Source organism: Pseudomonas sp. MM213, assembly GCF_020423045.1.
In the GTDB taxonomy this organism is placed as follows: domain Bacteria; phylum Pseudomonadota; class Gammaproteobacteria; order Pseudomonadales; family Pseudomonadaceae; genus Aquipseudomonas; species Aquipseudomonas migulae.
This window is the reverse complement of record NZ_CP081943.1, coordinates 114,628-223,954: the sequence shown is the minus strand read 5'-3', so window position 1 is coordinate 223,954 and position 109,327 is coordinate 114,628. Positions and strand designations below refer to the sequence as shown.

At 57.6% G+C, this 109,327-nt stretch carries 124 protein-coding genes, 5 tRNA genes and 3 pseudogenes (2 of these 132 running past the window's edge); 34 read left to right on the top strand and 98 right to left on the bottom strand.

The features are described 5' to 3' along the window. From K5R88_RS01185 to K5R88_RS01170, 4 genes and pseudogenes are all read right to left on the bottom strand, one after another. Positions 1–562: the beginning of an efflux transporter outer membrane subunit gene (locus K5R88_RS01185; RefSeq protein ID WP_226299005.1), read on the bottom strand. 824 nt of this gene lie to the left of the window's left edge; the window shows 562 of its 1,386 coding nt (coding positions 1–562); it begins with the start codon at positions 560–562; its stop codon lies beyond the left edge, outside the window. Next, a pseudogene (locus tag K5R88_RS01180) lies at positions 559–3,715 on the bottom strand (efflux RND transporter permease subunit). The gene K5R88_RS01185 and the pseudogene K5R88_RS01180 overlap by 4 nt, the downstream one beginning before the upstream one ends. Positions 3,716–3,717: 2 nt before the next feature. After that, a complete protein-coding gene (locus K5R88_RS01175; protein WP_192226428.1) occupies positions 3,718–4,851 on the bottom strand; it encodes an efflux RND transporter periplasmic adaptor subunit in 1,134 nt (377 codons plus the stop codon). 319 nt (positions 4,852–5,170) lie between these two features. Then, positions 5,171–6,070: a LysR family transcriptional regulator gene (locus tag K5R88_RS01170; protein WP_226299004.1), complete on the bottom strand. Its 900-nt coding sequence runs from the start codon at positions 6,068–6,070 to the stop codon at positions 5,171–5,173. A gap of 409 nt (positions 6,071–6,479) precedes the next feature. Between K5R88_RS01170 and K5R88_RS01165 the strand changes: the two genes are divergently transcribed. Together K5R88_RS01165 and K5R88_RS01160 are read left to right on the top strand one after the other, a co-directional pair. Beyond that, positions 6,480–7,601 (top strand): amidohydrolase family protein, encoded by a 1,122-nt coding sequence (locus tag K5R88_RS01165; protein WP_223555277.1) that lies wholly within the window; start codon positions 6,480–6,482, stop codon positions 7,599–7,601. Between the two features lie 279 nt (positions 7,602–7,880). Beyond that, positions 7,881–8,150, top strand: a complete 270-nt coding sequence (locus tag K5R88_RS01160; protein WP_008037490.1) for a DUF2790 domain-containing protein — start codon at positions 7,881–7,883, stop codon at positions 8,148–8,150. Between the two features lie 143 nt (positions 8,151–8,293). Here the strand turns inward: K5R88_RS01160 and K5R88_RS01155 are convergent, their stop codons facing one another. From K5R88_RS01155 to K5R88_RS01140, 4 genes are all read right to left on the bottom strand, one after another. Beyond that, positions 8,294–9,430: an FAD binding domain-containing protein gene (locus K5R88_RS01155; RefSeq protein WP_223434852.1), complete on the bottom strand. Its 1,137-nt coding sequence runs from the start codon at positions 9,428–9,430 to the stop codon at positions 8,294–8,296. 54 nt (positions 9,431–9,484) lie between these two features. Beyond that, positions 9,485–10,597, bottom strand: coding sequence for an alkene reductase (locus tag K5R88_RS01150; RefSeq protein WP_226299003.1), 1,113 nt, complete (start codon positions 10,595–10,597; stop codon positions 9,485–9,487). 37 nt (positions 10,598–10,634) lie between these two features. Beyond that, positions 10,635–11,279, bottom strand: a complete 645-nt coding sequence (locus tag K5R88_RS01145; protein WP_226299002.1) for a DsbA family oxidoreductase — start codon at positions 11,277–11,279, stop codon at positions 10,635–10,637. Positions 11,280–11,391: 112 nt separating this feature from the next. Then, positions 11,392–12,309, bottom strand: coding sequence for a LysR family transcriptional regulator (locus tag K5R88_RS01140; RefSeq protein ID WP_223451207.1), 918 nt, complete (start codon positions 12,307–12,309; stop codon positions 11,392–11,394). A gap of 244 nt (positions 12,310–12,553) precedes the next feature. Here K5R88_RS01140 and K5R88_RS01135 point away from each other — a divergent pair, with 244 nt between their 5' ends. The 3 genes from K5R88_RS01135 to K5R88_RS01125 are packed head-to-tail and all read left to right on the top strand — an operon-like array spanning position 12,554 to position 16,541. Continuing rightward, on the top strand, positions 12,554–13,828 hold the full coding sequence (locus K5R88_RS01135; RefSeq protein ID WP_226299001.1) for a c-type cytochrome: 1,275 nt from the start codon (positions 12,554–12,556) through the stop codon (positions 13,826–13,828). 50 nt (positions 13,829–13,878) lie between these two features. After that, positions 13,879–14,289 carry a (2Fe-2S)-binding protein gene (locus tag K5R88_RS01130; protein ID WP_230427590.1) on the top strand — a complete coding sequence of 137 codons (411 nt, stop codon included), beginning with the start codon at positions 13,879–13,881 and terminating at the stop codon, positions 14,287–14,289. Then, positions 14,286–16,541, top strand: coding sequence for a xanthine dehydrogenase family protein molybdopterin-binding subunit (locus tag K5R88_RS01125; RefSeq protein ID WP_226299000.1), 2,256 nt, complete (start codon positions 14,286–14,288; stop codon positions 16,539–16,541). Before K5R88_RS01130 ends, K5R88_RS01125 begins: the two co-directional genes overlap by 4 nt. Positions 16,542–16,761: 220 nt before the next feature. On the opposite strand, the gene K5R88_RS01120 is transcribed toward K5R88_RS01125, so the two are convergent. The 9 genes from K5R88_RS01120 to K5R88_RS01080 all read right to left on the bottom strand — a co-directional run bounded on the left by K5R88_RS01120 (position 16,762) and on the right by K5R88_RS01080 (position 26,073). Continuing rightward, a complete protein-coding gene (locus K5R88_RS01120) occupies positions 16,762–18,099 on the bottom strand; it encodes an OprD family porin (RefSeq protein ID WP_226298999.1) in 1,338 nt (445 codons plus the stop codon). 211 nt (positions 18,100–18,310) lie between these two features. After that, the gene (locus tag K5R88_RS01115) at positions 18,311–19,966 is read right to left on the bottom strand and encodes a cation acetate symporter (protein ID WP_192226406.1); all 1,656 of its coding nucleotides are present in this window, start codon (positions 19,964–19,966) and stop codon (positions 18,311–18,313) included. Next, a complete protein-coding gene (locus tag K5R88_RS01110; protein ID WP_008037511.1) occupies positions 19,963–20,325 on the bottom strand; it encodes a DUF485 domain-containing protein in 363 nt (120 codons plus the stop codon). Before K5R88_RS01110 ends, K5R88_RS01115 begins: the two co-directional genes overlap by 4 nt. A gap of 31 nt (positions 20,326–20,356) precedes the next feature. After that, positions 20,357–21,577 carry an FAD binding domain-containing protein gene (locus K5R88_RS01105; RefSeq protein WP_226298998.1) on the bottom strand — a complete coding sequence of 407 codons (1,221 nt, stop codon included), beginning with the start codon at positions 21,575–21,577 and terminating at the stop codon, positions 20,357–20,359. Further along, positions 21,574–22,056, bottom strand: a complete 483-nt coding sequence (locus K5R88_RS01100) for a VOC family protein (RefSeq protein ID WP_226298997.1) — start codon at positions 22,054–22,056, stop codon at positions 21,574–21,576. Before K5R88_RS01100 ends, K5R88_RS01105 begins: the two co-directional genes overlap by 4 nt. A 305-nt stretch (positions 22,057–22,361) precedes the next feature. Then, positions 22,362–23,081: a TetR/AcrR family transcriptional regulator gene (locus tag K5R88_RS01095; RefSeq protein ID WP_223480153.1), complete on the bottom strand. Its 720-nt coding sequence runs from the start codon at positions 23,079–23,081 to the stop codon at positions 22,362–22,364. A gap of 67 nt (positions 23,082–23,148) precedes the next feature. Then, positions 23,149–23,793, bottom strand: a complete 645-nt coding sequence (locus K5R88_RS01090) for a DsbA family protein (RefSeq protein ID WP_223451199.1) — start codon at positions 23,791–23,793, stop codon at positions 23,149–23,151. A gap of 89 nt (positions 23,794–23,882) precedes the next feature. Next, positions 23,883–24,800 carry a LysR family transcriptional regulator gene (locus tag K5R88_RS01085; protein WP_223451191.1) on the bottom strand — a complete coding sequence of 306 codons (918 nt, stop codon included), beginning with the start codon at positions 24,798–24,800 and terminating at the stop codon, positions 23,883–23,885. 61 nt (positions 24,801–24,861) lie between these two features. Further along, entirely contained in the window at positions 24,862–26,073 is a 1,212-nt protein-coding gene (locus K5R88_RS01080) for an MFS transporter (protein WP_226298996.1), read from the bottom strand. Positions 26,074–26,578: 505 nt separating this feature from the next. Between K5R88_RS01080 and K5R88_RS01075 the strand changes: the two genes are divergently transcribed. Continuing rightward, positions 26,579–28,258, top strand: coding sequence for a methyl-accepting chemotaxis protein (locus K5R88_RS01075; RefSeq protein WP_226300299.1), 1,680 nt, complete (start codon positions 26,579–26,581; stop codon positions 28,256–28,258). A 57-nt stretch (positions 28,259–28,315) separates the two neighbouring features. Here the strand turns inward: K5R88_RS01075 and K5R88_RS01070 are convergent, their stop codons facing one another. The 4 genes and pseudogenes from K5R88_RS01070 to K5R88_RS01055 all read right to left on the bottom strand — a co-directional run bounded on the left by K5R88_RS01070 (position 28,316) and on the right by K5R88_RS01055 (position 31,255). Further along, on the bottom strand, positions 28,316–29,731 hold the full coding sequence (locus tag K5R88_RS01070) for a serine hydrolase domain-containing protein (RefSeq protein WP_223451187.1): 1,416 nt from the start codon (positions 29,729–29,731) through the stop codon (positions 28,316–28,318). 568 nt (positions 29,732–30,299) lie between these two features. Then, a pseudogene (locus K5R88_RS01065) lies at positions 30,300–30,824 on the bottom strand (IS5 family transposase); the annotation flags it as partial. A gap of 2 nt (positions 30,825–30,826) precedes the next feature. After that, positions 30,827–30,988, bottom strand: a complete 162-nt coding sequence (locus K5R88_RS01060; RefSeq protein ID WP_223452330.1) for a hypothetical protein — start codon at positions 30,986–30,988, stop codon at positions 30,827–30,829. A gap of 63 nt (positions 30,989–31,051) precedes the next feature. Next, on the bottom strand, positions 31,052–31,255 hold the full coding sequence (locus K5R88_RS01055; protein ID WP_223452328.1) for a hypothetical protein: 204 nt from the start codon (positions 31,253–31,255) through the stop codon (positions 31,052–31,054). Positions 31,256–31,515: 260 nt separating this feature from the next. Between K5R88_RS01055 and K5R88_RS01050 the strand changes: the two genes are divergently transcribed. Both K5R88_RS01050 and K5R88_RS01045 read left to right on the top strand, forming a co-directional pair. Then, positions 31,516–31,683 (top strand): hypothetical protein, encoded by a 168-nt coding sequence (locus K5R88_RS01050; RefSeq protein WP_226300309.1) that lies wholly within the window; start codon positions 31,516–31,518, stop codon positions 31,681–31,683. Further along, a pseudogene (locus K5R88_RS01045) lies at positions 31,674–31,760 on the top strand (integrase); the annotation flags it as partial. The gene K5R88_RS01050 and the pseudogene K5R88_RS01045, both read left to right, overlap by 10 nt. A gap of 288 nt (positions 31,761–32,048) precedes the next feature. Here K5R88_RS01045 and K5R88_RS01040 read toward each other — a convergent pair. After that, the gene (locus tag K5R88_RS01040; protein ID WP_226298995.1) at positions 32,049–32,435 is read right to left on the bottom strand and encodes a DUF2513 domain-containing protein; all 387 of its coding nucleotides are present in this window, start codon (positions 32,433–32,435) and stop codon (positions 32,049–32,051) included. 378 nt (positions 32,436–32,813) lie between these two features. On the opposite strand from K5R88_RS01040, the gene K5R88_RS01035 reads away from it, so the two are divergent. After that, positions 32,814–33,062 (top strand): hypothetical protein, encoded by a 249-nt coding sequence (locus K5R88_RS01035; RefSeq protein ID WP_226298994.1) that lies wholly within the window; start codon positions 32,814–32,816, stop codon positions 33,060–33,062. 267 nt (positions 33,063–33,329) lie between these two features. Further along, on the top strand, positions 33,330–34,394 hold the full coding sequence (locus K5R88_RS01030; RefSeq protein WP_226298993.1) for a hypothetical protein: 1,065 nt from the start codon (positions 33,330–33,332) through the stop codon (positions 34,392–34,394). 27 nt (positions 34,395–34,421) lie between these two features. Here K5R88_RS01030 and K5R88_RS01025 read toward each other — a convergent pair whose 3' ends face one another. The 26 genes from K5R88_RS01025 to K5R88_RS00900 form a co-directional block, all read right to left on the bottom strand. After that, positions 34,422–34,958, bottom strand: a complete 537-nt coding sequence (locus K5R88_RS01025; protein ID WP_226298992.1) for a lysis system i-spanin subunit Rz — start codon at positions 34,956–34,958, stop codon at positions 34,422–34,424. Further along, positions 34,940–35,503, bottom strand: coding sequence for a glycoside hydrolase family 19 protein (locus tag K5R88_RS01020; RefSeq protein ID WP_226298991.1), 564 nt, complete (start codon positions 35,501–35,503; stop codon positions 34,940–34,942). The genes K5R88_RS01025 and K5R88_RS01020 overlap by 19 nt, the downstream gene beginning before the upstream one ends. Positions 35,504–35,559: 56 nt before the next feature. Next, a complete protein-coding gene (locus K5R88_RS01015; protein ID WP_226298990.1) occupies positions 35,560–36,606 on the bottom strand; it encodes a phage late control D family protein in 1,047 nt (348 codons plus the stop codon). Positions 36,607–36,700: 94 nt separating this feature from the next. After that, the gene (locus K5R88_RS01010; RefSeq protein ID WP_226298989.1) at positions 36,701–36,907 is read right to left on the bottom strand and encodes a tail protein X; all 207 of its coding nucleotides are present in this window, start codon (positions 36,905–36,907) and stop codon (positions 36,701–36,703) included. Further along, the gene (locus K5R88_RS01005) at positions 36,882–37,727 is read right to left on the bottom strand and encodes a phage tail protein (protein ID WP_226298988.1); all 846 of its coding nucleotides are present in this window, start codon (positions 37,725–37,727) and stop codon (positions 36,882–36,884) included. Before K5R88_RS01005 ends, K5R88_RS01010 begins: the two co-directional genes overlap by 26 nt. 12 nt (positions 37,728–37,739) lie before the next feature. Beyond that, positions 37,740–40,214, bottom strand: coding sequence for a phage tail tape measure protein (locus K5R88_RS01000; protein WP_226298987.1), 2,475 nt, complete (start codon positions 40,212–40,214; stop codon positions 37,740–37,742). Positions 40,215–40,362: 148 nt separating this feature from the next. After that, positions 40,363–40,674 carry a phage tail assembly protein gene (locus tag K5R88_RS00995; RefSeq protein ID WP_226298986.1) on the bottom strand — a complete coding sequence of 104 codons (312 nt, stop codon included), beginning with the start codon at positions 40,672–40,674 and terminating at the stop codon, positions 40,363–40,365. 12 nt (positions 40,675–40,686) lie between these two features. Beyond that, positions 40,687–41,190, bottom strand: a complete 504-nt coding sequence (locus K5R88_RS00990; protein ID WP_226298985.1) for a phage major tail tube protein — start codon at positions 41,188–41,190, stop codon at positions 40,687–40,689. A gap of 12 nt (positions 41,191–41,202) precedes the next feature. Continuing rightward, complete coding sequence (locus tag K5R88_RS00985; RefSeq protein WP_226298984.1) at positions 41,203–42,369, bottom strand: phage tail sheath subtilisin-like domain-containing protein; 1,167 nt, start codon at positions 42,367–42,369, stop codon at positions 41,203–41,205. 104 nt (positions 42,370–42,473) lie between these two features. After that, positions 42,474–42,893 carry a phage tail assembly chaperone gene (locus K5R88_RS00980; protein WP_226298983.1) on the bottom strand — a complete coding sequence of 140 codons (420 nt, stop codon included), beginning with the start codon at positions 42,891–42,893 and terminating at the stop codon, positions 42,474–42,476. Next, positions 42,890–44,692: a phage tail protein gene (locus tag K5R88_RS00975; protein WP_226298982.1), complete on the bottom strand. Its 1,803-nt coding sequence runs from the start codon at positions 44,690–44,692 to the stop codon at positions 42,890–42,892. The genes K5R88_RS00980 and K5R88_RS00975 overlap by 4 nt, the downstream gene beginning before the upstream one ends. Beyond that, positions 44,685–45,293 (bottom strand): phage tail protein I, encoded by a 609-nt coding sequence (locus K5R88_RS00970; RefSeq protein ID WP_226298981.1) that lies wholly within the window; start codon positions 45,291–45,293, stop codon positions 44,685–44,687. Before K5R88_RS00970 ends, K5R88_RS00975 begins: the two co-directional genes overlap by 8 nt. After that, entirely contained in the window at positions 45,290–46,177 is an 888-nt protein-coding gene (locus tag K5R88_RS00965; RefSeq protein WP_226298980.1) for a baseplate assembly protein, read from the bottom strand. The genes K5R88_RS00970 and K5R88_RS00965 overlap by 4 nt, the downstream gene beginning before the upstream one ends. Further along, positions 46,174–46,500 carry a GPW/gp25 family protein gene (locus K5R88_RS00960; protein ID WP_226298979.1) on the bottom strand — a complete coding sequence of 109 codons (327 nt, stop codon included), beginning with the start codon at positions 46,498–46,500 and terminating at the stop codon, positions 46,174–46,176. Before K5R88_RS00960 ends, K5R88_RS00965 begins: the two co-directional genes overlap by 4 nt. A gap of 5 nt (positions 46,501–46,505) precedes the next feature. Beyond that, entirely contained in the window at positions 46,506–46,718 is a 213-nt protein-coding gene (locus tag K5R88_RS00955; RefSeq protein WP_226298978.1) for a hypothetical protein, read from the bottom strand. A gap of 54 nt (positions 46,719–46,772) precedes the next feature. Then, on the bottom strand, positions 46,773–47,378 hold the full coding sequence (locus K5R88_RS00950) for a phage baseplate assembly protein V (protein ID WP_226298977.1): 606 nt from the start codon (positions 47,376–47,378) through the stop codon (positions 46,773–46,775). Next, on the bottom strand, positions 47,375–47,887 hold the full coding sequence (locus K5R88_RS00945; RefSeq protein WP_226298976.1) for a hypothetical protein: 513 nt from the start codon (positions 47,885–47,887) through the stop codon (positions 47,375–47,377). Before K5R88_RS00945 ends, K5R88_RS00950 begins: the two co-directional genes overlap by 4 nt. Then, on the bottom strand, positions 47,880–48,545 hold the full coding sequence (locus tag K5R88_RS00940; RefSeq protein WP_226298975.1) for a hypothetical protein: 666 nt from the start codon (positions 48,543–48,545) through the stop codon (positions 47,880–47,882). The genes K5R88_RS00945 and K5R88_RS00940 overlap by 8 nt, the downstream gene beginning before the upstream one ends. After that, positions 48,542–48,862 (bottom strand): head-tail joining protein, encoded by a 321-nt coding sequence (locus K5R88_RS00935; protein WP_226298974.1) that lies wholly within the window; start codon positions 48,860–48,862, stop codon positions 48,542–48,544. Before K5R88_RS00935 ends, K5R88_RS00940 begins: the two co-directional genes overlap by 4 nt. 2 nt (positions 48,863–48,864) lie before the next feature. Then, complete coding sequence (locus tag K5R88_RS00930; RefSeq protein ID WP_226298973.1) at positions 48,865–49,860, bottom strand: major capsid protein; 996 nt, start codon at positions 49,858–49,860, stop codon at positions 48,865–48,867. A 62-nt stretch (positions 49,861–49,922) separates the two neighbouring features. After that, positions 49,923–50,267 carry a head decoration protein gene (locus K5R88_RS00925; protein ID WP_226298972.1) on the bottom strand — a complete coding sequence of 115 codons (345 nt, stop codon included), beginning with the start codon at positions 50,265–50,267 and terminating at the stop codon, positions 49,923–49,925. A 2-nt stretch (positions 50,268–50,269) separates the two neighbouring features. Beyond that, a complete protein-coding gene (locus K5R88_RS00920) occupies positions 50,270–51,418 on the bottom strand; it encodes a head maturation protease, ClpP-related (RefSeq protein ID WP_226298971.1) in 1,149 nt (382 codons plus the stop codon). After that, positions 51,415–52,896, bottom strand: coding sequence for a phage portal protein (locus tag K5R88_RS00915; RefSeq protein ID WP_226298970.1), 1,482 nt, complete (start codon positions 52,894–52,896; stop codon positions 51,415–51,417). The genes K5R88_RS00920 and K5R88_RS00915 overlap by 4 nt, the downstream gene beginning before the upstream one ends. Beyond that, positions 52,896–53,102, bottom strand: coding sequence for a phage head-tail joining protein (locus K5R88_RS00910; RefSeq protein WP_226298969.1), 207 nt, complete (start codon positions 53,100–53,102; stop codon positions 52,896–52,898). Before K5R88_RS00910 ends, K5R88_RS00915 begins: the two co-directional genes overlap by 1 nt. Before the next feature lies 1 nt (position 53,103). Beyond that, entirely contained in the window at positions 53,104–55,098 is a 1,995-nt protein-coding gene (locus K5R88_RS00905) for a phage terminase large subunit family protein (RefSeq protein WP_226298968.1), read from the bottom strand. Positions 55,099–55,102: 4 nt separating this feature from the next. Continuing rightward, positions 55,103–55,672: a terminase small subunit gene (locus tag K5R88_RS00900; RefSeq protein WP_226298967.1), complete on the bottom strand. Its 570-nt coding sequence runs from the start codon at positions 55,670–55,672 to the stop codon at positions 55,103–55,105. Between the two features lie 480 nt (positions 55,673–56,152). Here K5R88_RS00900 and K5R88_RS00895 point away from each other — a divergent pair, with 480 nt between their 5' ends. Next, positions 56,153–56,344: a hypothetical protein gene (locus K5R88_RS00895; RefSeq protein WP_226298966.1), complete on the top strand. Its 192-nt coding sequence runs from the start codon at positions 56,153–56,155 to the stop codon at positions 56,342–56,344. A gap of 229 nt (positions 56,345–56,573) precedes the next feature. Here the strand turns inward: K5R88_RS00895 and K5R88_RS00890 are convergent, their stop codons facing one another. The 9 genes from K5R88_RS00890 to K5R88_RS00850 all read right to left on the bottom strand — a co-directional run bounded on the left by K5R88_RS00890 (position 56,574) and on the right by K5R88_RS00850 (position 63,168). Further along, entirely contained in the window at positions 56,574–56,975 is a 402-nt protein-coding gene (locus K5R88_RS00890) for a hypothetical protein (RefSeq protein WP_226298965.1), read from the bottom strand. Positions 56,976–57,143: 168 nt separating this feature from the next. After that, complete coding sequence (gene gvpU, locus K5R88_RS00885) at positions 57,144–57,641, bottom strand: gas vesicle accessory protein GvpU (RefSeq protein WP_226298964.1); 498 nt, start codon at positions 57,639–57,641, stop codon at positions 57,144–57,146. Between the two features lie 189 nt (positions 57,642–57,830). Further along, the gene (locus K5R88_RS00880; protein WP_226298963.1) at positions 57,831–58,394 is read right to left on the bottom strand and encodes a hypothetical protein; all 564 of its coding nucleotides are present in this window, start codon (positions 58,392–58,394) and stop codon (positions 57,831–57,833) included. A gap of 308 nt (positions 58,395–58,702) precedes the next feature. Continuing rightward, entirely contained in the window at positions 58,703–59,998 is a 1,296-nt protein-coding gene (locus K5R88_RS00875; RefSeq protein WP_226298962.1) for a tyrosine-type recombinase/integrase, read from the bottom strand. Further along, positions 59,995–60,204 carry a hypothetical protein gene (locus K5R88_RS00870; protein WP_226298961.1) on the bottom strand — a complete coding sequence of 70 codons (210 nt, stop codon included), beginning with the start codon at positions 60,202–60,204 and terminating at the stop codon, positions 59,995–59,997. Before K5R88_RS00870 ends, K5R88_RS00875 begins: the two co-directional genes overlap by 4 nt. After that, positions 60,204–61,583 carry a replicative DNA helicase gene (dnaB, locus tag K5R88_RS00865; RefSeq protein ID WP_226298960.1) on the bottom strand — a complete coding sequence of 460 codons (1,380 nt, stop codon included), beginning with the start codon at positions 61,581–61,583 and terminating at the stop codon, positions 60,204–60,206. Before dnaB ends, K5R88_RS00870 begins: the two co-directional genes overlap by 1 nt. Further along, positions 61,576–62,283, bottom strand: coding sequence for a helix-turn-helix domain-containing protein (locus K5R88_RS00860; RefSeq protein WP_226298959.1), 708 nt, complete (start codon positions 62,281–62,283; stop codon positions 61,576–61,578). The genes dnaB and K5R88_RS00860 overlap by 8 nt, the downstream gene beginning before the upstream one ends. A gap of 183 nt (positions 62,284–62,466) precedes the next feature. Continuing rightward, entirely contained in the window at positions 62,467–62,889 is a 423-nt protein-coding gene (locus tag K5R88_RS00855) for a phage regulatory CII family protein (protein WP_226298958.1), read from the bottom strand. An 84-nt stretch (positions 62,890–62,973) separates the two neighbouring features. Then, positions 62,974–63,168, bottom strand: a complete 195-nt coding sequence (locus tag K5R88_RS00850; RefSeq protein WP_226298957.1) for a Cro/CI family transcriptional regulator — start codon at positions 63,166–63,168, stop codon at positions 62,974–62,976. Between the two features lie 105 nt (positions 63,169–63,273). Here K5R88_RS00850 and K5R88_RS00845 point away from each other — a divergent pair, with 105 nt between their 5' ends. The 3 genes from K5R88_RS00845 to K5R88_RS00835 are packed head-to-tail and all read left to right on the top strand — an operon-like array spanning position 63,274 to position 65,764. Continuing rightward, the gene (locus tag K5R88_RS00845; RefSeq protein ID WP_226298956.1) at positions 63,274–64,155 is read left to right on the top strand and encodes a LexA family transcriptional regulator; all 882 of its coding nucleotides are present in this window, start codon (positions 63,274–63,276) and stop codon (positions 64,153–64,155) included. Positions 64,156–64,187: 32 nt separating this feature from the next. Beyond that, positions 64,188–64,931 carry a HipA family kinase gene (locus tag K5R88_RS00840; RefSeq protein ID WP_226298955.1) on the top strand — a complete coding sequence of 248 codons (744 nt, stop codon included), beginning with the start codon at positions 64,188–64,190 and terminating at the stop codon, positions 64,929–64,931. Then, entirely contained in the window at positions 64,928–65,764 is an 837-nt protein-coding gene (locus K5R88_RS00835) for a DUF3037 domain-containing protein (protein WP_226298954.1), read from the top strand. Before K5R88_RS00840 ends, K5R88_RS00835 begins: the two co-directional genes overlap by 4 nt. 42 nt (positions 65,765–65,806) lie before the next feature. On the opposite strand, the gene K5R88_RS00830 is transcribed toward K5R88_RS00835, so the two are convergent. Further along, on the bottom strand, positions 65,807–66,118 hold the full coding sequence (locus K5R88_RS00830; RefSeq protein WP_226298953.1) for a DUF1654 domain-containing protein: 312 nt from the start codon (positions 66,116–66,118) through the stop codon (positions 65,807–65,809). A 414-nt stretch (positions 66,119–66,532) separates the two neighbouring features. On the opposite strand from K5R88_RS00830, the gene K5R88_RS00825 reads away from it, so the two are divergent. From K5R88_RS00825 to K5R88_RS00810, 4 genes are all read left to right on the top strand, one after another. Continuing rightward, positions 66,533–66,766, top strand: a complete 234-nt coding sequence (locus tag K5R88_RS00825) for a hypothetical protein (RefSeq protein WP_226298952.1) — start codon at positions 66,533–66,535, stop codon at positions 66,764–66,766. Positions 66,767–66,960: 194 nt separating this feature from the next. Further along, the gene (locus K5R88_RS00820) at positions 66,961–67,104 is read left to right on the top strand and encodes a hypothetical protein (RefSeq protein WP_226298951.1); all 144 of its coding nucleotides are present in this window, start codon (positions 66,961–66,963) and stop codon (positions 67,102–67,104) included. A 175-nt stretch (positions 67,105–67,279) separates the two neighbouring features. Next, complete coding sequence (locus K5R88_RS00815; protein WP_226298950.1) at positions 67,280–67,642, top strand: hypothetical protein; 363 nt, start codon at positions 67,280–67,282, stop codon at positions 67,640–67,642. A gap of 81 nt (positions 67,643–67,723) precedes the next feature. Continuing rightward, positions 67,724–68,038 carry a hypothetical protein gene (locus tag K5R88_RS00810; protein WP_226298949.1) on the top strand — a complete coding sequence of 105 codons (315 nt, stop codon included), beginning with the start codon at positions 67,724–67,726 and terminating at the stop codon, positions 68,036–68,038. 52 nt (positions 68,039–68,090) lie between these two features. Here the strand turns inward: K5R88_RS00810 and K5R88_RS00805 are convergent, their stop codons facing one another. Both K5R88_RS00805 and K5R88_RS00800 read right to left on the bottom strand, forming a co-directional pair. Continuing rightward, positions 68,091–68,783, bottom strand: a complete 693-nt coding sequence (locus tag K5R88_RS00805) for a hypothetical protein (RefSeq protein ID WP_226298948.1) — start codon at positions 68,781–68,783, stop codon at positions 68,091–68,093. Positions 68,784–68,892: 109 nt separating this feature from the next. Then, entirely contained in the window at positions 68,893–69,273 is a 381-nt protein-coding gene (locus K5R88_RS00800) for a hypothetical protein (RefSeq protein ID WP_226298947.1), read from the bottom strand. Positions 69,274–69,320: 47 nt separating this feature from the next. On the opposite strand from K5R88_RS00800, the gene K5R88_RS00795 reads away from it, so the two are divergent. Both K5R88_RS00795 and K5R88_RS00790 read left to right on the top strand, forming a co-directional pair. After that, positions 69,321–70,100, top strand: coding sequence for a DUF2786 domain-containing protein (locus K5R88_RS00795; RefSeq protein WP_226298946.1), 780 nt, complete (start codon positions 69,321–69,323; stop codon positions 70,098–70,100). 76 nt (positions 70,101–70,176) lie between these two features. After that, positions 70,177–70,539 (top strand): hypothetical protein, encoded by a 363-nt coding sequence (locus K5R88_RS00790; RefSeq protein ID WP_226298945.1) that lies wholly within the window; start codon positions 70,177–70,179, stop codon positions 70,537–70,539. Positions 70,540–70,557: 18 nt separating this feature from the next. On the opposite strand, the gene K5R88_RS00785 is transcribed toward K5R88_RS00790, so the two are convergent. Beyond that, a complete protein-coding gene (locus K5R88_RS00785; RefSeq protein ID WP_226298944.1) occupies positions 70,558–71,322 on the bottom strand; it encodes a DUF4145 domain-containing protein in 765 nt (254 codons plus the stop codon). A gap of 55 nt (positions 71,323–71,377) precedes the next feature. Between K5R88_RS00785 and K5R88_RS00780 the strand changes: the two genes are divergently transcribed. Continuing rightward, complete coding sequence (locus tag K5R88_RS00780) at positions 71,378–71,878, top strand: DUF4406 domain-containing protein (protein ID WP_226298943.1); 501 nt, start codon at positions 71,378–71,380, stop codon at positions 71,876–71,878. Between the two features lie 9 nt (positions 71,879–71,887). Here the strand turns inward: K5R88_RS00780 and K5R88_RS00775 are convergent, their stop codons facing one another. From K5R88_RS00775 to K5R88_RS00765, 3 genes are all read right to left on the bottom strand, one after another. Further along, entirely contained in the window at positions 71,888–72,091 is a 204-nt protein-coding gene (locus K5R88_RS00775) for a hypothetical protein (protein ID WP_226298942.1), read from the bottom strand. 38 nt (positions 72,092–72,129) lie between these two features. Continuing rightward, positions 72,130–72,354: a hypothetical protein gene (locus K5R88_RS00770; RefSeq protein ID WP_226298941.1), complete on the bottom strand. Its 225-nt coding sequence runs from the start codon at positions 72,352–72,354 to the stop codon at positions 72,130–72,132. A gap of 64 nt (positions 72,355–72,418) precedes the next feature. After that, positions 72,419–72,637: a hypothetical protein gene (locus tag K5R88_RS00765; protein WP_226298940.1), complete on the bottom strand. Its 219-nt coding sequence runs from the start codon at positions 72,635–72,637 to the stop codon at positions 72,419–72,421. 153 nt (positions 72,638–72,790) lie between these two features. Between K5R88_RS00765 and K5R88_RS00760 the strand changes: the two genes are divergently transcribed. Beyond that, positions 72,791–73,408 carry a hypothetical protein gene (locus K5R88_RS00760; RefSeq protein ID WP_226298939.1) on the top strand — a complete coding sequence of 206 codons (618 nt, stop codon included), beginning with the start codon at positions 72,791–72,793 and terminating at the stop codon, positions 73,406–73,408. A 96-nt stretch (positions 73,409–73,504) separates the two neighbouring features. On the opposite strand, the gene K5R88_RS00755 is transcribed toward K5R88_RS00760, so the two are convergent. Together K5R88_RS00755 and K5R88_RS00750 are read right to left on the bottom strand one after the other, a co-directional pair. Further along, entirely contained in the window at positions 73,505–73,852 is a 348-nt protein-coding gene (locus K5R88_RS00755; RefSeq protein WP_226298938.1) for a hypothetical protein, read from the bottom strand. After that, entirely contained in the window at positions 73,842–74,069 is a 228-nt protein-coding gene (locus K5R88_RS00750) for a hypothetical protein (RefSeq protein WP_226298937.1), read from the bottom strand. The genes K5R88_RS00755 and K5R88_RS00750 overlap by 11 nt, the downstream gene beginning before the upstream one ends. A gap of 117 nt (positions 74,070–74,186) precedes the next feature. Here K5R88_RS00750 and K5R88_RS00745 point away from each other — a divergent pair, with 117 nt between their 5' ends. From K5R88_RS00745 to K5R88_RS00730, 4 genes are all read left to right on the top strand, one after another. After that, positions 74,187–74,774, top strand: coding sequence for a hypothetical protein (locus K5R88_RS00745; protein ID WP_226298936.1), 588 nt, complete (start codon positions 74,187–74,189; stop codon positions 74,772–74,774). A gap of 261 nt (positions 74,775–75,035) precedes the next feature. Beyond that, positions 75,036–75,533, top strand: coding sequence for a hypothetical protein (locus K5R88_RS00740; protein WP_226298935.1), 498 nt, complete (start codon positions 75,036–75,038; stop codon positions 75,531–75,533). A gap of 36 nt (positions 75,534–75,569) precedes the next feature. Next, positions 75,570–75,782, top strand: coding sequence for a hypothetical protein (locus tag K5R88_RS00735; protein WP_214382149.1), 213 nt, complete (start codon positions 75,570–75,572; stop codon positions 75,780–75,782). After that, entirely contained in the window at positions 75,782–76,894 is a 1,113-nt protein-coding gene (locus tag K5R88_RS00730; RefSeq protein ID WP_226298934.1) for a phage integrase Arm DNA-binding domain-containing protein, read from the top strand. Before K5R88_RS00735 ends, K5R88_RS00730 begins: the two co-directional genes overlap by 1 nt. An 89-nt stretch (positions 76,895–76,983) precedes the next feature. Here the strand turns inward: K5R88_RS00730 and K5R88_RS00725 are convergent. From K5R88_RS00725 to thrS, 9 genes are all read right to left on the bottom strand, one after another. Then, positions 76,984–77,060, bottom strand: a tRNA-Pro gene (locus K5R88_RS00725). Between the two features lie 89 nt (positions 77,061–77,149). Next, positions 77,150–77,506 carry a MerR family transcriptional regulator gene (locus tag K5R88_RS00720; RefSeq protein WP_003179985.1) on the bottom strand — a complete coding sequence of 119 codons (357 nt, stop codon included), beginning with the start codon at positions 77,504–77,506 and terminating at the stop codon, positions 77,150–77,152. Beyond that, positions 77,487–77,789, bottom strand: a complete 303-nt coding sequence (gene ihfA / locus K5R88_RS00715) for an integration host factor subunit alpha (RefSeq protein ID WP_002553164.1) — start codon at positions 77,787–77,789, stop codon at positions 77,487–77,489. The genes K5R88_RS00720 and ihfA overlap by 20 nt, the downstream gene beginning before the upstream one ends. Positions 77,790–77,792: 3 nt before the next feature. After that, positions 77,793–80,174: a phenylalanine--tRNA ligase subunit beta gene (gene pheT / locus K5R88_RS00710; RefSeq protein WP_226298933.1), complete on the bottom strand. Its 2,382-nt coding sequence runs from the start codon at positions 80,172–80,174 to the stop codon at positions 77,793–77,795. A 26-nt stretch (positions 80,175–80,200) separates the two neighbouring features. Further along, the gene (gene pheS, locus K5R88_RS00705; RefSeq protein WP_007905876.1) at positions 80,201–81,217 is read right to left on the bottom strand and encodes a phenylalanine--tRNA ligase subunit alpha; all 1,017 of its coding nucleotides are present in this window, start codon (positions 81,215–81,217) and stop codon (positions 80,201–80,203) included. A gap of 109 nt (positions 81,218–81,326) precedes the next feature. Continuing rightward, positions 81,327–81,683, bottom strand: coding sequence for a 50S ribosomal protein L20 (gene rplT, locus K5R88_RS00700; RefSeq protein WP_007905879.1), 357 nt, complete (start codon positions 81,681–81,683; stop codon positions 81,327–81,329). A 28-nt stretch (positions 81,684–81,711) separates the two neighbouring features. Beyond that, complete coding sequence (rpmI, locus tag K5R88_RS00695) at positions 81,712–81,906, bottom strand: 50S ribosomal protein L35 (protein WP_002553160.1); 195 nt, start codon at positions 81,904–81,906, stop codon at positions 81,712–81,714. 60 nt (positions 81,907–81,966) lie between these two features. Further along, positions 81,967–82,518 (bottom strand): translation initiation factor IF-3, encoded by a 552-nt coding sequence (infC, locus tag K5R88_RS00690; protein ID WP_172435341.1) that lies wholly within the window; start codon positions 82,516–82,518, stop codon positions 81,967–81,969. After that, on the bottom strand, positions 82,518–84,440 hold the full coding sequence (thrS, locus tag K5R88_RS00685) for a threonine--tRNA ligase (protein WP_226298932.1): 1,923 nt from the start codon (positions 84,438–84,440) through the stop codon (positions 82,518–82,520). Before thrS ends, infC begins: the two co-directional genes overlap by 1 nt. Before the next feature lie 373 nt (positions 84,441–84,813). Between thrS and K5R88_RS00680 the strand changes: the two genes are divergently transcribed. Together K5R88_RS00680 and K5R88_RS00675 are read left to right on the top strand one after the other, a co-directional pair. Further along, positions 84,814–85,116: a hypothetical protein gene (locus K5R88_RS00680; RefSeq protein ID WP_192226388.1), complete on the top strand. Its 303-nt coding sequence runs from the start codon at positions 84,814–84,816 to the stop codon at positions 85,114–85,116. Between the two features lie 292 nt (positions 85,117–85,408). Beyond that, entirely contained in the window at positions 85,409–85,621 is a 213-nt protein-coding gene (locus tag K5R88_RS00675) for a cold-shock protein (RefSeq protein ID WP_003179963.1), read from the top strand. Positions 85,622–85,693: 72 nt separating this feature from the next. On the opposite strand, the gene K5R88_RS00670 is transcribed toward K5R88_RS00675, so the two are convergent. Then, positions 85,694–86,014, bottom strand: a complete 321-nt coding sequence (locus tag K5R88_RS00670; RefSeq protein ID WP_008037562.1) for an I78 family peptidase inhibitor — start codon at positions 86,012–86,014, stop codon at positions 85,694–85,696. Between the two features lie 165 nt (positions 86,015–86,179). Beyond that, positions 86,180–86,485 (bottom strand): hypothetical protein, encoded by a 306-nt coding sequence (locus K5R88_RS00665; RefSeq protein ID WP_008023976.1) that lies wholly within the window; start codon positions 86,483–86,485, stop codon positions 86,180–86,182. A 131-nt stretch (positions 86,486–86,616) separates the two neighbouring features. On the opposite strand from K5R88_RS00665, the gene K5R88_RS00660 reads away from it, so the two are divergent. Further along, positions 86,617–86,829: a hypothetical protein gene (locus tag K5R88_RS00660; RefSeq protein WP_008023978.1), complete on the top strand. Its 213-nt coding sequence runs from the start codon at positions 86,617–86,619 to the stop codon at positions 86,827–86,829. A gap of 31 nt (positions 86,830–86,860) precedes the next feature. Here K5R88_RS00660 and K5R88_RS00655 read toward each other — a convergent pair whose 3' ends face one another. The 8 genes from K5R88_RS00655 to K5R88_RS00620 form a co-directional block, all read right to left on the bottom strand. Continuing rightward, on the bottom strand, positions 86,861–87,889 hold the full coding sequence (locus tag K5R88_RS00655) for a nucleoside hydrolase (protein ID WP_226298931.1): 1,029 nt from the start codon (positions 87,887–87,889) through the stop codon (positions 86,861–86,863). Between the two features lie 43 nt (positions 87,890–87,932). After that, positions 87,933–88,337 carry a D-ribose pyranase gene (gene rbsD / locus K5R88_RS00650; protein ID WP_226298930.1) on the bottom strand — a complete coding sequence of 135 codons (405 nt, stop codon included), beginning with the start codon at positions 88,335–88,337 and terminating at the stop codon, positions 87,933–87,935. Beyond that, positions 88,334–89,251 carry a ribokinase gene (gene rbsK, locus K5R88_RS00645; protein WP_008028227.1) on the bottom strand — a complete coding sequence of 306 codons (918 nt, stop codon included), beginning with the start codon at positions 89,249–89,251 and terminating at the stop codon, positions 88,334–88,336. Before rbsK ends, rbsD begins: the two co-directional genes overlap by 4 nt. Before the next feature lie 41 nt (positions 89,252–89,292). Continuing rightward, positions 89,293–90,312, bottom strand: a complete 1,020-nt coding sequence (locus K5R88_RS00640) for a LacI family DNA-binding transcriptional regulator (RefSeq protein WP_008037571.1) — start codon at positions 90,310–90,312, stop codon at positions 89,293–89,295. A 3-nt stretch (positions 90,313–90,315) separates the two neighbouring features. Continuing rightward, the gene (locus K5R88_RS00635; RefSeq protein ID WP_008037572.1) at positions 90,316–91,293 is read right to left on the bottom strand and encodes an ABC transporter permease; all 978 of its coding nucleotides are present in this window, start codon (positions 91,291–91,293) and stop codon (positions 90,316–90,318) included. Then, positions 91,290–92,843 carry a sugar ABC transporter ATP-binding protein gene (locus tag K5R88_RS00630; RefSeq protein ID WP_226298929.1) on the bottom strand — a complete coding sequence of 518 codons (1,554 nt, stop codon included), beginning with the start codon at positions 92,841–92,843 and terminating at the stop codon, positions 91,290–91,292. The genes K5R88_RS00635 and K5R88_RS00630 overlap by 4 nt, the downstream gene beginning before the upstream one ends. A gap of 56 nt (positions 92,844–92,899) precedes the next feature. Next, on the bottom strand, positions 92,900–93,853 hold the full coding sequence (locus K5R88_RS00625) for a sugar ABC transporter substrate-binding protein (RefSeq protein ID WP_008028234.1): 954 nt from the start codon (positions 93,851–93,853) through the stop codon (positions 92,900–92,902). 186 nt (positions 93,854–94,039) lie between these two features. Beyond that, positions 94,040–94,498 carry a hypothetical protein gene (locus K5R88_RS00620; protein ID WP_008037574.1) on the bottom strand — a complete coding sequence of 153 codons (459 nt, stop codon included), beginning with the start codon at positions 94,496–94,498 and terminating at the stop codon, positions 94,040–94,042. A 352-nt stretch (positions 94,499–94,850) separates the two neighbouring features. Here K5R88_RS00620 and K5R88_RS00615 point away from each other — a divergent pair, with 352 nt between their 5' ends. The 3 genes from K5R88_RS00615 to K5R88_RS00605 all read left to right on the top strand — a co-directional run bounded on the left by K5R88_RS00615 (position 94,851) and on the right by K5R88_RS00605 (position 97,081). After that, positions 94,851–95,939 carry an asparaginase gene (locus K5R88_RS00615; RefSeq protein ID WP_226298928.1) on the top strand — a complete coding sequence of 363 codons (1,089 nt, stop codon included), beginning with the start codon at positions 94,851–94,853 and terminating at the stop codon, positions 95,937–95,939. A 157-nt stretch (positions 95,940–96,096) separates the two neighbouring features. Then, positions 96,097–96,387 (top strand): DUF1654 domain-containing protein, encoded by a 291-nt coding sequence (locus K5R88_RS00610; RefSeq protein WP_008037577.1) that lies wholly within the window; start codon positions 96,097–96,099, stop codon positions 96,385–96,387. A 4-nt stretch (positions 96,388–96,391) separates the two neighbouring features. Further along, positions 96,392–97,081 carry an endonuclease gene (locus tag K5R88_RS00605; protein ID WP_008028239.1) on the top strand — a complete coding sequence of 230 codons (690 nt, stop codon included), beginning with the start codon at positions 96,392–96,394 and terminating at the stop codon, positions 97,079–97,081. A 101-nt stretch (positions 97,082–97,182) separates the two neighbouring features. Here the strand turns inward: K5R88_RS00605 and K5R88_RS00600 are convergent, their stop codons facing one another. Beyond that, a complete protein-coding gene (locus K5R88_RS00600) occupies positions 97,183–97,548 on the bottom strand; it encodes an SPOR domain-containing protein (protein WP_226298927.1) in 366 nt (121 codons plus the stop codon). Positions 97,549–97,798: 250 nt separating this feature from the next. Between K5R88_RS00600 and csrA the strand changes: the two genes are divergently transcribed. Beyond that, positions 97,799–97,990: a carbon storage regulator CsrA gene (gene csrA / locus K5R88_RS00595; protein WP_008028241.1), complete on the top strand. Its 192-nt coding sequence runs from the start codon at positions 97,799–97,801 to the stop codon at positions 97,988–97,990. 185 nt (positions 97,991–98,175) lie between these two features. On the opposite strand, the gene K5R88_RS00590 is transcribed toward csrA, so the two are convergent. Continuing rightward, a complete protein-coding gene (locus tag K5R88_RS00590) occupies positions 98,176–98,631 on the bottom strand; it encodes a DUF2214 family protein (protein ID WP_226298926.1) in 456 nt (151 codons plus the stop codon). A gap of 281 nt (positions 98,632–98,912) precedes the next feature. Further along, positions 98,913–98,989, bottom strand: a tRNA-Val gene (locus tag K5R88_RS00585). Between the two features lie 183 nt (positions 98,990–99,172). Here K5R88_RS00585 and K5R88_RS00580 point away from each other — a divergent pair. Further along, positions 99,173–100,456 (top strand): NAD(P)/FAD-dependent oxidoreductase, encoded by a 1,284-nt coding sequence (locus K5R88_RS00580; RefSeq protein WP_223452310.1) that lies wholly within the window; start codon positions 99,173–99,175, stop codon positions 100,454–100,456. A gap of 53 nt (positions 100,457–100,509) precedes the next feature. On the opposite strand, the gene K5R88_RS00575 is transcribed toward K5R88_RS00580, so the two are convergent. The 10 genes from K5R88_RS00575 to K5R88_RS00530 form a co-directional block, all read right to left on the bottom strand. After that, positions 100,510–102,912: a TonB-dependent receptor gene (locus K5R88_RS00575; RefSeq protein WP_226298925.1), complete on the bottom strand. Its 2,403-nt coding sequence runs from the start codon at positions 102,910–102,912 to the stop codon at positions 100,510–100,512. 67 nt (positions 102,913–102,979) lie between these two features. Continuing rightward, positions 102,980–103,927 (bottom strand): FecR domain-containing protein, encoded by a 948-nt coding sequence (locus K5R88_RS00570; RefSeq protein WP_226298924.1) that lies wholly within the window; start codon positions 103,925–103,927, stop codon positions 102,980–102,982. Next, positions 103,924–104,433, bottom strand: coding sequence for a sigma-70 family RNA polymerase sigma factor (locus K5R88_RS00565; RefSeq protein ID WP_223452293.1), 510 nt, complete (start codon positions 104,431–104,433; stop codon positions 103,924–103,926). Before K5R88_RS00565 ends, K5R88_RS00570 begins: the two co-directional genes overlap by 4 nt. Before the next feature lie 248 nt (positions 104,434–104,681). Then, positions 104,682–104,758, bottom strand: a tRNA-Asp gene (locus K5R88_RS00560). A 102-nt stretch (positions 104,759–104,860) separates the two neighbouring features. Further along, positions 104,861–104,937: transfer RNA gene (locus tag K5R88_RS00555), tRNA-Asp, on the bottom strand. A gap of 54 nt (positions 104,938–104,991) precedes the next feature. Continuing rightward, positions 104,992–105,067, bottom strand: a tRNA-Val gene (locus tag K5R88_RS00550). A gap of 234 nt (positions 105,068–105,301) precedes the next feature. Then, complete coding sequence (locus tag K5R88_RS00545; protein WP_223452290.1) at positions 105,302–106,075, bottom strand: SDR family oxidoreductase; 774 nt, start codon at positions 106,073–106,075, stop codon at positions 105,302–105,304. Beyond that, positions 106,072–107,283: an O-succinylhomoserine sulfhydrylase gene (locus K5R88_RS00540; RefSeq protein ID WP_226298923.1), complete on the bottom strand. Its 1,212-nt coding sequence runs from the start codon at positions 107,281–107,283 to the stop codon at positions 106,072–106,074. The genes K5R88_RS00545 and K5R88_RS00540 overlap by 4 nt, the downstream gene beginning before the upstream one ends. 64 nt (positions 107,284–107,347) lie before the next feature. After that, positions 107,348–108,853: an amidophosphoribosyltransferase gene (purF, locus tag K5R88_RS00535; RefSeq protein ID WP_007935163.1), complete on the bottom strand. Its 1,506-nt coding sequence runs from the start codon at positions 108,851–108,853 to the stop codon at positions 107,348–107,350. 41 nt (positions 108,854–108,894) lie between these two features. Then, positions 108,895–109,327, bottom strand: partial view of a CvpA family protein gene (locus K5R88_RS00530; RefSeq protein WP_008028275.1) — the 3' portion only. It continues 128 nt past the right edge of the window; 433 of the gene's 561 nt are visible here — the last part of the coding sequence; its start codon lies off the right edge, out of view; the stop codon is at positions 108,895–108,897.

Genomic DNA, 109,327 nt, shown 5'->3' with positions numbered 1-109,327 from the left:
TCAGTCGCTCCAGCGCTTGATCGGCCTGCAGAGTGAGCCAGGCATTTGCAACGCTTGCCACCAGCCCGATACGGGCTGAACGCTGTGCTTGTTCACTGGCCAGGTAACGCTGCAATGCTGCTTGATCGAGGCTGCGCACACGGCCGAACAAATCCACCTCATAACTCACGTTCAGCCCGACAGAGTACTGACTCTCGATCGTGGCTTTATCACCGGATGCCAGATCTGCCGGAACTCGCTGACGACTACCACTGCCCGCCGTCGAGACGTCCGGCAACAGATCCGCGCGACGAATGCGATAGCGCGCCTGATAGGCCTCGACGTTCAACGTGGCAATCCTGATATCCCGATTGTTGGCCAGTGCGGTCTCGATCAATCGATGCAAGGCCGGATCGGAAAAGAACTCGCGCCAATCGAGCGCTGCGGCACTCTCATCACGTGACACTGGCGCCAAGGGGTAAGACGCCGCCACCGGTGCCTGAGGTTGCTGGTACTCCGGGATCAGAGAGCAACCACTGAACAACAACGAACTCAGGACCAGAAAACTGAATGGTTTGATCATGACATGACCTCTTCGTGAGCGACTGCGGCCAGAGCGACGGACGATCGACGTGCGAACAGTGACGACACCGACACATAAAAGAGTGGAACCCAGAAGATGGCCAGGACGGTGGCGGTCAGCATGCCGCCGATCACACCGGTGCCAATGGCATGCTGACTGCCAGAACCTGCACCGGTGGAGATAGCCAACGGCACAACCCCGAGGATGAACGCAAGCGAGGTCATGACAATGGGACGCAAACGAAGCCGCGCCGCCTCAATCGCCGCTTCGGCATAGCCCATGCCCTGCTCATGCAGTTCCTTGGCGAACTCCACGATCAGGATGGCGTTCTTCGCCGCCAGCCCGACTGTCGTCAGCAGGCCTACCTGAAAGAACACGTCGTTGGACAGGCCGCGCAAGGTCGTGGCAAGCAATGCCCCCACAACACCCAGCGGTACCACCAGCATCACGGCCAAGGGAATGGACCAGCTTTCGTAAAGGGCCGCGAGACAGAGGAACACTACAAGCAGCGAAAGCGCATACATGACAGGCGCTTGAGACCCGGAAAGCTTTTCTTCATACGACAAGCCCGTCCACGCCAGCGCGACACCAGGCGGCAACTGAGCAGCGATGGCCTGTGCTTCAGCCATGGCATCACCCGTGCTGTAACCCGGTGCCGGGCCACCCAGTATTTCCTCTGCCGGCACACCGTTGTAACGCGCCAGTTTGGGAGAACCGAAGACCCACTCGCCGGAGGCAAAAGCGGAAAACGGCACCATCTTCCCGGCGGCGTTACGTACGTACCATTTGTCCAGATCTTCAGGGGACATGCGCGCGCTGGCCTGGCCCTGTACAAACACTTTTTTGACTCGGCCACGGTCAATGAAATCATTGACGTAGTTGCCGCCGAAGGCCACAGAGAGTGTGGTGTTGATGTCTGTTTGTGAAACGCCCTGCGCCCTCGCCCGCCGGTCATCGATCTTCAACCGATACTGGGGCTCATCGCTCAGGCCGTTGAGTCGAACCGCTGTCAGCACTTTGCTTTCGGAGGCCAGACGCAGGAACTGATTGCGCGCCTGCCCCAGGACTTCGTGACCGACGCCGGCCTGATCCTGAAGGAATAAATCAAAGCCCGAAGCGTTGCCCAACTCACGCACTGCTGGAGGCACCACGGCGAAGACCATTGCATCGCGCATGCCTCTGTATTTCGCTTGAGCGCGCTTGGCCAACGCGAGCGCCGCATCTTCAGGACCGCGCTTTTCCCACGGCTTGAGCAGAACAAACGCCATGCCCGAGCTTTGCCCACGCCCCGCGAAGTTGAATCCATTCACGGTAAACACGGCGTCTACAGCGTTAGCCTCCCCCCTGCTCAGGAGTGGCGAGCAAATACTGACGCACACTGTCGAGCACCTTTTGCGTGCGCTCGGCACTGGACCCGGCAGGGGTCTGCACTTGGGTAAAGATCACGCCTTGATCTTCATCGGGCAGAAACGCAGTGGGGATGCGGCTGAACAGCAGGACCATGCCAACGACGATCAACAGGTAAGCCAGGAATGCCGGCGCCTTGTGCCGCAACATTCCGGCGACACCACGCTCGTAGCGTTGCACGCCGCGATCAAACCCACGATTGAATGCACGGAAGAAGCCGAGACGTGCGAGCCCATGCGTCGGGTCATGGGGCTTGAGCATCGTGGCGCACAAGGCAGGCGTGAACACCAGCGCGGTGAGCACCGACAGGGCCATCGCCGATACGATGGTGAGGGAAAACTGACGGTAGATGACGCCGGTTGACCCGTCGAAAAATGCCATCGGCAACAGCACCGCCGACAACACCATGGCGATGCCCACGAGCGCGCCCTGGATTTGTTTCATCGAGCGAATCGTGGCTTCTTTCGCCGACAACCGCTCCTCACGCATGACACGCTCGACGTTCTCGACCACGACAATGGCGTCATCTACCAGCAGGCCGATGGCCAACACCATGCCGAACATCGACAAGGTGTTGATGGTGAAACCGGCGACCGCGAGGACACCGAACGTACCCAGCAGGACGACAGGAACGGTCAGCGTGGTGATGATGGTCGCGCGCAGGTTCTGCAGAAACAGCAGCATCACGAGGAACACCAACACGATCGCCTCACCCAGGGTGTGGAACACACCATGGATCGAGTCGCGCACCACTGGCGTGGTGTCGTAGGGGTAGACCACTTTCATACCGCGAGGGAAAAACGGTTGCAGTTGGTTGAGGGTGTCGTGGATCGCCTTGGTGGTGTCCAGCGCGTTAGCCCCAGGGGCAAGCTTGATGGCAATGCCGGACGCCGGCATACCGTTGAACTGGGCGTTGACGCTGTAGGTTTCACCGCCCAATGCGACATCGGCCACATCGGCCAGACGCACTTCGGAGCCGTCAGGATTGACCTTGAGCTGGATGTCCTTGAATTCTTCTGCTGACTGCAAGCGGGTTTTGCCAATGATGGTGGCGTTGAGCTGTTGGCCCGGCAGTGCAGGCAGGCCGCCAATCTGACCGGAAGACACTTGCACGTTTTGGGCTTGAATCGCACTTTTCACATCGACGGGCGTCAGGCCGAAACTGACCAGCTTCGAAGGATCAAGCCAGATCCGCATGGAGTACTGCGCGCCGAACACCTGGAAGTCACCGACGCCGGAAGTGCGCGACAGCGGATCCTGCATGTTGGATACCACGTAGTTGGCCAGGTCCTCGCGGGACATGCTGCCGTCTTCGGAAACGACGCCAATCACAATCAGGAAGTTCTTGACCGCTTTTGTCACCCGGATCCCCTGCTGCTGCACTTCCTGCGGAAGCAAGGGTGTGGCCAGGTTGAGTTTGTTTTGCACCTGAACCTGAGCGATGTCGGGATTAGTCCCTTGGTTGAACGTTACCGTGATCGCCATGGTGCCGTCGGAGTTGCTTTCCGAACTGACGTAGCGAAGGTTGTCGATGCCGTTGAGCTGTTGCTCGATGACCTGGACCACGGTGTCCTGCACGGTCTGGGCCGATGCCCCTGGGTAGGTCACCTGAATCGAAATCGCTGGCGGAGCAATGTCAGGGTATTGGTTGACGGGCAGCTTGAGGATCGCCAGCCCGCCCGCCAGCATGACGATCAATGCGAGTACCCAGGCAAAAATGGGCCGATCGATAAAGAACCTGGACATGTTCAGTTCCCCCCAGCCACGGCACCGGCCAACACCGGTGCCACGTTTTGCGCGGCAGTCACAGAGACCTTCATGCCTGGTTTGACGAACTGCAGCCCTTCAGTGATCAAGCGATCCCCCGCTTCGAGGCCACGCTCTACCAGCCATTGGTTGCCCACTGTGCGATTGGCCGTCAGGGGACGCTGTTCAACGGTTCCATCAGCGCTGACCACCAGTGCGCTGGGATTACCCTTCAGGTCGCGGGTCACCCCTTGCTGCGGAGCAAGGATGGCGGCTTGTCGGACGCCGCTCTGAAGTTTTGCACGCACAAACATGCCAGGGAGTAGCAGGTGCTCCGGGTTGGGAAACACGGCGCGCAGGGTCACCGAACCGGTGGAGGGGTCGACTGACACCTCAGAAAACTTCAAGCGCCCCGGCAGTCCATAGGCACTGCCGTTCTCCAACGCGAGGCTCACCACGGCGGCGTCCGCCCCCGCCGTCTCCAGGCGCCCTTGCTTGAGATCATCACGCAGTTTGAGCAGGTTTGCAGATGACTCGGTGATATCGACATAGATGGGGTCGAGTTGCTGAATCGATGCCATGGCCGCTGCCTGGCCGTTGTTCACCAGCGCACCTTCGGTCACGCTGGAGCGGCCGATGCGGCCAGCAATCGGTGCGAGCACACGGGTGTAACGCAGGTTGATCTCGGCACGCTTGAGGTCAGCCTCCGCCGTCAGTTGTCGCGCCTGTGCATCCTCGAACTCTTGACGGCTCACCGCCTTTTCTCCGATCAGCTGTCGATAACGGTCTGCGAGGGAACGGGCCTGTTGAAACGATGCGCGGGCGCGGGCGACGTCTGCTTCGTACGGTGATGGATCAATGCGGTACAGCGGCTGTCCGGGTTTCACCTCACTGCCCTCGTCAAACAGACGCTGCTCGATGATACCGTCCACTTGCGGCCGCACTTCTGCAACGCGGAACGGCGCGGTACGTCCCGGTAGCTCGCTTTGCACTGTGTACGTTTGTGATTGAAGCGTCACGACACCAACCTGTGGCGGTGTAACCGCTTGTGCGGGGGCCTCTTGCTTGCAGCCAGCGAGCACGACCGCCAGCGCCAGAGCCGAGAGGATCAAGGGAACCGTCTGCAGGGGTTTCATGGGACATTCCTCATACTTTCGCCAGGCGATAGCGGGCCGTAGCCGGCCGAATCGGGGCGAGTTCCAATTGAAAAAATTTGTCAGTGCCGCGGGGTGGCGCGTTGACGACCGGGGTCAGTTGATGGGCATCACTTTACGAACCCGGGCACGCCGGGAGAATCGCTGCCCACTGCAAGGCTTCGTTGCGCATTCGGCAACGCTGCTGTTGCGCGAGCGCGCAATCAAGGCAGCACGCTGTGCGCCGCGATGGCATCGGCCGGCATTTCGATTCGACCAAAAGCGACGCGCAACGCCGTCTGGTCAAATGCACAGGACGTGCTTAGGGGGCGAGTATTTCCTTGAGAAACTCTATGAACACATTGATGCGGCTGGAACCACGATGATTGGGCAGATACAACGCATTGATGCAGGTGCTTGCACTGCCAGGGTTGACCTCATACTGCTCCAGCACCCGCGTTAGCCGACCTGCGCTGACATCGTCACGCACCAGCCAATCGGCCAACAGCGTCACCCCGCCACCGGCCAACGCCGCCTCGCGCAGAATGTCGGCGTTGTTGCTTTGCAACCGTCCCTGCACATTCAAGCGGATAACTTCTTCGTCGCCCTGAAAGGTCCAATTGTGGTGACCCGTGCGGTAATCAAAACGCAGACACTGATGCTCCAACAGGTCACGCGGGTTCCGGGGTAGCCCGGTACGCGTCAGGTATTCGGGACTTGCCACCACCCAACGCTGGAAATCACCGATTCGCTTGCTGACGATGTCATCACTGACAACCGATGAACCAAGACGCACGGACACATCGATTTGCTCGCTGAGCAGGTCACTGACCTCGTCGCTCAGCGAAAGGCTGATCTCCAGGCCAGGATGGCGCTCAAGCAACCGCCCCAGATGGGGAGCGATGATACGTCGGCCGAATTCCACCGGGACGCTGGCCCGTAATCGCCCCTGGGCTTCACTGCCGCGGTCGGTAACGACGGCATCGGCCTCGTCGATGGCCTCGAGGATCGCCACGGCTTTATCGAAATAGTTCTGGCCCGCCACCGTGACGCTGGTGTTGCGCGTGGTGCGGTTAAGCAGGCTGGCGCCTAACTCACTTTCCAGTCCGGCTACCTGTCGCGTCACTGACGAAGTGGAGATGCCGAGCTTGCGCGCCGCAGCTGAATAACCACCACAGCGAACCGTTTCGACGAACATTTTGAGCGCCAGCAACTTATCCATAAACGGATTCCGAGATCGAAAAGTAAAGGTAACGACTGTGCATGACCAGGCGGTGGGCGTCTTGCATGGCTGTGCTCAATCGGTAGCGGGTTTGGGGTTGCATGGCTTCTGACTACCTGCGCGGGCGCTCTTGCGGCGATTCCGCCAATCAAGCGCGTCTATCGGATCAGACGTGGAGTCAGTCATTGCCACTCCTTTTTATCGAGCGATCAGTAAGCTCGCGACTATAGCAGAACGTTCATCACCACCAACGCTCCCCCATGATTCCGATTTGGAACGAAGGCCAATTGAAGCCCCTTGCATTATTTCAATTTATCGATTGATAATCAAAATCCAAAAGTAATCGACTGATCAATAAAGGCGTCTCGGCGTTCATCGCCCAACAAAAACAATAAAAAGGAGATTGACCATGCAATGTCCCTGCTGTCTCTCGAAGACCCGTCGCCAACTGCTAGGCATCATGGCAGCTACTGCGGGCGGCCTGCTGGTCACCCGTTTGGTACCCGCCTCGGCGGGGTCGATCAAGAGGGGTGCCGACATCCCGGTGAGATCGGTGGACATCCATGCGCATTACTATCCTGAAGAGTTCTTGCACCTCTTGGGCGGTGATGGCAAAGCTTTCGGTGGAAGCTATACCCGCCAGGAAAATTCATTCAGCTTCGCTACCCCGGCCGGCGGATTAGGGCCTTTGCCCCTGAAATTTATCGATGTGCAAGCGCGCTTGCTCGACATGGATCGCGCAGGCGTCGATGTTCAGGCGCTGTCCTTGAGCGTGCCGATGGTGTACTGGGCAGATCGTCAACTCAATGCTCGCCTGGCACGTGCCTGGAACGATGCCGCGTCAACTGTTCATCGCCAACACCCGCTGCGTTTTGTGGTGCTGGCGACGTTGCCGATGCTGGATGTGCACGACGCCATTATCGAGCTGGAACGCACAGCCGAACTGCCCGGGGTGCGGGGCGTTTATATGGGCACCAACATCAACGGTCTGGACTTGGACGATCCACGCTTTGCACCAGTCTTTGCCCGCATTGAACAGCTGGGACTGCCAGTGTTCCTGCACCCGCAACAAACGGTTGGCGGCAGCCGCTTGAGTAACTATTACCTGAGCAACCTGCTGGGCAACCCGTTTGATACCGCTATCGCGGCTTCACACCTGATTCTCGGTGGAGTACTGGATCGATACCCACAGCTGCATGTGTCATTGCCCCACGCCGGTGGAGCATTGCCAATACTCGTCGGGCGTCTCGACGCAGGCTGGAATTCACGTCCCGAGACACGGCGTCTGGCTCAAAAGCCGAGCAGCTATTTGACGCGATTCAGCTACGACACCGTTTCACACTCCGGGCCGGTTCTGGACTATTTGATCGCCAATGTCGGTATCGACCATCTGGTACTGGGCAGCGACTACTGCTTCGACATGGGATACGAACAACCGGTGCGTTTTGTAGAAAGCGTAGGTCTGGGCCCCCGCGAGAAGGCTGCAGTGCTCGGTGGAAACGCGGCCAGAATCCTCGGACTCCGCGGATAACTTTAGCGAAACACTCAATTTCCCTTTGGCCGGTCTGACCGGCCTTTTTTTTGCTCCGATTCAAGCCTTCATGACGAAGTGGACAAGTGAGCAATACCTGGCGCTTTGTCGATCATGCAACTTATCAGTCACTTGTTGTCAGGCACGTTGGTGACACATCAATTGTGGTAATTACCGGTATTTGAATTGGGTATTTTTATAAACTAACGCTCGACATCACAATTAACTCCAGAAGCACACAAAGAGTTCCTTCTTAAACAACCTCTGGAAATCACCCTCATGAAATACGCAATGCTCGCCTCACTCATGATGTTTAGCGTTTACGCTTCTGCCCAAAGCGCTTCCAACGTCAAGGTCGCCACTCCTGAACCTGAGCACTACAATTACTCCGAACACATGGATATCGCCAAAGTCATCAACATCACTACTGCAGAGGACACAAATAACGCTTGCGGCCCGGTGGATGCGCACATGGTGTATGTGGATCACAAGGGCGCAACGCACGACCTGCAATACAAGATATTCGGTAGCGCTTGCCTGAATGGTTAATGCCTTAAAACATGCAGATGCCAAAAAAGAGGAGAAAGCTTCGAGCTGAAGCTTTCTCCTCTTTTTATATTCCAGCCTGGAAATACTGCAACAACACCCCGCCTGTAAACGAACTTTATCCAGATAAAGCGGCTGAATCAGGATCAGTTGATGCCCATGATCCGGTCACCCATGCTCACCCCCCAATCCGCCATACGCTTGCCTTCTGCAAGTTGCAGTTGCTGCCAGACCAGCAAGCCTTTATCGATGTCGCCAATGTCGTCGATCGCTTGAGCCAGGGACAGTGCATTGCGGGCTGCCTTGGCCGTGCTGCCGGCCGTATGAGGACGCGGCACAAAAGCGGCATCGCCAGTCAGCAACACGCGACCAAACACCATTTGGGGGACTTTCAGATCAAGGATCGCTTGAACGAAAATATCCTTGGTCTGGCGAATCAGTTCACGAAAAGCCGGGTTGGCATGCTGCTCACCCATGTCTCGCAGGTAAGCATCCTGCTGAGCGGCCAAGGCTCCCGGTGGAATGGAGTGGCTACGCCGATGACCATTGTTATCAGTGAGCACAGCATCTAATGCTGCGCCTTGGGCAGCTTTCAAATACCAGAGCCAGTTGAACCGTCGCTCGCCAGGATTAACCGAGCCATTCAAGCCCGGCACCATGTATTCCAACATCAACGATTCAGGGTCTTGTTGAAAGACAAAGTCTTCGTAAAGCTGCGCTTTGGCGAACTCTGGAAGTCCGTCTTCATCAACCAGACCACGCCAGACTACATACCCCGAATAGGTGTATTGCGCACCAGGCAACACCAGACTTCGCACGGTTGAACCCGCACCATCGGCACCAATCAGCAGGTCTCCCTCAGCACTGCTGCCATCTGCAAAATTCGCAGTCACTCGTTGCTCATTTTGAGTCAGATCAACCAGCGTCTTTCCACGGTGATAGTGCTCGGCAGGAAAGGCAGAGAACAATGAATTGTAGAGCGTGTTCCAGGACGTCTGAGTTTGCGGCATCGGCTCTTTATGCACGACGGTGCCAGCTCGATTCAAATACAGACGATCATGGGAGCGGACTCCAAGTGCATTGGCCGGTTTGATTCCGGCATAGCGAAAATGCTGAAGGACATCTGCTTGCAGAACAATGCCTCCACCACGGCTATCCATCGCCGCGGGGGATCGCTCGAAAATGTCGACGTGCCAGCCTATCGCACGCAACGCCGTGGCGGCGAACAGTCCTCCCAGGGAACCACCAATGACCAAGGCCTTCGGAACGTCTGAACTCTTCATTACCTCTCTCCTCGTAGCAGGGTGATTCCCACAGCCTCTGGATTTGACGTTGCGTTATGCCAACACCGGATAGTCGATGTACCCCTTGGCGTCGCCGCCAAAAAAGCTGTTGCCGTCCGCCGGGTTGAGTTCGGTACGGCCACGCAAACGCGCTGGCAAGTCGGGGTTGGCAATGAACGGGCGACCAAAAGCGATGAGGTCGGCACGCCCCTGCGCGATAGCCTGTTCGGCCGTTTCGCCGGAGTACCCACCCGCCAGCATCAGAACGCCATGGAAGTCAGTACGCAGCTGCTTGATGATGGCGTCCCAGCGGGGATCGTTGCTTTCGTCGAGCACCGTGCCGACCATCATCGGTTCTACCAGGTGCAGGTAAGCGAGATTCCAGTGATTGAGCCGGGATGCAATGTAGCCAAAGGTCTGTTCCGGGGTGTCATCGCCCATGCCCATGAAACGCCCCATCGGTGTCAGGCGCACAGCAACACGTTCGGCGCCTATTTCTTCGGTCACGGCTTGCACGACTTCGAGCAATAGCCGCGCGCGGTTTTCGATACTTCCACCGTAGCGATCGCTACGCTGGTTGCTGGCGCTGTTGATAAATTGGTCAAGCAGATAACCATTGCCTGCGTGAATCTCCACACCGTCCATACCGGCAAGAAGTGCATTGCGAGCGGCCTTGCGGAAGTCGGCGACGATCGATTCAATGCCTGGAATGTCCAGCTCCTGAGGAACCGGTACATCACCCCAGACCCCCTCGCCCTTTTCATTCAGGATGAACGTCTTGCCTGGGACCGGCTGCGCGGTCGGTGCCACCGGCAGGCCGCCGTCAGGTTGAAATACCGGGTGCGACACCCGCCCCACATGCCAGAGCTGCAGGAAGATGCGCCCGCCTTCTGCATGCACGGCTTCGCTGACAGCTTTCCAGCCCTGAATCTGCTCGTCGCTATGGATGCCGGGCGTCCAGGCGTAACCCTGCCCCTGCTGCGAAATCTGCGTAGCCTCGGTGATGATCAACGCGGCACTGGCACGCTGACGGTAGTACTCGACGTTCATTGAGGTCGGTACGTTGCCAGGCTGGCCCGCACGGGAGCGAGTCAAAGGGGCCATGGCGACGCGATGATCAAGGGTGAGCAGGCCGAGTTTGATCGGGCTGAACAAGTGATGAGTCATGATGATTTCCTGAATGAATAGGGATTGAAAAAATGGCTTAAGCCGCCTGGCTTCGTCTTAGTATCTGGATCATTACTTCGATGGGCTGAGCACCACTGATGACGTCGTCTGCGATCTGAATACTCGGTACCGAGCGCACACCGGAGGCCTTGGTTATGGCCTCCAGCTTCAGGACTTCAGCGGTGCCTTCCTCGGTGTTGAGAAAGTCGACAACTGCCCCCCGGTCCAGCCCCGTTTCGGCAGCGATGTCGGCCAGCACATTGAGGTCGCCGATATCCCGCCCCTCGCTGAAGTACGCCTTGAAAATGGCCTTGATCAGGAGGGACGCGTCTCTACCCGCCAGTTGTTCTCGCCATACCAGCCGATGCCCTGCCAAGGTGTTGGGGGTTTTTTTGACTCGTTCGTAATCGAACTCCAGACCGACAGCCTTGCCGGCGTGGGTCACCTGTGCGTCCATGGCCTGGCTACGCGCCCAGCTGCCGAACTTGCCAGAGCGGTAGGCTTTACGATCCATGCCCTGAACAGGCATGTCCGGGTTCAACTGATAAGGCAGGAACGTAATGTGGCCGTCAGCTGAATAATCCGAAGCGGCAAGCGCGCGTTCGAGATTTTCTTCACCGATCCAGCACCATGGGCAGATGAAGTCGTAAGTCACCTGAATCTTGGATGAGTGCAAACTCATGGCAGTCTCCGTGGTTGAATGTTTTCACACCCCCACGGTAGGCGGCCGGTCCCCGTCAGAGAATCCACCTTCTGCACAACGTTGCGTTTCGCAAAACGCAAAGGTGGGGCGATCAGCCCACGAGCTGACACTCCGATCCGAGTAACTCGGTGAGGAAATCAATGAACGTATTGATACGTTTCGAGCCGCGGTGGTTGGGCAGGTACAGGGCCGAGATCGCCGAACTTGCGCTGTCCGGATTGACGACAAAAGCGTCGAACAAGGACGTCAATCGACCACTGTCGATATCATCATTGACCAGCCAATCGGGCAAAAGCGCCACCCCGCTACCGGCCAGTACCACGTCACGCAAAACCTCGGCATTGTTGCTCTTGAACTGCCCGTCGACGGGCACACGAATCGCTTGTCCCTTGCCTGTAAATGTCCAGACCTGCTGCGGTGCACCGTAGTTGAAGCACATGCACTCGTATCGCATGAGGTCCATGGGTTGGTCAGGAAGTCCGCGAGCATTCAGGTACTCGGCACTGGCGACCACCCGGCGTCGAAAGCTGCCGATGCGGCGACTGACCACAGCTTCCATCGCCGCCGGCGACCCCATCCGGATCGATAGATCGATGCTTTCGCCGAGCAGATCGACGATGTCGTCAGATAACGTCATATCCAGCATGAGCATTGGGTAACGCTCTAAAAGCGTGGAGATATGAGGGGCGATGAGGCGGTGTCCAAACGCCACGGGGACCGAAATACGCAGCTGCCCTGCGGGCACTTCACCACGATCCGAAACCGACTCGTCAGCCTCCGCCATGGCATTCAGAATATCCCGGCCTTTCAAGTAATAAGCACTCCCGGCATCCGTCAACGTGACTTGCCGGGTAGAGCGATTAAGCAGCACGGTACCGAGGTCACCCTCAAGCCTGTCGATCATTCTGGTCACTGAAGAAGTCGCCAGATTGAGTTGTCTGGCGGCCGCCGAAAAGCCCTTGGAATCTACCGACTGGATGAACATTTTCAGTGCGAGCAGCTTGTCCATGAAACTCCTTCAATGCCATCGGTACATTCCTTGAGGATCCATCTTTGGACAAGCGCGCAAGTGGCGCGAGTTAACGGTTGTTAATTCTGACGTCGTTGCGCTGGGCGCAATGTAGCGTTGCGCCTTGATGGGGTACTCCATCACAACCGCCCTCTCTAAGCTCACGCCACAGAAAGTCGCCGTACGCCAATCGCACGCGGCGGATTGAAAAATCTGTCGTTAACTGAGCTCGAGAGGTAAGGCGATGAAGCGCAATACGATCATCGGTGCCGTTCTGGCAATCGGCATCGTGGGGATAGGGTTTGCATTCTGGATGATGTGGAGACCGGAAATCGCCACTGTCAGCCCGCCCGGAAATGCAGATCGCGAGACCCTGGTCAGAGGCCGACGCGTCGTCGAAGCGGGCGATTGTGCGGTCTGCCACACACGACCTGGCGGCGCTTACATGGCGGGAGGATTGCCGCTGGTAACGCCCTTCGGAACACTCTTCACCACCAACATAACCCCAGACCGGGAAACCGGTATCGGCCAGTGGTCGCTGGACGCCTTTGAACGGGCCATGCGTGAAGGCATCGCGCGCGACGGCCATTTTCTCTATCCGGCGTTCCCCTACGTGCATTACCGAAAGATGAGCGATGCAGATATTGCGGATGCCTATGCCTTCCTGATGAGCGTGGACCCGGTCAACTACACCGCACCGGAAAACCATATGGTCTTTCCCATGAATTTCCGTCCGCTGGTGTCTTTCTGGAACCTGCTGTTCCTGCATGGGGATCCACTGGAACCACTTCCCGGGCAAACAGCGCAATGGAACCGTGGACGCTATCTGGTCGAGGGCGCGGGACACTGTTCATCCTGCCATTCGCCCCTGAATTTGATTGGCGGGGAGAAAAGCAGCGAGCTGTTCAACGGCGGTATCGTCGACGGCTGGACGGCCCCTGCCCTGCGCGCAATGGCCTCGGCGCAACATCCCTGGAATGAAGCCCAACTGGTCGCCTACCTGACCGGCGAGGTCGCCGAAGGACACGGCGCAGCAGCGGGCCCGATGTTGCCGGTCAGCCTGAGCATCGCGCAGATGCCGGAGGAAGATGCCCATGCCATCGCGCAGTACATTCTTGACCTCAAGAAAACCTCACCGGATGCAACGTTGCCGCCCTGTACCTCTGAGGCCAAGCCCAGCGCCAAGGCGCTTCTGGGCGCCTCGTTATTCGAAGGTGCCTGCGCGAGCTGCCACGGCACCGCCGCCCCGATGCGCGCCATTGAATCGAGGCCCGCTCTGGCAAGCACTTCGGCAGTAACGGCGGACTCACCACGCAATTTAATCCAAACCATCCTGCAAGGCATCCCGATGTCCAGTGCCGCTCCCAGCCACTACATGCCGGCCTTCGCACACAACCTCGACGATAGCCATCTGGCCGCCATTGCCGAGTATCTGCGCACCGAAAGCTGCGCGAGCAGACCCTGGACGGACCTGGAGAAAACTATCAAAAGCATTCGGGCTCAGGAGCAGCAACCGTGATCACACTCGACATCAACGGCAAGACTCATGTACTGGACATTGCGCAAGACATGCCGCTGCTTTATGCCTTGCGCAACCAGGTGGGACTCAATGGTGCCAAGTACGGCTGCGGCCTCGGGCAGTGCGGCGCTTGCACGGTTTTAGTAGACGACAAACCGGTGTTTTCATGCCTGACACCGTGCGGCGCGCTGGCGGGAAAATCTGTGCGCACCGTGGAGAGCCTGGGCAGCGCCGACCAACCGGGGCCGTTGCAGAAGGCCTTTATCGACGAACAGGCGGCGCAGTGCGGTTATTGCATCGCGGGGATGATCGTACGGGCACAGGCTTTGTTGGAGGCCAATCCTCATCCGGATGATGAAACGATCCGTCGCCACATGGCACCCAACCTGTGTCGCTGCGGCACCCATGTGCGGATCCTCGCCGCTATCAAGTCGGTCATCGCGCAGGGGGCCAAGGTATGAAAACCTCGACGCAAAACGTCAATCTGAGCCGCCGTGCGTTCGTGATCAATGGTGCGTTGGTGATGGGTTTCGCGATGCTTCCGGGCATTCCGCGCGCCTTCGCCGACACCGAAGTGGACACCTTGGGCACGCAAATCCTGGCACCTGACCTGCCGGGCAGCCTGCGTGCCACTCCCTATCTGGACGCCTGGATCCGCATTGACGCGAAAGATGGCATCACCGTCTACACCGGCAAAGTGGAGCTGGGTACCGGCGTCAAAACGGCGCTCCTGCAGATCGCCGCCGAGCGCCTGGAAGTGTCGCCCGGGCTCATCCGTTTTCTCACCGCCGACACCGCGCTGACACCCAATGAAGGCTATACCGCCGGCAGCCATACAATCGTCGACAGCGGCACTGCGCTTTTCAACGCCGCGGCCCAGGTGCGTCAGCTATTACTCGAATCTGCGGCACGGCAATGGCAGCAGAAAGTCGACAGCCTGAGCACGCGGGACGCCGTGATCTACGGTGCGCAAGGTCGCAGCATGACCTACGTGCAAGCGGTTGTCGGGGTTCAACTGCATCGCTTCGCATCGGCCAGCTCGCCCTTCAAGCCAGCCAGCAGCTTCACCCTGATCGGCACATCATTGCCTCGACTGGACATTCCAGCCAAGGTCAGCGGCGGTGCGGCTTATGTGCAAGACATGCGTCTGCCCGACATGCTGCATGCCCGTGTGATACGCCCACCCCGGCGCGGCAGTCAGCTGCAGGACATCGACGAGGCGGCCCTCAAAAAACTCCCCGGAGTGGTGAAACTGGTCCGCAACGGCAGTTACCTCGCCGTGGTCGCCACTGATGAATGGCTGGCAGTCAAAGCGATGCGCGAAGGCTACGCCTCTGCCCGCTGGACAGAAGGTAATCCGCTGCCCGACTCAACACATATCCATCAACTCCTCACCGAGTTGCCATCGCGACGCTACCCGGTGAGCGCCAAGGGCAACCTCGCGCAACCTGCGCCACGGGCCTACAAGGCACGGGTGACCAAGCAATACCTCATGCACGGCTCCATCGGGCCGTCTTGTTCAGTAGCCTGGTTCAGGGACGGAACACTGACCGTCTGGACCCACACTCAAGGCGTCTACCCTCTGCGCATGGGCATCGCCGAGATGGTCGGCCTGCCGGTGGCACAGGTGCGTTGCATCCACGCCGAAGGCTCCGGTTGCTACGGCCACAACGGCGCGGATGACGCCGCAGCCGATGCCGCGCTGATCGCCATGGCCATACCCGGCAAGCCAATACGGGTGCAATGGATGCGCGAGCAGGAAAATATTTGGGAGCCCTACAGCTCGGCGATGCTTGCCGAAGTGGAAGCAGGACTGGACGACGGCGGGCGCCTTCGGGACTGGAAATACGAACTCTGGAGCACGCCGCACAACGAACGTATCGTCAATGCCGGGCGCTTGTTACCGGCGTGGCTGTTGGCCAGGCCCTTCACCCCAGCCCCTTCGATCCCTATTGCCCAGCCCGAAGGTGACGGCGACCGTAACTCGGTTCCGTTGTACGAGATACCCAACCTGCAGGTCGATCTGAACTTCGTTCTGACCATGCCGTTCAGGACCTCGGCCATGCGTTCGCTCGGCGCCCATATCAACGTGTTCGCCATCGAGAGCACTGTCGATGAACTGGCAGCGCAGGCCGCCGTGGACCCGGTGCAATTTCGCCTCAATCACTTGAGCGATCCACGAGCACGGGCAGTGGTGGAACGTGTGGCCAGCAGCTTCGGTTGGCCGCAAAAGGCAACTGGCCCCGGCAGCGGAATCGGCTTCGCCTTCGCTCGCTATAAAAACATCATGGGTTACTGCGCCATCGCCGTGCAGCTGCATGTGCAACGGCAGACCGGGCAAGTGACGATTGATCGGGTGGTGGCCGCCGTCGATGTGGGGCAAATAGTCAGCCCCGATGGGCTACTCAATCAGGTCCAGGGTGGCATCGTTCAGTCCGCCAGCTGGACGCTCTATGAACGAATCCTCTATGACGCCAGCGGCATGCATAGCTTCGACTGGAGCGGCTATCCGATCATGCGTTTTCCCGAGTTGCCGAAACAGGTCGAGGTGCACATGATTGATCAGCCCGGCCAGCCATTCCTCGGCGCGGCGGAAATCGTCCAGGGCCCCATGGCCGCGGCGCTGGGCAACGCCATCAGTGATGCCATCGGCAAGCGCTTGCTGGATCTGCCGTTGGCGCGACGTGGTTGGCAGGATGCTCTGGGATCATGAACGCCCCCTGTTCAGAATAAAAAAGGGCGGTGAAGGATCACTTGCACCGCCCTACCCCAACTAAGGGAAACGTTACTCTACTTAAAAACATGCCGTTGGAAGAGAACGACATGTACATGCAACACCTGTTAAAGCGCTGCCTGTCAGTTACAGCGGCCAGTCACAACAGCACTGACTCACCGCATAGTTTCCGCTACAAACTATCGCCTGCGTTTAAAAATCAAAACAATGCCAATTGGTAATTTATAATCACGCGATTCTCGTCTTGTTGGCGGGCGTTCGGGATATTATTCCGCACCATTGCATTTTTCCACATGACACCCAAGCCTTTGAAAGGACCTGATTGCACGACATAGGCGAGCGTAATATCACGTTCCCATTCGCTGGAATTGCTAGATGCGACAGTATTGATATCATTACCTTTAACATACACAACACCTGCCGTCGCACCAGGCAGACCCAGTTTTGCGAAGTCAAAATAGTAACGGGCTTGCCACGACTTCTCGCCAGCACGAACAAACTTCTGAACCTGCATTTCCGTGATGGTGTAGGTGGTGGGGCCGTCCCCCTGGTTCAAATAAGGGAAGTCACTTTTCCCATCACTGACCTCATAGCCTGCTCCGAAAGTGTGACCCGCAACCGCGTAGGTAAACAACCCACTGTACAAATCGTTATCGACTTTTCCTTTCAGCGTGTTACCGCCGTAGTAGCCCGTCGTAAAATACGCAGGATCATGGCCGTTTGCACCATCATCCTTGCTATTAAAGTATCGAACATCACTGGTCAGCACACCAGGTCCGATTGCCCAGTTGTGAATCAGGCCAAGAAAATTCTGCTTATAAAAATCTTTGAGATTGCCGTAGTAGTACTGCAAGGTTAGATCTTTAGTCAGCTTGTAATCGCCACCGGCGTAAATGAATTTATTACTGAAGCGGCCAGTGACTGCATTATTGGCGCCTGCAATGGACATATTTTCATTGTTGCTGGAGTTGCGCCCCTTCACCTCTTCAATTTGCCCACCGATCAAGGTCAGGTCTTTGATGTCGGCCGAAGAAACCTGGGTTCCTTGCCAGGTTTGAGGCAACAAACGCCCGTCATTGCTGAAGATCACCGGCAGTTTTGGGACCAGAGTTCCAAGCTTCAGTTCGGTCTTGGATATTTTCATTTTCCCGGTCAGCCCCAAGTTGGAGAAATCGTCAACCGCATGGTCGCCGTCACTTGGAAATACCACGCCACCGTAGTTCGTGCCCGTCGGATTGCCATGTTTACCGGCGCTTGAATCCAGCCTGACGCCCAGCATGCCCAACGCATCAACACCAAAACCTACAGGCCCCGGGGTATAACCCGAGATGAACTCGAGTTGAAAGGCTTGCCCCCACTCCGCTTGATAACTCTGGTTGGCTGCTTTCTGAGCGGGTGTTGCCGAGTCTCGGTAATCGCTATTGATATAGAAATTACGCAGTTTAATCGCAGCCTTACTATCATCGACAAAACCAGCCGCATGGGCTTGCTGCGCCAATACACATATGGCTGCCGCCACAGCTAAAGTACACTTCATTTATTTTCACCCAAGTTTAAATTGTTATTTTTGTATGAACTATTAAGCGACTTTCCAGACGTAGGTATTCCGACAGCTTATGGTGCGCGAGAAGCACACAGCCAAACCATAGTTCGCTTATTAAAAATAAACTTCTCGCGACCAGCGTTGCAGGAGCTACACTTTCATGCAGAAACTTGTAGTTATTTAATGCAGACAGCCATCACCTGGCTTAATCAGCTTTAAGTTGCGCCTTCCATGTTGCCGGCGTACCCAGCTCCGTATCGACCAACTGATTTTCGAATCGACTGCGTTCAACTACGGCGCTGGCGGAACGATCAGTAATGGAGAACCAGAAAATACCGATAAATGCGACAGCCATTGAGAACAGGGCCGGGTATTCATACGGGAACCAGGCTTGCTGATGATGGAGAATCTTGACCCAAACAGTAGGACTGAGAATGCACAGGGTAATTGCAGACACCAGCCCCAACGATCCGCCAATCACGGCGCCACGCGTCGTTAAACCCTTCCAGTAAATCGACAACAACAGCACTGGAAAATTGGAACTTGCGGCGATGGAGAACGTTAAGCTCACAATAAATGCGATGTTCTGTTTCTCGAAAGCAATCGCCAGCAGAATCGACAACACACCCAGCACGATGGTTGTAACACGAGAGACGCGCATTTCTTCACGGTCGCTTGCGGTACCACGGCGCAAGGCATGTGCATAAAGATCATGAGAAACGGCAGACGAGCCCGCAAGGGTCAACCCTGCCACTACTGCCAATATTGTCGAGAACGATACCGCACACATAAACCCGAGGAAGACATTGCCGCCGACGTTATGTGCGAGGTGAATCGCAACCATATTAACGCCACCCAATATTCCACCTGACGCATCATGATAGGCAGGATTGCTGGCAACCAGGGCGATGGTGCCGAAACCGATGATGACGATCAGTGCGTACCCTATGCCGACAAGACCGGTGGCATAAAGAATACTTTGGCGCGCAGCCTTGACGTTACCGACGGTGAAGAACCGCATGAGAATATGTGGAAGACCTGCCGTACCGAAGACTAATGCCAGCCCCAGGGAAATCGCAGACACAGGGTCAGTAATCAGCCCTCCTGGACTCATGATTGCTACATGGGATGGATGCACTTGGGTAGCTTGAGTGAACAGCTGGTTCAGGCTGAATCCGAATTCGGACAAGACCATGAAAGCCATGAAGACACAGCCAGTCAGCAATAAGACTGCCTTGATGATCTGAATCCAGGTGGTTGCCAGCATCCCGCCAAAGAAAACATAGATGACCATTAGCGTACCGACGAGCAGCACAGCTGCGGTGTAATCGAAACCGAACAGCAATTCCACCAGCTTTCCAGCGCCTACCAGCTGAGAAACCAGATAAAGCAGAACGATCACGATCGAACTGGACGCCGCAAACGCTCTTATGGGGCGTTGTTTCAGGCGATAGGACAGTACGTCCGCCAGCGTGTAGCGACCTAGATTGCGTAATGGTTCGGCAATCAGGAACAGAATGATCGGCCAGCTTGCAAGGAAACCGATTGAGTAGATCAGTCCATCAAAACCGCTGGTAAACACCAACGCGGAGATACCCAGCAAAGACGCCGCGGACATATAGTCTCCGGCGATGGCCCAACCATTTTGGAAGCCGGTAATTTTTCCGCCTGCGGCATAGTGATCGGCAACACTATTGTTTTTGCGTGCGGCCCATCGTGTGACAAACAGAGTAAAAATAACAAACGCTAGAAACATGCCGATGGCAATGGGGTTATGTTTGTGGACTGTGCCCGGAGCGTCGGCAGCGTATACCGCTACCGAAGCCAGGATGGCTGAGACTGCAATAAGTAGACGCTTCATTTGTTGAAGCTCCTGATGATTGTTTTTATTTTAGGGTCGTAGCAGGTATTAGTTCGCCATACGTAGACAGCAACGAGAAGAATCGTGAAGGCGAGCATTCCAAAGCCAATTGGCACGCCCCATGTCATCGGTTGCCCTTCGATGATAGGTGTACCCAAACGGGCCGGTATAAAGGCTAGAGAAAGAATAAATCCGAAATAAACTGCCAGCATCAGGGCAGTCATACTCCACGAAAATATCCGTCGCTGTTTTACCAAAGCACGAAACTCCGGATTTTCGAGAATCGGGTTTTGAATAGCGTTATCAACCTGTTCAGCGGACAGGGCCGAGCCACCGTCTTGCGGATATGCATGTTCCATGGTTGTCTCCTGCAAAGGGCTTTTCGCTGTATTAAAACTTCACGGGCACCGCTGTCTCGCGCATTACGGCTTCCGGGGTTCGGTACAACTCAGCCATTTCGCGCTCTTCCTCGCTTTTCAGTTGCGCCTGCATATACGCACCCAAATGCCTGGCATGCTGAACAATCGACGCCCCGAAACGACAGCGTTGCTCGCTATAGTCCGCCAGTGCCTCTTCGACGGATGCATGTCGCTCAAGTGCTTCGACGATTGCCAACGCATCACCGGCGGCCTTGGTAACACCCATTCCGCAATGGGGACGCGCCACAAATGCCGCGTCGCCGAGCAAAGCGACACGCCCGAAATTCATCTTCGGTACTTCCAGGTCGTAAATGGGCTGGAATAACGGTTGCGCGGCTTTCTTTACAACTTCGGCGAACTGCGGGGCAAGTAATGTCTCGGCGGACTGGTACATAGTGTCGAGCACATCACGGCGTATCAGCGCCGGAGGAATTCCACCTTCAAATTGTTTCCCGCTTTCGTCCCTCAACAAATCGCGCAAATCGTCGTCGTCACTGGTGCGGTACCACACGAAGTTATAACGGCGTTCGCCTACAAGAGTGCTGTTGGAGTGCCCGGCAACTGGATACCCCAGGATCTGCTCGTGTGGCGGCAAACAAAAAGCGAATTTATCGAATAGCGCTGCGTGGGCAGAGTCCGATAGAGCACTTTCATCGACTAACCCACGCCATGCGATATATCCAGCGTATTGCAGGTGTACGTCAGGTAAAAAATGCTGGCGGATTGTCGACCGAAATCCATCAGCGGCAATAATGACGTCCGCTTGATGAGTTGTGCCATCGGCCAACGTGACGCTGGCATGCGTGTCAGTGCTTTCAACCGAGATGACGCTACCACCGCAGCGGTACAGCGAGTCCGGAAATGCGGCGCGAAGAACCTGGTACATTTTCCCCCACGCGGTCAACGTCTGAGGGAGCGCGTTTTCAAGTACCACATCGCCATCCTGGGCCAACGTGACACGCGAAAGCACATTGATACCGACAGATGCATCGAGGGGAATTCCCGCAGCGGCCATCGCCTCGAACAATTCAGGGTGTGTAACGATCCCGGCGCCTCGTCCAGCGAGTTCATCCGGAACACGTTCGAAAACCTCAACATCCCAACCTTTGCGTAACAGCATATTTGCTGCAAACAGGCCACCCAGCGAACCGCCCACGACAATAGCGCGGGATTTATTCAACGTATTGATCATGGCCGCTCTCCCACAGTGTCAGCTACATGGGAGGCGTAAGAACCAACCGCTTCAATCTCGGAGGCTGGAAAATTGAGCTCGATGGTGACACCTGACGGATCTTCGATGAAAACCTGATGCAGGCCGAGGCTCGGAACGGTGCGATCACGCCAGGCAATGCCTTCGGCCTTGAAGACGCTCCAGAATGCAACCAGGCCAGTTACCAGAAAGGCAATGTGGTCAACGGTTCCAGTGCCTGTCAGCGGGATTTCTTTATCGCCGAGGTAGTTCTTCAGACCTTCGGGGTTGGAAGGGTCAATCCCGATAATGTGGACCGTGCCAAAGTCCTCCTCATCTCCTCCCATGTACAACCAAACGCCAGGAAAATCGAACGGCGGTCGATAGCCAGGGGTAAAACCGAGCACCCTTTCATAAAATCGGCTGGACTTCTCCAGGTCGAACGACCGGATCGAGTAATGAGCGAGCTTCAGGACTTGCATGGTGCCTCCAACGTTTTTTGTATTTATTTATCACTCGATAAACAATACGTCCTGACGAAATTGAAGTAAATAGCCGATGGGTCAAATTTTTGAGGACTGGCCTGGACCACGTCATGGCGACGCAAAGGGGAAGCGGGTTTCAAGCGTTGGGAAAGGGCTTTTCAGGGCAAAATGACATGCGTACGCCCCCTACCACCTGATCAGCTGAAGACTGAAACAGGTGATGAGTGGTCGACAAAAAAGAGAGGCAAAGCAAAAGATCAGCGGGCGGGTAAAGCAGAAAAACCAACTCAAATTGAAGCCGGTCAATTCAAGCCAGGCTTCTCGCCGAGGTCGTTATCGACTTGTTGCAATACGTGGGGACTGCCGTTAAGGAATGCATCGACCATCTGCTCGATCAGCGCATCAATGTCCTCAGTTACTGGAAGATCGTAAATCCATTTGCGCACGCCGATATAGAAAATGCTGGCATGCAAACTCCAGATCAATTCCAGCTCTTTGTCATTGATCGTTTCGCCTGAGGAGGGTGCCAATCCATGAGCATGGCGAATCTCTGCGATGACAGGAATGAAGACTCGCTCACGCAATTTGGCGAGATACCGATCGTTGATACCTTCACGTGTCAGCCCGGCGAAAACGAAGATACGAATCCATTCCCGCCGCAGAATCACCCCTGCGTATGAGGTATAGAAACGAACCAGACGAGACTGAAGGGGTTCCGAGCGATCCTTGATCATCGCTTCCCACGAGGTATCCCACTGGTACACCTCGTCGTACACGCGATCTATCAGCGCCTCTTTGCTAGGGAAATATCGATAGAGTAAAGGCTGGGTAACATCAAGTTGTCGCGCCAGCTCACGGGTGCTCCCCGAGAATCCGCACGTCGCAAAATGCTCGATGGCTTTCTGCACAATCTGCTTTTCCCTGACCTCTGGCGAAAGGCGTCGAGTCGTCGATTTGACGAGGCTTGCGGAGTCCTTTGACTTGCCTGGCTCGTTCTCGTCCACATTTTTTGAGTCTTGCATAACGCCTCACTAGAGCTTCATTCAGGCATCATACAAAACAAAAGAATGTGCTGGCTATGAACCACACCTATTTGGCCAGGCGGCTTTCAATATCCGTCTTGAACAATGTGGGTCGACTTAAATAATGCCCCATGGCCAACACTTCCATCTCGCCATCGATTTCCAGCGCAAATGCTGGAAAGCCACGCGCATTCAGGGCTTCCAGCATCCCGTTGCTGCGCTCAAGATGATCCTGCAATGAGTCTGCGGTGACCGAATCAAAAGCCGCCATAAACCTATCTGATTCAAAGCCAAGCTCGCCGGCAATGTCGGCAATCACCCCTCGCTCAGCTATGGCCCGTCCCTCCTGGTAGTACGCGACTTGCAAACGCTTGAGCATTTCAATGCCGCGTCCTGACAGCTGTTGAGCCGTCATCATGGCTGCAATGGGCGGTGAAGAGTCCAGGTAAACGTTTTCATGGTCGAGTACGCCCTGGACGTAAGCGTCTGCGAAGGTTTGTTTGCTGAACGCGGTAATCCGAGCTTCGTGAGGACGAACAAAATCGCGCCATTCACCCGACACAAACTTGCTTTTGTCTCCCGATAACATGCCTACACCATGAGCCTGAATTTCCAGGCCAGGAATCGTGGTGGCCGCCGTGATCATTGGTGCCGCTCCATAGCACCAGCCACAGAACGGGTCGTACACGTAATGCAATGTTGCGGCGCTCATTCAAGCCTCCCGGATCTGCTGTATCTACACAGCGAAAGTGGTCCATTACGTAGAAATCCAACGCTTAAAATTAAGCAACGGTAACGAGATCAGCTCACTGGCAAGCCCTCAGGCCCGAGCAACTCGCTGATGAAATCGATAAATGCATTGACGCGCCTGGAGCCGCGATGATTGGGGAGATACAGCGCAGAGATAACCGAACTCGCGTCGTTCGGATTGACAACAAAAGACTCGAACAATGACGTCAGGTGACCGCTACCAATATCATCGTTGACGAGCCAATCAGGTAAAAGGGCCACCCCTCCGCCCGCCAGCGCGACCTCGCGCAAAACCTCCGCATTGTTGCTTTTAAAGCGGCCTTCAATAGGGACTCGAGTCTTCTCACCGGACTTTAAGAAACTCCAAACCTGTTGCTTTTGGCCATAACTAAAGCGCATGCATTCGTGTTGCATGAGGTCCATAGGATGTTCGGGGAAACCATGCACATTCAGGTACTCGGAACTGGCAACCACCCTACGGCTGAAATGACCGACAGGACGACTGACTACACCGTCCATTGCGGCTGCGGAGCCCAACCGGATCGATAGATCGACGCGCTCACCCAACAACTCAACAATGTCGTCAGAAAGCGTCATGTCCAACACGAGTTGCGGGTAACGCTTCAAAAGCGCGGCGATATGCGGCGCAATCAGACGACGTCCCAGCGCCACGGGTACGGAAATACGAAGATGCCCTGCGGGGACTTCCCCACGGTCAGTGACCGAAGCATCCGCTTCGGCTACAGCGTTCAACACCTCCCGCGCTTTCAAGTAGTAGGCGGCCCCGGCATCTGACAATGAGATTTGCCGCGTGGAACGGTTAAGCAGGACAGCGCCCAGCTCAGCCTCAAGCCCGTCGATCATCCGGGTCACGGAAGACGTCGCCAGGCCCAACTGTCGAGCGGCGGAAGAAAAGCCCTTCGAATCCACAGCCTGGACGAACATTTTCAATGCGAGCAACTTGTCCATGACACTCCTCGACTATCCCCGTTCTCATCTTGGGCATTGCGCGTTCCAGCGACCGATCGACTCAGTGAACCTGCCCGGCTCGATGAGAAACAATCGAGAAGGCGATCAGAGCGACCAGCGACAAGGCGCTTCCCACCGCTGCAATCGCCAACCAGCTGGCATGTTCATAAAGCGAACTGGTCACCGAGGAACCGATTGCACCGCCAACGAAGATACTGATCATGTACAACGCATTCAGGCGGCCTCTGTTGGCGGTGCCCAAGGCGTAGACGGCTCGTTGGCCAAGTACCATGTTCATCTGCACAGCAAAGTCCAGAGCAACACCGGTGACAGCCAAACCAATCACACCGTAAAAGGGATTAATGAAGGCTGGAAGGAAACTCACCACGCCCAGCACCATGGCCAACTGTGAGGCTCGTCGAGTGTGCCCTGCATCAGCGAGTCGACCACTGATAGGTGCAGCGACTGCACCGATGGCGCCGACCAGAGAAAACATCGCAATCTGACTTTGCGTGAGGCCGAACTCACGACTCAACACCAGCGGTACGGCGGTCCAGAACAAACTGAACGATGCAAACATCAGCCCTTGATAAAGCGCTCGCTGACGTAATACGGGTTCGCGGCAAAACAATTGTCCAAGGGACATCAGCAGTTGACCATACGACGCACGATGGGCTGGCTGCCATTTGGGCATGGTCATGCCGATCACTATGGAGATGATGAGCATCAAGGCAGCAGCCCCGATAAACACTGCCCGCCAGCCCAAATGATCAGCAATCAGGCTCGACAGCGGCCGCGCAAGCAAAATCCCCAGCAGCAAGCCTCCCATGATCCCGCCAACCACTCGGCCGCGAGACTCTTCCGGAGCCAGATGCGCGGCCAATGGAATAAGCATTTGCACGGAGACCGAGCTGAAACCGATGAGTGCCGATACGACAAGAAATACGCTCGGCTGCCGGGCTAAACCAGCGGCGACCAGACTGAAGATCGTAATCACGATCGTCGCTATCATCAGTCGGCGGTTTTCGACCAGGTCCGCCAAGGGCACCAGGAAAAACAATCCGAGTGCATAACCAATCTGAGTCAGCGAAACAATAAGACTCGCGTGGCCACTCGACATACCGATATCCGGGGCAATCAAGCTGATGATCGGTTGTGCGTAATAGATGTTGGCCACGATGGCACCGCAACAAAATGCAAACAGAAGCACCAGCCCTCTGGTCATTGAAGCTTTTTGTATCGTCGTTGCTGTACCACTTGTAGAAACGCCCATGCCATAGACTCCTGAAGTTCGACAGCGGTGACTTTCCAATGAAAGGTCACTCGCTTTACTGTTTGTCAGGTCAACAAAATAGGCGGCACTCCCCCTCGAGAGAATATGGGCAGGACGCAACGTCACGTTGCGTCCTGCGCAAAAGATGCGCGGCGTAGTCAACGTCCCCCTCTTGAATCAATGGCGCGCAATTGAGCGAGATACCTCATTGCCGGCACCCACCTTTCTGCATCGCGCCTGCTCATCTCCAATATCAGCACCTGGCTTGAGGGTGACTCAGCCATCGTCCTCACCGGCCATCGACAAGCCGTTTAAGCTGAGCGTAGACTACTATTGATCGTTCGATCATTAACAGCATTTTTAAAAAAAGAAGGCCTTAAATCGCTCCAGGCTCAACCGCTCCAACCTAAAAGCTTCCCTCCTTTTATGCGTCGTCGAGCCAGCCTTGGCCGAGATAAAAATGGGTGGATAAAAATAAAATCTCTTGAGTGAGGCGAAACTCATCGTGACGCTAAGTCTTCGTAGCAAAGTCATCCTTCTGACGATCATCCCTGGCCTTTTGCTGGCTGCAGTGATCAGCGGCATTACTTTTTGGGTTTTGCAAAAGCTGGCATCCGAGGAGGTTGAGCAGACGCGCGACCTCTTGATCAATGAGCGAAAAACTTCACTGAAGCACTATATGGAAATTGCCCAAGCGTCGATTCAGCCCATATACGACGCTTCCAAAAATGGGGATTCCGACGCTCGGGATCAGGCTGTGAAGATTCTGCGAACGCTGAGTTTCGCTAAACAAAACTATTTTTACGGCTATGACTCTTCGTCTGTTCGAGTGTTCTCCGCCAACCTGAACACCGATATCGGCAAGAGCTTTATTGATAGCAAAGATACCAACGGCGTGTATGTGATTCGAGGGCTGGTTGAAGCGGCCAAGACGGGGACACATTTTTTCCGGTACGACTGGCAAACCCCCGTCAGCCCGAAACCTACGCCCAAGCTCGGTTACACCGTTTATCTGGAGAAGTGGGACTTGATCGTGGGCACGCAAGTGAATCTGGATGATCTTGAAGTTCAGGTACAGGCCATCGCCAGTGAGCGCTATGAGCGCATCGGTCAGTACACCGCGTACATCCTTTTCCTCGCCGTTTGCGTGCTGCTCCTTGTGGCGCTGATTGGCATTTGGCTAGGAAACAGCATTGTGAAACCTTTACTGGCCATCAAGAAGAACCTGGACGACATCGCCGCTGGAGATGGCGACCTGACACACCGCCTGCCAGTTTCGAGCAACGATGAGCTGGGCGATTTGGCTCACTCGTTCAACTTGTTTGTGGAAAAAATTCATAACCTTGTGCGTCAAATCGTGGAGATGACCGGGCAACTGACGGCACTGGTCGAAGATATGTCGGCCCAGGCACAGCGCTCAGAGCAGGCCATGGATCGTCAGCGCCAAGAGACTGATCAAGTGGCGACAGCCATTCATGAAATGTCCACGGCTGCGCATCAGGTTTCCGTCAGTGCCCAAGGTGCTTCGCAAGCAGCACGAGAAACCAGCGATGTAGGTGGGCAGGCAAGAGATGTCGTCAACAAAAGCATCGAAAGCATTCATTCGTTGATCGAGGAAATAGGACAAAGTAGCTCGTCTTTGGACAGCTTGAACAAGGACGTGCAGTTGATTGCCGGTGTAGTTGACGTCATTCGCTCTATTGCGGAGCAAACCAATCTATTGGCTTTGAACGCCGCCATTGAAGCAGCACGGGCCGGCGATGCGGGTCGTGGTTTTGCAGTGGTCGCCGACGAAGTTCGAGCCTTGGCCAGCCGTACGCAAAAGAGCACCCAGGAAATCCATGGGATGATCAGCCTGCTTCAAAAAGGTACCCAAGATGCCATGATCACGATGGGCCGCTCCAGCGAAACAGGCCGAACAACAGGGGAACTGGCAAACCAGGCGGGATTGTCGCTGGATGCCATCAGCCAACTGATTTATACAATTAACGACATGAACGCTCAGATCGCCAGCGCATCCGAAGAGCAGACCGCTGTGGCCGAGGAAGTAAACCGTAGTATGACTCACATCTCCCTGGCGGCTGATGTGGTCGCCGGGGACGCCAAAGATGGTGCAATAACTTCCAGAAGTCTCAGTGAGTTAGGTAATCGCTTAGGTCGTTTGATTAGCCAGTTTCGGATCTAGAAGTGAGCCACCGCATCAAGTCATCGGACTTGATGCGGTCCTCTGTAAAATCACCAACTACTCAGAGGAAAATTTCAATCCTACGATCTTGTTTTCCAACACTGCAACATCTATGTAATTTACTTTTCCAGAGCTGGCTTTGTAAGTACGGTGAGTGACAGCGTCAATTTTTTCTTCTCCGACTTGCACCAACTGAGTGTCATTGGTGACTTTGTTAAATGACGCCTCTATTTCTGTTACGTGTTTTTCATCAAACACCTTGCGTATATCGGAACTCAGTAAAGGATCGTTTTTGCCACCCATCAAGGCAACTATTGCCGTTTTGGTTTTTTCAGTGGTAGCCGCTGAACCTTCAATTTCTTTTTCAAGAGGCAATAGGCCTGGATCAATAACACCAGCGATACGCTTAACTATATAATTGCTACGAGCAGTCTCAAGGTTTGCCAAAAAGCCAATGGAAAGGCCATTGTCAAACCTGGCATAGTGCGCATGAAATCCCTGAAACGACCCACCATGATCGATAAGCCGATGTCCGTTCACAATATTGTTGCGCCAACCAAATCCATAACCGGTAATGGGTGGAGTCCCGTCGGCCATCAAAGGCACTTCCCACTCGGCGTCGATTGACTCTTTAGACAACGGTTTATTTTTGGACAAGCATGCGTCCCAGGCAGCCAGGTCATTGATCGTCAGCAGCAGGCTTCCATCGGCGGTTTGAGCCAGGCTCTGCGAGACGGGCCCCGGATTTTCCAACTGTCCGTTATTGGAAACGTAACCGGCTGCCCGATTCGGGATAACGGTTTTCAACACGTTGACCTGCGCCGTTTGCATATCGCACTGACTGAACAGCCTTTCCCGCAGAAGATCGCCGTAGAATCTCCCGCTTGCACGCTTGATCAACATTCCCAGCGCGACATAGCCTGAGTTGCTGTAGCGATACTGAGTCCCCGGAGAGAAATCCAGTTTCTTGGACGCGAGAAGGCCAATGAGTTGCTCGTCTGTGTAGTCTTGTTTTATATCGATACTATTGAATTGCTCATAGTCGGGTATGCCAGAACGCTGTTGCATGACTTGGCGAATAGTTATTCCGTCCCACATACCTTTGGCTTCAGGAAAATAAGGTGCAATAGGATCGTCAAGCTGAAGCTTTCCGTCTTGTACCAACAGCATGATGACGGAGGAAGTAAACATCTTTCCGACCGAACCAGACTGGAAGACAGTCGCCGTCGTTGCAGGCGTTTTGCTCTCCAGATTACTAAATCCATAAGCGGAAGTATAAAGTGGCTTGCCATCTTTAAGAATTGTAATTGCCGCCCCAGGGATACGCTGCTCCCTCATGAGGAAACCCATAACGTCATCTACTTCATGGGCACTTGAGAAAGGCGCGGCATTACAAGCCGTTACCCACACTAAACTTGTGAGCAACAAACCTTTTGAGAATACAGATGTTCGTTTTTTAGAATTTTTATCCATTGTAAATCTCCAGAAAATTTCTAGTGGCTGATCATTTCTGTTATCGGTTCAAAGCTGGTCGATGGGTATGAGTATTCAGTTCTCCTTCACGCAGAAACCTACTATGGGCTTCACCTTTGATTTGTCTGATCACGCTATGGATTAATTTTTCCATAATGGATTTAAAAGTCTATTACGTCAAGCCTTAGGGAGGCAGCTTGTTCGATCCGAGAGATAGAAAAATGAGGGAATTAGCGGACGCACTGCCTGTGAATTCGACTGTCGCCGTAGAGTCGTGCCACTTCAGCACCAAGCCTGGAGGGGCGCGCCCCTGATAACTAACCTTTCGGTCACCAGAGGAAGCACACCCTGGATGCTCGGCGTTCCAAGAAAGGAAGAAAAAGGAGTCTATGGATCGCAAGAAAGTGTCAAAGCCGAGAATCGCGCTTTGGAGTGTGAGCCCCCCCCCCCCAGAGCCATCCGTTTTTTGAGGGTGAAAACGACAACAAATAAAAAGGGGCCGCGAGATAAAATCTCGCGACCCCTTTGAATTATATGGTCGGGACGGAGTGATTCGAACACTCGCCCCCTAGGCTCTGTACGAAAAGCAATGTCGCAAACACCGCGTGGCACAAGCCAGTGAGACCATCGTCGCATAACTTCTCGCGAGCTTGTCGAAACGCGTAACGATGCGGTGGTTCTCCTTCAACCAGCCAAACATATGCTCGATGATGTTGCGCTGCCGGTACTTGGGGCGGTCAAACAGTCTCGGCAAACCCGGCTGGGCTTGCGCTTCATGCTGCGCAGCGGGATTACCGGTTGCATCCGGTAGCGGTCGCAGTAACAACGTAGAGCCTCGGCGCCATAGCCCTTGTAGGCCAACAACCAACGGCAGCGTTTGCGGGGACGGCCGGGCAGGCTTGGGACGTAAGTCTCATTCAGCGCCGGTTGAGCATAGGCGATATCGCTGGCCTGCCCGCCTGAAAGCAGGAAGTGCAAAGGCACGCCATTGGCATCGCGCAGCATGTGAATCTTGGTCGTCAGGCCGCCCCGGCTGCGTCCGAGCGCGTGGTCTTGCGGTTCTTCAGCCCCCCTTTTTCCCAGCACCAGAAGAATTCAGCCACGCGTGCCATAGAACTGGTTCAGCACTATCAGCTCAAAAACAGCCACCAGCACGCAGAATGCGACAAATCCCCGAGTGAAGACCCTGCGAGGTTTTTCGTAATGCGGAATATTGCCGAGGTCGCCGAGAAGGGATAAAAGTTCAAGTAGCCACATCAGATATCTGCCTTTTTTGCCGGATCACCAGCTCTCAACTGGGCCGCCAGCTGATTTGTACCCTCAATGGAGAATCCTGCGACTCTCTCCAATCCTGATCCGATCAAGCGCCCGGTTTAACGCATCCAAAGCATCGAGAAGGGCTTTCGCCTCAGCTTCTCGGCCCTCACCCCAGAGGCGTTCAGCCATTTTACTCAGGGCTTGGATTGATCTTTCAATCTCTGCAGCGGTCGCCGCTGCTTTACTTTCCGGCTTTTTCTTCAGCATCCAGTAACCCTTCTCTGCCGGGCATTGCTCGGTCTCTCAATGGTTAGCGCGAATACACCGTCCACCGGAACAAGTGCTGCTCTGTAGCCAAGTAAAGTTGTGCAGTCGTCCGATCCCAGGACTAGGAGCGCCCTTCTCGTCCATCTATCTTGCTAACGACGCGAAATTTATCACCATTGAACCACCACTCGTAATAGCCATTTCAAGTTGAAACTGGACGCAGAGGCCGCCAGCCACGTCAATCGGGAGAGGTGAGAGTGATGGCTGCGGATCTATCACTTCTCCCCCGTTTCATCCGGGCGAAGCAGCCGCCGGCGTACCTGCGCATGTGTCGTGCGGTATTTGACGCAGAAGTACGCCCGCACTTCCGTGAATTTCCCATTGGAAAACAAGGCGTCGCCGTCGACCGGCATGAACTGGACAAGTGATCGAGGCGGCAAACAAAGTGTCAGCCACCGATTCGCGAGGACCGGCACTGACCATCTTGAGGAGGAAAGCGGGATGAGCCCTGCAAAAGTCCCTAGGCGTAAAAAAGCCGAACTGGCTAGAGTTCGGCTAAGTTACTGATAAATATGGTCGGGACGGAGTGATTCGAACACTCGACCCCTAGCACCCCATGCTGGGGACTGTAGCGACCCAAGCAATTGTTTTATAAGGATAAAAGGCCTATTTGGCACTGGCAAAACATCCGGTTTTTTGTGCTTATGCAAACGTACATCCGTGGCCTGTAGCGGTGGTTTTGCGCAGAGCGCAAGCATCGCCAGCTTGCAATCATCTCAGTAAGAGGCGGGGCCTACAGCTCAATCCCGGTATGTTTCTCGATCTGCTTTTTCACCAACCCCTTGGCAAGATCGACAAGGAGTCCGACCGTAAAGCCGCCGGCCTTCAATGCCCCATCCTTGGTCATAGCCCAGATCTCGTCGCTGCGAACGGATTCGGCGAAGTCATGACCAGCAGGAGTAAGTCCCCGGAATGCAAATCCAGACATTGGACCACTGATATTTTCGATCAGTCCGGTCATCTTGATCTGTCTCACGTGGTAATAAATCTCATCGTTGCTATAATTTTCAACCGGAAAATCGCCCTTAAAAACGTCAAACGACACGATTCCGCCTGGACGCAATGGGTACTCCTCCAGCGTCAATATAATTTGACGAATAAGATCCATGTCTCTTTTCATTGCGCGCTCCTCATCCTGTTGGGTTATGCATCCTACGCCCGAATGTACGACTAAGGTCAACGCTCACTGCGGCGCCGGTACAGTTATGCGCGAACGGTGAATACCCGCCATGGGGCACCACCATGTCAAGGTGACCGGGAGCCATCCGTAACCTATTGATATAAAAGGAAAATAGGGTGGTTTTTGATACCGTCAAAACCCGCACATCCCCCTATAAGAATCAATAACTTAGCGTTGTATATTCCTACAGTAGTACCCCTTCTCCGGCGTTCTGCCGACCTAACACCCTTCCAAAATTCTACTGCTCGTCGCTACACCCTCGCCCAATCATCGCGCCTCGATTACTGTATATCCAAACAGTATAGATAAGGCCTCACCGTGGACCCACACGAAATCGAAGACACCAGCGACTGGCTGGGCTCGCCATCCCGGCTGGAGACTGTCCAGCATTACGCAAGCGTGCTCGAGGAAGACATCCAAGCCCTGAAGCGGGAGCTGCGCGCAGCGAAGGAAAACATCGCCGGCCTGGTCAAAATGAACGACGAGCTTTCGGCGGATCTGACGAGAGCCCGAGCATGGCTGGCGAACCGCGAAGCCGAAACCACCGTGCAATTGGGCGAGATCTAAAGCCTTACTCTGGTCCTATCCCATAAGGAAACGATCATTCGTGAGTTGCAGGCGGGTATGCCGATCAGCGATTAACTTCTCTGGCGTACGCCTGACCCACCGCCTCTTACCACAGAAACCGCTGCCTCCAATTAGCTCTGATGAGCCGTCAAAAGTACACAACGGATCAACCTCAGAGATTTTCATGTAGAAATTTATCAGCACTATTAAAGTGCCACCACTAGCCTATAATCTCTCAAATCATTATTCGATTACGGGGAGATTTTTATGCAGCGAATAGTATTAGCACTTAGGACTTTGAGCTGCGTGGTGGGCACCGTGGCTCTTCAAGGTTGTTCAACCCCAGCGTTAGAAGCTTATGTCATGGGAAGACCTGAAGAATTGAACCAACTGTTGGTTACCAAGCAGATTGGTGTAAATGATTATCTACCTCTAGAAAGTAGCACCGATCCTATGACACCTTTGTGCGCCATGCTTGGAAGCACCAACCCGGTAGCTATTAGCTCAATAGATTACCTTATAAATAACGGGGCCGACCTTAATTTACCATGTAGGAAAGGGAGAGAGTCAGATGGCAAAACAGCTCTTGACTACGCAATTATGGGCGCTAACTATTCCATTGAAAAGCCTGGCCCCTACACCCCTGCACGCTCCGCCCCCTCAAAGTTCCCTATATGGGCAAACACCATAAATAAGCTATTACAAAATGGAGCTAAATCATACCAAGGCCTGAACACACCCGAGGCAATTAGTGAGCACATAACAACCGTTAACGACTATCACAATAAGTTTGTAGACAAATGGAAAGCAGATATAAAACGTGAAGAGGCCGAGTCCAAGAAAAACAGCATTTTTAACGTTGAAACACTAGGCACAGTTGCGGCTATCGCGGGTACTGCCACTACTATCTACTCAAGCAATAACAGCACGGTTTCAACGATATCAGGCGCCACCATAAACTCCGCTGTGAATCGAAATGCGGGGTCAGGCAGTGCCGCAGTGAGGGAGAGCAATGCGAACACCTCGTTACAGAACATGGCCGGGATGGACACGAGCACTGCCAATGCTCGTGCAGAACGAAGCAAGAAACTAGACGACATCGTTGTAAAATTGGCGAATGACGGAGGCATGAAAGTGCTCAACGTTAAATACCAGTGTGCGCCCTCCGACCCTGTACAAACCGTCAGCGTGCCATACAAGTCTCAAGCGTGCGCAGCAGCTAAAGAAAATTGGTTCACCGTTTACGCCTGCAACGATGTGGACAAAATGAGCGCCGTAGCGGAAAAATGCCGTCAAGCCTGTGGTAGTCCGAACTGTGATGAGGGGCTTTAGAGTTTTATTGGAATGAACCTCTATTGATCAGCGACTCACAGCCTTGGCATACGCTTGGCAAGCCTTCAGTGCGATCAATCCTTGATCGCCTGTGTCGGTGATGGCGACAATTCGTTGAGCATGCGCTGGGTCAAGTTGGGCTCTTGTGGGGCCATGAACCACGCCGCCGGCTGGGGTGGTGGCTGGCACTGAGCAGCCACTGGCTGACTCGGTGGCATCGAGTAGGACTGACAGGCGCAAATCAGCAGTGGCAAGACGGTCGCGCAGGCGACCTTGATCACGTTGGGCATCGCTCAGGACTCGGTAATGGGTTTGTTCGCTGGCTGAAAGTTGTTGCTCGAGCGCCACGCGTTTTTCTTGCTCGGCACGTTGCTGTGCAGCTGCGGCCAGGGCCAGTTGGTTGAGGGTTTCCGTCTGCAGGCGGGCTTGTTGTTCGAGCTGCTGGCCGTAACGCCAGTCTTGGACCTGCCAGGCGATCGCAGCAGAACCACAGGCCAACACTGCCCACAACACGCCCGCTGCGAGCAGCCGATACGGCGCTGGGATCAGGTCGAAGAGACGCATAGCACTGCCCTCGCCCGCTCCCACAGTTGCAACCGATCCGCCAGACCATTGAGACCGCCATTGATCTTGCGCGTGATCGCCTCGAACTCATCCCGATCCGCCAGGGCGTTCAGCTCGCGTACCCACCAGAACCACGCCGCCGACTCGGCGGCCCATTGCGGCAATTCGAGCAGCTCGGGCGTGCGCAATAAGCGTTCGTCACCGAACAGCGCCAGGCTGCAGCGCAGGTAGTTGTTGCGGCCGGTGATCTGGATCAGGCCACGACCGCGATAACGCTGGCCATCGCCGTCGGCTTCCGGGGTGTTGCCCAGTTTCACGGCCAGATTGCCGGTGTCGTACTTGCTCAGGTACTGATCGCCGCCTAACTCGCGGACGTACTGCAGTTGACCGGATTCGTGGCCGAGCTGGGCCAGGAACGCAGCCTGACGTTTCGGCGTATTGATTTGCCGGTGGGCCATAGCGGCGTTGAGTGCCGAAACAAAAACGCCCGCTTGGCGGCGGGCGTTGGGCATGATGCGTTGTAGCTGTTGCTCTGTGATGGACATACAAACTCCAGGCGTAAAAAAAACGCACGCGGCGGGTTAATGGGGACGCAAAAGCATTAGCCGAGATTGACGACCTTGACCGGCTTCACCTCCTTCTTTTTCTTGCCCTTGGCTTTGGCTTTGCCCTTGTTGCCGCCGTTGCACTCGACCGTGGTCGACCAGCCGGCTTGGGTGTAAACCTGCTCCACCGAATCGGCCAGGTACTCGCCATCGAGCCCGACCTTGAAGCCCTGGGCATTAATCGTCCGCTCGGCAAACAGGTCGGTACGCCCGGGCATTTCAAAGCGCACGCCGGCGCTGGAACGGTTGAACGCCGCTAAGCGCGCCTTGGCCGCGGCTTCGGCAGCGGTCTTGTTTGGGTGAATGTGCCGATCGGTGTGCACCGAGGGCAGGCCGTCCGGCGCGTCGTCGTTGTCCAGGGACACCACCGCGAGCTTGCCGCCCTTCTTGTCTTGGTGTTTGGTCGCCACCTTGCCGTGCGTGTTGCGATCGCCCAGGCGAAACTGCCAGCGACTGACGTCGCGGCGGGTAAGGGTGACCACCCCGAATTCCTTGCCGCTTGCGCTCTGTCCACCCTGACGCGGCATCACCAACAACTTGCCATCGGCGACCTTGGCCGTGCAGTCGTACTGCTTGGCCAGGCGCGTGATGAAATTGAAATCGGATTCGCTGAGCTGGTCCGCCCGGGCCACTTTGGTCGTCACCGGGCACACCGGCTGCCAGCCATCGCGCGCGGCGATATCGGCGACGATTTTCGACAACGGCACGTTTTCCCAGCTCCCGCTGCGAATGGTCTTGCCACTGCCACGCATGTCGCTGGCTTTGCCCTTGATAGAAATCGTGTCCGGTGGCCCCGAGACGGTAATCTCATCGACCACGTAGCGGCCCAGGCGCGCCAGGGACGTCTCGGCATACCCCAGGTAAATCTCGATGCCGGCACCGCGGCGGGGCAAGGTCACCAGCCCGTCACGGTCATCAATGCGCAACTCGAACTCGTCCGAATCCATCCCGGGCTTATCGGTGGTGCTGAGCTGGATCAGCCGATCGTTGATCAGGCCGGTGATGTCGGCACCATCGGCGACGACGCGAAACATGGGAGTCATGACGTTTGTCCAAAAGAAAACCCGCACAGGGCGGGTTTATGGAAAGGGCGTTACGCGTAACGCGATCAGGCGCCGGCGGCGACTCCGGACGGGGTCAGTCCCACAGCGTGACCGCCTCGGCGAGCGGGCTCGGCAGATCCGGCAGGACGATGATCAAGCCACCGCGGAACGGCTGCTCTTCCTCGGCCAAGCCCTGATTGGCATCGAGCACCGCCTCGACACTGCCGTTTAGGTGGCCATAGAAGTTATGGCAAATGGTGTCCAACAGATCCCCGTCAGACGTTCTGCATGTCATCGCCATAGCGGACGAACTCCAGGGTGAACTCTTGTTTACGCGGTATCCCGCCTTGCATCAGTGCGCTTTGATCTTCGTCGACGCTCTTCAAGCACCAGGTGCCCAGCACGTCGCCATAACCCGTGGTCAGCGTCAGCGGCTGAAGCCGGCCGCCGATCGTGCGCAAGGTGTCGAGCTGCTTCAGCCCGCCCTTGAAGCCCGGGAGAATCTGCCCCTTGAGGGTGATTTTCTCTTCACCCATGCCCACCCCCTGTTGCGCCGGCCGGCGCGACAGGCGCTCTTGCGAGGCCCAGCGGAATTCGGTCGAGCGCCGCAGCGAGTCAAAGGCCGCGGTGTCGAGGTTGAAGTAATACGGCTGCCCCTTGGGGTCGAGCGGCTGAAGGATCAGCAGGTGCGGGAACGGCTTCACCGCCTCCGGCGCCGGCGTGCCATCGGTGGCCAACGCACCCGTGGGCACCACGTTGGCCAGCGACGGACTGACCTTGCCGGCAATCTTGTTGATTGCCGTCGCCGCCTTGCCCGCTTGCTCCTTCAGCGTACCCAGGCGCTCGTCCATCCCCGACAGCGCGCGACTGGCCTTGTTGTAGGTGGCCACCACTTGCCCGACTTTGGCCTGCGCCGCCTGCACCCCGCGCATGACGCGCTGAAGTTTGGCCCCCATCGCGGGCCCGACAAAAGGCAGATCCTCCAGCTCGGACGCGGCGCCGGTGATTTCCCCGATCGCGCCATTCATTGGCCCCAGCATGCCGTCCAGGCTGCGCCGACCGGTTTCCCCGGCCGACGCGAGGTATTTCAGCCCCGACTGTAATTGGCCCAACGCTTCCATATGCCCTCCTGTTTAAACGTGTGGCGCGTCGTACAGCTTGCTGCTGTCGACCTGCTTGGCCATCTCGCGATAGTGCTGATCGAGCAACGGCTTGAGCTGGCTATAGAGCGTCGCGGCGTCCTTCACATCGCCCTGGACCGTCAGCGTAAACGGCGCCTGGATGTCCACCTTGGTGTCGACCTTGACCCCTTCGCTTTTGGCCGGTGCCGGTGGCGTGAGTTTCGCCGCGGCGGCGTCATCACTGGCGCTCGGCATCATCATGGCCCGCGCGGCGTCCCCGGGCTGCGGCGCCATCAACAGCGCGCCGGTGCCTTGCCCCGAAGGCTTGGCAAACGACTGGCCAATGTTGGCCATCACCGGCGGGATGTCCTTGCCGGCATTGGCCATCATCAACGGCCCGGCGGCCGGCACGCTCTTCAGCGATTCGTCGGTCCCAAACATCGACTTACCGACAACACCACCCAAGGCATCGCCACCCATGTAGCCAAGATAAGCACCGATGATGCCGCCGACGATGTTGCCGATCACCGGCACTGCCGTGCCGATCACTGCACCCGCCGCCGCCCCGGCCAGCGTGCCCGCCAACCCACCGGCCGCCTCACCATAGCCTTCGGCTTTTTCGTCCTGGGTCTCGGCGTTTTGGTAGGTGTCCCACGCCTTGAAGCCGGCATCGGCCACCGCGAGCAAGGCCGGCCCCTTCACTCCCGCACCAACACTGCCACCGCGACCACCGCCCCGCCCGCCCTTGCCACCCTTGTCCTTGCCATTGCCATTGCCATTGCCATTGCCATTGCCATCGAGGTCGTCGACATCCAGCCCGCCACCACCGCCACCCAGACCGCCCATGTTGGTCACGATCACCTTTTGCGGGATGTTCGGATTGCCCATCAGCGAACCGCGACCAATGTTCAACAGACCCTTGGCCATCTTGACTTTGGCCATCACCGCACCGAAGCCAATCACCGCCGCCACGGCCGCGCCAATCCCCGTCACCAGTCGCGGCGATTCGTCGGAGAGCTTGGCCAGCCCCTGGGCGACATTGCGCACGCCGTCCGCCACCCTGTCGGTGACGGGCCGGAACGCATCACCGATCGCGCGCATGGCGTCGTCCATGGTCTGGGCCATTTCCGACCACTTCTGCGCCGACGACTGCCGGCGCTCTTCCAGGTTCTTGTCCAAGATCCCGGTGGCACTGGCCGAATCCGCTTTTAACTTGGCGTACATGTCCTTGTTTTGCATGAACGCGGTCAACGCGCCCTTGACCTGCATGTCGGCGAACAGATCACCGGTGCGCAAGGCTTGCTCCAGGGACGCGAGCATGGCCTGGGCTTTTACCGGGTCCGCTTCCTTGCTGATCTTCGCCGTGGCCTCGGCCATCGCCGCGGCCTTCTTCGGATCGGTGGCCGCAATGTATTTCTGGGCCAGTTCAAAGCTGGATTCCAGCGTGGACTTGCCATTCTGCAGGCCGGTGTTCATCGAGCCCTGATAGTCGATCCCGGCCTTTTTGTAGGCCTCGACCGTATCCCCCGAACCGATCTTTTCCATCCAGTTCTTGAGGTTGTTGGCCGCCTCATCGGCGCCGCCTGCGGTCTTCATCTGCACCTGTAGCATGGCGCCCAGCTGGGTCACCGAGTCCATGCCGGTAATGCCCAGCTTGCCCATGCCGGCCAGCAGCTCGGGAAACCAGCGCGCCATGTCGGCCGCCTCGAAACTGCCCGCCTGCCCTTGGTAAGCGATCGCCTCCAGCGCCTTTTGCATCACCGCCGGGTCGGAAATCTTGGCGTTCTGCCCCAGGGCGTTGATCATGCGTGCCGTTTCGCCACCGTCCGCCCCTTGGCCCACGGCAAATTTGGCCGCGGTCGGGGCGTATTGCAGCGCCTTGTCCAGCTCCATGCCGGCGCCCACCAGGGCGTTGACCACCTCGGCCACCTGATTGCGCGCCATGCCGGTGTCGCGTGACGTGTCGATGATCTTCCTCGACATGTCGGCCTCTTCGGGCTTATTGGCAATGTTCGACTTGATCGCAATGTCACGAATGATCGCGCCATAGTCCGCGCTGACCTTGGTCGGGACAGCCATCGCCGCCGTGGCGGCCACGGCCTGCCCGATACTGCTTTTGAGCTTTTGCTTGCCCTCGTCGAGTTGCTGGTGACCCTTGGCCTTGAATTCGGCCGCAGCCGCCACCCGCCCCATGGCGCCATAGGCCTTGGTCAGATTGCGGACTTCCACGCCTTCTTTCTTCAGGCTGTTCAGATTGTTTTCAAGCTGCCGTTGCAACGCCGAGGCGCCTTTGTCACCGGCCATGTGCGCCTTGCGCCACTCATCGCGCAACCGCATGGTGTCGCCGATGGTCTTTTCCAGTACCCGGGCTTTTTTGCCCTCGGCCTCCAGGCGTTTGATGCGACTGGTGACGTCCTTGAACGCGGAGCCCACCGTGGAGCTGACGGCCCCGCCAATGACCAGGCCGAGCGCGAGTTTGTTCGCCATGTGCGTGCCCTATACGTCGGGTCAATCAAAGGCGGCTCAATCCGTGAGCCACCACACCATCTCAGAAAACGGCATGGCCTTGATCTCGGCCGCCGAGAAACTGGTCTCTTTGGCCAAGCGTCGGGCCAGCGCCTTGAGCGTGATGGCGTTACACGTCGTCTTCTTCAACCAGACGAAAATAGCCAGCCTGCAAACGGTTGTAGTCTTTGATTTTCAGGCCCGCCAGATCCGTTTCGGTGGCCATGAGCAAGCTGCAAAACAGGTTCTTTTCCATCTTGTCCATTTCGCCGCCACCGGCCGCCTTGGCGGCCTCCATGTCCCGCACGCTGGGCGCGCGCATCGTCACCTTGTCAACGAGCACGCCGCTGATGTTGGCCTTGTAGGCCAGCGTTACGGTCACGCCTTCGTCGGTGAGTTCCAGCCATTTCGGCAATGGCTTGTTCAGACTGATTTGAGTCATGCGCATACTTCCTTAGAGGCCCAGGGCCGAGCGTTCAGCGGCCAGTTGATCGACACCGTCGACCACCTGAATCATGTTGATGGGGTCGATCTCGTACATGACGCGACCGTCAATTTCGAGCTTGTAGTACACGAGCTTCAGCGCGTGCTTGATCTCGGCCGGGTCGGACGGTTTCCAGTCGCCCATGTCGACCTCTTTGATCCCGCCGCGCATGGTCACCACCACCGGCGTGACGGCACCTTTAAGCCCCTTGTAGGCTGCCCGGAACACCACGTTGCAGGCGGTCTGATCAGACAACCCGAAGTACTTCAGCGACTCGCGGCGAATGCCGTTGGTGGTAAACGCCGCCTCGAGCTTGTCCATGCCGGTGGCCAGCTCGATCGGCGCGGACATGCCGCCGCCTTGGTAGTCGGTGACCTTTTGCGTCAGCTTCGGCAAGGTCAGGCTCGGCACATCGCCGGCGAAACTCACGCCGTCGACAAACGCGGCGCAATTGGTGAGAACTTGAGGAATCATTGAGCGGCCCCCTTAGGCGGTTTCAAGAACTTCGGTCAGCCATTCGTTGGTGACTTCAATGAGGAAATTCGGGTTTTCAGCCGGCGGCACATCGGTGAAACGGATGCGCCAGAAAATCTTGCCCTGCTCGATCTGGCTGGCCGTGTTCCGTTCCTTGTCCGCGTAGACTTCAAAGTTGATGATCGCGCCGGCGTTCTTCTGATCGCGCATGAACGCCTGAAGACCTTCGGTCACGTCCTGCACGTAGGTCTTGGTGATCGAGCGATCCACCGCCCACTTGTGCCCCGCCTGAATGGCGTCCATGAGGATGTCGCAGGTGCGCACGCGGGTGACGAATGCCCACTTCGGATCGCTGGACAGCGTGCGGTTGCCCCACAGGCGATAGCCGCCGTCACGAATGATCGTGGCGATGTTGGCGTTGTTCAGCAGGTTGGCCCGACAGGTTTCGTCGCCGTCCAGGTACTCGATCGGCCGGGTGGTGCCGGTGATGCCGACAAACTCCTTGTTCGACGGCGACGCCCAATAGCCGTAGTTGGCATCGGTCCAGGCAAACAGCCCCGCGGTCCAGGCCGAGCCCGGCGCGTCGATCGTCGCACTGGCGATCGTGTCCCAGTACTGCACGCCGGGATCGACCATGTACAGGCGCTTGCTGCCGAACTCCAGGGCGTAGGCCATGGCCGCCTCATCGGTGGTGTTCGGGCCGTCGAGGATGGCGATCGCGCGCAACTTGCCGGCCAGCGCATCCATGGCGGTGGCTACCGATTGCGTGGCGGAATGCTTCGGCGCGATCAGCAGCTTGGGCTGGGCGTTGTGCTTGCTCTTGCCATCCAGCAGCGCTTGCAGGCCGGTACGCTGCCCCGAGGCCAGCACCCCGCCGATGATGGCGGACGTTTGCAGCGCGGCGTCCTCCAGCTTGGGCACGCCGATCGCCACGATCACCGCCTTGGCCCGCACATAGATGGCCTGAGCGGCTTTGGTGATCGCCGAATCCGGGCCGAACGCGGCAATGGCCTCGCGCTCGGTGGTGATCAACTTCAGCTCGCCGGCCAACGCCGTGCCGCCGCCGAGCACGCCCGGGGTAAAGGTGTCGCACAGACCGATGATCGACGACGACGGCAGCGAAATGGTCCGCGCGCCGGTGTCGATCAGCGAGGTGGTGACGCCGTGATAGAAACTCATAGGGCTCAATCTCCAGAAACAAAAAAGCCCCGCGTGAGCGAGGCTGTCAGGGATGTTCGTGTTACGCGTAACGGAAAAGAAAACGCCCCGTCAGTGCGGGGCGTTTATGGGGCTTGCTCGGCGATCCAGTCCGGCGCAACTGGCCGGTGCAGGATGTCGGGAAAGTCTGGCGACTGCGGCCAATCCCGCAGCGTCTGCAGGTACACCAGCAGTTCGCGGAATTGATCGGCGGTTAACGTAGTGCCAACCTCCAAATCGATTTCGTCGCGATGACGCTCACGCAACCATTTAGTGTCTTCAATTACGCCGTCGCGCCATGTGCGACTGGACGCCGCCAGTTCTTCCGGGCTGGCTACTGGGGCGGGCAGCGGAACCAAGGCACCATCGACCTCCAGCCAACCGACACAGACGCCCGGAGCGCACTCGATCCAGATCAGGGATGGATGAAACGGCGGCAGCTCCTCTGCGTCGAAACGCTCAGCCACCCGGCCACCCTCAATACGCGCGAAACTCCTCACACTCATCTCCATTTGATCACCACCATACCAGGGGCACCGGGACCACCAACAAAACTCGGGCCATCACCACCACCACCGCCACCACCCGGGGCGAGTCCCGCACCGCCCGCCGCAGAATAGCCACCAAGCCCACCGCCACCGCCACGCGGAGCCATACCGCCACACCCCCCGACGACGGCCTCGCACGGCTTGCCTGGATCACCGCCTAGGTTCAGTTCCCCACCGACACCCACGCCGCCACTAACCCCTGGCGACGAACCACTTGCCAGCTGACCAAGGCCGCCACCTGTCGCGCTGCAATAAGCGTCACATGAACTTGCCCCGCCAGCCCCGCCGCCAGCGCCCCAAGCTCCGGCAGTGCCGCCAGCCCCTACGGTCACTTTGATGGTTGAGCCCGCAACCAAGCCGGTGAGCCGCTTGAAAGAGTACCCACCGCCACCACCGCCACCGCCGCCGTTAGCGCCGCCAGATCCACCAGCACCGCCGCCGCCACCGCCCCACACTTCGACCTCAAAAATCGAATCGGCCTTAGTGCCTTGAGGAACAATGAAGTTTGAGATGCCCGGGGCTGAAAAAATTTGCATGCCTGGAACCATCGGCTTCTGGTTCTGCATTTCTACGACCAACGCTGCAACATCAATCACGCCCTGATTAACCGGAGCGTTCCAGGCCTTGATGCACCACATCACCGCCAAGTTACGCGGGCGCACAACACCGCTAGACACTTCTGAAGCAAGGCCAGGTAGGGCAGATGTCCCCTGTGCGGTTGTTCCTGCGATATCTAAATTTTGATAGTCAGCATTTGCATAAGCATCTAGGCCCACAGCTTGCTGCCCACCCGCAACTGATGGTGATCCAGTAAAGTGCATCACTTGGAGACCTGTGGTCCCAGTGTCCAAAGCGACAAGGCTACCTTTTTGGGTACTGCCTACCACACGCCCTATATCCACCCCGCGGCCATGATCCCAGCCGCGCAGGAACTCGCCGCGTGACTCAGGCAGACGGAAATTGCCAGCTCCCTCCCCGCCTGTATTGAACGCGGTACCAAGATAAGCAAACAGATCCGGGTACGTCGCGATGCTCTGCACGCTGCCATCAAGCTCAAGGAAACCCGGCGGCACGGTCGCCTTGGGAAAAGCCACCACGGTCCCCACCGGCAACGCCGAGGCCTGGGCAATCATCGCCTCGACTTGCGGTTTGGTGTAGGTGTCCTTGATGCCCATTCCGGCCAACGTGTCCGGGTTGTCGCCTGACACCACGATGCCGAGATTGTTGGTCTTGACCCGCGTCCACTCGCCGGGCGTCTTGTTCTTCGGCAGCACCTCCAGAATCGCCGCATCCACGTAGGCCCGCGAGGCCAGCACAATCGCCGGATCGATCTTCAGCGTGATGTTGCCGGCACTGGTGACGATGAAGTTCATGCGCACGATTTGCGTGCGCCCCGAACCTTGCGACAGGACCGGCTTGAAGCTCGGCGCGCAGTTGGCCACCGCCACCAGATCGCCGTCCGCGTCGTACAGGCCTATCTCGCGAATCCACTTGCCGCCTTCATCGGCCGGAATGATTTGCTCGGCGATAATCACTGCCGGGTTGTTCGGATCGATCTTGAGCTGATTCAGCGGCCGGCGGCGCCATTCATGGATCAGCGTGGTCTGTGCGGCATTGGGAATCGGGTCGGTGCCGTTGGCATCTCCCACGCCCATGTCGGTGATCTTCCAGGGAATGCCGAGTGCATCGGCGTTCGCCTGCTTGGCCATCCCCACGTTCGTGAGGATCGCAAAAAACTGCGAATTCGCATCAATCATAATAAACGTCCAGGGTGTCTATGGAGTGTTCGCGGCCGACCACGGCAAAGCGGCCTGTGACCTCGATGTCACGCATCACCGGCGGGTAAACGTCGATTTCGTCGCCCTCGGAAAGGGCCACGGCAATGTTCAAATCGCCTTGGGTTTCGAGGCTGATCGCCAGGCCCGTCATATGCCGGGTCACGGGCTTGGCGTCGTCGATCAGGCGTTCCAGCTCCTGATACATTTCCTCGGTGATTCCGGTGTCCAGCACACCGACCTTGAGCGCAAAGGTGCCCGGCACACCTTTAGGCACCGTGTTGAACCACTCGACGATTTCGATCAGGTAGCCCAGGGGCTCGACCACACGACGCAACGCGCCGATCGTGCCCTTATGCGCATGGATGTAATACGACGCGGCAATGGCCCGGCGCTTGGCCGCCTCTGACCATCGGTAGTCCCAGCGATCGACCGACCACGCCCACGCCAGATGTGGCAGCAAATGCACCGGACAGGTCTGCGGGTTGTAGAGGGTGCGCAGCGGAATAATCGTGCGCTCGTAAAAAGCCGCCTCCAGGGCGCGCTCCAGGGGCGTGCTATTGCTCGGCAGCAGGCTTTTCATCCCGGCACCGCCGGCACCACGGTGTAGCCGGTGCAATACGCCGCCTGAGCCTTGGTCGGGGCCAGGTCCACCCATCCGATCAACTCAACCCGGGAAACACCGGCCACGTGAACCTGAGCGTCGACCGCCGAACGCGCCACCTCCACGCCCAAGCGCTTGCGCGGGTTGATCCAGGCGGCCAAGCGCTTGGTGGCTTCCGCCAGACTGGCGTCGACCTCAGGCCCGGCGCTGTTCATGTGCAGGATGGCGTCGATGCTGTAGTGAATAATCTCCGCGCTCTGTACGGTCACACGGTCACCGAGCGGGCGCACGTCTTCATCATTGAGCCCCGCGGCGACAGTCGCCAACAACTCGGGACTGGCCACCCCCTCGCCCTCCGAACTCAGCACCGTTACGGTAACGTGGCACGGCTCCGGGCTTTCCGCCGTGGCGTCCATAACCAGACCCGAGGCGTTGCGCGCGTGAAAGATGTAGCTGTTACGCGGCCCCGCGGTGGTCAGCCCCTCAAAGGCCAACTGGATGCGCTCGCGAAACGGATCGTCCTTTTCCTTGATTTCCGGCACCGGCGGCACGGCCAGCCGATCCTCGGCCTGAATCACCAGGCGTTTCAGGTTGTAGTTCGCGCCGATCTGGTCCAAGTCGCTGCCAATGGCGTGCGCCAGCAGCAGCGCCTTGGCCGCGTCGTTCACCCGGGCGCGGTTGCCGAGCTTGATGTAGGCCCCGACCTCGAGCACCTTGGTGACCGGGTCGCTCTCCAGTGTGGCGGTCCAGTTTTCACCCATGGAACCGCGAAACACCGCCAGCCCTTCCTCGTAAGTGTCTTCGAAGTCCAGGGGTTCCAGCACTTCCGGCGCCGGCAGCGCCGACAGATCCAAGCCACTCATACACTCACCTCCACCATAAAGCGGTCGCCGAGGTATTCGCCGGCAATGCGCAGATCGATTTTCCCGCCCAGCACCGCCACCACCCGCACGCTTTCCAGCTTCAGCCGCGGCTCCCAGCGGCCCAGGGCGCGGGCCGCCTCGGCCTGCACCGAGCTTTTCCAGCCGGCGTTAACCGGCAAGTCGACAAACTCATGGAGCTTGCTGCCGTATTCCGGCCGGTGCCGACGACTGCCGAGCCGCGTGCCCAGCACGTCGCCCATGGACTGCTTCAGGTGCCCGAAGCCGGAAATGGGTTGCCCGGTGTGGCGATCCATTCCGATCATCTAACTCACTCCGGAAGTGCGAATTCTTCGTTGGCCTTGAGGTAGCTCACGGCCTGTTCGTCGGACACGGACACCGCGACCACACCCTTGGCCACCGCCAGCGTGCGGCCCGTGCCCGGGATGATCAGAGTGCGCGAGGTGTAAACCGTGTCACGGAAAGTCAGCAGCAGATCCGCCGCCGACTGTTCGACGGCAGGCTTTTCGGTGGTCTTGGCCATGTTTTCTCCAGGCATGAAAAAGCCCGCACTTGGCGGGCCTCAGAGGGTTAATGATTAGTGTGTGTGGTGGTTGTCGCTGGCTCCGGCCGCCATGATCGAGGCCGCGCCGGTGATGGCTTGCGTGACGTGTAACGGCCCGTCGATCAGCACCGCGCCGATCAGCTTGATGGCCGTCGATTTGAGCGTGGCGGAATCAGGCGCCAGCGTCGCCTCGGTGCCACCGACCTTGGCCGTCACGGCGTTATCCGTAACGACCACCGCCGTGCTGCCGACCTTGATGGTGACCGTACCGCTCGGCAAGGTGATGGTGTAGCTCTTGGCGACCCAGTCGTAAACCAGCGAGCCGCCATCGTCAAACCGCCAAACCTCCACATGATCGCGATTATCCGGCTGGCCGCCAGCGTCGCCGTACAGCCCCGGAATGAAGGTGCCCATGCCGGCCTGACCGCTGGGGTTGAATAACACCCCTTGCTCGCCCAGGCTGGGCGCTCGCCAGTGCCGCGCCTTACCGGCTGCGAGACTGTGCCAGCGCACCCAGGCGCTGGTCCATTCGCCATTCGACACCCGTACCGCCGGTGCCGCCAGATCCACACCGACCACCACGCACGGCATCAGCATGGCTGCGATCATGCGGTCATGTTCGGCACTGGCGTAGCTCATGGCGGATCCTCCGGGGCCAGCACGACCTCGACGGGATAATTGCCTAACGGCGGTGGATCCGATGGTTCGTCCGACCAGGGCCACTCCTCCACTCCGAGGTACAGCTGGTGGGTCCATTCCACCAGCCAAACCGTGTAGCCATCCAGCTCCGGCTTGGTCCAATCCTGCATGGCCTGGACGAACTCCGCAGGCTCGACCGCAACGCCCCAGGTTTGCATTCGCAACAACACGGCCAATTGCGCCGCCAGGTGCGCGGCTTGCTGGCAATGTTGCGGCTTGATCGGATCAACAATAATCCGCGCCTCGAATCGGCAAATCAGCGTAGTCTCGCCCGTGCCGATATCCTTGCCTGGCTCCATCTCAGCCATTTCCAAGAACACCACCGGCAACGCAATGCGGTCCTTGATGTTCGGCCAGGCGGTGACCGCTTTGATGCCTGGCAAGTTGCTCGCCAGATGCTGCTCAATCGCCCGGTAGAGCTGATCAAGGCTAAAAGGCTCATCAGACATTGGCCGTCCCCTTCAGATACTTCTGCAGTTCAAAGTTGAATTCTTGCTGCAGGATTTCCAGCAAGCGCGCATGCGCACGTTTGATCCACGCATCGAAGTGCGGCCGCGCCTGCTCCAGCGACACCTTGGCCTTGGCTAGCGGAAAGCGATTGCCGTTTTCCGCGACCCATCCAGAACTGGCACCACCAGCACCTGACACCGTACTGTCGGGATAGTCGTCCGCGTTGAAGTGCTTACTGGCAGTGCGAATCCAGATGTCGGGTTTGTTGCCGTAGACCTGTTTGAGAAAAGCGCCCTGGTAGCGACGCCCGGCCACTGATACGCCTCCGCGCGATTGTCGCGCGCGTCCGATACGGCTGGATTCAATGGCATTGAGGCCAAACCACAACTTGCCGCTGGTGGCACCGCCAGAAACCGGGTAGCTGCGCAGACGCTGACGCACCGCCGCGACGGCAATCCGCTCCTGCCGACTGACCGCGCGTGCAATGTGCGTACGCAGCCACCCCAACGTTTTGTTGATCGCCCGGCGCTGAGCCGCAGCGGCTGCTTTCGGCACCAGCTTGGCAAAGTCCTCGAACGCTTTTAGATCGGCGGCCGACGACTGGATGGAGAGCATCCCGCCCCCGGCCGACGATTTAAAGTAGCTGCCGACACTCATGCGCGCATCCTCAAGATCAGGGCGACCAGACCGTCCCCGCTCGGCTCCAGCTGCAGCAGGTCATACTCGCCGCCGCCATCCAGCTCCGGCAGATCAACGGTGACCAGCAGCCCCTGTTCCAGCCCATGGGAATCGCTGACGCGTATTTCGAAACGAGGCTCACGCAAACCGGTGTTGAGTTTGCCGATTTTTGGCTGCAGCCAAGGTGCGGAGAACATGCCGAGCACCGGCTCATCACGACCTTCAATTCGCGCGGTATCGCCCAGAGTTTCGAACACCACCGCGTCGACCTCGGCGATCAGATCGCGAAAGCCCATGGTTAGAGCTCCAGGAGGATCTGCGCGCGGGGACGCGTGCACAGGTGCAACGGGTTGGACTGGGCTTCGCCGGCCATGCCTTTGTTGAAGGGCAGCGGCTCGATCATGCTGTAGTACGGAATGCCCTGGGTGTTCACCGTTTCCATGTAGTCCGCCGGCGCAAACACCGAGATGTACAGATCCGGCACACCCTCAGGAACGAGCAGCGCCTTGTCATCGTGAACGAATGACACGCCGGCGACTTTGCCACGGTAGCGTTCCCAGATAATGCCGCCGAACTCGAAGCTCTCCCGGGCATCACCACGCAACGCCGCTGCTTGCTGGCTGTTGAGGTAGGTCTCCTTGACCGCCTTGTGAACGATCAGCTTGTTCCAGAAGTTTTTGCCGCAGAAGGCGCGGGAACTGGTGCTGGTCACGCTGCCCAGCGCGTCCTCTTGCATATCCAGCGCTTCGCCGCATTTCACCCGCAGCTCAGTGGCCGGATCGGCCAAGCCCATGGACAGCTTCTGACGCTGTACACCAAAGCGGTCATACAGATCCAACAGCACCGTCGAGCCATCGGCATCGAGGATCAGGCCATTGAGTGCGCCCATGCGCTGAAACTCGTGGGTGGCGTCCAACTGACGGCGCGCCTTGGCCAGCCGGGTGTTGACCACGTCCTGCACCGCCTGCAGCTCGGTGCGTGTGCCGAAGGCGCGAATGCCTTGGATCTCGTCGGCCTTGATGGTGAAACGCTCAGGCAGGTGCACGGTGTTGAACGGAATCAGATTGCGTTTGCTGGCTGCGACGACCAGGCCAGAACCGCCCCGCTCACCCGCCGGAACCAACGCCAGGGTGTCGCCGTCTTTCTCGATCTGCACAGTCAGGGTGGTGACACCTTCCTCGCGGAACAAACCCAGGGCACTGATGCGACCCGGCAGATAGGGTTGATCGTTGAGGGCTGCAGTGAGCGCGGTAACGGTGAACGCTTCGTCGTCAAAAATGGCGATATCGGCCATGGGTACTCTCCAGAAATGAAAAACCCCGCTCAGGGCGGGGTGCATAAAGGGGACGGATCGACCTATCGGACGATCAGAAAGTGGGAAGCCAGCGCCTTTTCGGCATCGAGGTCGAGCCCGGTCAGATGCGCTTCGCTGACTTCCGCCAATCGCACCACCGCACGGCCCCGGCGCACCACATCGGACTCGCCCAGCGGACCGAAGAGAATGGCGACGGCCGTCTCGCTGCCGTCCTCAGCCGCCGGAGCGTACGGCGCAAAGTGACCGGTAGCTGTCACCAGGCCGAGGATCTGGCCCGGGTACAACGCAGGGCCGGCAGCGACGTTGATGGATTCGCGTGAAATGTTTCCTGCGCCTTCCGAGAGCAGGAACTCACCGGCGTGGATCGGTTCTTTTTGGATGGTCATGGTCATGCTCCTTTCGCGCCGCGCGCAGTTCCGGATTGGGCTGCTTGTCGAGCGGCCCAGATCGAGTTGGGGTCGGGTTGTTTGGCCTGCACCTTAGGCACCAGGTCTTCGTCCAACGGCAGGCTGCTGTCGATTTCAAAGCCCTTGCCGCTGCTGACGATCTTGTCGAACAGACGCGCCCGCACCGCCGCAACGTCCAAACCAGCTGCCACGTATTCGACGCTGAACTCGGGCAGCCGAGCTGCGACACAGAGGTCATTCACCGCCTTGGCGCGGGTCAGACCGGCCTGGACGATGGCTTCGCTTTCCAGCTTGGTCGAACTGAGCAGCGGTTCGACCAGGTTGTTGATACCGGCTTCCGCGCAACGCTGGGTGATCATCAAGGCCAGCTTGGCTGAGTCGACCACGGTGGGTACCGGTGGCAGCTTGTCGAGCTCCTCGTCAGGATCCGTCTCGGGCGGCTCGTCGAGCTGAGCCAGCAACTCGGCCGGCGCGTGCTGGTACCGCTGCAGCACGGCCCCCTGGCCAAGGCAGGCCTTGACCTTGACGCCGTCGCCCACTTCATCGGCCAAGCCCAGCGCCACCGCCTCATTGGCGGTCAGCCAGGTTTCAGCGGCCACCAATCGCCGCAACTCGACCTCATCGATGTCCGGCGCCTTCGCTTTGTAGGCCGCGATGATCGCCTCCATGGTCTGGTCGAGCACATCGGCCACCTTGCGAAAGTCTTCGGCATCCCCAGCCGCGTACGTCCATGGGTTGTGGATCATCAACATGGCGTTGGAGGCGATCACCACGCGGTGAGCACCACACACCGCCACGCTGGCAGCGCTGGCGGCCAGTGCATCGACCCGCCCGGTACAGCGCTCGCCCAAACGCGACAGCGCGTTATGCATGGCCAGACCGTCGAACAGATCACCGCCGATGCTGTTGAAGGCGGCGATCACTGGCGAGACACCGTCATCCATCGCGCGCAGGTCCTGCACGAACTGATTGGCGGTGATGCCCCAGCCGCCGATCTCGCCGTAGACGAAGACTTCGATCACTCGCTCGGCGGCTTCACCGCTGGCGTGCACGGTGTACCAGGTGTCGTCCTGCACCTTTACGCGCTGCCCTGCCCGGTTATAAACGCGCGGTCGCGCTTTCTTGCTCATGGTTGCTCCTTGTCGTCGAGAGGGACGAATGCATCGAGAGTGGTGTAATTGAGGCCAAGGGCGGTGGCCCGGGCCAGGTCAGCGGCGTTTTCTGCATCGACCGTTTCGGCGTCGTAGCCGGTGCGCAAGACCATCTCACTACGCGACGCGAAGCCCGCCTGCACTTCCATCCGCCGCGCTTGTACGTCCTGCACCGGCTGGATGTAGGCCCAGCCTTGTGGCACCCAACGGGTGCGTAGGTAATGGCGTCGCCGCTGGGCGTAATCATCGAGCACCAGGACACCCGACAACACCGCCATGTCCATCCAGGCAGCGCGTACCGGACGGCACAGCTGGTGCACATAAACGCTGAATTGCAGCTGCTCCAGCCGACGCCGGAACTCATTGAGCACGACCCGCAGCGCCCGGTCGTTGACCTCGCGCATGTCGCCGGTGAGGATTTCGTAGGGCGTCCCGGTTCCCGCTGCCGCTGCCATCAGCTGCTGCCGCATGAAGTCGGGATAGTTGTTGCCCGCGTCCGGCGGCTTGGAGAACTCGACCTCTTCACCCGGCCCCAGCTCCTGCATGGTGCCGGGTTCCAGCGCGACCATCGGGGTGAAGCCGTCGCGATCAAGGCTCAGCGGCTGGCCAGTAACCGGATCTCTCGGCACAGGGCCGGAGTCAGGTGCCGGCCGGCTGATGAAACCGGCGAACAGGTTGGCCACCTCTTGGCGGAACAGCACCGCATCGTCGTAATTGTCGAGACTGCGCAGGCGCTTGAGCACCGGCGACAAGCGCGGCACGCCACGCAACTGACCCGGCTCGACTGGCTCAAAGATGTGCAGCACCTGCGCGGCCGGCACCCTCACCAGTTGGTTGTAACCGGCGTTCAGCGACGACGCATCACGCGGATGCGACAGGTACATCCAGTACGCCACCCGCTTGCCGCCTGGGGTGAACTCAATCCCGGCGCGGATGAGGTTGCCGGTTTTGGTGGTTTCAAACTTGTCATGCGGCACGAACTCCGGCGCCAGGATCTGGAGCTGTAATGGCACCGCAAGGCCTTCGTCCAGACCGCGAGGTCGCAGCCGCACAAAACACTCACCCGAGGTTTCCACCGTGCGGGCCACCAACGCCTGCTGGCCGTTGAAGTCGGCGCGCTCATCGGCGTCCGATTCATCGACCCAATCGTCCCAGAGTTCCTGCAGCAGTTTGCGCAGGGCCTCGTCGTCGGTTTTCGGTCTTGGCGTGATGCCGGTGCCGATCAAATTGCTGACGCGTTTGTCGATGACGTTGTAGGCATACGGGTCGTTGCGAACCGCAGCCCGGGAACGGGAGCGCAGATTGCGCAACGCCGGGGTGTTGATGCTGTTGATCCCGTTGTCGGGAGCATCCCAGCCAGTCGAGCGTCGGCCCTCCCCGGCGCCTTCGTAACTGGCCTTGATGTTCGACGGCAACACGAATCCGTTGCGGGTGAGCGTCGGATAGTGACGAGCCATTAGAGTCCTTTGCCTCCGTGGTACAACCGGACCACCCGCGAGCGCGGCCCGGCGGCGCTGATCAGAGAGGTGCGGATCTCTTCGCGCGCCTTGAGCAGCTCATCGACCGTGCGGTATTCCACGGTACGGTCGGTGTAGCGCACAGTTTTTTCACCGCGAGCAATGGCCGCCTCAACCGCGTCGAGGTGCTTTTTCGTAAATGACATATCAGCGTCTCTTCAGGTAGCCACTGGTGGAACTGCGGCGTTGTGGGGGGGCCGTTGTCGGACGTGATTTCACGGCTGGTTGCGGCGCCTGTGGTGCTGCCGGTGTTACGACTGGCCGACTGAGCCGTTCGCTTTGAACGGGTTGGCCACTATCGCCCGAAGCCGACTGGATGATCGCCTGCCGAATCCGCGCCCAATCGTGATCTTGGTAGCGATTGATGCCGAGGTAATGCGCCATGGCCAGGTTGTACACCAACAGATCGAGCGCTTCGTTGCGCTCGGACTTGCCCTTGGTCCATTCGATGCGTTTATGCCCCCTGACGTAACGGGTGACTTTGCGCTCAGCAACGCACTGGGCGAAAAAGTCATCCGGCAGGTCGTTGGCAAAGTGCAGCGCTCCCGGGCCGGTGTCGAATGCATAGCGGTTGTAGATCCAGTCCTTCGCCGTGTCGGTACCAACAATCCAAAGCTCGGCGCCATGCCGTTCAGTCAGGCCCTTCCATGTCACGTCGACCATCGAAGGTCGCTGCGCGATCACCGGCCGGCCCCGCTTGCTCGCCCCCTTGATGGCGAACACGCTGCGCCAGCGGCGCATACGACAGAACTGATAGACCTCATCCGTATGGTTACCACCGGAGTCGACCGCAGTAGCCATGATCATCAGTTCAGCACCACAAGGGTGTCGGTAACGGGCCTTGAGTAACTCATCCAGCGCCGCCCAGGTGCGCTCATCTGCGGGGTCGCCGGAGATCACTTGAAAGTCGACCACCCAGCGTTCCATGCCGGCGCCCCAACCCATCACCATCAGTTCCAGGCGGTTGGCCTGGGTGTCAACAGAAGCGGTCAGCATCAATACGCCGTCGGGCATTGAGCCAAGCCCATAGCTTTCCAGTCGCGCCCGATCCATCAGCACACCGGCTGAGGTTTGCTCCTGAGCGCTATCCCAGACCTTGGCCAGACGGGTGTTATAAAACACCTGCATCGGCTCCAGATCGCCTTTGGCCTGAGCCTTTTTAGCCTTCTCGAATTGCTTGGCCAACGAGGCCCAACCGGTCCAGCCGGGCGGCGAGTACAACGCGTTCAAGTTAAAACCAATGGTTTCGCCATCGCCTTGGGTGTGTGCTCGCCACTCCCCTTTCGCCAGCATCTCGCCCTTATAGCGCTCTTCGATCAGTACGTCGCAGTCGGGGCCGGCACATTGGTAATGCACAACCTGATAATCCGCCGAGTAATGCAAACGCTCCCATTCCAGAACCTGCATGTGTTCACAGGTTGGGCACGGCACGTAGTAGTAACGCTGATCGCTGACCTCAAACAGATCAGCGATTCGTGACGCCCCCCTGATCGTCGGCGAACTGGAAAAATAAAATTTGGCGTTACGGCCGAAAGTACTGCCGCGAGTCTCGGCCAGTTCGACCGGGTCGCCCTCTTCGCCCACGTCCACACTCCAGCGATCAACCTCGTCGCCATAGATGTAGCGGGCGGAAAGCTCCGCCAGATTGGCCGCAGAACCGGCCGTGGTGATGTACAGCGAACCACCCTCGAACTCCTTCGTGTCCATGGTGTTGCGCGCATCTCGCGAGCGGTTAGACGCCACGCGCTCACGCAGAACCGGCGTGGCCTTGATGGTTTTACCAATCCGCGACGATACCCGCTTGGCCAACCCAAGACTGGGCAACAACGTGAGGATGTTGGACGGGGCCATATGGATCAGGCCGCCGATCCAGTTCAAGGCGATCTGCGTTTTCATCAACTGCGAAGCCACCATGGTCACCACGCGCTTGCACGGGTGGGCAGGTGACAGACAGCGCATCGGCTCACGCGCATATGGGGTACGCGAAGTGTGGTATTGACCAGGCTCGGCCGCACCCGTATCGCGCGGGATGCGCATGTACTCGTCGGCCCACTGATCGATCCAGACATCTGGCTCTGGTCGCTGCCCACGGAAATACGCTTCGCGGTACACCGTCGCACCGTTCGACATTTCTAAGGACATAGGTTCAGCTCGGGGTAATGGCTTGTTCTAGATCTGCTGTAGACAGCCGCTCAGCATCTTCCAGCGTTTTTCGCAAAGCCGACGTCAGACGCTTTTCGATTTGCCATGGATCAGACATCGAGGCCAGTTCAGGCGATAGCTGTGGAGCCATTCCAAGCAAAAGATCACGCAGTAAGCGACCGGCGTTATAGGCCGCATCTTCGACCGCTTTGCGCTCTACCAAGGTGCCCTGGGCTTTAAGGAAGTTGTTTTTTTCCTGAAGCGACAGGTAGTGCTCACGAAGAGCGCGTGACCTTTGAAAGTCGGGCGGCGGATCAGAGGAGTCATCTATAAAGTCTGCGACGACTATTTCCAGCGGTGGCTGATCACTTCGCTTCGGGCGATTGCGCTCATGTCGAGCGGCCACGGCGGCCTTGCTCGGGTCGCTCGTCATGGCCAGAAGCTGCTCGCTGGCATCCACATCAATCTTCCCGGCAGCATTCAGAACCAGTCGTTGATTCTTGACCAGCTTGCCAACGTACTGCCTGGACCACCCCTTCAGCTCGCAGTACTCCTTGCGAGATACAAAAGCCATGCGGCCTCCATCGTCGTGGCTTATCAAGCCTGTCAACTAACCCGGCTTAGTTGACAAGCCTTCTGACCATTTCGCCGGGGCTGCTGTTCGAGAATCTGAACAGGCGTAAAGAAGGCCTACAGCCCAATAGAACCGGGGGACTTCACTACAAAACACTGTTTGGATCACGCGAATTCTGTCGCTGAAAACACAGAATTTCTTGTCAACCTGTCAACCACTGTCAACTAACTTTCCAGCTCTGTGGCTAACGCTTTCCCGCGGGTTTCCGACCCCGTACCCTTCAAAAAGCCCCAGGGTCCCCGGCGGTTTTCGGTGCATGACATCCGTGCGCATCCCATAAAGGTTCGAATCACATGACATCTCTAGCGGAGCATCGCTCCACTCTGATGGCTGATTACCTAAAATGTGCTTCTACAAAGCTCTCGACCACACTGATACGCTGGTTTGCTTTTAACTCAATCAGCGAACCAGGAGGTTCCAGTGTCCGAACAAGTAATCATTGATCCGAAAACATCACCAGAGCTGGCTGCACAGCAGGTGCTGCTGCGCCTAGTTGAAGCTAGCCCCACTGCCTTTGCCCATGCAAACAACGGTAAAGGTGTAGCTGAGTCACTGATCGCAATTCACAAAGGTCTCACAGAGTACTACCGCTCAATTGACGCAAAGCAGTAACGCCGGTAACGAGCGCGGCGACAGTCATCTCTGTCGCCGCCTTTAACTCGCTCGCCGGTGTCTGACGAACCAAATCAGGCCATGCCGCGCAAAACATGCTTTCTATCATTCGAAGATCATCGCAATTCAAATCAACGCATTGGCTGTTAATGCCGCTCATAAGTGTTACTCCCTTAAATGCAAAAACCGGCACAAGGGCCGGGTTTGGTGTGCGCACTTCCTCGACGACTTATTGCCCCTTCAGATCTTTACGTAGATCAGCCACGTCCCGCATAAGCTGCCCCAAATCCTTGTCTCGCCTTGCCTCAGCCCACTTGAACCAGGCACGGACAAAGACCCATGCCGGCAAGCCACACACAAAGATCAAACCGCCGATAGCAATAAGTCCCACATCGTCGTTTGCCCAGTCGCCAATACCCAACCAGCGCACGACGAAGGCACCACCGCAAATGCTGGAGACCGTGGTGCTGATCATCGCGACGCAGAACTCACGCACCGTTTTCGGGAGTGTCATCGCCATTACGACAACTGCGGCGAGCACGGCAATGAAGCCAAAGGCGCCCAACTTGTACAGCGCGATACCGCCAGCGGCGGTGAGTGGCCCGGGTTCGGACATATTGGTGACTCTCATGGGCACTCCCGGCCGAGGCCTGGTGGTGTCGTTGATAGGTTCGGCTCCAACTGCACTCCCAGCTCGGAGCAATGGGTGTGGTGGAGCCGAAAACGAAAAAGCCCGGCACAGTGGCCGGGCTCATTGATTTGCATTATTTCTAAGAGTTGATGGTGCGCGTGAGATTGATTACTTGGCTTTACCCAAAGAACCGAGGATGAAGCCATCAACTGCCGAAATTTTACCTCGCCAGAGCGCTCCGTTTGTAGGCAAACGGTCATTAGCCCCCATGTACATATGAGCATTCTTCAAGTGAACATATTGAACAGGCGGACTTTCCTCGCCGGCTATTACCGGCGGATTGAAGCCAAGGATTAGAGAACGAATCTGCTCTTGCGCTTCTTCGCCCGAGCCCGCAAACGGATTTGAAAAGTCGCTCGACAACTGTTCAAAATATTTCTGATGAGAAATTAGGGTGCCGGTTACGAAACTCCCGCCGAGAGTCAAAGTAACTCCTATCTCAAGCGAGTTACTGTTCACAAATTTACATAACCACTGTAAAAGCCAGTCTGTCTGCCTTCCTTCCCACTGCTGCTTTACAGAAGTCGCATCGTTGAAAAAATCAGAGTCTGATGGGACTGCGGCTTCTGCTTCTTCAGAATTTTCGCTTGAAAGAACATCGCTCATAACTGGCTCCGTGCCATTAGTCGAGCTCGATCTTAGGCATAGTTTTCCACAAAGAAAAAGCCCCACCCGATTGTGATGCCTTGGAATAGGAAGCAAAAAGCCCAGCTATTGACTGGGCTTTATGTGTCGTCTCTCATGACGCGCAAGATCGACATGATGGGGCTAATTTATGATCATTCCGCCACTACGTCAAGCGGCGTCAATAAAGATCTCTTCCCGGTCGAAAATCTCGGTTGCATGGATCACTGCGGCCTCTTCCAGCGACTCCAGACGCTTGGCGATACCGGTTTTCCAACGTCGCCGTGTTGACTCGGGTTTTCCTTCCGTGTCCCAGCTGTTCATGTCGTAGAACTCAGCGGGCAACACGATCATGTCAGTGGAACGCTTGCCGGTTTGGATGCCTTTCAGCTTCGGAATAGCCCAGGCGGTCAGCGCCTTATAGATGAACAGTTGCGGAGCTGGGGAAGTCGTGCGAGCCACGAGGCGGCCGATGGCGGCGACCTTGTTAGCCTTGTGCGTCGAGTACTTCGCGACCAGTACGTCCCACTGAGCCGAATCAAGCTGGCAATGCAAGAGTGCATAGAGGCAGCAGTCGTAATCGAACTTGTCACGAACCGAGAGCGAGCTGCCGGTGCCACCCTGGCGCAGATCAGCATCGATCAGCTTCTGCCAGGACTGCTTCGTGCTGTTGTCAATGTTGTCGGCGGCCAGCACGCGCACCAGGGTGCCCATCACGTCTTTATATATGCCCATGCCTCAATCCCCCTTGAACGATGAGCCGCCCGGACCGCGGCGATTACTTTCCTGATAGCTGCACGTCTCACTGCCAATGGCCGGCGAGAGGGTCAAGTGGCGAACCCTCCGCCCGAGCTGGACCACCAGGTCTTCGATCAGCAGTGGCTCCAGGGTTTGGGCATGGACAAACCCGGACGAGTGACAGCCGATGCAATCGAGCTCGTGTAGCAGCCCCTTTATCAACCCCTTCCCGGCACATGACGGGCACTCGGTCATCGGGATCAAATTGCGCACTAAGGCGGGGCCATGCTGCTTTTTCATCATTTTTAAACCTCGCCCTTAACAAATTGCGGAATGGACTCGCATGCCGCGCTATTCAAGGCGTCTACGAGGTTTTGCGATTCTTCATATCTAGCGCCTGTCTGCTGATGGATCGCCTTGAAGCCGCGCTCATCTAACCAGTTGTGCCACTTCACCAACGCCAGACAACGCTGCTCTTTGGCCTGGGTATTGATGTAGGTCGAAGCGATCTTGCCCAGCGAGTGGTTCAACAGCATCTCGCCGATGTGGCCGTCGACCCCGAGGTCCGTCCACGCGGTGCGCGCCACCTTGCGCAGGTCGTGACTGGTCCAGGCGCCCTGCCCCAGCCGAGTGAACACCGCACTGGCTTGGTTATCGCTCAGTGCTTTGCCTCGGCGGGACGGGAACAGGAAGGGGCCTTCGTACCCTTGGGCGGCCTGGCAATCACGGTACCGGCGCAGCAACGCGCAGACCTGGTCAGTTAGCGGCACCCGCAGCTCGGTCTTACTCTTGGTGTGCTCGGCCGGCAGAAACCACTCACGCTCAGGCAGCGCAATGTCAGCCCAGCGGGACTGACGGGTTTCGCCGATCCGCGTGCCGTGGCACAGCATCATCAGGGCCAGCATGGCGTCACCGGGCGTACTCTCGAACCGCTCGGTGAGCTGCCTCACCAGCTCGGGCAGCTGGACATCGCGCAGGCGGGCGGGCTTGGGCAGGATGCGCGCCGTGGTGAAGTGGATGAACTTGAGCTCGGCCATCGGGTTGGCCGGGATCAGGTCCAATTTGCGGGCCTGCCGGAAGGCCACTGCGAGCAGGCGGTACAACTGCTGGACGTAGGACAGCGACAACTGTTCCTGCGCCGGCCACATCAGCAGCTTGTCCAGGGTCTGGGCATTCACGTCGCGAATCAGCAGATCATCCAGGCGCGGCTTGAGCTGGCAACTGATGGCCGACTTGCCGGCTGAGCGGCGCTTGGCCGAGAGCGCGCGGGAACGGGCCATGCGATCGCCAAACCAGTCGAGCAGTTCGCCGACAGTGACCCAACCCGACACACTGGCAGCGCCATCGGCCGCCACTCGCAGGCGCACCGCCGGCAAGGCCGCGACGACTTGCTTGGTGGACAGATCAGGAAAGCCACCGATGCGGTGCCACTGGCGTTTGTTCAACAGGTACCAAGACCCGCGCGCACGGTTCTTCGCATAACGGAAGTGCAACGCCGGGTGACTGGCATCACGCAGGTCGCGCACATGCTCAAGCTTGGCATTGCGCTGAATTTCGGTGTCGGACAGCTTCACGGTCAGGGTCTTGATCAGAGCGCTCAATCGGTCGCCTCCGGCTGGGCGAGACGGTCAACCACCTCGAACGTTGTAGGCCACATCCACGCTCCATACCGCTTGGCCATGGCCTCGTCGGCGAACAGCGCCAAGGCATGGTCTGGCGTGCTGCTCAAATCCATTTTGAAAGAGCAGCAGAAAACCGCGAAGCGGTAGGTGGAAGGCTCGGGAACAGCAAGTCGCTTGGAGTCCATCAGAATGTTTCCTTTTGACGGTAACGGTTGGCTAGGCTGGTGACCTTTGCCGGTGGCTCGACAGCCTCCGGCTTCCACCCGGCAGCAAGGTTTTCAAAACGGTTGTACTGGCCAAGGAAGGCCGTGCGGATGGTGCCCATCTCGATGTCGCGGCCCTTGCCAATGATGATTTCGGCAATGCCCTTGGCTTCGGTGTTTTCGTGATAGACCTCGTCGCGGTACACGAACAAGATCACGTCGGCGTCCTGCTCGATGGCGCCCGACTCCCTCAAATCTGAGGGGATTGGGCGCTTGTTCGGGCGCTCTTCGCATTTGCGCGAGAGCTGGCTCAGCAGCACGACGGGAATACCCAGTTCCTTGGCGAGCAGCTTGCAACCGCGACTGATGCTGCTGACCTCTTCGGTGCGGTTGCCGCCCTCGCCTTCCAGCAGTTGCAGGTAGTCGATCATCAGCAGGTCGAGGCCGTAACGCAGCTTGTGGCGGCGAGCCAATGAGCGAATGCGCCCAATCGACGAGCCGGCGCGGTCGGCGATGTACAGCGGAGCGCGGCGCAGCACTCCGGCCGCTGCCGCGAGTTCTGTGCCGTGGCTCTGGCATGCCGTGCCGTTCTTCACCATGGTGAGCGGAATACGCCCCTCGGACGCCACGGCCCGGTCCAGCAATTGGCCCTTGTTCATCTCCAGACTGATGACCAATGAGGACTTGCTTTGGCGCACGGCCGCATCGATGACAAAGCCCATGGCCAGCGTGGTTTTGCCCATGGCGGGACGCCCGGCCACGATGTACAGGTGGTCCGGTTGCAGGCCGCCTATCTTCTCGTCCAGATCGCGCAGGCCGGTCGACAGACCGATCAGTGTTTCGCCGCGGGCATGTCGATCATGGCGCTCCTGCCACACCTCCAGCTGATCGAGCAGCACATCACCCACTTTGACGATGTCGTCATCACCGGAACCACAATCGATGGCCATAGCAGCGGCTTGAACGGCGGCGATTTTCGTCTGAAGATCTTGCTCGCTGTGCGCGATCTCCATGGCCTGGCCGCCGAGGTCGTACAGAGCTCGCTCGACGGCTCGCTCTCGCACGATGACGGCGTAAGTCTTGGCGTTGGCGACACTGGGCGTACCGTTGACGATTTCGGCGCAGTAGGCAAAAGCCGGAGAGCCATCCGGCAAGACGCCAACGTGGTCCCCCACCGTGAGGAAGTCGACGGACTTGCCGGCCGAGCGGACCGCCATGATCCCCCGGTATACCTCGGCGTTTTCCGGGAAGTGGAACGATTCGGCGGACAGGTCATCGCTCAGGGAGTCGATCAGTTCAGGGCGCTGCATCATCGCGCCCAGCAGGCCGTGCTCGGCCTCGATGTTGTAGGGGTCACGCATTGTAATTGCCCTCCACAACCTTGACGAAGTTGCTCGGGGCGATCAGCCAGTCGAAGTTGCAACGGAAAGGACTGCCACCAGCAGCGGCCACCTCCCCCATCAGGAACTTGCTCGAACGCACCTGGGCGAAATACTCAGCCCAGAAGCCGAGATCCTGGTGCACGTCGCTCTCATTCCAGCGGGTGTTGATCTTGGCGATCCGATCCTTGGTCAACATCACGACTCGAGGAAACTCAGGAATCGTCGAGTTGAACAAATCGACGATTGCCTGGGTTGGGCACTTCGGCTTCGAAATCTTCGACGGTTGCTCATCGCCAACAAGAGGTGACGGTTCACTTGATGGTTCTATTACGGTTCTGGGTGCGGCTGCTGCGGGGGTTTCTGTCGTGAGCTGCGGGGGTGACGGTGCATCTGCTGCGGGGTGCGACTCTTGCGGGGGTGCATATGCTGCCGGGGTTAAGGTGTACATCGTCGAGCGGCCCATCCGTTCACGGACAGACAAAAGCCCAACCTGACCCAGCCATTTGATAGCGGTCTGGACAGTCCTTTCAGCCAGGCAGGTGCGTTCCGCAATACGCGCAACGGATGGCCAGCAAACGCCCTCATCGTTTGCGTTGTCCGCCAACGAGATCAGCACTGCCTTTTGTGGCCCGCTCATGCCCTGAAGCGGCCAGCACAAGCTCATGATTATGGTGCTCACAGCTGATCCCCTGTTTCAGATTCAACTGTGACGTTGAGTCGTGACACCTTTTGCGATTGCTCGAAAAGTGTCACGACATAGCGGGTCTTGCCGGGAGTAACGATCGTGTTCATAATGGCCGCACAGTGTTTTACAAGTTGTTGAAGAAGCCGCCCTGCCAGGCGGTTTTTTTATGCCTGTAATTCAGGCGGCCTTGAGCGATTCGCGCAGGATCTGCAGAGCGTCGATAGCTTCAAGAATTGCTTTCTCGCCCTGGGCTTTTTCGTGCTGACTGATGTGGTTGTCCGCAGTGGCGTCGAAGATCAAGCGGCCAACGTCGCCGCACTCGGCGGAGAGATGACCTAGCGCGACCATCAGCGGCTTAGCGACCGGCTTCTCGCGAGCCACCAGGTCGAAACCGAATTGGTCGGCGAGCGCCATCAACGGGCGCATGTCTTGGGTGTGAAGCAGCACGCCGTATAAATGTTCAATGGTCAGGTGATGCGCGGCGTTGTCTGGATTCGAGCGCTGAAGCAGGCTCACGTGTGCCATGCACATTTTCCCCGCCAGTTCCTCTGCCCCGCTTTCCTTGACGGTGGTGTGGCAAGCCCTCAAGAAATCTTCCATTCGTAAAACCTCAATTTTGTTTCCGTGGTTTCGGTGACGGCGTTCAGCAATCATTTGCTCAACGGATCAGCGACAAGGAGATGGTTATGCAGCCGATTTTTGGGATGGAAATGGGCGAAGTTCCTTTGCCTGGAAGGTGCCATCAGGTAGCTCCAGCACACGAATGTCGCGTTTGGCAGACAAAGCTTTGTGAATTGCCGGAGCGGTCACACGAAGAAGCCTCGCCGCCTCGGACTGCCCTTTTTCAGCAACAAACTTGTCGAGGGGGGTCTCATTCATGATCAAGCCTCGGGTTGTAGATGAGGCCGATATTAACCATCTGTTAATTTTTAATCAATACCGATGGTTTCTTCTTATTTTTAACCATTGGTATACATTCGCGCGATGACGAAGAAACGAATCTTGCCGCCAGACCGGATGGCTGAGTGCGAGGCCGCGCATGCCTTGTTCCTCTCAAAGAAGAACGAGCTAAAGCTCAGCCAAAAGAAGATCGCGGACGCGGCGGGCATGACGCCTGCTGCGGTGAACCTGTATTTCAAGGGAATAAATCCGCTTAACGCTCAATTCGCAGCGGTACTGGCACGCTTAATTCAAGAACCGGTCGAGGCATTCAGTCCGCGCCTGGCCGAAGAAATTCGAAATATGACTGGAGCCCCGGTCAACAAGGCGCACGCAGTTGGCGAAGCCTTGGAAGGGACAGCTGCGGATGCTCTCCGAAACATGTTGAGTCGCAGTGGGAAAAGCCTTTCTGAGGACGCTCGGCGACGATTAATTGCCGTCGTAGAGGCTGAAGAAGGTGGCGGTGTACTTGAGCTGGACTACTACCGCCCCGGCGCCGTTGGCGACGAAGTTTGGATTGCCCACTACGATGTCCGCGCGGCGATGGGCGGCGGGCAGATCCCGCACGACTACCCCGAGATGTTTCAGGACGTGCGCGTCAGCCCCCAGCACCTGCGCGAGATGGGCGTGGAGTTTAAAGAGCACTTCCACCTGAAGATGGTGACAGGGTGGGGTCAGTCGATGGCGCCCACGATTAAGCACCGCGACCCTCTCCTCGTCGATGTCAGCGTTCGCGAGTTCGCGGGCGACGGGATCTACATGTTCTCCTGGGAGGGGCATCTGTATATCAAACGACTCCAGTGGATCGGTGATGAGCAGATATCGATGCTCTCAGATAACCCACGGCATCCGCCGCAAACCATCAGGGCCGATGAAACCTTCATCCAGGCACGGGTGCTGCTGGTCTGGAATGCTCACCTGGTTTGACATTTGGCGCGTGAAGACATGGAAGACATCTAATGCCTGAGAGCATTACGGCCGTTGAAATAGTTAGGCAGAGTCATCAGGGTTACTCCATCAAGCCGTTTATCGTCCGCGGTGATGATGGGCTTACCTATTTCGTGAAAGGGCTCGATAAAGCGGGCGGATTTGCCCTGGTTTCTGAAGCGATTGGCGCCGAGCTGGGGAAGATTCTTAATCTACCTATCCCTCCTTGGCGCTCGATGCATGTCCCTGACGAATTGATCGCGTTCAGTGCGATTCCGAACGTCGACGATCTTGGCGGAGGCTTGGCTTTCGCTTCCCTCGCCGTTGAAAACGCATCTGATTTCACTCTCAGCAATATCAACCGCACTCCTATGGATCTTAAGAGAAGGATTCTTCTCTTTGATTGGTGGATACGGAATGAGGATCGCTGCCTGGGGGAGCGCGGCGGAAACGTGAACCTAATTTTGGATGCTCAGGGCGAGTTAAATGTCATTGATCATAATCTCGCGTTTGACAGAACGTTTGATAGCGATGCATTTATGAGCGGGCACGTTTTCCGTGAATGTAGGTCATTTTATAGAGACCTTGTCGTTCGTCAGGACTGCCAGCAAATGCTTAGCGAAGCTATGCGGAACTGGGGTACGATCACGGCCCTTTTACCAGATGACTGGCTGTATCGGGATCGCGACCACATCGACGAAACAGAGCCGACGCTAGCTGAAAGGCTAGAGATGCTAGAGGTGTTCAAGGAAGAGCGGTTCTGGGGAGCGCTATGAAGTACATTTGCAATTACTCAATTTTAAGATTCTTGCCCTATCCAGAAACGGGCGAGTTCGTGAATATTGGCATCGTGTTGATCGCTAATAATGGCGACTTTCGCTTCAAAATTGAGAAGAAAAGACAGCGTGTTACTAACTTTTTCCCAAGCCTTGATGCCAAGATTTTCATGAGGGCTCGTAGGGAGATCGACATCGAGCTGGCTCGTCTAAGCGGGTTCTTCACTGCAAATCGTGAAGATATCGCAGGGTTACTTTCCACCTTCAAGCATCTGATTCATCCTCGCGAAACGATGATGAGGTTTAGCGACCCGGGCACTATGGCTACTGAAAATGCTAACCAAGCATTGAGCGATCTCTTTGACCATTACGTGAACCACAGCTTCGCCACGAAGGAGTATCAGGAAACGGTTTTGGAGCGACAGTTAGGGAAGCTCTTGGCTGCCTCCAATCTCAAGCAGCGATATAGCGAGCAGAAATTAGGAAGCGTTGACTACCCGGTAAAATTTCCGTTTGTGCTCATGAGTGGTACTGAACCTGTGCAGGCACTGAAGCCCATTCATTTGGGGCATGATGAGCCAGGCAAGATCATCGAACATGGCGACGCATGGATTTCTAAAGTGAGACGCCTCAATTCCGCCGGCCAGTTAGCAAGAGACACTCTGTTTATTGCTGGACCACCCGAGGAAGGCAGGACGAAATTACTCAAGGCCTACAAGGAAATTTCGGAAGAGCTGAAAACCTTTCCGGGCGTACGCGTTACCAGCTCAGAAGAAGGTAGAGACAGTATTCTTGAGCAGATAAAGAAAGGGATCCCAAACACGCTTCATTGATTAGCGGAAGCCCGGCCAAGCGCCGGGCTTTTGTATGGGCGATCAAAAGGGCGCTGGCTCCTCGATTGGCTCGATCACCTCTTCCGGCCGATCCTCCACCGCACTCGCCTCCCACCTCAGCGTCACCGACTCATCGTCGTTGAACGTCATGTCTATGCCGTCCGTCTCGTTTAACAGCCCGATCACCTCCTCCCATTCCCGCTCGCCGTCCGTGTCCAGGCGATGGATCGTAACCCAGCGCTGAATCTGCGCTACTGGGTGATTGATCATCGACGATACGCGCAGGCCAAGCCGCTCTATCCCGCTCATTTCTTGTCGTTGTACCGGTTTTGCCTGCTTGTTCGCCTTGGCCATTCAACCCTCCAATGACTGTATGGATATCCAGTTTGCGGCGAGGATACTCTACGTCGCAAGAAAATAAATTAACCATCGGTATTGACGTGTAAATATACCGATGGTTAACTACGCCCATCGCAGCGACACACAGCCACTGCGAAGCACCATCGCTCTTTAACAGTCAGGAACCTTCGCGGATCGATCCCCGGCAACGGGTACAGCGCGAAACACAAATTTCGATCTCCATGCCAGCTCTGGAACTGGCCGGGCTCCCCCATGAGAGCACGCGAAGCTGCACAGCCACCCGATGCGACGCCAGTAGCGGCAGCGGGCAGAGAGAGGACTCCGGCGGATGTGCAGCGAGAGAAACGGACAGCATCACTTCTGCACCTTGGCGACAGGGTGCAGCGGATGACAACCGAGGACAACGACATGGAACAAGCACAGCGCGAAGCCCTGATTGACCAGCTCGACCGGTCATTCATTGCGATGCCTAACTGGGTGAAGACCGCGACCAAGCATGCAATGGGCGCACCGACAATCAACCGGGCCACAGGCGAGCCGTTCAAGACCTTCCGTGAAGTCATCACCGCTTCCAGCGACGAAACGCTGGAAACGTTGCGTGAAGACTTTGACGACAACGGTGACCTGCTGCCCGCCGAGTGACAACCAGCGCCACGTCAGCCTGACGATAACTGCCCGAGCACCTGGTACTCCCCAGCACCAGGCCGCATCGGTGATGCTCTGAAGCACAACGATTGTTGGATGGTCTCTTTGCCATCGCTCCAGAGCTCACCGATGCGGACGAAAACCCCGGTTCATCCCCGGCCCCCTGCATCGATACCCAACCGGAGAATCACATGCTCCAAATCATCCTGATCGGTGCCACGCTGAGTTTTGAAAGGCCAGAACCTTCAGGGCTTGCGAGCGTGTCAGGCGATCCATTGCGTTCCCATGCCAAGCACTGGCGAACGATCACCGGGGTCGCAGCGTTCTGGCGCTGATCGATCCCGCCAAAAACCTCGCATCTGAGATCACTGCATCTGTGAAAGGCCCGAACGTCCACGGGCCTTTCTTTTGCCCCGCCTTTATCCGTCAGCACTCTCCCCTGCGCCCAATGGCAACCAGCAGGAAGGCCGAGTACTGACGAATAACCGCAACCCACCCTAAGGAATCGTCATGAATCAGACCATTCGCCAAAAACAAGCGGTCCTGCAGGTGTTGCGGGAACGCGTCTCGATGTCCACTTCGGAGATGTTCCAGATGATCGGCCGCGAAGAGCCAGTGCGCGCACCACGCTTCAATGTCGTGCCGCTGGGCAAGAACAAGTTCGACGTTATCGAGCGCGGTACCGGGCTTTCCCGGGGCGAACGCGACGGTCACGGCGTGGCTTGCGATTACGCAAAACAACTCGAGAAGAACGCGGACCTCTTCGAAGAGGGTCGAGTGTCGGCCAGGCATTTCGGGCGAACCATGCTCCGCTGGAGCATCGGTGCCGCCGCTTTACTGGTCGTGTTCGCTTACTTCGGTGCTGGGCATTGAGGCGAATCAGCAACCAGGTGCGCCAGCGCCGACGACAGACATGGCTGGATCTACCGGCCCACGGAATTGAAGAGGCAGGCCATGGCCAAGAGCAATGCAGATCGCTCAGCGAAAGCCGCGGCGAAGAGGAAGGAGCGCGGCGAAGAGGACATCAGGCTGCACTGCCTGCCCGGCACGCGCCAAGCCCTTGCTGAACTGATGGCTTGGAGCGGCATCGAGGAACAGGGCGAGGCCATCACGCTGATGATTCACCACCCGCACAGCCTGGGCCCCGGCGGCGCCCTTCCACTACTTGAGCCGCCGCCGCGACACGAATACGTCATACCTGAAAACGTGTCGCGGAAATTGAAGCTGGCGTACGACCGAGAAGCTCTTCGCATCTGTCACGACGAATAACCATCACAGCGTTGCATCCGACCACGGATCGCGATGCTTGAAACAGAATGAGCTACCTAAGAAGCTTTACGCTTAAAAGCGAAGATAAGGGAGAAAACATATTTTCGACCCTGAGAGTTGCTTGGTCGGAGTTCGCATCAGGGCCAAAATCAATTTTCTTCCAATTCATATCAAAAGTACCCTTCGCTGATGCAACTGAAAGCGCGTTACTAGTCGGTGATACGACCCTAACACAGGAACTTACACACCCTTCGCAAATCGATGAAAAGATGAATAATGCATTAAGATCCTTTTCTAACAACCCATCCCACATCGCCTTACACTCTAGGGCAACCGCCTTGAGCTCACCGCGCGAACTATTTAATTTATTCAAACTGCCCGAGAATCTCTCGACTATCATTGCAGCCAACTTACCCTCAACCCGCTCATCATCCAATACAAGACTTGCGGCTATCCTGGCGTCGGCCCAAACATTATTAACTTCTGTTTTGTACTTTTCTAGTGAGATCGCCATCCTTCTTGCAAGCTCATGATCCGCGGTACTCCTTACTTGATTTTTCCAAGCATTAAGGCCTGACGCGGCGACGATAACTGCAGCACATGTAGCGATCGCACCGACAATATCAAAAAAATCATGAATATTTGACGCTTTAAAAAAATTACTACTCAAAGGGGCTTGACCTATGAGTATCCCAACAAAAACAAGCAATATGCATCCAATCCAAACAATAATATCCTTGCTCAAACCAGTCTCCTTACTTTCATCCTGCAGCACTTTGCTGCGACATTGACACAAATACCCCACTTCTACGAATCACGCCAGCCGGCGAGGCAGGCGTCCGCCTTACATTCAGTTATTGCTTCGAAACGAACTTAAAGGGCAGGTCCCCATAGGCCCAAATCAGTGTCCCAGCGATAACCAAGTAAAAAATCATCAGATCGGACTTGTTGAACCGAGGAATGAATTTCTGTCGATGCTCATTCAAACCGTGCCAACCAAAACCTGCGGGTGTAATCGAAAGCCTAGCCCTCACTAACACTCCCTCCGCAAGAAGAGCAAACACAGAAGTGACTGCGCCGCTTCGGCTAAACCATCCACCGAGATCAACATCCTGCAGGGTTGGATGGGGGGCAATGAGCGAAAGGATCGGCGCAAGAATCGCCAGCGTTATCAGCCCCCATGCGACGTTCATGCTGCGTTGAAGATCCCTATCCGTTGGCTCTTTGAATGACATCCCGCTGCCTCCAATTGAAAAGCCGAATATACCGGCAAGGATCCCCTATGTCCGCACAACAGATCGACGAAAAGAAACTCGAGCGAGCGATCCGCAAAATCAAGCACTGCTTGGCACTGGCGCAGAGCTCGAACGAGAACGAAGCGGCCACAGCTCTTCGCCAGGCGCAGGCGTTGATGCGTGAGTACCGGCTTACTGAGATGGATGTGAAGCTCAGTGACGTAGGTGAAGTTGAATCCCAATTCTTCCGACTCGATCGCCTGCCAGCCTGGGAGCGAAATTTAAGCGCGGCAGTGGCACAGGTGTTCGGATGCACGTCATTGCGAAACCGCCAGTGGTGCAAAGTCAAAGATCGGATCGTTGAGCGCGCCGCATTCGTCGGCGTTACGCCGGCCCAGCACATTGCCCTCTACGCCTTTGAGGCTCTGCTCACCAAGTTGAAATTGGCCCGAAAGGAATACGCCGCCGGTGTTCGATCAGGCAAGCATCGCAGCTCCTACTCCGCGGACACAGCCGCCGACCACTTCGCCATTGCGTGGGTTGGTGAAGTTTACGGGAAGCTCCAAGCGTTAGTGCCAAGAGGCGAAGAAGACGCGCCTGCAGCGCATAGCGACGGCCGCGACATTGTGGCCGTGGAAGCCCAAGACAAGGCGCTTATCGCCGAATACCTCGCCAACAATGGCGTGGGAAAAGCCCGTAAAGCACGCGAGACCGAACTCGACATGAACGCCCAGATCGCGGGCATGCTGGCGGGCCGAAATGTCGACCTGCACGCAGGTATTGCGCGCGCCGGCGACGACCAACTCGCGCTTTCGGCCATCGCCTAACCGCTATGCACGCCAATCACCCCACTTCAACGAATCACGCCAGCCGGCGAGGCAGGCGTCTGCCTGGAGATTGCCCATGAGCACATTTGCCGTGTTTGGAATGAATGAACACTTCGCTCGCGAAGAGGCTAAGCGCAAGGTCCGAGACTTCAAGATCGAGAAAGGAAAGCGGGTCGAGCTGTCCATGAGCCGGTGGCTCCAGGCTGTCGAAGACCGCGTCATCAAGATCATGGACGGCAAGCGGGTCGCTCAGCTCAGTAGCATGTTCGATGCCCCCCAGTACGCCGCCGATTACGCCGAGCGTATCAGGAAGCTTGGTCGATGCCGGGACATCGTCATCAGGGCGAAGGTCAAGCTGCCGCAGAACGATCTGAGGCGGAAGTCGCCGACCAAGCTTTCGTGGATGGATTACTCGCCTGAGTCGACGGCAACAGTGTGATCCGATCAATTTCGAAATCTAGTTCGCACCGATTCGCTGCAGGCGACTAACTGGTCCTTTACGATCGTTGATTGCATCGGCAAGCTTTTTGAGAGCCTGCTTGCGCTCACCATAGACTTCTTCAAGCAAATATTCAGTAATTTCGAACGCATGCAAAGCGTCATCGAATTCAACTTCATTGCCTGGATGGCTTCCATGATTGCCAAGCCATCTGATTGCACTAAAAAGCTCTCTTACTGGGTTCTGCGCCTCAGGTAGTAGCTGCATTCTGTTCCCGAAGGAAATGAATTTGTCCCCGTCTTTTTCTGGAACCCCAAGCTCCGTAAGGATCTTTTCCGCAGCAATTCTAATGCTGTTGCAGCATGACGCAGGACTCGAAAAATAAAGAGCGCTCGCCGTACCAAGAGGCGAAGTTACGTCATGCGGTGCCTTCGATGGGTAATCAATTAGCTGAAGGGCAGGATGAAAATATGTTGGCCGAAAGAATGAATCGTATTCTCGAGTCCAGTCGCCATTTTCATCGACGACATACTCTTCCTCAACCACTCCATTACCAACCATAAAAACAAGCTCGGAACAAGTAGTGCACTTAAGCGTACAACTAAACACAAGCATAATATTTTCTGGATCCCACCAGTCTTCTTTGTGCTCGGCGCGAGAGGCTTCAGTTTCCTTGGAGTTGAACTCTCCATCAATGCGGAGCAGGCCTGAATAACAATGGGGGCACTTGTACTCTGGTATTTGCTTACTAGTGAATGCGCCTTTAAGTATTTCTTTATTCATTCCCTGCTCCGGTCATTCCTTCATGAGATCGCATCATAAGTCTTGAGGTGTCCCCATGCCCACAGAAAACATCCGCACGATCGTCACCGAGTCTCTGATGGGGATGATCGCAGCTGTCACACGGACAACCCCGCCAGCGAACGAGCCGCCACCGCCATTCGTCCAGGGGCCAATTGATCGGGCGGTGGATCGGATCAAAGCCTTTGCAGCGCCTGGTGTAACGCTCGCGGCCGACCGCGCCAAACGCGTATATGTCGCCGGACCAATGACCGGGATCGAGAACTTCAACTACCCCGCCTTCAACGCCGCGGCCGATGCACTACGGGCTCAGGGCTATCAGGTAGAGAATCCAGCCGATCACGGCATCGTCCCCAGCGCCGAGTGGGCAGACTACATGGCCTACGACCTGACGCGGCTCGGCCTGTGCGGCGTGATCTCTCTGCTGCCCGGATGGGAAAGATCGGAGGGCGCGAAGCTCGAAGTTCAAATCGCCCACCGCCTCGGCATGACGATTGTGAATGCCCATGATCTGGTATCGATCGAGGTCAAGGTTTGAGCTGCGCAGTTAATCATCAGGGTCAAAGCTGCCGTATTTGAGCGGAAGTGCTGACCACACGGCCAAGGCTTGCTGCTGGCGTAAAAACGACTCATGCCACTCTGGGCTCTCTGCTTTGTTCTCTTCCGCCAACTGACGGAGAACATTCCTAGTTTGCTCATAAGCAAGGTGGGAGGCTATGGCCTCCTTCAAAAACTCTTCTCGCCGGCGCATTGGAATTCTCCAGTGATAGACAATGAGTATCGCCCCCTTTAAAGGCAGCGGCCAGCGCTCCCGCCCTCAGACAAAAGGTCGGCGTATTCTCGATAGAGTCCGGACCAAGCTTCAAAAGCCGAAAATTGACAAGCGACAGCAGCATTCCACTGAGGACCTACATCTACATCGTCCTCAACCATTTTTTTCATCATCGCCGTGGCTTCCTCGTAAACACGAATAGCCTCTGACGCTTTTTCCAAAAACTCTGCTTGCCAAGTCATGGAGCCCTCCAAGATTCGGCATTAAGTATCTACCCTCCCCCTTCAAAGTCAGCCGCTTTGACGCTCAGATAGCAGGCGGGAGGTTATTGGTACCAGCGATGAGCGGGGCATTCATAAAGGCATCCCAGCATTGATATGCTTCGTGCTGCCTCTTGTTTGCAGCATCCCACTCGGGACCAGAAACACACCTTGATGAAACCAGCGTCATCATTCCCATAGTGGCAGCGTCTAGCTCTAACAGAAGCTGATGCGACTCAAATCTGAAGTCGTCGATAGAAGCCATTGCCTTTCTCCTGGGCGGAACTCACCGCCATTGAGAAACAGCCGCTCCTCGAACGGTCGAGTACGGTCACCTCAGATAATTCATACCGTCTGACCACCGGTCAGCTTTATCCCTCCCTTCAAAGTCAGCCGCTATAGCGGCAAAGGAACAGTCATGCCTGAAATAAAGGAACGGCCGATCTTGTTCTCGGCCGCGATGGTGCGCGCCATCCTGGAAGGCCGGAAGACGGTCACGCGGCGGCCGGTGAAAGGTGTCGGGCTGGTATGGCTGGACAATTTCAAACCTGAGTACGTCGCCGATCCAGAGAACAATCTCTGCCCCTACGGCAAGCCCGGCGACCGGCTGTGGGTGCGCGAGACCTGGTACTGCGATCACTTCGAAGTTCAGCAAGGGCCATACCTGCGGCCCGCCGACATGTTCGACTTGGACCAATCCCGGGAAGACGGCGAGTTGGTGTATGCGGCTGACGGGCTTGCTCCATACGAGCAGGAGCAGCCCACATGGAAGCCAAGCATCCACATGCCGCGGTGGGCCAGCCGCATCCTGCTGGAGATAACCGCCGTCCGTGTCGAGCGGTTGCAGGACATCAGCCGCAGCGACATTCGCGCAGAAGGACTTGAGTGCCCGCCGGAATTCGCCAGTGATGACGTTTCGCCGAACTACCGCGACTGGTATCCGGCAGCGTGGCGTGAGTTGTGGGAGTCCACCGGCGGCAACTGGGACGCCAACCCCTGGGCCTGGGTCGTCGAGTTCAAGCGGGTGACGCCATGATCGCCCTCGCCTACATGACGCGGCTCATCTACAAGGGGCCGAGGCCATGAGCGATGAACTGAAACCGTGCCCTCAGCGCGAAAACGACCATTCTCCTTAAGGCAGTCTGGATGCTGTTAATCCCCCCGTGACAGGAGCCGACTCTCGAAGCTGCGCAAATACTCCGTAAACCGTCGAAACCGAGACCCACATAACCACAGCAACACCAATTAGGATTGTAATTTTCTGGCCTGAGAGAACACCCAAATCCGAGGCCTTCGCCAAGCAAGTTTGGAGCCCCAAGAACATTGAAGTAGCAAAGCCAGCCCAACTAGTAAAAATCAATACAGCATGAGTCAGATCTGGCTTGGAGCGCACGCGCCACGATACAAAAAAATACAGCAGCATCAAAATTATGGCGCCCGCCACAAAGACCAAAGTTGTGTCATCAAAATCAATCTGCATCAGCCTCATCCTTCGCGGCTTTCCTGCCGATCATCGCTCCAATTAGACCTCCAAGTATCGCCCCGCCAACTCCAGGAAAAATCATGTTGCCCACAGCAGCCCCACCAAGAGTGGTAGCGATTTTGGTGATGTCAGAATTGGGGCCTGAAGTTTTGTGTCTTGGCTCCGGCTCTGGTGCACCACCCGCCTGATGACTTGAAGATATTTTTTCGACCATACGCCCTCCATGCTTGGCTCGACTGTTCGGTAACAGTCCTTGTCTCATTATACAAGCAATGCAAACGTAGCCCCTCTCTAATATTCCATATGCCGCGAATGCGGCAAGGACGAAGTCATGCCTGAAGCAAAGCCAATCATCATGTTCGACGCCCCGGAGGCAGCCAGTCTACAACCGGTAACCGGCTGGATTTCCTCTAGTGGGCGCTTCTTCGGCGACGACGAGAACCTTGCCCGCTACTGCGGCGCAACTCATCGCCGCTGCGACGTGAACCCTGAACACCCAATCTATGAGGTGAACAGTTCCTGCAATGAGTGTCGCCAAGCGCGCCGCCAGGCAAAGTTCGCGGCGATGCCGATCAAAGAATGGGCCGGCGAGCCACTGGTTGTTTTCGATGGCGACCGGTACTTCTTCGATGAAGACAGTCTGCGCGACTACCTGATCGACAGCGATATCGAACTGGCTGACCTGCAGCTCTGCATCTGCGAACCGAACTACCCCAGTCAAATCGACCCGGCAGACCATTTCTGCGATGACCTGCCAGAAGATGGCGAGATCCGCGACGACCAGTTGCTTGCCGCATTCGAACTGCTGAACGAGATGATCCGCCAGTCTGAACCTCTATCGTGGTCAGAAGGCGAGTTCGCCGCACAGCTCCCGCAATCGCTTATCGACGAGATCACCGCAGCGAGGGCCGAAGCATGATCGCCCTCGACTGGTTCGCCTACGTGTACTGCTACAAGGACCCGCGGTGAAATAGATAAGCCCACCCTGACCAGTTGCGGCCACTCAGCATTTCTCTGAAACACCTGGCAGGGCGAACTACTGAACCTTATTCGTGAAAGCCTTCCTCGTATATCAGCTAATCCCCGATACGCACCGTCAGCGCCCCTCCGAATTTATTCAACTGCAATCCAAACCCCTACAACTCACAGCCTGCAGGTGAACGGCGGGCGAGGAATTCGTATGTCCGATCAAAAAAACCAACTGCGCGAAGTCGCGATCGAAGCCATTTCCGATATCGCCCAGCACCTGCCACTCGACTGTCAGATGTTTCTCATCGTTTGCCGCCTCGGCAAAGCTGACTTCGACCTGGTTCTGCCATCCCCCGAGGCGAACCTGAATAACGCGCTCGACGCGCTGCGCCGCCAAGGCCTGAGCATCGACGGCGACAACGCCTACAAGCGCGACCTGCTCGACGCAACCGTGGGCGCCATGGCCATGGGTGTGCAGAACACCAACCCTCCACCGGCCGGACACTGGGGCCAGCGCTTCCGGGATATCGGCCGAGAAGAACGTGCGCCGTGTGAAGAGCTGGTCGCGGCGCTGAAACTCACCCGCGAGAACCTGCGTGCCTGCCAAGCAACCATCCACTTGTGCGGTGGTTTCGATCCTGCCTATGTCACCGATGCCCAGGCCGCGATGAAGATCGCAGACGCCGCTCTCGCAAAAGCAACCTACTAACTACCTTCTGCCGCCACGCGCGGCATGGAGCACCCAATGAAACGAGAGCTGATCAAGATCAGTGAGTTCCAGCGTCGGCGCTGGGGCGAAAACGGAACACCGCAATGCCCCCAAGCGATCCGCAATCACATCCGCAACGGTATGGTGCCCGGCGAGCAGATTGGGAAACTCTGGTACGTTGACTGGACGGCGTTCAGCCGCTCGGATGGCAACGACCTGGTGGCGATGGTATTGAAAGGAGCTGCGTGATGGTCCCTCGGCCGCGGAACAAGGCGAATAAGAACCTCCCGCAGAACCTGTACTTCGATGCGCGGCGCTCGACCTACCGCTACCGCCGGCCAACAGATGGGAAGTGGTTTCAGTTCGGCGCTGATCGCATCAAGGCAATCGACGCCGCGAAGCAGTTAAATCTGGAGTTTATGCGCGGCGCTGACCTTGTCGGCGCCGTGATGAACCAGTCCACCGATTCGTTTGCCGGCTTCCTCGACACCTACGAACGCGACGTCCTGCCGCCGCGCGAGTTGGCCAAAGGCACTCTAGGATTGTACGCGGTGCACTTCCGGCGGTTCCGCAAGCAATTCGAGGGCAAGGCCGTCGACCAGATCACGATCCGGATGATCGCCGAGATGCTAGACGCTATCACGCCGCGCTCTGCGAACCAGTCCAGGGCCCTGCTGATCGACATTTTCAACCACGCCGCGGCGAAAGGGCTGTGCCCGGACAACCCGGCGGCCAGCACCATCAACCGCATCGAGAAGAAACAGCGCAAGCGCCATACCGTCGAGGGACTGAAAGCCATCCGGGAGAAATCACCGGCTTGGCTGCAGAACGCCATCGACTTGGCCCTGATCACCGCGCAACGCCGAACCGACATCCTCGACATGCGGTTCGATGGGGTTCGAGAGGGATATCTATATGTGGTGCAGAAGAAAACCTCGAAGGCCAGCGACGCAGCGTGGATTCGATTTCGGGTCACCCCGGAGTTTCAGGCAGTCATCACCCGGTGCCGGGACGATATCGCTTCCCCGTACTTGGTGCACCGCAAGCCCGATCGCCTGAAACAAAAGCAGGCGCAGAACAAGGACCACTGGACGAAGGTTGAGGAAAGGTATTTGACTCGAGCGTTCAAGGACGCTCGGGAGGCGGCGGAATGCTACAAGGGATGGAAGGAAGAGGAGATGCCGGGCTTTCACGAAGTGCGGGCGCTGTCGTTGCACCTGTACAAGAAAGCCGGAAAGGATGGGCAGAAAATCGCAGGCCATGCGAGCGAAGGCATGACCAAAAACTACCAGCGGGAACACGAAGAAATCGTCTGGTCCGAGGCAATTCCGGACCTGAATATCAGCGAAATCACAGGGTAGTTTTGCGCCAGTTTTGCGCGGGTTTTGCGCAGACACAAAAAAGCCGATCTAGATAATCGGCTTAAGTGCCTGATTTTGCTCAGGAAATATGGTCGGGACGGAGTGATTCGAACACTCGACCCCTAGCACCCCATGCTAGTGCGCTACCGGACTGCGCTACGCCCCGACTAGGCGTGAAACTCGTCCTTCATCTCGAAGAACGCTCAAGAATATATCGCAAGCTTTTGAAAACTGGAAGTATTCAAACGCATGAATTTATTTCTTGAGGACCACCAGCACATCTTCCAATTCGGCGATCATCTGCCGAATCATCTGTTTGTATTGAGTGGTGTCGTCTTTGGCTTCATCGCCGGACAAACGCAAGCGTGCGCCGCCGATGGTGAACCCTTGATCGTAAAGAAGCGCGCGGATCTGCCGGATCATCAGCACGTCTTGTCGCTGATAATACCGGCGGTTTCCGCGCCGTTTGACGGGGTTGAGTTGAGGAAACTCCTGCTCCCAATAGCGCAGCACGTGCGGTTTTACCGCACACAGCTCGCTGACTTCACCAATGGTGAAGTAGCGTTTGCCTGGGATGACGGGTAGCTCGTCGTTATGACTTGGTTCCAGCATAAGCCTCAACTCGGGCCTTCAACTTCTGCCCTGGACGAAAGGTGACCACACGGCGAGCCGTGATCGGGATTTCTTCACCCGTTTTCGGATTGCGGCCAGGCCGCTGGCGTTTGTCCCGAAGGTCGAAATTGCCGAAACCGGACAATTTGACTTGTTCGTTGTCTTCAAGAGCGTGCCTGATTTCTTCAAAAAACAGTTCGACCAATTCCTTGGCCTCCCGTTTATTCAGGCCCAGCTCTTCATACAGACGTTCCGCCATTTCAGCTTTCGTCAGAGCCCCCATACGTCACTTCCTTAACGTGGCGTTCAACCTTTGTTCGAGCGAGGTGAGGATGTTTTGCGTCGTGGTATTCACCTCATCGTCATTAAGAGTGCGCGATGGATGCTGCCAGGTCAAGCCGACTGCAAGGCTTTTTCTATCAGGATCAATGCCTTTACCCTGATACACGTCAAATAGCCTGAGGTCCGTCAGCCATTCCCCTGCATTTTCACGGATTACGTCCAGTACAGCGCTGGCTGCGACGTCTTTTTCGGCGATCAGCGCAAGGTCACGACGCACTTCAGGAAAGCGCGACAACTCCTGGAATTTAGGCATTTTACCCAACGCCACTTCGGCCAGAACCAGCTCGAAAACGAAGACCGGACGGTCGAGACCGAGGGTTTTCGACAATTCAGGGTGGATTGCGCCAACGAAACCTACCAAACGACCTTCGCGCTCGATGCGTGCGGTTTGACCCGGGTGCAACGCTGGGTGTTTGCCTGGCACGAACGTGAACGAATCCAGTGCACCGGCGAAGCCCAGAACCGCTTCCACGTCAGCTTTCACGTCGAAGAAATCCACGACGTCGCGGCCTTGCGCCCAGCCTTCCGGAAGACGAGTACCGCAAACGACACCCGCCAGCATCGGCTCTTGCTTCAAGCCTTCCAGCTGACCGACAAAACGCAGACCGCTTTCGAACAGACGCACGCGATCCTGTTGACGGTTCAGGTTGTGCTGAAGCGCCTTGACCAGACCAGGCCACAGGGACGAGCGCATGGCCGCCATGTCGTTGGAAATCGGGTTAGCCAGCAACAGCGGCTCAACACCCGGATTAAACAACTCGAATTGTTTCGGATCGATGAAGCTGTAGGTGATCGCTTCCTGATAACCGCGAGCCACCAGCAGGCGACGCAGTTCAGGCAGATCGCTACGCGCTTCAGCCTTGGCTTGCGGCGCCAGACGGGCTTGCGGATAGCGAACCGGCAGACGGTTGTAACCGTACAGACGGGCCAGCTCTTCGATCAGGTCGACTTCGAGGCTGATGTCGAAGCGATGGCTCGGCACTTCAACGCGCCACTGCCCTGCCCCATCGGCAGAAATCTTCAGACCCAGGCCGCTGAGCAGGCGCTCGACTTCGGTCGAATCCATTTCCATACCCAGCATCTGAGTGATGCGTTGCGCACGCAGAGTAACCGGCGCAATCGAAGGCAGGTGCTGTTCGCTGACGGTCTCGATGATCGGACCGGCTTCGCCACCAGTGATGTCCAACAGCAGGCCAGTGGCGCGCTCCATGGCTTCACGGGCCAGTTGCCAGTCCACGCCACGCTCGTAGCGGTGCGAGGCGTCGGTGTGCAGGCCGTAGGAACGAGCCTTGCCAGCCACGGCGATCTGATCGAAGAACGCACTTTCAAGGAAAATGTCACGAGTGGTCGCGGTGTTGACGCCGCTGTGCTCGCCGCCCATTACGCCGGCGATTGCCAGGGCGCGGGTGTGGTCGGCGATAATCAGCGTATCGCTACGCAGGCTGACTTCCTGACCGTCGAGCAGCACCAGCTTCTCGCCTTCTTCGGCCATACGCACGCGGATGCCGCCATTGATTTCGGCGAGATCGAACGCGTGCAGCGGTTGACCCAGCTCCAGCATCACGTAGTTAGTGATGTCGACGGCCGCATCAATGCTGCGCACATCGGCGCGACGCAGACGCTCGACCATCCACAGCGGCGTAGGCTTGGACAGGTCGACGTTGCGGATCACTCGACCCAGGTAACGCGGGCAAGCGGCTGGGGCCAGCACCTCAACCGAACGCACTTCATCGTGCACGGCTGGAACGGCCGCCACGACCGGACGGGTGACTTCAGCGGCGTACAGCGCGCCGACTTCACGGGCCAGACCGGCCAGGGACAGGCAGTCGCCGCGGTTCGGGGTCAGGTCGACCTCGATGCTGGCGTCGTCCAGGTTCAGGTATTCACGAATGTCCTGACCGACCGGAGCATCGACCGGCAACTCCATCAGGCCATCGTTGCCTTCGCCCACTTGCAGTTCGGCTTGCGAGCACAGCATGCCGTTGGACTCAACGCCACGCAGTTTGGCTTTCTTGATTTTGAAGTCGCCCGGCAGTTCGGCACCGATCATGGCAAACGGGATCTTCAGGCCCGGACGCACGTTTGGCGCACCGCACACGACCTGAAAAGTCTCCGAGCCATTGCTGACCTGGCAAACACGCAACTTGTCAGCGTCCGGGTGCTGCTCGGTGCTCAGCACCTCGCCCACCACCACACCGCTGAATTCACCGGCGGCCGGCGTAACGCTATCGACCTCAAGACCGGCCATCGACAGACGGGCAACCAGCTCGTCGCGACTTACCTGCGGGCTAACCCAGCCACGCAGCCATTGTTCACTGAATTTCATCCTGCTCTCCTAAGAATTCGTTACGACTAGCGAAATTGCGCGAGGAACCGCAAGTCGTTGTCGAAGAACAGACGCAAGTCGTTCACGCCGTAACGCAGCATGGCCAGACGCTCAACGCCCATGCCGAAGGCAAAGCCCGAAAACTCTTCCGGGTCGATCCCGGACATGCGCAGCACGTTCGGGTGAACCATGCCGCAGCCCATCACTTCCAGCCAGCCAGTCTGTTTGCAGACACGGCAGCCTTTGCCGCTGCACATCACGCATTCCATGTCGACTTCAGCGGATGGCTCGGTGAACGGGAAGTACGAAGGACGGAAACGCACGGCCAGTTCTTTTTCGAAGAACACGCGCAGGAATTCTTCGATGGTCCCTTTCAGGTCGGCGAAGTTGATATCGCGATCGACCAGCAGGCCTTCGACCTGGTGGAACATCGGCGAGTGGGTGATATCGGAGTCGCTACGGTACACACGGCCTGGGCAGACGATGCGGATCGGTGGCTGTTTCGATTCCATGGTGCGGACCTGTACCGGCGAGGTATGGGTGCGCAGCAACATGTTGGCATTGAAATAGAAGGTGTCATGCATCGACCGGGCCGGGTGATGGCCTGGGATGTTGAGCGCTTCGAAGTTGTGGTAATCGTCTTCGACCTCAGGGCCTTCGGCGATGCCGTAGCCGATGTGGGTGAAGAACTGTTCGATACGTTCCAGAGTGCGAGTAACCGGATGCAGACCACCCGAGGTCTGGCCACGGCCAGGCAGGGTCACGTCAATGGACTCGGCAGACAGTTTGGCGGCCAGGTCGGCCTCTTCAAACAGTGCCTTGCGGGCATTGAGAACCTCTGTGACACGCTCCTTGGCAACGTTGATCAGGGCGCCGACTTGCGGACGCTCTTCTGCCGGCAAATTCCCCAGGGTCTTCATCACCTGAGTCAATTCGCCCTTTTTGCCAAGGTAGTGAACCCGGATTTGCTCCAGGGCATTGATATCTTCAGCGCTTTGCACAGCCTCTAGTGCTTGAGAGACGAGCGCATCCAGGTTTTCCATGTACAGACTCCAGATACAAAATAGGGGAAGAGCTTGAAGGCTCTTCCCCTATTTATGACGTTTAACACCTGGCCCCACAGAGGTGAGGCCGGGTGACTGTCGGGGGTACTTAAGCCAAGGTGGCTTTAGCTTTCTCGACAATCGCAGCAAACGCCGCTTTTTCGTTCACTGCCAGATCAGCCAGAACCTTACGGTCGATCTCGATGGACGCTTTTTTCAGGCCGGCGATGAAACGGCTGTAGGACAGACCGTTGATACGTGCACCAGCGTTGATACGAGCGATCCACAGAGCGCGGAACTGACGTTTTTTCTGACGACGGTCACGGTAGGCGTATTGGCCTGCCTTGATTACCGCTTGCTTGGCAACACGGAATACGCGCGAGCGAGCGCCGTAGTAGCCTTTAGCAAGTTTCAGAATTTTTTTGTGACGTTTACGGGCAATGACGCCACGCTTTACACGAGCCATGAGTTACTTCCTCTATTCTTGACTAAAATTAACGAAGGCGCAGCATGCGCTCGACTTTTGCCACGTCAGACGGATGCAGCAAGCTGCTACCGCGCAGTTGACGCTTACGCTTGGTCGACATTTTAGTCAGGATGTGGCTCTTGAAAGCGTGCTTGTGCTTGATACCGTTAGCAGTTTTCAGAAACCGCTTAGCAGCACCACTTTTCGTTTTCATTTTTGGCATGTTCGGATACTCCGCATTCAGTTGATAAACATAATCAGAAGGCCTGCCGTGCCCTGTTGATTACTTCTTCTTTTTCGGGGCGATGACCATGATCAGCTGGCGTCCTTCCATCTTAGGATGCTGTTCGACCGAACCGTACTCGAGCAAGTCACCTTCAACTCGCTTGAGGAGTTCCATCCCCAGCTCCTGGTGGGCCATCTCACGGCCGCGGAATCGCAAGGATACCTTGGCCCTGTCCCCATCACTCAGGAAACGTACCAGGTTGCGCAGTTTTACCTGGTAATCCCCTTCCTCCGTCCCTGGACGAAACTTGATTTCTTTAACCTGAATCTGCTTCTGGTTTTTCTTGGCCGCGGCAATCTGCTTCTTCTTCTCGAAGATCGATTTGCCGTAGTCCATCAGTTTGCAAACAGGGGGTACTGCATCGGCGGAAATCTCCACCAAATCCAGCTTGGCCTCTTCAGCCTTAAGAAGCGCGTCTTCAATTGACACAATCCCAAGCTGTTCACCTTCAGCCCCAATTAACCGAACCTCGCGTGCCGAGATATTCTCGTTGATCGGGGCTTTCGGTGCAGCTCGTTTATCTTGTCTCATTTCACGCTTAATAATAATTACTCCGAATCTGGGCGACCACGCCGGGAAACCGCTTGCGCGAGAAACTCAGCGAACTGGGCGACGGGCATCGAGCCCAGGTCAGCACCTTCACGAGTACGCACAGCGACAGTCTGCATCTCGACTTCCCGATCTCCGATAACCAAGAGATAGGGAACCTTGAGCAAAGTATGCTCGCGGATTTTAAAGCCGATCTTTTCATTTCTCAAGTCAGACTTGGCACGAAATCCGCTTTCGTTGAGAGTTTTTTCAACCTCGGCGGCAAAATCGGCCTGTTTGTCAGTGATGTTCATGATCACTGCCTGGGTCGGAGCCAGCCACGCAGGGAACGCACCCTCGTAGTGCTCGATCAGGATTCCGACGAAACGTTCGAAGGATCCAAGGATCGCCCGGTGCAACATCACCGGATGCTTGCGACTGTTGTCTTCGGAGACGTATTCGGCTCCCAGACGGACAGGCAGGTTAAAATCGAGCTGCAGGGTACCACACTGCCAGACGCGACCAAGGCAATCTTTCAGCGAGAACTCGATCTTCGGACCGTAGAACGCACCTTCGCCCGGCTGCAGATCGTACGGCAGGCCAGCGCTATCAAGGGCTGCAGCCAATGCAGCTTCGGCGCGGTCCCACAGCTCGTCGGAACCAACGCGTTTTTCCGGACGAGTGGACAGCTTCATCTCGACGTCTTTGAAGCCGAAATCGGCGTAGACGTCCATGGTCAGCTTGATGAACGCAGCGGATTCGGCCTGCATCTGCTCTTCGGTGCAGAAGATGTGGGCGTCGTCCTGAGTGAACGCACGCACACGCATGATGCCGTGCAGCGCACCCGATGGCTCGTTACGGTGGCAGGCACCGAACTCGGCCAGGCGCATCGGCAACTCGCGGTAGCTTTTCAGGCCCTGGTTGAACACTTGCACGTGGCAAGGGCAGTTCATTGGCTTGATGGCGTAGTCGCGGTTTTCCGACTGAGTGGTGAACATGTTGTCGGCGTAGTTGGCCCAGTGCCCGGATTTCTCCCACAGGCTGCGGTCAACGACTTGTGGAGTCTTGATCTCCAGGTAGCCGTTGTCGCGCTGAACTTTGCGCATGTACTGCTCGAGTACCTGATACAGCGTCCAGCCGTTCGGGTGCCAGAACACCATACCCGGCGACTCTTCCTGGGTGTGGAACAGGCCCAGGCGCTTGCCGATCTTGCGGTGATCGCGCTTTTCAGCTTCTTCGATGCGCTGGATGTAAGCCGCCAGCTGCTTCTTGTCCGCCCATGCGGTGCCGTAGACGCGCTGCAATTGCTCGTTTTTGGCATCGCCACGCCAGTAGGCGCCGGACAACTTGGTCAGCTTGAAGGATTTCAGGAAACGCGTGTTCGGCACGTGCGGACCGCGGCACATGTCGACGTATTCTTCGTGATAGTACAGGCCCATGGCCTGTTCGTTCGGCATGTCCTCGACCAGGCGCAGCTTGTAGTCTTCGCCACGGGCCTTGAACACTTCGATCACTTCGGCGCGCGGAGTGACTTTCTTGATCACGTCGTAATCTTTTTCGATCAGCTGTTGCATGCGCTGTTCGATGGCGGCCACGTCGTCCGGAGTGAAAGGACGCTCGAAGGCGATGTCGTAATAGAAGCCTTCGTCGATGACCGGGCCGATGACCATTTTGGCGGTCGGATACAGCTGCTTGACCGCATGGCCAACCAGGTGGGCGCAAGAGTGGCGAATGATCTCCAGCCCCTCTTCATCCTTTGGCGTAATGATTTGCAGCGTAGCGTCGGCGCTGATGATGTCGCTGGCGTCGACCAGCTTGCCATCGACCTTGCCGGCCACGGTGGCCTTGGCCAGACCTGCACCAATGGATGCGGCGACCTCGGCTACGGAAACCGGGTGATCGAATGAACGTTGACTGCCGTCGGGAAGAGTAATAGTTGGCATGGCGCCTCCTCTCCTAGTGGTGACCCCTACCAAAGGTCACGTGGGTTGGGATGAGCCAGTACAAGATCCGGTCCAGGCCATTCAATGACGAACGCCTGCCTTACAGCGGCAGGAGCCTTGCGGCCAACCGGAAAACCGAACCAGAGTGACTGGGATTCAAATCAGGGTTATTCGAACATCTGCCGCCACCGTGACTGAAGGTCTGCGGAGCTTGCAAATACTCGAGCCAGGCATGCTAGCACAGATGAACGGTCGTCGCGGTGCCGAGGTTTTCTGCCGGGGCAAATCAGTCCTTTTTATGCCAGAGTGCTGAACTTGAACCCCGCTTTACCCCTCAGATAACAAGACATTGACCCACAAGGAGCATCCCAGCATGCGTCTGAATCGTTTGTTCGCAGTAGTCGCCCCCATCGTCCTGTTGCTGCCGTTGGCCGCCCATGCCGATTGGCCGAAGGGCGAGCGCGAGAAATACATGGCTCAGTGCACTCAAGCGGCCACCCCTCAGATCGGCGCTGCGGCTGCAAAAGCCCACTGCGCTTGTGGTGCCGATGCAATCAAGTCATACCCGGCCAGCGACATTCAGTCGTTGATGGACAACCAGGCCAGTGACGCCCTGAAACAACAGGCCCTGACCCAGATTTCCAAGTGCAAGGCCAATAATCCGCAGAAAAAATAAGCCCGACAAGGCGTCAAAAAAGGGTTTGGTGCCGGCAAAAGGCATCTGAAAACCGCCTTTTTCGACAATTTATGCAGGTTTTACAGGTTTTTTTATCGTCTTTACTTTCGGCTGAAAGCCTTTTAAATCGGGGCTTTCAGCCACATCAGGCAACAAAGAAAGCGCGACTGTAGGGCAAACAGCACGTCCGGGGGGCTCCCAAAGCGAACATTTCGACTATGATACCCCGGTGTGCCCAGTTGGCCTGAGCAGCACAGTACTACTGAAAATATATGTTTCTTGGAGATACACCATGTCTAATCGCCAAACCGGCACCGTTAAATGGTTCAACGATGAAAAAGGCTTCGGCTTCATCACTCCTCAAGGTGGCGGTGACGACCTGTTCGTACACTTCAAAGCTATCGAAAGCGACGGTTTCAAAAGCCTGAAAGAAGGCCAGACTGTTTCCTTCGTGGCTGAGAAAGGCCAAAAGGGTATGCAAGCTGCTCAAGTTCGCCCAGAGTAATTTCTTGGCGCACTAAAAAAACCCCGTCCATGTGACGGGGTTTTTTATGGGTGAAGCAAAAGCCGGACGCTATCAGCCGCAGTTGATGCGCGTGATCACCAGGTTGGCATCGGTGTTCAGGTTCAAGCGGTCGGAGCGGTACTCCAGCGTCACCATATCGTCAGGCTTGAGGATACGGGCATTCTGCGCACCTGCGCGAACACGCGCCTGTTCCAGCAGCGCGGGCGAAGCCTTTTTGCCAATGGTGAATTCGGCAGCCTTTGCTTCGCATCGACTGTGGCCGGTATCCGTCGTCGTGACAGGGTCTGTTGCCGATTCGGTAGATGTGCTGCTGCAACCTGCCAGCAGACTAGCGGCCAACAAAGTACCCAATGACGCGAGCTTCCAAGGCATGAAGCCTCCTTTTTTCAATAGTTAAGCTGAGATCGTGCGACCGCCAATCTGGCGTTTGGTTTCACAGGCAGCGCCAGCGCCCTGCCCTCGACCCGGACAAGCGGCGAGTTTGCCTGAGCACTCCCGGTCATTCACCCCGCAATCGTGACTGAATATGACCTGCACTCAATAAATATCGATGTAATCGAATGGTGGTGATGGCCAGTTCTCTTTCAGCGCATTGAAGATCTGCATGACCCACACCTCGTCACTGGCCGCGACCAATCCCACATACCCCGAGCCCTTGGCCCACGTCTCCAGACGAAACAGCAGCCCGCCGATGTCCGTGCCGCCCACGACGCCCGATGAAATGTAAGCGATGCCGCCCTTGGTCACCCGCAATTGGGTGTGCTCATCATCACTGGCAGAGGCCAGCAGCTGGCGCACCGCCTCAAGGGTCAAGCCGTCAGGAGAGTTCAAATCAATCTGCACAGCACGGTCCTTGAAAAATCATCAAAAACCAAGTGTCGCATAGCCTTTCCCTCATGCCTAAGTCGGAGTGCCAAACGCCCTGCAAAATGCTTAACTCACACCCAGACTTTCCCGAATTCACGAGCGCCAACATGACCACCGTAAGCATCGACGCCGACATCAAAGCCAAGTGGCCACAAGGCCACAGCTCTTACAGCCCGGGCAGTCCGGAAGAGCTGGCAATCATTGGTATCGATCTATTGGTCAAGGAACTGGGGACTGAAGCGGCGCAAACCTTCATCGCACAGGTATTCGAGAAGTACCCGGCCGACTACAAGGGCGCTGAATACAACGAAAGGGAGTAACCCCGCAGGCTGGCACCTGCGGGTGTACAACTTACTTCAGACGAGCCAGACGCTGGGTCAGCAGGTCGAAGAAGCCCTGGGCATCACCGCTTTCGACCCAGAAAGCGTTCTTCGGCGCTTTCAGGCCGTCATACCAGTCGACGATGGTTTGACCGAAGGTCGGGCCTTCGCGGCTATCAACCACCACATTGACCGAACGGCCGGTGAACAGCTCCGGCTTGAGCAGGTAGGCAATGACCGTCGCGTCATGCACCGGGCCACCCGGAAGGCCGTAGTGCTCCATGTCGCCCTTAACGTACTCGTTGAGAATATCGCCCACCAGCTTGCCGGCATTGTTGTTCAGTGCGGCGATCTGCTTCAGGCGCGCTTCGCTGGTGAGGATCTTGTGGGTCACGTCCAATGGCAGATAGGTCAGTTTGACGCCACTTTTCAGCACCACTTCAGCAGCCTGCGGGTCGGCGAACAGATTGAACTCGGCCACCGGGGTGATGTTGCCACCGTTGAAGTGAGCACCGCCCATGATCACCACTTCCTTGATGCCCTGAACGATCTCGGGCTCCTGGATCAGCGCCAGCGCCAGGTTGGTCTGTGGACCGAGCATAGCGATGGTGATGCTGTGGGGTTTGGCGGTTTTCAAGGTGTCGATCAGGTAATTGACTGCATTACCCTTTGCCAAACCTTGCTTCGGCTCATGCACGGTGACGCCCGACAGGCCTTCCTTACCATGAATGTTCTCGGCATAAATCGGCGTACGCATCAGCGGTTTCGGCGCACCGGCATAAACCGGCACATCCTCGCGCCCCGCCCACTCGCGGGCCAGCCGCGCATTACGCGAGGTCTTGTCCAGACGTACGTTGCCGGCGACGGTGGTCAACGCGCGGATGTTCAGTTCTTCTGGTGACGCCAGCGCAAACAGCAAAGCGACCACGTCGTCGGCACCCGGGTCGGTGTCGATGATCAAGTCGATCTTGTCCGCCGCCTGGGCGCTTGTTGCGGTAATCAGGGACAAAAGCAGCAGACTCCGGAGCAGATGGTGCAGTTTCTGAGCATAGCGGTACATAGCGCACTCCTTGTGCGTGGAAAAGCAGACAGACGAAAACGAATCAGAACGTGACCCCGGCCACCAGCACGACGTTGCAGTACGGCTGACATTCGCCTGTACGAACAATCGCCCGCGCCTGTCGGCTCAGGACTTTGAATTGGTCATGACTGAGCAGCTCACGCCGGCCCAGCGAACCTTCGGCATTCAACTCATCCAGCGTCACCAGCGCCGACGGCTGTTTGTCCAGAATCTCCTGGGCCAACACGTGGCTTTCGACCTGCATTTCGCTGAGCACAACCTTCAACGTGCTGATGAAATCCGGAACGCCGTGGGTCAAGGCCAGGTCGATCAGCTCGACACCCGACGGAACCGGCAGGCCGGCATCGCCAATCACGACCATGTCGCCATGCCCCAGGGAAGCGATCAGTCGCGACAGCGCGATGTTGAGCAACGGTGTTTTTTTCATGGTGCTTTAAAGGCCTGTACGTCGGACAAAGTGGGGATCGAGGGTTGCGCGCCGGCACGGGTCACTGACAGCGCCGCAGCGACCTGGCCGAAACGGATCGCTTGCGCCTCGTTTTTGCCGGCGGCCAGTGCGGCAGCAAAACCGCCGACAAAGGTATCGCCCGCCGCCGTGGTATCGACCGCCTTTACCTTCGGCGCCGGAAAGTGTTCGAAGCTGTTTCCATTGGCAAACAGCGAGCCTTGGGCACCGAGGGTGATGATCACCTTGCCGGCCCCCATGGCGATCAATCGGGTCGCCGCGACTTCGGCGGTTTCCAGTGAATCCACCGGCAAACCGCTAAGGGCCGAGGCCTCGCTCTCGTTAGGGATCAGATAGTCGATGGCCGCATACCAGTCTGCCGGCAACGGTCGGCTGGCGGGCGCCGGGTTGAGAATCACGGTTTTACCCAGTTCACGACCGCGCTTGAGCGCATGACCGACCGTGGCATCCGGCACTTCGAGCTGACAGATGATCACATCCGCCGCTTGCAACACCGCATCGAAGCGGTCAATCACTGCCGGCGTCAGTGCACCGTTGGCACCGGCGACAATCACGATCGCGTTCTGGCTGTTGTCATCGACCACAATCAACGCCACACCGCTGGCACCATCGACGGTGCTGACCGCCTGACAATCGATACGGTCGGCCAACAGCGCTCCGCGCAGTTCCTCGCCATAGGCATCGCTGCCCACGCAACCGACCATCGACACCTGCGCACCCAGTCGCGCCGCAGCAACCGCCTGATTGGCACCCTTGCCACCGGAGACCGTGGCAAACGACTCACCTATCAGCGTTTCACCGCCACGGGGCAGCCGGGAGGCCCGGGTCACCAGGTCCATGTTCAGGCTGCCTATCACCACTACTTTTGCTGGCATACATCACTACTCATAAATGCAATTTCAACGGTGCTTTCTGTTTAACGGAAGTGGGCAAACACACCGGCCAGCGGCGCAGTCGATTCGCGCAGCACAATGCTGGGCGTCACGATCCGTTGATCGGTGGCCATGGCCGGTGTGGCGATCCTGCGCAACAGCACTTCGGCCGCCATCTCGCCGAGCTGCAGGATCGACTGCCCCACGGTGGTCAGCGCCGGGTAAACATAACGGCTCATCTGGATATCGTCGAAGCCAATCACCGACAGCTCGCTAGGCACACGAATATTGCGCTCGGCGGCGGCGCGCAACACGCCGATGCCGATCATGTCGTTACCGGCGAAGATAGCGCTGGGCGGATTGTTTTCCAGGAGGATCGCGGCCGCGCTGTAACCGCCGGTACTGGTGAAGTCGCTTTCCAGTATGCGTTCGCGAGGCACTTCGACGCCCGCCTCTTTCAAGGCGCGGCAATAACCTGCCAGACGCATCTGCGCGACGCTGGTACTGGCCGGCCCGCCAATGGTGGCGATGTCCCGATGCCCCAACTCCAGAAGATGGCGGGTCGCCAGATAAGCGCCGTACTCGTGATCGATGCGCACCAGGTCCGCATCAACCCCTTCCAGCCCACGGTCGACAATCACCATCGGCGTTCGCACGCCCGCCAGACCTTCTGCCAGCACGGCATCCCCACCGGCCGACGCCACGATCAGCCCGTCAATGCGCTTTTCCAGCAACACGCGCAGGTAGCTGCGCTGCTTGTCCGGGTTGTCATCGGAATTGCAGAGGATCACGCAATAGCCATTGCGCTCGCAGTAATCCTCGATGCCGCGCGCCAGTTCGGCGAAGTATGGGTTGAGGCTGTTGGGCACCAGCAGACCGATAGTCGCAGTGGTCTTGGCTTTTAATGAGCGGGCCACGGCACTGGGCACGTAGTCGAGACTTTTGATTGCCGCTTCGACCTTGATCCGCACTTCTTCGCTGACGGGCCGGGTCTTGTTCACCACATGGGAAACCGTGGTGTAGGAAATCCCCGCGAGCGCTGCCACATCCTTGATTGTTGCCATGACTCAGGTCCGCCGGCTTGCGCGCTGACTGCGATAGGTATCAAGCACCACCGCCACCACGATGACCGCGCCGGTGATGATGCGTTTGGTCGGCTCGGTTGCGCCGATCTGCGCCAGACCGGCCGCCAGTACCGAGATGATCAACACCCCGAAAAACGTGCTGATGACCGAACCGCGCCCGCCCATCAGGCTGGTGCCGCCGATCACTACCGCGGCGATCACTTGCAATTCCAGGCCGGAACCAGCATTCGGGTCCGCTGCCTCCAGGCGGGAAATCTGGAACAGCGCAGCGATACCGGCCAGCAGCCCCATCAGACTGAACACCAGAATCTTGTAGGGTTTCGGATTGATCCCAGCCAGACGCACGGCCTCTTCGTTGGTGCCGATACCGATCAGGTAGCGCCCGAACACCGTGCGGGTCAACACGGCCTGGGCAATGAAGATGATGAGCAAGGCAATGATGAACGACGGCGAAATGCCGAAGGCGATCGGGTTGGACAGCCAGGCAAAGGCATCGCCGATATAGGCGGTGCGCGAGCCGGTCATCTGATATGCCACACCACGCGCCATTTCCAGCACGCCGAGGGAGACGATGAACGAAGGAATCCGCCACGCCACGGTGATCGAACCGGTGATCGTCCCCGCCAATGCGGCGGCCGCCATACCGAGCAATGCTGCCGGCAATACGCTCCAGCCCCAGCCGAGAATAGCCACGCTGACCGTCGACGCCGCGAGTGCCAGCACCGAGCCCACCGACAGGTCGATGCCGCCGATGATCAACACGAACGTCATGCCGACCGCCAGCACCATCAAGTCCGGAATCTGGTTGGCCAGGGTGCTGAACGTGTCGTAAGACAGAAAATGGCTGCTCAGGACCGAGAACAGCGCGACCATCGCCAGCAAGGCACCGGCCAGGCCCAGATAGGTGCCGAGGCCGTAAAAATTGCCACTACGTTTACCGGCAGATGCTGCAGTTTTCATGGAAGATCCCTAGGCGCTACTTCGTTGAGCAGCGCATCACGTTTTTGATAGCCGGCAAAAGCAGCGGCAAGCAAGTCATCCTGGGTCCAGCTGTCGCGCTCGAATGTCTCGATCAGGCGCCCCGCCGACAACACGCCGATGCGGTCGCAGATCAGCATCAGTTCGCGCAGGTCGCTGGACACCACCACCAGCGCCTTGCCCTGACGAGTCAGCTCACCGAGCAGTGCATAGATGTCGAATTTGGCGCCGACGTCGATGCCGCGAGTCGGCTCGTCGAACAGCAACACCGAACAGTCGCGTTCCAGCCAACGACCGATCACGACCTTCTGCTGATTGCCGCCGGACAGCTCCGAGACCAATTGCGTCGGGCTGGAACTGCGGATGCGCATGGCGTCGATCTGACGCTGAGCCAGCGACATCTCGTCACCGTTGTTGACGAACCCGCCGCGGGAAATCTCCGGCATGTTACCCAGGGCAATATTCGCGCTGATCGATTGCGTCAGCAGCAAGCCCTCGCCCTTGCGGTCTTCGGTGATCAGGGCAATGCCGTGACCGACCGCGTCCGCCGGCGAACGAATGCTCACGACCTGTGCCGGCGACCCCAGCGCAACCGTGCCGCTGTCCGCGGTGTCGGCGCCGAAGATCAGGCGTAGCAACTCGGTGCGCCCTGCCCCGATCAAACCGGAGATCCCGTAGATCTCACCGGCGCGCACTTCAAAGGAGACGTCGCGCACCTTGTCGGAACGGGTCAGCCCCTTGACCGTCAACGCCGGCGCGCCGATGTTGCGCGGCCCCATGTCGATGTGTTCACCGAGCTCACGGCCAACCATCAAGGTCACCAATTGCTCACTGTTGTAGTTAGCCATCGGCTCGACACAAACCAGATTGCCGTCGCGCAACACCGCAATGCGCTGAGCCACCCGCGCCAGCTCTTCGAGGCGATGGGAGATATAGATGATCGACACGCCACGAGCTTGCAGGCGCGTGATTTGCTCGAACAGCATTTCGACTTCACGGGCCGTCAGCATCGCGGTCGGTTCGTCGAGGATCAGCACATGACAATCACCGATCAGGTTGCGGGCGATCTCGACCATTTGCTGGTGACCGATGCCCAGTTCGCCGACGAGGGTGTCCGGGTCGATCGAATCGAGCCCGACCTGTGCCATGGCTTCGATCGCGGCCTTGCGCAATTGCTTGCGACTGATCCAGCCGCCGTTGCTGGGCAGGTTATCGAGAAACAGGTTTTCCGCCACCGACAGGGTCGGCAACAGATTGAGTTCCTGCATGACCATGCGAATGCCCAGGTCTTCAGCCTGGGTACGGCTGCCGGGGCGGTAATCCTGCCCCTGGAATTGCATCTGGCCGGTGGTCGGCGTGACCAATCCACCAATGATCTTCGACAGCGTGCTTTTGCCGGCGCCGTTCTCGCCGGTCAGCGCCAACACTTCGCCGCGTATCAGCGTCAGGTCGATACCGGTGAGAACAGGCTGCGCGTAGGTCTTGCCGATACCGCTGACCGAGAGGACAGCGTTCGGAGCGCAAACAGACATAAAAACTCTCCATGCGCTCGCCCGGACGGGCGAGCACCGTTGTGTCGCCAGAAGGACTACTTGGTAACCAGCTCTACCGGAGTTTCGATTACGCCGTTGGTGCCGCTGTCGACTTTCTCACCCTTGACGATCTTCAGCGCCGTCTCGATGCCGAACACGGCTTGCCTGGCAGCGAACTGGTCAGCGGTGGCCAGGACACGGCCATCCTTGAGCATCGGCTTGATGGCGTTGATGTTGTCGTAGCCGACCACTTGCACCTTGCCGGCCTTGCCCGCGGCACGCACGGCAGACACTGCGCCGACAGCCATGCTGTCGTTGCCGGCCAGCAGGGCTTTGACTTGCGGGTATTCGCTGAGGATCGACGCGGCGACCTTGTTGCCTTTATCGATTTCCCAATCACCGGATTGCAGGGACACGACCTTGATCTGCGCCGCTTCCATCGCATCCTTGAAACCTGCAGTGCGAGCCTGGGCGTTGGTGGTGGTGGACACACCTTCGATGATGCCGACTTCGTCACCGGCCTTCAGCTGCTTGGCCAGGTACTCACCCACCAGACGCGCACCCTTGCGGTTGTCGGGGCCTACGAACGGAACATTGATGTTTTTGCTTTTGACGACCGCTGGATCCAGCTGGTTATCGATGTTGACCACGGTGATACCGGCATCGATGGCTTTCTTGATCACCGGGACCATGGCCTTCGAGTCAGCAGGTGCGATCACCAGTGCATTGACCTTGGCCAGAATCATTTGCTCGACGATACGTGTCTGGCCCGCAGTGTCCGTTTCGTCCTTGATGCCGTTGGAGATCAGGTCGAAATCGGCGGAGTGATCTTTCTGGTAGGCCTTGGCGCCGTCTTCCATGGTCAGGAAGAATTCGTTGGCCAGAGATTTCATGACCAGCGCGACTTTGGGTTTTTCAGTGTCGGCGAAGGCCGAGGAGACAGGCAACGCGGCGGATGCGGCAGCCAGCATAGCGACAGCGAGAAGACGTCCAGCGAATGGCAGCTTCATGGGTTCACTCCGATCTTATGATTATTCTGAGCAACGCTTGCGCTGGCATAAGTTTCACCGCGTAAACCGATGGAACAAGCCATCGGCAGTGCCGCGCAAACGTTTGCGTAGACCGAACTATGCGAACCCTGCCGCTATTTGTCAACGGCCGAAAAACACGGTTTGTGCTTGCGGTAACAAAACCGCTTATGCCGTGGTGCTGATCACACCGCCCGAGCCGGAGCTCTTGGCCAGTTCCTTGACCAGATTGCCTGTGACTTCCGCCAGCGCCCCGCTGGTGTTGGCAATTTGCCCCTGAATCGACATGACGACATCGGTCTTGGCTTCCGGTGTCGGGTAATTCGCCACTTGAGCCGCCGCCAATTGTTGCTGTTGTTCGCGCAGTTGCTGCTGCAGCTCCTGCATACGCTTGAGCAACATCTTCACCACGACGCTTTGGTCGCTGCCGCTTTCGCTATCGCTTTCCGTTTTCGTTTCGATCACCGCGCCGCCGGTCCGGACCTTGGTGGCGCCACCCTCCTCCTCGGTACCCAACGCCAGTGTCGAAGCCTCGGAAGTTGATTCGCTCAAGGCTTTGATCGTTGCGGTGGATTTGCCACCGATGGTGATTGCGCCTGCATTGGGAAAGCCTATCGAAAACGACATGTGAACTCCTGAAAAAAAAGATCCCTCAGAGAGGCATCGACCTGCGCGCAGGTTTCTTTAGCAATGATTTGCCGTCTGGCAAGAAGACCTGTTCAACAGAAGCCGTAGCCCTTTTCGGAGAGCCGAACGCAAATAACAAACATATTCGGAAAACCGGACAACAGAGCGTTTAAACCTCGCTCAACACAGTCCGAATAATTGATACAAATCATTGGGTTAAAGCTATTTTTTATTTCCAGACATGACTGGTACAGATCCTGCTCCCTCTCATTCACCCCAGACATTCAGATCTGTCCGGGGCGCATCTAGATGAACCTGCATCCGCACCGTCTCACTACTAGAGAGAAAAATAATGACATCTGCTTTCAAGACTTTTGTTCCGGGCGCCTTGGCCCTCCTGCTACTCCTTCCGACAGCCCTTCAGGCGAAAGAAGTCGAAACCAAACAGAAACTGGCGAACGTGGTGATCCTCGCCACCGGCGGCACCATTGCCGGCGCGGGCGCCAGCGCCGCCAACAGCGCGACGTATCAAGCGGCGAAAGTCGGCATCGAACAGTTGATCGCCGGCGTTCCGGAACTGAGCCAATTGGCCAATGTTCGCGGCGAACAGGTCATGCAGATCGCCTCCGAAAGCATTACCAACGACAACCTGCTGCAACTGGGTCGTCGCGTGGCCGAACTGGCTGACAGCAAAGACGTCGATGGCATCGTCATCACCCACGGCACCGACACCCTGGAAGAAACTGCCTACTTCCTGAACCTGGTGGAAAAAACCGACAAGCCGATCATCGTCGTGGGCTCCATGCGCCCAGGCACCGCGATGTCCGCAGACGGCATGCTGAACCTGTACAACGCCGTGGCCGTGGCCGGCAGCAAAGACGCGCGCGGCAAAGGCGTACTGGTGACCATGAACGATGAAATCCAGTCGGGTCGCGACGTCAGCAAGATGATCAACATCAAGACCGAGGCGTTTAAAAGTGCCTGGGCTCCTCTCGGCATGGTGGTCGAAGGCAAATCCTACTGGTTCCGCCTGCCGGCCAAGCGCCACACCATGGACTCGGAGTTCGACATCAAGAACATCAAGAGCCTGCCTGACGTCGAAATCGCCTATTCCTACGGCAACGTGAGTGATACCGCCTACAAAGCGCTGGCTCAATCCGGCGCCAAAGCCATCATCCACGCGGGCACCGGCAACGGTTCGGTGTCTTCGCGCGTGGTTCCAGCCTTGCAAGCCCTGCGCAAGGATGGCGTGCAAATCATTCGTTCCTCCCACGTCAACGCCGGTGGCTTCGTATTGCGTAACGCCGAACAGCCGGACGACAAGTACGACTGGGTTGTTGCCCATGACTTGAACCCACAGAAGGCTCGTATCCTGGCCATGGTCGCGCTGACCAAGACCAATGACAGCAAAGAACTGCAACGGATGTTCTGGGAATACTGATTCGCCCTCGCCCGACCGGTTCCGGTCGGGCACCGCTTTCACCACTCGCCCGCTACGGCGAGTGGCCTCCTATCTGATAAAAAAATCTCCTTCGTCCTACACCAATCGGGAAAAACTGCTGTCAGAGGATTTTCTTGAATTTTAAGCAGTTGCGAAAATGCCTACAGTTAAATACTGTATGCACGTACAGCTTAATAAGGACAATTCCGTGGCCACCACCTCTGCCTCTCCTGATGCCTATGTACGCATGGGTATGCGCGTTCAGAAAATCATCAACTCCCCCACCGCCCAGAAAGCCAAGGCGGCCCTGATCTTCCGACTTCCGGACGAGCCAGTGGATGAGTGGGAGCAATTACTCGAAGAAATCGACGAAAACGACAACGTCACCCTCGCCTACCGCGACGATGGCGGTGTGCAGATTTTCTGGGTTGTGCCGAAGGAAGATTGAGTCAATGAGTGTCCGTTTTTTTGCTTTGCTGTTTTTGCTCTTCGCGATGGGCGCGCAAGCTGACGCCCCGCGCACCTTCAACGAAGCCAAGAAAGTCGCCTGGAAGCTGTACGCCCCGCAATCCACCGAGTTCTATTGCGGCTGTAAATACACCGGCAACAAGGTGGACCTGTCGGCCTGCGGTTATGTGCCACGCAAAAATGCCAAGCGCGCTTCGCGCATCGAGTGGGAGCACATCGTCCCCGCCTGGCAGATCGGCCATCAGCGTCAGTGCTGGCAGGAAGGCGGGCGCAAGAACTGCACGCGCTACGACCCGACCTACCAGAAGGCCGAGGCCGACTTGCATAATCTGGTGCCGAGCATCGGCGAGGTGAATGGCGATCGCAGCAATTTCAGTTTTGGCTGGTTGCCGGAGCAATCGGGTCAATACGGTTCATGCCTGACCCAGGTCGACTTCAAGGCAAAAAAGGTCATGCCCCGCCCTTCCATTCGCGGAATGATCGCCCGAACGTACTTTTACATGAGCAAGCAGTACGGTTTGCGCCTGTCGAAACAGGATCGGCAACTGTACGAAGCATGGAACAAAACCTATCCGGTACAGGCCTGGGAACGTCAGCGCAATCAGAGCGTGGCGTGCGTGATGGGGCGCGGCAACGAGTTTGTCGGGCCGGTGGACATGAAAGCGTGCGGCTAAGCACTTCTTGAAAACAAAAAGGCCTGGGGTTGAATGCCCCAGGCCTTTTTCGTTTTCAATCGTGCTGCTGACACCCAAGCGTTTGGGTGACCGATGACGCCTTACTGAGTCACCGGATGCTCGATGACCAGCAGCTCGATGTTCTGTTTTTTCGCCCGGGTCAGCGCCGCGCGCACTTCTTCCTGCTTGGCTTCAGCTTCGGCTTTGGAATTGAATGGCCCTATCAGGATGCGGGTCTTGCCATTTTCCTTGACCACGCTGGAAACGAAACTGTGCTCGATCAGCCAGCCACTCAGGTCGCTGACAGCCTGGGTTATTTCACCTCGCACTTCCAGATCCCACTGCGGCGCAGATACCGCCGCCGGTGCTGCCACCACGACTGGCTGCGGCTTTGGCGCATCAGCGCGCTTATCCTCACCGCATCCCGCCAATGCCAGTACTGCGATTACCAAAGCCATTTTGCGCACAACGCTTCCCTCTGAATGCTGAAAGCGGAGATTTTAACACCCATGAATACTTCTCGAGTGCCGCAAAATGGGCGCAAAACAACGAGAATCATGGAGGCGGCCTCTGTATAGTTACGCCTTGGGAATCAATGCAGCATCTGCGCGTCAGAAAGAGGCACCCAAACCGTGAAACTTCGCACTAATCTATAGATACCACCGACCTCTGCACTGTCCGAATCAGGTGCCCTACAAAGCAATCAAGGAGAAGACCATGCTGATACTCACCCGCAAAGTCGGTGAAAGCATAAATATTGGCGATGACATTACGATCACCATTCTGGGCGTAAGCGGCCAGCAAGTCAGAATTGGCATCAACGCCCCGAAAGACGTTGCGGTACACCGCGAAGAAATCTATCAGCGCATTCAGGCAGGCCTGACCGCCCCGGACAAGCCGCAATCCTGAATCCTGCTGCAGTCAGTAGCCAGCCTGTTCGCCCCCGAACCACGGCTGGCTAAAGATTCACGCACAGCGATCACTCCTGCATCCCGCCCCATCCCCGAACGTGAAGCCGATACTACCGGCATGTCTCACGTCATGGCTGTCGGACGTTTCGGATTAAGCCTGGGGAAGTATGCATTCGTACCCGGCTAGCCAAACGTCACTCCCCGCGCCATGCCCGTGGCCGCCACGACCATCAACATCACCAGCAGCGCTTCGATATGACTGATCCGCGCGAACAGCTTCGCACGACTGGCATCAATGGCTGCGCCACGCGCCTGCGCAATCCGCCATTTGATCAGGGTGATCATCGGCGCAATTTCAAGCAGCAGAATCAGAACGAAAAGTGTCATCTTCAGATGGAACAATGGCTGGTGAAGATAGTAGTCAGTGCCCTTTTCGTACCCGGCAAAGGCTCGCATCCCACCGGTGATCAGCAGAATGACCGCTGAAATGCCCCACAGATTATCTGCAATCAAGACGCTGCGCGCCTCACCCAGCCCCGCGACCAACCGCCGAAAAGCGCTGCCGCGGGTCAGTACGGCCCAGAAACCCAGGGCGTAAGCCAAGAGATGAATCGCCGCAAAAAACCAGTGGGCAAGCATCGAGATACTCCAATCAGGTTTGAGTTGGATCAGCCTGTCAGTAGTAGCCCATTAAATCGGGGATTGCCTGCTCAGCGGTTATCGCTTGCACGGGTGGTGACTGCTGGCCCTCTCCTCGGCATCCTCGTCGAATGAAGCAACAAAGCAATAACCCCCCCTCAAAGCCGAGAGGGCACCGAGATACGCCCAGGATGTGCAACCTTTTTGCAAATCGCAGACAACAAAAAAGGGCCCACCTTTCGGTGAGCCCTTCTAGACCGCCCAGCAGAGCGGATTTTGTTTGGTAGGCGCGATTGGACTCGAACCAACGACCCCCACCATGTCAAGGTGGTGCTCTAACCAACTGAGCTACGTGCCTGCTGTGAGGCGGCATTCTACGGAATTCCGGAGGGGTGTCAACACCTTTTTTCGAGCTAACCCTATGAATATGCAAAATATTTAATTTCGCGGCTGCAAAGAAGATTTTGTGGTGGCTGGCGGTCGATTTTTAACTCGGGTAGGATCGATGCACTCGTAAAATATATTAAACAGAGGCAGCAGGATGGCGAACACACCCTACCCAGAGTCCTACTACGCCGCATCGGCCAATGCGGTTCCGCCGCGCCCGGCCTTGCAGGGTGATGTAGAGACTGATGTCTGTGTGATCGGTGCCGGTTACACCGGCCTGTCCTCCGCCCTGTTTCTGTTGGAAAACGGTTTCAAGGTCACGGTGCTGGAAGCCGCCAAGGTGGGTTTCGGCGCATCGGGTCGTAACGGTGGCCAGATCGTTAACAGTTATAGCCGCGACATCGATGTGATCGAGCGCAGCGTTGGCCCCAAGCAGGCGCAATTGTTGGGGCAGATGGCGTTCGAGGGTGGACGGATCATTCGTGAGCGGGTCGCCAAATATAATATTCAGTGCGACCTGAAGGACGGTGGTGTGTTCGCCGCGCTCACCGGCAAGCAGATGGGCCATCTGGAATCGCAAAAGCGTCTGTGGGAGCGTTTTGGTCACACGCAACTTGAGCTGCTGGATCAACGCCGCATTCGTGAAGTGGTGAACTGCGAGCAATACGTTGGCGGCATGCTCGACATGAGCGGCGGGCACATTCATCCGCTGAACCTGGTACTCGGCGAAGCCGCGGCGGTCGAGTCGTTGGGCGGCACTATCTATGAGCAGTCGCCGGCGGTACGCATCGAGCGCGGCGCAACCCCGGTAGTGCACACGCCTCAGGGCAGGGTCAGGGCCAGGTTCATCATCGTGGCGGGCAACGCCTACCTCGGTAATCTGGTGCCGGAATTGGCGGCCAAGTCGATGCCGTGTGGAACGCAGGTGATTACCACCGAGCCATTGGGCGAAGCGTTGGCCAAGAGCCTGTTGCCGCAGGATTACTGTGTCGAAGACTGCAACTACCTGCTCGACTATTACCGTCTGACCGGCGACAAGCGCCTGGTTTTCGGCGGTGGCGTGGTGTACGGCGCGCGGGACCCGGCGAATATTGAAGCGATCATCCGACCGAAGATGCTCAAGGCTTTCCCGCAGCTCAAGGACGTGAAAATCGATTACGCCTGGACCGGCAATTTCCTGCTGACCCTGTCGCGTCTTCCGCAGGTCGGACGCCTGGGCGACAACATCTACTACTCCCAGGGCTGCAGTGGCCACGGCGTGACGTACACGCACCTGGCAGGCAAGGTGTTGGCCGAAGCGTTGCGCGGCCAGGCTGAGCGTTTTGACGCGTTTGCTGACCTACCGCACTACCCTTTCCCCGGCGGGCAATTGCTGCGCACACCGTTTGCGGCGCTGGGCGCCTGGTACTACGGATTGCGGGACAAGTTCGGCTACTGAGCAACACCGCACTACTTTGTGGGAGCGAGCGCGCTCGCTCCCACAGGTTCGATTCAGAAATCGACAGTCGCCGAAAGCAGGTACGTGCGCGGCGTCGACAGCGTCAATCCCGGCTCGCTGTCATCCGAAGCACCGGCCGAACTCCAGTAACGCTTGCCCGCCACGTTCTCGATGTTGGCGCGCAAGGTGATGTTCTTTTCCTCGACCTTGAACGCGTAGCGGGCGCCTACATCAAAACGCTCCCACGAATCGATTTCCTTGACGTTGGACTGGTCCAGATACTGCGAGCTGGAATAGATGCCGCGACTGGTCAGCGTCAGCCCCTGCAAGGTCGGCACATCCCACTCGGCGCCGAGGTTGACGTTGTATTCCGGCGTCGCCGGCGCACGGTTACCGTCGAAGGTGCCGTTGGCGGTGTTGGTCAACTCGCTGTCGATGTACATGACACCGCCGAGCAGGCGGAAACCCTTGAGCGGTTCACCGAACACGCTCAGTTCCACGCCTTCGTTTTGACGCTTGCCGTTCGGGCCGAAGACGCGCGTCGTGGCGTTGGTTTCATAGGCCGGCTGCTTGATCCGGAACACTGCGGCGGTGACGGCAAACGCACCTGCGTCATACTTGGCGCCGACCTCGACCTGACGGCTGATAAACGGCGGGAAGATTTCGTCCTCGTTCACTGAAGTCGATGGCGCGATCTTGCCCTGGCTCAAGCCTTCCATGTAGTTGGCGTACAGCGACAGCTTGTCGGTAGCCTTGAACAGGATGCCGCCCGACGGCGAAACCTTTTCCTCATCGTAGGCCGTGTCACCTTTGACATCGTCCGTCCAGTCATCAACCTTCACCCGCTGCCAGCGGGCGCCGAGGGTCAGCAACACACGGTCATCGAAGAACCCCAGCGTGTCGGACAGCGCCAGACCGCTGAAGCGGTTCTCGGTGTAGACCTTCGAATCGAGTCGAGTGGGCCTGACAGGTGTCGCTGTTACCACCGGGTTATAGAGGTTGCTGTTGGCCGTGGCATAACGGGCGCCGCCATTTTCGAAATCCATGTAGAAATAGCTGGCAGCCAGGTTGACTTCATGGCTCACGGGCCCGGTATGGAACCAGTTGCGCACCCCGGCGGTAGCCGTCCGGACACTTTCGTCACGGGTGAAGTCACGGGGTTGAACGCTGAAGTCGCCCCGGTTGTTGGTGACCGCAACGGCATGACGGAGGAAGTCATGATTGCTTTCGCGCGCGCCCACACCGCCGTACAGCATCACGTTATCGCTGACATCGAACTCACCGTTCACTGTGCCGAACGTGTCGTTGGTACTCGCCTTGCTCCAGGGCTGCGCATAGTTGTGGCGGACATCGCTGGCATGCGGAACCTGTGCGGCGGCGCCAACTTGCACGCGCTCCTGCGGGGCGTCGGTATCGCGTTCGGTGCGCCCCAGGTCGGTCGAGAGTCGTAGGCGCTCACCACGAAAATCCAGGCCCAGCACGGCCATCTCGCGGTCGACATTCTGGTGATCCCATTCGGTGTCGCCGGACTGTTTTACGCCGTTGAAACGAATGCCGAACTTGTTGTCTTCACCGAAGCGCCTGCCGATATCCACGGCACCGCCGGTCTGGCTGTCGGACGCGTAGTTGCCGGTAAACGAAGTGATCGGCTTGTCGGTCGCGCGTTTAGGCACCACGTTGATCCCGCCACCCACGGCACCTCGCGGCGAGATGCCGTTGATGAGCTGGCTCGGGCCTTTGAGAATGTCAACGCGGTCGGCCATCTCCATGTCGATCGTATAGGTCGGCAAAACGCCGTAGAGGCCGTTGTAGGCGACATCACTGTTGAACAGGCTGAACCCGCGAATGGTGAATTGCTCATAGCGCCCACCGGCCGGGTTGGTGGCGCGAACGGAAGGATCGCTGGCGATCAGCTCGCCCAGGGTACGCGCCTGCAAGTTCTTGACCGCCTCGCTGGTGTAGGTGGTCATGCTGAACGGCGTTTCCATGAAGTCTTTCGAGCCCAGCAAACCTTGCGAGCCGCGACGCGCAACCTGACCGCCGGCATACACCTCGCCGTCTGCCCCGCCGGTGGCACCAAGAATCGAGGTCGGGGCCAGTTGCAGGCTGCTGCCTTCTGGTGCCGGGGTCAGGATGTACGCCTGTTCGCCGACCGCTTGCAACTGCAGACCGGAACCCTGCAACAGTCGCGCAAAGCCCTCCTCGACCGCGTAATCGCCGGACAGGCCGGTGCTGTTGCGACCGCTGACCAGCGCGGGGTCAATCGAGAGATTGACCCCAGACAACCCCGCGAAACGGGTCAGCGCATCACTCAGGCTGCCGGCAGGCACCTGATAATTGCGTCGGGCACTGTCTTCGGCCCAGCTTGCGGTTATGAACAATGGACTGGCACTCAGGCCCAACAACAGGCTCAGGTGCAACAACGGACGCAGACGCGGATAACAAGGTGCAGGCATTGAATTTGCTCTCTTGATTCGTTCACATGCCTTGAATGACAAGCGAGTCGAAAAAAGGGGACAGGCTTTACACACTATTTTTGCGCGGCAGCAACGTGACCCAGTAGCGGGTTCGGGAATGCACCTCCAGCGGCAGACTGGCCGCAAGCAGCGCGAGGACGCGATCCGTGTCGTCGAGACGGAAACTGCCGGTGACACGCAGGCTTTCCAGTTCAGGCTCCCAGCGCAGAACGCCCGGTCGGTAAGAGCCGAGTTCGCGCAGGAAATCCCCCAGCGGCTGGTTCTTCGCCATCAGCACGCCTTCACGCCAACCTGGTGCAAGCGCATCGAATGGCGTGATCGCGCCGACACCCGCCGCTTCAAGGCTGACCTGCTGCCCCTCGCGCAATGCCAGTGCCGCCCCATGCAGGGGCTGCAACTGCACGCTACCGTTGAACACCGACACCCGACAGCCGCGCGCCTCCTGGCGCACGCAGACTTCGCTCTGGCTGAGGATAACGTTGCCGAACTTCGTCTGGATCGTCAGCGGCGCAGTGCCCGGCACCTTCAGCGACAGCTCGCCTTCTATCAGCTTCACGCGGCGGTTCTGCACATCCACATCGACGGCACTGGCGGTATTGAGCTGCAAGGAACTGCCATCGGCGAGCTGCACCTTTTTGCGCTCGCCAGTGGCGGTGTGCAGGTCGGCACGCCAGACGTCCAGAGGCAATTGTCGACTGATCAGCCAGGCCGCCGGCACCAACGCCACGGCGCCCAATGCGCGCTTCAGCACTGCGCGTCGGCCAGGATCAGGGCGGTCCAGGCTGCTCAGCGCCAGCGCCGACGGCAGATCGGCGAAACGCTGACGCAAGGCCTGGGCCTTCTGCCAGGCCTGCTCGTGACTGGCGCAGGTGTCGCGCCAACGCTGCAAGTTCGCGCGGTCCTGCTCATTGGCGCCACCAGATTCGAGCAACGCAAGCCATTGTGCCGCAGCCCGGACGGCCTGACGGAGATCGGATGAAGACTGACTGTTCACAGTTCCACCAACAGGCAATGCTCGTAGGCTTGCGCCATGTAACGTTTGACCGTGCGCTCCGACACCCGCAGGCGCTCGGCGATTTGCTGGTAGTTCAAGCCTTCAAGCTGACTCCAGAGAAACGCTCGGCGCACCGCCCTTGGCAGTCCGTCGAGCAGCTCATCCAGTGCTTGCAGGGTTTCCAGCAGCAGCCAGCGCTGTTCGGGTGATGGCGCACAGTCTTCAGGCATCGACGCCAACGCAGCCAGATAGGCTTGCTCAAGGCTGCGACGCTGATAGAAGTTGCTCAACAGGCGTTTGCCGACGGTCAGCAGATAGGCACGGGGCTCTTGCAAGTCAGCGATGCGCTGAGAGCTGGCGAGCACACGCAAGAACGTATCCTGACTCAAATCCGCCGCATCACAGCCGTTGCCCATGCGCCTTCTCAACCAGCCTTCCAGCCAGCCACGGTGATCGCGGTACAGGTCGTGGAGGGTTTGCTCCTTCGGCATCGCTGCATCACTCATCTCAAGAAGCCCTGTGCCAAGGAGTTATCGTAAATGAGAGTGATTCTAATTAATGTCAGAGCTACGAAGGAAGTCCTTTATGCAACGGACGCGCAGAAAGGTCATATGGGTAAGCGTGAAGTGGCATAAAAGCCAAATTTCAGACACAAAAAACCCCGGTCTTTCGACCAGGGTCTTTGCTATCGACTCGAAGATCACCAGAGGCTTCTTCGTAGCTCCAAGGCGTTCAGTGGGCCTTGAGGCAGATATGGCGCAGCGGACGGGACTCGAACCCGCGACCCCCGGCGTGACAGGCCGGTATTCTAACCGACTGAACTACCGCTGCGTATCGCTTTGGACTTGCGTCCTAACTCGTCTGATTGAAGCTCCGAGATTTTTCAATCTCTCTTTCAATCTCAAATCAGGGATAAACCTGACTCGGAAAATATGGCGCAGCGGACGGGACTCGAACCCGCGACCCCCGGCGTGACAGGCCGGTATTCTAACCGACTGAACTACCGCTGCGCGTCGGTGGAGGCTTTTCAGCTTCCCTCCTGCTTTCGCAAGAGTCTCAAGAAGTGGTGGGTGATGACGGGATCGAACCGCCGACATTCTGCTTGTAAGGCAGACGCTCTCCCAGCTGAGCTAATCACCCTTTGCTTCTCTGAGGCCGCGAAATTTACGCACCTAACGAAGCTAAGTCAATAGCAGGATTGAAGTTTTTCTGAAAAAGACAAAATCGTGTCATCCCTGGGGATGTGCACGACCGTCAGACCGCTTCGCGAGCAGGCTCGCTCCCACAGTGGACCGCGTTTTTAATGTGGGAGCGAGCCTGCTCGCGAAGAGGCCGGGACATTAGGCATCAATGCAGAAGACCGCCTCCGCACTGCTATTCGCTGTAAATCATCTTCTTGGTCATGCCGCCATCGACCACAAACTCCTGGCCCGTGACGAAACCCGCATTCTTCGACAGCAACCAGGCAACCATCGCCGCCACGTCCTCGACCGTCCCTACCCTGCCCGCCGGATGCTGCGCATGGTCGGCTTCGGTCAGTGGTTCGGCACGCCGCACCCCAGGGTCTCGCGCATCGATCCAGCCAGGGCTGACGGCGTTGACGCGAATTTCCGGCCCGAGGCTGATCGCCAAGGCATGAGTCAAGGCCAGCAGACCGCCCTTGCTCGCCGCATAGGCCTCCGTGTCGGGTTCCGACTGCCCGGCGCGGGTCGAGGCCAGGTTGACGATCGCACCGCTGTGAGCACGCAGGTACGGCGCACAGTGCTTGGCCAGCAGCATCGGCCCGCTGAGGTTTACCGCCAGTACCCGATTCCAGTAAGACAGATCGAGGCTTTCCAGGGTGATGTTGTGCGGATCGGCCACTGCCGCGTTGCACACCAGCGCATCCAGACGCCCGAACTGCCCCAGCACTTCGGCAACACCCAACGCCACCTGCCCTTCGTTCGAGACGTCCATGGCGATGAACCAGGCGTTGTCGCCCAGCACCTTCGCCACTTTCGAACCGCGCACCCGATCCAGGTCCGTCAGCACCACCTGCCAGCCTTCGCTGATCAGCCAGGCCGCGATCCCCAGACCAATGCCTCGCGCAGCACCGGTGACCAGTGCAACGCGACCATTGGAAGCGGACGATGTGGACAATTCGATCACAAGGCAGCCAACCCGCGCGCCAGATCAGCCTGCAGGTCGGCCACGTCTTCCAGACCGACCGCAATGCGGATCAGGCTGTCACGAATGCCCGCGGCTTCACGCTCTTGCGGCGCCAGACGGCCGTGGGAGGTGGTGCTCGGGTGGGTGATGGTGGTCTTGCTGTCGCCAAGGTTGGCGGTGATCGAAATCAATCGGGTTGCATCGATAAAGCGCCACGCGCCCTCTTTGCCGCCCTTGACCTCGAAACTCACCACGGCGCCGAAACCTTTCTGCTGACGCAGTGCCAGCGCATGCTGCGGATGGCTTTTCAGGCCGGCGTAATGGACTTTCTCGATACCGTCCTGCTGCTCCAGCCACTCGGCCAGTTGCTGGGCATTGGCGCAGTGCGCCTTCATGCGCAGGTTCAGGGTTTCCAGGCCTTTGAGGAAGATCCACGCGTTGAACGGGCTCAAGGTTGGCCCGGCGGTGCGCAGGAAACCGACCACTTCTTTCATCTGCTCACTGCGACCGGCCACTACGCCGCCCATGCAACGGCCCTGGCCGTCGATGAACTTGGTCGCCGAGTGCACGACAATGTCCGCGCCCATCTTCAGCGGCTGCTGCAGTGCAGGCGTGCAGAAGCAGTTGTCGACCACCAGCATCGCGCCTTTGGCGTGAGCGATTTTCGCCAGTTCGGCGATGTCCACCAGCTCGGCCAGCGGATTGGACGGCGACTCGACAAACAGCAATTTGGTGTTGGCCTTGATCGCCGCGTCCCAGCCGGACAGATCCGCCAGAGGCACGTAATCGACTTCGATGCCGAAGCGCTTGAAGTACTTCTCGAACAGGCTGATGGTTGAACCGAACACGCTGCGCGAGACCAGCACATGGTCGCCGGCGCTGCACAGGCTCATCACCACCGCCATGATGGCGGCCATGCCAGTGGCGGTGGCCACGGCTTGCTCGGCGCTTTCCAGCGCGGCAATACGCTCTTCGAACGCGCGCACGGTCGGGTTGGTGTAGCGCGAGTAAACGTTGCCCGGCACTTCCCCGGCAAAACGTGCGGCCGCGTCGGCGGCGGTACGGAATACATAGCTGGAAGTGAAGAACATCGGATCACCGTGTTCGCCTTCCGGCGTGCGGTGCTGACCGGCGCGTACGGCCAGGGTATCGAACGCTACGCCTTCGAGGTCGCTGTCCAGCCGACCGGCATCCCAATCCTGACTCATGCTGTCACTCCTTGCCTTGCTCTTCTAGTAGATACAAAACCGGCCCCTCAGGGCCGGTAGTTACTCAGTTGTTGTACAGATCAATGATCGCGCTGACTGCCTGCGTCTTGACCTTGGAGGCATCGTTGCGTGCCTGCTCGATCTTGTTCAGGTAAGCCTCGTCAACGTCGCCGGTCACGTACTGGCCGTCGAACACCGCGCAATCGAACTTGTCGATCTTGATCTTGCCGCCACCGACCGCTTCGATCAAGTCAGGCAAGTCCTGATAGATCAGCCAGTCTGCGCCGATCAGATCCGCGACGTCCTGGGTCGAACGGTTATGGGCGATCAGCTCATGAGCGCTCGGCATGTCGATGCCGTAGACGTTCGGGTAGCGAACGGCCGGTGCCGCGGAGCAGAAGTAGACGTTTTTGGCGCCAGCTTCGCGGGCCATCTGGATGATTTGCTTGCAAGTGGTGCCGCGAACGATCGAGTCATCCACCAGCATCACGTTCTTGCCGCGGAATTCCAGTTCGATGGCGTTGAGCTTCTGGCGTACGGATTTTTTCCGTGCAGCCTGGCCCGGCATGATGAAGGTACGACCGATATAACGGTTCTTCACGAAGCCTTCGCGGAACTTCACGCCCAGGTGGTTCGCCAGCTCCAGCGCAGCGGTACGGCTGGTGTCCGGAATAGGGATAACCACGTCGATGTCGTGATCCGGACGCTCGCGCAGGATCTTCTCGGCGAGCTTCTCACCCATGCGCAGACGGGCTTTATAAACCGAGACACCGTCGATGATCGAGTCCGGACGCGCCAGGTAGACGTGTTCGAAGATGCACGGAGTCAGGGACGGGTTGGTCGCGCACTGACGGGTGTGCAGCTTGCCGTCTTCAGTGATGTAGACCGCTTCGCCCGGTGCCAGGTCGCGAATCAGGGTGAAACCGAGCACGTCCAGGGACACGCTTTCGGAGGCGATCATGTACTCCACGCCTTCGTCGGTGTGACGCTGACCGAAAACGATCGGACGGATGCCGTGCGGGTCGCGGAAACCGACGATGCCGTAACCGGTCACCATCGCCACGACAGCGTAACCACCGACGCAACGGTTGTGCACGTCAGTGACGGCAGCGAACACGTCTTCTTCGGTAGGCTGCAACTTGCCACGCTGGGCCAGTTCGTGCGCGAACACGTTGAGCAGCACTTCCGAATCGGAATTGGTGTTGACGTGGCGCAGGTCAGATTCGTAAATCTCCTTGGCCAGCTGTTCAACGTTGGTCAGGTTACCGTTGTGCGCCAGGGTGATGCCGTAAGGCGAGTTGACGTAGAACGGTTGAGCTTCGGCCGAGGTCGAGCTGCCCGCGGTCGGGTAACGCACATGGCCAATGCCCATGTGACCGACCAGACGCTGCATGTGACGCTGATGGAACACGTCACGCACCAGGCCATTGTCCTTGCGCAGGAATAACCGGCCGTCATGGCTGGTCACGATACCGGCAGCGTCCTGGCCGCGGTGCTGGAGGACGGTTAGCGCGTCATACAGCGCCTGATTGACGTTCGACTTACCGACGATACCGACGATGCCACACATGCGACGCAACCCCTACTTAATGGATCTGAACTGAACACAACTCACTGAGGCGTTTTGGCCGTCGGCAAGAGGTGCTCCTTGAACGGTATTTCAGCGGGTACGCTGATACCGCTGGCAAGCCACTGACTGCTCCACCCGAGAATCAGGTTTTTGGACCAGTCTGCGACCAATAGAAATTTTGGCACGAGTTGCGACTGTTGCCACCACCCGTCCTGCTGTACCGGCCCCAGGCTCAACAGCCCGACCGCCACGACCACCAGCAACACGCCACGCGCGGCGCCGAAGGCCATGCCGAGGAATCGATCGGTCCCGGACAACCCGGTGACGCGAACCAATTCGCCGATAAGATAATTGATCATTGCGCCTACGATCAGCGTGGCGACAAACATTATTGCGCAGCCCGTGATCACACGTGCCGATGGCGTTTCGATGTATCCGGCGAGGTATTCGGACAATGCACCACCGAACATCCAG

What these genes read in the sequence shown, in the direction of transcription:
- K5R88_RS01175 (WP_192226428.1), bottom strand. Translation starts at nt 4,851, where the DNA reads ATGAAACCCCTGCAGACGGTTCCCTTGATCCTCTCGGCTCTGGCGCTG.
- K5R88_RS01170 (WP_226299004.1), bottom strand. Translation starts at nt 6,070, where the DNA reads ATGGATAAGTTGCTGGCGCTCAAAATGTTCGTCGAAACGGTTCGCTGT.
- K5R88_RS01165 (WP_223555277.1), top strand. Translation starts at nt 6,480, where the DNA reads ATGCAATGTCCCTGCTGTCTCTCGAAGACCCGTCGCCAACTGCTAGGC.
- K5R88_RS01160 (WP_008037490.1), top strand. Translation starts at nt 7,881, where the DNA reads ATGAAATACGCAATGCTCGCCTCACTCATGATGTTTAGCGTTTACGCT.
- K5R88_RS01155 (WP_223434852.1), bottom strand. Translation starts at nt 9,430, where the DNA reads ATGAAGAGTTCAGACGTTCCGAAGGCCTTGGTCATTGGTGGTTCCCTG.
- K5R88_RS01150 (WP_226299003.1), bottom strand. Translation starts at nt 10,597, where the DNA reads ATGACTCATCACTTGTTCAGCCCGATCAAACTCGGCCTGCTCACCCTT.
- K5R88_RS01145 (WP_226299002.1), bottom strand. Translation starts at nt 11,279, where the DNA reads ATGAGTTTGCACTCATCCAAGATTCAGGTGACTTACGACTTCATCTGC.
- K5R88_RS01140 (WP_223451207.1), bottom strand. Translation starts at nt 12,309, where the DNA reads ATGGACAAGCTGCTCGCACTGAAAATGTTCATCCAGTCGGTAGATTCC.
- K5R88_RS01135 (WP_226299001.1), top strand. Translation starts at nt 12,554, where the DNA reads ATGAAGCGCAATACGATCATCGGTGCCGTTCTGGCAATCGGCATCGTG.
- K5R88_RS01130 (WP_230427590.1), top strand. Translation starts at nt 13,879, where the DNA reads ATGCCGCTGCTTTATGCCTTGCGCAACCAGGTGGGACTCAATGGTGCC.
- K5R88_RS01125 (WP_226299000.1), top strand. Translation starts at nt 14,286, where the DNA reads ATGAAAACCTCGACGCAAAACGTCAATCTGAGCCGCCGTGCGTTCGTG.
- K5R88_RS01120 (WP_226298999.1), bottom strand. Translation starts at nt 18,099, where the DNA reads ATGAAGTGTACTTTAGCTGTGGCGGCAGCCATATGTGTATTGGCGCAG.
- K5R88_RS01115 (WP_192226406.1), bottom strand. Translation starts at nt 19,966, where the DNA reads ATGAAGCGTCTACTTATTGCAGTCTCAGCCATCCTGGCTTCGGTAGCG.
- K5R88_RS01110 (WP_008037511.1), bottom strand. Translation starts at nt 20,325, where the DNA reads ATGGAACATGCATATCCGCAAGACGGTGGCTCGGCCCTGTCCGCTGAA.
- K5R88_RS01105 (WP_226298998.1), bottom strand. Translation starts at nt 21,577, where the DNA reads ATGATCAATACGTTGAATAAATCCCGCGCTATTGTCGTGGGCGGTTCG.
- K5R88_RS01100 (WP_226298997.1), bottom strand. Translation starts at nt 22,056, where the DNA reads ATGCAAGTCCTGAAGCTCGCTCATTACTCGATCCGGTCGTTCGACCTG.
- K5R88_RS01095 (WP_223480153.1), bottom strand. Translation starts at nt 23,081, where the DNA reads ATGCAAGACTCAAAAAATGTGGACGAGAACGAGCCAGGCAAGTCAAAG.
- K5R88_RS01090 (WP_223451199.1), bottom strand. Translation starts at nt 23,793, where the DNA reads ATGAGCGCCGCAACATTGCATTACGTGTACGACCCGTTCTGTGGCTGG.
- K5R88_RS01085 (WP_223451191.1), bottom strand. Translation starts at nt 24,800, where the DNA reads ATGGACAAGTTGCTCGCATTGAAAATGTTCGTCCAGGCTGTGGATTCG.
- K5R88_RS01080 (WP_226298996.1), bottom strand. Translation starts at nt 26,073, where the DNA reads ATGGGCGTTTCTACAAGTGGTACAGCAACGACGATACAAAAAGCTTCA.
- K5R88_RS01070 (WP_223451187.1), bottom strand. Translation starts at nt 29,731, where the DNA reads ATGGATAAAAATTCTAAAAAACGAACATCTGTATTCTCAAAAGGTTTG.
- K5R88_RS01060 (WP_223452330.1), bottom strand. Translation starts at nt 30,988, where the DNA reads ATGTGGCTACTTGAACTTTTATCCCTTCTCGGCGACCTCGGCAATATT.
- K5R88_RS01055 (WP_223452328.1), bottom strand. Translation starts at nt 31,255, where the DNA reads ATGCTGAAGAAAAAGCCGGAAAGTAAAGCAGCGGCGACCGCTGCAGAG.
- K5R88_RS01050 (WP_226300309.1), top strand. Translation starts at nt 31,516, where the DNA reads ATGGCTGCGGATCTATCACTTCTCCCCCGTTTCATCCGGGCGAAGCAG.
- K5R88_RS01040 (WP_226298995.1), bottom strand. Translation starts at nt 32,435, where the DNA reads ATGAAAAGAGACATGGATCTTATTCGTCAAATTATATTGACGCTGGAG.
- K5R88_RS01030 (WP_226298993.1), top strand. Translation starts at nt 33,330, where the DNA reads ATGCAGCGAATAGTATTAGCACTTAGGACTTTGAGCTGCGTGGTGGGC.
- K5R88_RS01025 (WP_226298992.1), bottom strand. Translation starts at nt 34,958, where the DNA reads ATGCGTCTCTTCGACCTGATCCCAGCGCCGTATCGGCTGCTCGCAGCG.
- K5R88_RS01020 (WP_226298991.1), bottom strand. Translation starts at nt 35,503, where the DNA reads ATGTCCATCACAGAGCAACAGCTACAACGCATCATGCCCAACGCCCGC.
- K5R88_RS01015 (WP_226298990.1), bottom strand. Translation starts at nt 36,606, where the DNA reads ATGACTCCCATGTTTCGCGTCGTCGCCGATGGTGCCGACATCACCGGC.
- K5R88_RS01010 (WP_226298989.1), bottom strand. Translation starts at nt 36,907, where the DNA reads ATGGCGATGACATGCAGAACGTCTGACGGGGATCTGTTGGACACCATT.
- K5R88_RS01005 (WP_226298988.1), bottom strand. Translation starts at nt 37,727, where the DNA reads ATGGAAGCGTTGGGCCAATTACAGTCGGGGCTGAAATACCTCGCGTCG.
- K5R88_RS01000 (WP_226298987.1), bottom strand. Translation starts at nt 40,214, where the DNA reads ATGGCGAACAAACTCGCGCTCGGCCTGGTCATTGGCGGGGCCGTCAGC.
- K5R88_RS00995 (WP_226298986.1), bottom strand. Translation starts at nt 40,674, where the DNA reads ATGACTCAAATCAGTCTGAACAAGCCATTGCCGAAATGGCTGGAACTC.
- K5R88_RS00990 (WP_226298985.1), bottom strand. Translation starts at nt 41,190, where the DNA reads ATGATTCCTCAAGTTCTCACCAATTGCGCCGCGTTTGTCGACGGCGTG.
- K5R88_RS00985 (WP_226298984.1), bottom strand. Translation starts at nt 42,369, where the DNA reads ATGAGTTTCTATCACGGCGTCACCACCTCGCTGATCGACACCGGCGCG.
- K5R88_RS00980 (WP_226298983.1), bottom strand. Translation starts at nt 42,893, where the DNA reads ATGAGTGTGAGGAGTTTCGCGCGTATTGAGGGTGGCCGGGTGGCTGAG.
- K5R88_RS00975 (WP_226298982.1), bottom strand. Translation starts at nt 44,692, where the DNA reads ATGATTGATGCGAATTCGCAGTTTTTTGCGATCCTCACGAACGTGGGG.
- K5R88_RS00970 (WP_226298981.1), bottom strand. Translation starts at nt 45,293, where the DNA reads ATGAAAAGCCTGCTGCCGAGCAATAGCACGCCCCTGGAGCGCGCCCTG.
- K5R88_RS00965 (WP_226298980.1), bottom strand. Translation starts at nt 46,177, where the DNA reads ATGAGTGGCTTGGATCTGTCGGCGCTGCCGGCGCCGGAAGTGCTGGAA.
- K5R88_RS00960 (WP_226298979.1), bottom strand. Translation starts at nt 46,500, where the DNA reads ATGATCGGAATGGATCGCCACACCGGGCAACCCATTTCCGGCTTCGGG.
- K5R88_RS00955 (WP_226298978.1), bottom strand. Translation starts at nt 46,718, where the DNA reads ATGGCCAAGACCACCGAAAAGCCTGCCGTCGAACAGTCGGCGGCGGAT.
- K5R88_RS00950 (WP_226298977.1), bottom strand. Translation starts at nt 47,378, where the DNA reads ATGAGCTACGCCAGTGCCGAACATGACCGCATGATCGCAGCCATGCTG.
- K5R88_RS00945 (WP_226298976.1), bottom strand. Translation starts at nt 47,887, where the DNA reads ATGTCTGATGAGCCTTTTAGCCTTGATCAGCTCTACCGGGCGATTGAG.
- K5R88_RS00940 (WP_226298975.1), bottom strand. Translation starts at nt 48,545, where the DNA reads ATGAGTGTCGGCAGCTACTTTAAATCGTCGGCCGGGGGCGGGATGCTC.
- K5R88_RS00935 (WP_226298974.1), bottom strand. Translation starts at nt 48,862, where the DNA reads ATGGGCTTTCGCGATCTGATCGCCGAGGTCGACGCGGTGGTGTTCGAA.
- K5R88_RS00930 (WP_226298973.1), bottom strand. Translation starts at nt 49,860, where the DNA reads ATGGCCGATATCGCCATTTTTGACGACGAAGCGTTCACCGTTACCGCG.
- K5R88_RS00925 (WP_226298972.1), bottom strand. Translation starts at nt 50,267, where the DNA reads ATGACCATCCAAAAAGAACCGATCCACGCCGGTGAGTTCCTGCTCTCG.
- K5R88_RS00920 (WP_226298971.1), bottom strand. Translation starts at nt 51,418, where the DNA reads ATGAGCAAGAAAGCGCGACCGCGCGTTTATAACCGGGCAGGGCAGCGC.
- K5R88_RS00915 (WP_226298970.1), bottom strand. Translation starts at nt 52,896, where the DNA reads ATGGCTCGTCACTATCCGACGCTCACCCGCAACGGATTCGTGTTGCCG.
- K5R88_RS00910 (WP_226298969.1), bottom strand. Translation starts at nt 53,102, where the DNA reads ATGTCATTTACGAAAAAGCACCTCGACGCGGTTGAGGCGGCCATTGCT.
- K5R88_RS00905 (WP_226298968.1), bottom strand. Translation starts at nt 55,098, where the DNA reads ATGTCCTTAGAAATGTCGAACGGTGCGACGGTGTACCGCGAAGCGTAT.
- K5R88_RS00900 (WP_226298967.1), bottom strand. Translation starts at nt 55,672, where the DNA reads ATGGCTTTTGTATCTCGCAAGGAGTACTGCGAGCTGAAGGGGTGGTCC.
- K5R88_RS00890 (WP_226298965.1), bottom strand. Translation starts at nt 56,975, where the DNA reads ATGAGAGTCACCAATATGTCCGAACCCGGGCCACTCACCGCCGCTGGC.
- gvpU (WP_226298964.1), bottom strand. Translation starts at nt 57,641, where the DNA reads ATGAGCGATGTTCTTTCAAGCGAAAATTCTGAAGAAGCAGAAGCCGCA.
- K5R88_RS00880 (WP_226298963.1), bottom strand. Translation starts at nt 58,394, where the DNA reads ATGGGCATATATAAAGACGTGATGGGCACCCTGGTGCGCGTGCTGGCC.
- K5R88_RS00870 (WP_226298961.1), bottom strand. Translation starts at nt 60,204, where the DNA reads ATGGACTCCAAGCGACTTGCTGTTCCCGAGCCTTCCACCTACCGCTTC.
- dnaB (WP_226298960.1), bottom strand. Translation starts at nt 61,583, where the DNA reads ATGCGTGACCCCTACAACATCGAGGCCGAGCACGGCCTGCTGGGCGCG.
- K5R88_RS00855 (WP_226298958.1), bottom strand. Translation starts at nt 62,889, where the DNA reads ATGGAAGATTTCTTGAGGGCTTGCCACACCACCGTCAAGGAAAGCGGG.
- K5R88_RS00850 (WP_226298957.1), bottom strand. Translation starts at nt 63,168, where the DNA reads ATGAATGAGACCCCCCTCGACAAGTTTGTTGCTGAAAAAGGGCAGTCC.
- K5R88_RS00845 (WP_226298956.1), top strand. Translation starts at nt 63,274, where the DNA reads ATGACGAAGAAACGAATCTTGCCGCCAGACCGGATGGCTGAGTGCGAG.
- K5R88_RS00840 (WP_226298955.1), top strand. Translation starts at nt 64,188, where the DNA reads ATGCCTGAGAGCATTACGGCCGTTGAAATAGTTAGGCAGAGTCATCAG.
- K5R88_RS00835 (WP_226298954.1), top strand. Translation starts at nt 64,928, where the DNA reads ATGAAGTACATTTGCAATTACTCAATTTTAAGATTCTTGCCCTATCCA.
- K5R88_RS00830 (WP_226298953.1), bottom strand. Translation starts at nt 66,118, where the DNA reads ATGGCCAAGGCGAACAAGCAGGCAAAACCGGTACAACGACAAGAAATG.
- K5R88_RS00825 (WP_226298952.1), top strand. Translation starts at nt 66,533, where the DNA reads ATGGAACAAGCACAGCGCGAAGCCCTGATTGACCAGCTCGACCGGTCA.
- K5R88_RS00820 (WP_226298951.1), top strand. Translation starts at nt 66,961, where the DNA reads ATGCTCCAAATCATCCTGATCGGTGCCACGCTGAGTTTTGAAAGGCCA.
- K5R88_RS00815 (WP_226298950.1), top strand. Translation starts at nt 67,280, where the DNA reads ATGAATCAGACCATTCGCCAAAAACAAGCGGTCCTGCAGGTGTTGCGG.
- K5R88_RS00810 (WP_226298949.1), top strand. Translation starts at nt 67,724, where the DNA reads ATGGCCAAGAGCAATGCAGATCGCTCAGCGAAAGCCGCGGCGAAGAGG.
- K5R88_RS00800 (WP_226298947.1), bottom strand. Translation starts at nt 69,273, where the DNA reads ATGTCATTCAAAGAGCCAACGGATAGGGATCTTCAACGCAGCATGAAC.
- K5R88_RS00795 (WP_226298946.1), top strand. Translation starts at nt 69,321, where the DNA reads ATGTCCGCACAACAGATCGACGAAAAGAAACTCGAGCGAGCGATCCGC.
- K5R88_RS00790 (WP_226298945.1), top strand. Translation starts at nt 70,177, where the DNA reads ATGAGCACATTTGCCGTGTTTGGAATGAATGAACACTTCGCTCGCGAA.
- K5R88_RS00785 (WP_226298944.1), bottom strand. Translation starts at nt 71,322, where the DNA reads ATGAATAAAGAAATACTTAAAGGCGCATTCACTAGTAAGCAAATACCA.
- K5R88_RS00780 (WP_226298943.1), top strand. Translation starts at nt 71,378, where the DNA reads ATGCCCACAGAAAACATCCGCACGATCGTCACCGAGTCTCTGATGGGG.
- K5R88_RS00775 (WP_226298942.1), bottom strand. Translation starts at nt 72,091, where the DNA reads ATGCGCCGGCGAGAAGAGTTTTTGAAGGAGGCCATAGCCTCCCACCTT.
- K5R88_RS00770 (WP_226298941.1), bottom strand. Translation starts at nt 72,354, where the DNA reads ATGACTTGGCAAGCAGAGTTTTTGGAAAAAGCGTCAGAGGCTATTCGT.
- K5R88_RS00765 (WP_226298940.1), bottom strand. Translation starts at nt 72,637, where the DNA reads ATGGCTTCTATCGACGACTTCAGATTTGAGTCGCATCAGCTTCTGTTA.
- K5R88_RS00760 (WP_226298939.1), top strand. Translation starts at nt 72,791, where the DNA reads ATGCCTGAAATAAAGGAACGGCCGATCTTGTTCTCGGCCGCGATGGTG.
- K5R88_RS00755 (WP_226298938.1), bottom strand. Translation starts at nt 73,852, where the DNA reads ATGCAGATTGATTTTGATGACACAACTTTGGTCTTTGTGGCGGGCGCC.
- K5R88_RS00750 (WP_226298937.1), bottom strand. Translation starts at nt 74,069, where the DNA reads ATGGTCGAAAAAATATCTTCAAGTCATCAGGCGGGTGGTGCACCAGAG.
- K5R88_RS00745 (WP_226298936.1), top strand. Translation starts at nt 74,187, where the DNA reads ATGCCTGAAGCAAAGCCAATCATCATGTTCGACGCCCCGGAGGCAGCC.
- K5R88_RS00740 (WP_226298935.1), top strand. Translation starts at nt 75,036, where the DNA reads ATGTCCGATCAAAAAAACCAACTGCGCGAAGTCGCGATCGAAGCCATT.
- K5R88_RS00735 (WP_214382149.1), top strand. Translation starts at nt 75,570, where the DNA reads ATGAAACGAGAGCTGATCAAGATCAGTGAGTTCCAGCGTCGGCGCTGG.
- K5R88_RS00730 (WP_226298934.1), top strand. Translation starts at nt 75,782, where the DNA reads ATGGTCCCTCGGCCGCGGAACAAGGCGAATAAGAACCTCCCGCAGAAC.
- K5R88_RS00720 (WP_003179985.1), bottom strand. Translation starts at nt 77,506, where the DNA reads ATGCTGGAACCAAGTCATAACGACGAGCTACCCGTCATCCCAGGCAAA.
- ihfA (WP_002553164.1), bottom strand. Translation starts at nt 77,789, where the DNA reads ATGGGGGCTCTGACGAAAGCTGAAATGGCGGAACGTCTGTATGAAGAG.
- pheT (WP_226298933.1), bottom strand. Translation starts at nt 80,174, where the DNA reads ATGAAATTCAGTGAACAATGGCTGCGTGGCTGGGTTAGCCCGCAGGTA.
- pheS (WP_007905876.1), bottom strand. Translation starts at nt 81,217, where the DNA reads ATGGAAAACCTGGATGCGCTCGTCTCTCAAGCACTAGAGGCTGTGCAA.
- rplT (WP_007905879.1), bottom strand. Translation starts at nt 81,683, where the DNA reads ATGGCTCGTGTAAAGCGTGGCGTCATTGCCCGTAAACGTCACAAAAAA.
- rpmI (WP_002553160.1), bottom strand. Translation starts at nt 81,906, where the DNA reads ATGCCAAAAATGAAAACGAAAAGTGGTGCTGCTAAGCGGTTTCTGAAA.
- thrS (WP_226298932.1), bottom strand. Translation starts at nt 84,440, where the DNA reads ATGCCAACTATTACTCTTCCCGACGGCAGTCAACGTTCATTCGATCAC.
- K5R88_RS00680 (WP_192226388.1), top strand. Translation starts at nt 84,814, where the DNA reads ATGCGTCTGAATCGTTTGTTCGCAGTAGTCGCCCCCATCGTCCTGTTG.
- K5R88_RS00675 (WP_003179963.1), top strand. Translation starts at nt 85,409, where the DNA reads ATGTCTAATCGCCAAACCGGCACCGTTAAATGGTTCAACGATGAAAAA.
- K5R88_RS00670 (WP_008037562.1), bottom strand. Translation starts at nt 86,014, where the DNA reads ATGCCTTGGAAGCTCGCGTCATTGGGTACTTTGTTGGCCGCTAGTCTG.
- K5R88_RS00660 (WP_008023978.1), top strand. Translation starts at nt 86,617, where the DNA reads ATGACCACCGTAAGCATCGACGCCGACATCAAAGCCAAGTGGCCACAA.
- K5R88_RS00655 (WP_226298931.1), bottom strand. Translation starts at nt 87,889, where the DNA reads ATGTACCGCTATGCTCAGAAACTGCACCATCTGCTCCGGAGTCTGCTG.
- rbsD (WP_226298930.1), bottom strand. Translation starts at nt 88,337, where the DNA reads ATGAAAAAAACACCGTTGCTCAACATCGCGCTGTCGCGACTGATCGCT.
- rbsK (WP_008028227.1), bottom strand. Translation starts at nt 89,251, where the DNA reads ATGCCAGCAAAAGTAGTGGTGATAGGCAGCCTGAACATGGACCTGGTG.
- K5R88_RS00640 (WP_008037571.1), bottom strand. Translation starts at nt 90,312, where the DNA reads ATGGCAACAATCAAGGATGTGGCAGCGCTCGCGGGGATTTCCTACACC.
- K5R88_RS00635 (WP_008037572.1), bottom strand. Translation starts at nt 91,293, where the DNA reads ATGAAAACTGCAGCATCTGCCGGTAAACGTAGTGGCAATTTTTACGGC.
- K5R88_RS00630 (WP_226298929.1), bottom strand. Translation starts at nt 92,843, where the DNA reads ATGTCTGTTTGCGCTCCGAACGCTGTCCTCTCGGTCAGCGGTATCGGC.
- K5R88_RS00625 (WP_008028234.1), bottom strand. Translation starts at nt 93,853, where the DNA reads ATGAAGCTGCCATTCGCTGGACGTCTTCTCGCTGTCGCTATGCTGGCT.
- K5R88_RS00620 (WP_008037574.1), bottom strand. Translation starts at nt 94,498, where the DNA reads ATGTCGTTTTCGATAGGCTTTCCCAATGCAGGCGCAATCACCATCGGT.
- K5R88_RS00615 (WP_226298928.1), top strand. Translation starts at nt 94,851, where the DNA reads ATGACATCTGCTTTCAAGACTTTTGTTCCGGGCGCCTTGGCCCTCCTG.
- K5R88_RS00610 (WP_008037577.1), top strand. Translation starts at nt 96,097, where the DNA reads ATGCCTACAGTTAAATACTGTATGCACGTACAGCTTAATAAGGACAAT.
- K5R88_RS00605 (WP_008028239.1), top strand. Translation starts at nt 96,392, where the DNA reads ATGAGTGTCCGTTTTTTTGCTTTGCTGTTTTTGCTCTTCGCGATGGGC.
- csrA (WP_008028241.1), top strand. Translation starts at nt 97,799, where the DNA reads ATGCTGATACTCACCCGCAAAGTCGGTGAAAGCATAAATATTGGCGAT.
- K5R88_RS00590 (WP_226298926.1), bottom strand. Translation starts at nt 98,631, where the DNA reads ATGCTTGCCCACTGGTTTTTTGCGGCGATTCATCTCTTGGCTTACGCC.
- K5R88_RS00580 (WP_223452310.1), top strand. Translation starts at nt 99,173, where the DNA reads ATGGCGAACACACCCTACCCAGAGTCCTACTACGCCGCATCGGCCAAT.
- K5R88_RS00575 (WP_226298925.1), bottom strand. Translation starts at nt 102,912, where the DNA reads ATGCCTGCACCTTGTTATCCGCGTCTGCGTCCGTTGTTGCACCTGAGC.
- K5R88_RS00565 (WP_223452293.1), bottom strand. Translation starts at nt 104,433, where the DNA reads ATGAGTGATGCAGCGATGCCGAAGGAGCAAACCCTCCACGACCTGTAC.
- K5R88_RS00540 (WP_226298923.1), bottom strand. Translation starts at nt 107,283, where the DNA reads ATGAGTCAGGATTGGGATGCCGGTCGGCTGGACAGCGACCTCGAAGGC.
- purF (WP_007935163.1), bottom strand. Translation starts at nt 108,853, where the DNA reads ATGTGTGGCATCGTCGGTATCGTCGGTAAGTCGAACGTCAATCAGGCG.